The following is a 115,343-nucleotide window of genomic DNA, read 5'->3' as shown; positions in this document are numbered from 1 at the left end:
CCCACCACCTGCTGGCCGCTCACGGAGCACGCAGGGACCGACGATGGTCCGCGCCGGCAACGCCCCGCGGGTGATGGCCAGCTTCCGCAACCTGGCGGTCAGCCTCCTGCGGGGCGAGTCCTCAACATGCCAGGCCGGTTGGTGCCAATCCGATTCTCTTGCGCCTCGGCCGTGCGACGGGCAAAGTTTTCAGCGGGGCCGGGCGGGGGAACGCAAGGCCGCAACTTGTCAGGTTTTTCATCCGAATTACTCTGTGGGGGGCGGATCTGCCATGTCGAAAATCGTTCGTTTTTTCGCGTCCGCGTCCATGGCTCTCGGGGTGAGCCTCACCGGGGCGCCGGTGGAGGCGTCGAACAACGCGCCCGGCCGATGCCCGGGCGGGTTCACCTGGGACGGCACCGAGTGCGTGCCCACCGGTTCGAGCACCAGCGTGGCCGAGTGAACCACGCGACGGTGGTGCTGCGGCTTCGCGGCTCGCACACTGACGAGGCCTCGCTGGAGAGCGCCGCCGTGGACGCGATGTGGGCCACGGCGACGCCCGAGGATTCGATCGAGCACGTGCATGCCCTGGTCATGCGCGACCGCCTGTACGTGACTCTGTTCCGGATCAGTCGGAATCGCGAGGAGACCCGGGCGATCGCGACGGAAGTCTGTCGGCGAACGATCTCGGCATCCCCTTTCCTTTCGCAGATTGTCCACGGGGAAATCAGGACCATCGTGCTGCCCCTGAAGCCCTTCGGGATTGACCCGCAGTATGAGCTGTAGGAGCAGAAATGGATGCGGTGGTCCCGGGGTGATTTCAAAGTCGGTTTGTGCTGTTACGGAGGTTGAAGGGCCAGGGTCTCCACGGTGGTTCGGCATCGAAGGCGAGTCCTGTCCGGCCTCGTCCTCGAAGACCACCCATGCCCCGGTCGACGCCGCTAGCCTCGCATCTCCGCCCAGGTGGTGGTCCGCCATGCGGTGATCTTGTCCTCGTCGCGTGACGAAGAGCCACTGGCCAGCAGGGTGTTCGCCTGCGTCTGTCCGATATGGACTTGTTGGTGGATTCCCCTCTCTCGCCGCTTGTCCGACCGCGCGGACGGGACCGACACGGCGGATCGCCGTGTCGGAACGGACGCGCAATCGGCGGGTGACCTTCGTCCACGACCCGGGCCGTCGTGGCCCACAACGTAGTCACGGCGACAATCCCACGGTCGGTCTTGCCATAGCGGCCCAGCCACTGAATGCCCACATGCGCGGTGGCCGAGTCGGCCAGCGGCAACCCCAACCGGCGAACGTTGATCACCTCATGGTCCCATCGGGACTCCGATTGTTCCGGTCCCGCGGGGCCAACAGTCCGATCAGGTACTCCCGAAACCCTCGCCGTTGCGCCAGCGAGGAGAACACCTCATCGAACCGGGCCGCGTAGTCCTCCAACGGTTCACGGAGCTTCCTACCTCTTCTGCCCTACCGCAGCTCAGAACCGCTGTCAACAAACTACCGCTAGGAAGGCAGGAACGCTGGCCCGTAGCCGATGAGCCCATGGTTGAGAATTGTCAGCCGCCCATGGGAAGGTAAGTGTCCACGAACGAGGCCACACCGTCCACGGCGGACCACGGCGTGGGTGATGGTCGGCCTCCCGCGACCAGGACAAGGAGCTGCCATGGCCGTCTTCGCCGTGACGACAGCAAAGGGACCCCGTTGGGAGTACACCCGCGGCATTCGGGAGCAACCCGAATGGGACCAGCACTCAGATTTCGCCGACGACCTCTTCGACCGTGATGTCATCATTCTCGGCGGTCCGATCGGTGACGGCGGCGGTGAGGATGTCGGACTCCTCGCCGTGGTGGCGGCCGATGAGGACGAAGTGCGGTCCATCTTCGCCACGGACCCGTGGGCACTGAACGGAGTACTACGCATCAAGGAAGTACGCCCCTGGACTTTGTGGCTCGATCGACGGTGAAGCGATCTCGAGGTCGAGTGTCACTGACCTCGAAAGGGCCGGGCGGATCGAGTTGTGGGCTGGCCGCATAGCGTCTGGATCGGTTGGCCCAGGTGTTGGAGCAAGGCCCTGCCGCGCTGGGCTTCGGTGCGAACCAGCGCCGAACCCCGGCGCGGGTGGCCGATCTGATCGCACGGTTGTTCCACGTCCGCTATACGCCGCGTGGGGTGTCGTACCTGTTGCGCCGCATGGGTTCGCGGTGATCACATGAGCGAGTCCACATACTTCGCCACCGCCCCAAGCGTCGGGTGGTCGTAGATGACCATGGCGGGAATGTCCAAGCCGATCGCGGCGACTGCCCTATTGCGCAGGTCGACCGCCACAAGCGAGGTGAATCCGAGTTCGAAGCGTCCTGACACCGTGTACACCGACCGGGGCTACGACCACGACAGGTACCGCAAGCTGGTGTGGGAGAAGGGCTTCACGCCGTTCATCGCGCGACGTGGCACCGAGAACGGGTCCGGACTGGGGGTACACCGCTGGGTGGGAGAGCAGGGCTTTGCGCTGTTGCACTGGTTCCGACGGCTGCGCATCCGCTGGGAGAACCGGGATGACATCCATGAGGCGTTCCTCCGCTTGGCGTGCGGGATCATCTGCTTCCGCCGACTGGCCAACCTCTTGCTCTGTTAGGAATTCTCAGGCGTCGTTGGCTGGTACGGTGGCATGCCCAGGCCGGTGAGGTGCCGAGTACGCGCGCCATGCCCGTTTTCTCTTCGACTGCGTCCTGTTGGCGGTTGTACTGAAGCTGCCGTGGGCTGCGAGGATCGAGTGGTGAGCGCCAACTACATGCACAGGGTTTTGGACTTGCTCGGTCGGCGGCCCGAGCGGATCGCCTGCCACCAACCCGACGGGAGCGTGATCCGCCGTGGTGAGTTGCTGGCGCTGGTCCACAGGTTCGCGCACGTGTTGGCGGCCAAGGGGGCGCGGCGAGGATCGAGCGTGACCCTGTTGTCCGACAACCGGATCGAAATCGTGGCCGTCAAGTGGGCGGCGAACCTGCTCGGCGCACGGATCGCGTTCCTCTACAACGGACTGGCGGCGGCCGCGCAGGCAGCCATCGTCGCCGACGTGGACACCGATGTGCTCGTGGTGGACGCCGCGCTGGCCGAGCGGGCGGCCGAACTGCTCGAACGGGTGCCGGTGGCCACGGTGCTCAGCCTCGGCCCAGCGGGAGTCGGCGAGGACTTGCTCACGTTGGCGGACAAGGCTTCCAGCGATCCGGTCCGCCCGAGCGAAGTGGACGCCGATGACGTGTGCTACGTCCGGCACACCGGCGGCACCACCGGCAACCCCAAGGGAGTCGTGTTCAGCTATGCGACTCAGGCAAGCATCGTCGACCTCGTGAGCACGGTCGTCGACACGGACATGGTGCTGCTGCTGTGCACGACGTTGGCGCACGCCGGTGGCTTGTCGGCGGAAATGGTGCTCAGCCTGGGGGGTCGACTGGTGCTGCACCGAGGTTTCGATCCCGCGAAGGTGCTCGCCGACGTGGCCGCCTATCGGGTGACCGACCTGGCTCTGCTCCCACCGTTGCTGTATCAGATCATCGACCACCCGAGGTTCGGCGACCACGACCTGTCCAGCCTGCGCTCGATCAGCTACGGCGGCTGTCCCGCGTCGTCGACCAGGATCGCGCGGGCCGTCGAGCTGTTCGGTCCCGTGCTCGTGCAGGTGTACTCCCAGAGCGAGGCTGGCGTGATCTGCGAACTGTCCGCCCAGGAGCACCTGGATACGGAACTGCTGGCCACCGTTGGACGCCCGATCCCCGGAACGCGGGTGAGGATCTGTGACCAGGATGGCAACGAGTTGCCCACCGGGCAGCCGGGGGAGATCTGCGTGCGGTCGACGAGGGCGGCTGCGACGGGGTACTGGCGCAACCCGGAACTGACCGCGCAGGTGTGGCGCGCCGGCGAGGTGCGCACCGGGGATGTCGGCTACCTCGACGAGCGGGGCTACCTGCACCTGTGTGACCGGATCAAGGACATGGTGATCGTGGTTGGTGGGCACGTGTACCCAGCGGAGTTGGAGGAGTTGTTGGTGCGGCACCCGGCGATCGCCCAGGCCGCGGTGTACGGGGTACCTGATGCGGACGCGGTGGAACAGGTGCACGCCACCATCGTGGCGGTACGGGGACACAGCGTCACACGGGAACAGGTGCGTGCCTTCGTCACTGCCGAACGGGGCGCCATGTACGCGCCGCACCAGGTCCACGTGGTCGAGCAACTCCCGCTCACCGACGCCGGCAAGCCCGACAAGAAACTGCTCCGCCAATCGTCGGCCGCCCGATGAATGGGTCCGCAAGAACGGTCAACGTCGAAGCATTGCGCCACAACACAATTGTTCAAACCAGCGGGTCGATTGCTGGCAACGATGATGCTACGGATTAGCCTCCTCGGCCATGGCGACTTGAAGACTCCTTGGCCTCATGGTTACCCAGTGCTGCTCTATGTAATCCAAGCATGCCGGTCGGCTGTCTACGCCAAATGTGATACTCCAACCGGAGGGGACTGGTAGGAATTTCGGTCAGTTGTGGGGAGCTTCATCGAAGTTCCGTCTGCCTGGTTCGCAAATGAATTCGGTGACGACTCCTATCTTTCGGAAGCCGGCCCGCCGGTACGCGCGTTCGGCGACGCCTCCGGTGGCCGCGAAAAGGCTGGCGGGTACCCCTGTCGCACAGGCGGTGGCATGGGCGGCCAGTGCAACTTCGGTAGCGATTCCCATCCCTCGCCAACTGGGGTGGAGGAGCAGGTTCTTGACTCGAATCATTGTGGCCGAATGCATGATTCCCACCGTTCCGTACGTCTCATTCGCGCCGTCGATCATGAAGTAGCGGAGGATGCCACTTTTCCATTTTCCGTGCTCGTATTCCGCCCATGACCGTACATCGACATGGTGGCCGTCGGGAGCATGAGTGGATTCGCTGTCGATACGCACCTTTTCGGCCCAGTTCGATGCCGACGTGATCTCCCGTAGCCGTACTCGGGTACTCCCTTGTGGTGCGCATTCCGGGTCGCGAACGAGTATCGACTCGAAACGCCGCACATATCCGTGGGTGAGCAGTTCGGTCTCGAGGGCAGGCGATCGGTCGGTCAGGTAGAGTCGATAGCGGTGCCCACCCCCGATTCGAACGGCATCTTCGAATTCGAGCCGCCATCGACGCGCACTCTCCTCTGCGGCGGAGAGATCGACGCGGATGGCCAGACAGCCTGCGGCGAGGTGCTCGAGACCAGGAGTTCGGACGAGTGTGAAACCGTTGCCTTGTAATGATTCGGCACCTGCCTCGAAGTAGACGGTGTCGGTTTCGACGACATCGTCCAGGTAGCGCCGCTGGAGCAGGGAATCCATGGTTCAGTCTCCATTCACGCACTGCGTGGCCGTGAATTCAGCGGTTTCCTGGTAGCGCGACCGCTCGCGCCGAAGCCATCGAGCTGGACCAGCCATTTCGGACAGGATGGGACGGGTGCATGCATGTGAGCCTCCCGTACCCGCCCCGGATGGTCTGCGGGACCAAGGTCCCATGGTCCCCGCGCCAAACTCCGGACCACACTGGTTGAGCGGCTCGGGTTCGCGAGTCCACCGCTCAACCGGGAACTGCCACCCACGGCGAGGAGGAACCGTTGCCCCACCCAGCCGCATCGGCGAGCCCCGTGCGTTCGTACACGGAGTGGGATCCGTTGGAGGAGGTGATCGTCGGCGTCGTCGACGGGGCCTGTTTTCCGGGCTGGCACCTCGCTCTTCCCCCGGTATTGCCGGCCGACCAGCACGAGAGATTCCGCCGGATGGCCGGGCAGCCGTTCCCGGCGGAGCAGGTCGCGGCCGCGGCCGCTGAGCTCGACGAGTTCGCGCACATCCTGGAGTGCGAAGGCGTGACCGTGCGCCGGCCCGAGCCCATCCCGCAGGACCGGCCGTACCGGACGCTCGACTGGACCAGCACCGGGATGTACGCGGCGATGCCGAGGGACTCGCTGCTGGTGGTCGGCGACCAGATCATCGAGTGCCCGATGGCCTGGCGCTCCCGCTACTACGAGACGCTGGCCTACCGGCCGCTGCTCAAGGAGTACTTCCACGGCGGCGCCCGGTGGACGGCCGCGCCCAAGCCGGAGCTGACCGACGAGCAGTTCGACCAGGACTGGGTCGAATCCGATCCGGTTCGACTGGTGGTGACCGAGTTCGAGCCCACCTTCGACGCTGCCGACTTCGTCCGCTGTGGACGGGACATCTTCGCCCAGCGCAGCAACGTCACCAACGACTTCGGCATCGAGTGGCTGCGTCGGCAACTGGGGGAGGACTACCGGGTGCACGTGATCGAGTTCGCCGACGCGCACCCGATGCACATCGACGCCACCCTGGTCCCGCTGGCGCCGGGCAAGCTGCTGATCAACGCCGAGCGGGTGCCCGAGGTACCCCGCCAGTTCCGGGACTGGGACGTGCTGGCCGCACCGGAGCCGGTGATCCCCGACTCGCACCCGCTGTACCTGACCAGCAAGTGGATCAACATGAACCTGCTGGTGCTCGACGAGCAGCGGGTGGTGGTGGAGCGGCAGGACGAGCCGATGATCGCCGCCATGAAGGAGTTCGGGTTCACCCCGATCCTCTGCGACTTCCGCAACTTCAACAGCTTCGGTGGCTCCTTCCACTGCGCCACGCTGGACGTGCGACGCAGCGGCGCCCTGGAGTCCTACTTCTGAGGCGGTGCCATGCGCGTCTGGAGGGTCTCGCCGTGGGACGGCCTGTTGCTGGCCTACAGCCTCGTCCACTTCGCGGCTCTGTTCTGGTGCGCGGCAACCTGGGAGCAGGCCGGCCTGGTGGGTCGGGTGGCGCAGGTCGCCGTGCTCGCCGGGATGACCGCGTACAACATCATCGTCGTGTCGCACCTGTTCACCCACGTGCCGTGGTTCGTCTCCGCCCGGCTGAACGCGGCGGTGTCGGCGCTGAACTCGGCCAACATCGGACAGTCCGTGCAGGCCTACGAGCTGATGCACGTGCGCAACCACCACCGGTACAACAACGACGCCCCGGGGGACACCGGCACCACGAGGGACCTGTCCTCCACCTACCGGGACGGCGAGAACGGGGAACACGCGCCGCTGCTGCGCTATGCGGTCGGCGGGGCCTTGCAGTCACTGCGCGACCGCGGCCGTGAGTTGCTGCTCCTCGTGGGGCTGGGCAAGGCCGATACCGGTGAGCGGGTGCTGATCTCGTTGGCCTGGCGTCGGGAACCCCGGCGCAGCCGGGAACTTCGCCAGATCAGGATCGACCGCGTGGTGCGCTGGCTGTCGCTGGCCGCGCTCACGGCGATCTGCTGGCAGTGGACCCTGTTCTGCTACCTGCCGGCCTATTTCCTCGCGCTGGCCATGGTGAACGTGCAGAACTACTACCGGCACTACGGCGCCGACCCGGACAACCGGGCCGCCGACTCGGTCAGCTACTACGGGCGGTTGTACAACCGGCTCGCGTTCAACGACGGCTACCACCAGGAGCACCACCTGAACCCGGGCGCGCACTGGTCGCAACTGCCGGCCGTGCGGCGGCGGCATCAGGCCCGACTGGACGCACAGCCCCGGATCATCAGCCCGTTGCCGGCCATGCTGGGTTTCCTGCACGCTCGCCGGCCGCTGTTGCACCACGCCCGGACGAGGGGGGACGTTCGTGACAATTGACGGTACTGCGCCACGGATTGTCGGCAAGTCGTTGCTGGACAACGCATTCCAGGTTCACCAAACCACCCGGGTCGTCGACTTCGACGCCGTGTCACGGGTGCTGCGTGGCGAACTCGCCGCCTACCGGGTCCGCTCATATCTGTCCACATCGGACTGTGAGCGTATCGCCGCGAACTTCTGGTCGCCCGCGATGTCCCGCACGCCGCGCTACGGCGACGGAGTCGGCGGGGTCGAGGGCTACCTCGTCGGCGCGTCGCACATCGACAAGACCACCGAGGAGTACCTGGCTTCGGTGGAACAGTCGGCGGGCGCGGTGCGTGACCTCTACCGGGACGCCGTCAACCCTATTGCCGATTTTCGCTCCTCGCTGACGGCCCACGGTGTCGTGTCGGCGGCCCGAGTGGCCCGGCACCACGGCATGCCGGCCGGGGACTCGAAAGCCGTGTGCTGGAACCAGGAAGGCGAGTTCCTGCTGCAACCGCACGACGACCTGGCGCAGCTCGGCGATCCGCTCCAGGCCGGGTTCGAGATCCAGCGGCTGCGACGGGTGCTGGCGGTCAACGTCTACCCGCAGGTGATTGCCGGGACCGGGCAGCTCAAGGTGTGGAACGTCGAGCCGGACGAGGCGTCGCGGGACCAGTTGGGGCTGCGGTACAGCGGGTTCCCCTATCCGGCCGAGCTGCTGACCGACGTGCCATCCACGGTCATCCCCGTTGAAACCGGCGATCTCTGTTTCGTCAACGGGAATCTCGTGCACGCGGTGCTGGGTGGCGAACCCGCTGGCCAGCACCGGAGGCGGTTGCTGCTGACCTGCTTCACCGGGGTGAACGACCGCGGTGAGCTGCTCTGGTGGACCTGACGCGTGCGTCGAGGTGTTGTGACCACCAGGCGACCGCCCGCACCGGCCCACCCGAACGCGCCGTCAGCCTAGTGTCCTGCGCCGGAAATCCGCCTACAAAATCGGGCGAGTGACTCGAGGATCTCTTCGGCGGTCTTGGTCCAGATGAACGGCCGTGGATGGGTGTTCCAGTCAGCGATCCAGACGCGGATGTCCTTCTCCAGCGCTTGGACGCTGCGGTGGGTACCTCGGGTGATCTTCTGGTCGCTGAGAAAGCCGAACCAGCGTTCGACCTGGTTGATCCACGATGATCCGGTCGGGGTGAAGTGCATGCGGAACCTGGGGTGCTTGGCCAGCCAGGCCTTGATCGCCGGGGTCTTGTGAGTGCCGTAGTTGTCACAGACCAGGTGGACGGCCAGCTCCGCCGGGACCGTCTTGTCGATCGTGATGAGGAACTTCTTGAACTCGGCGGCCCGGTGCTGACGATGCAACTCGGCGATCACCGTGCCATCGGCGACGTCGAACGCGGCGAACAGGCTGGTGATGCCATTGCGGGCGTAGTCATGTGTGCGCCGCTCAGGCATACCCGGCATCATCGGCAGCACCGGCTGGGAGCGGTCCAGTGCCTGGATCTGACTCTTCTCGTCCACGCACAGCACCACCGCCCGCTCGGGCGGATTGTGGTACAGGCCAACGACATCGACGACCTTCTCCACGAACAATGGATCGGTCGAGAGCTTGAAGGTCTCGGCACGGTGGGGTTTGAGCCCGAAATCGCGCCAGATCCGGCCGATGGTCGACTTGCTCAGCCCGGACTTCTCCGCCATCGACGCCCGAGACCAGTGTGTGGCGTTGCGCGGGGTCTCCTCCAGAGTCGCCACGATCACCTCTTCGACCTGGTCCACCGTGATCGACGGCGGACGGCCCGGCCGTTCCTCATCGACCAGGCCCTCCAGCCGATGCTGGAGAAATCGCCTGCGCCACTTGGTCACCGTCGACGGGTGAACCCGAAGATCCTCGGCGATCTGCTTGCCTGGCAGGCCGTCCGCGCACGCCAGCACAATCCTGCACCGCTGTGCCAGCACCTGCGACGACTTCGCCCGCCGCGCCCACCGTTCCAGCGTTACCCGCTCCTGCTCGGTCAACGTCACCTCAGCAGGAGGACGTCCAATCCGCGCCATCAACCCAGACTAGACTTATGTGGCGGATTTCCGGCGCACGACACTAGGCCGACGGCGCGTTCGTACACGTACCTGGCGGCCAGGATGTCCTCGACCGCGAGGCCCAGCGACTCGAACACCGTCACCTCGTCGTCGTTGTCGCGGCCAGGATGCTTGCCCAGCAGCACTTCACCGATCTCGGCCCGGATGTCCGACGCCTCGAAGTGGCCTTCCCTCATGGCCGACAACAGATCCCCGGCCTCGACGAGGGCCGACTCGCGGCTGTCCACGAACACGCCGGCTCGCCTCACCAGGTCTCCCGCCAGCTCACGGCAGTCAGGGAACACCGCGCCGACCGCGTTGACGTGCGTGCCCGCCGCCACCATGCCGGCCTCCAGCAGCGGCGTCGGGCTCGACGTGGTGGTGCAGATCAGGTCCGCGCCGGCGACGGCCTCGGCCACCGAGTCGGCCCGCACCACCGGAAGCCCGACGGCCGACTCCACCATGGCACGGGCGTGATCCGGGTTGCGGCTCCACACCCGAACCTCCCGCAGTTCCCGCACCAGCGCGAGGGCCGTCAGATGGGCCCGAGCCTGCGTCCCGGACCCGAGCAGCGCCAGAACACCGGCGTCGGGACGGGCGAGCGCGTCGGTGGCGACCGCGGACACCGCGGCCGTGCGGATCGCGGTCAGGCTGGTGCCGTCGACCGCCGCGACCGGCGCCGCGGTGTCGGGGTCGAGCACGAGCACGAGCCCTGGATGCGGGTCGAGGCCGCGAGCCGGGTTGTCGGGCTTGACGGCGATCGCCTTCAACCCGAACATGCCGCGCTCACCGCCGAACGAGACGAAGGCCGGCATCACGGCGAGCACGTCGCCGCCGGCCCCGGGAACCATGGTGCGCATCGGCTGGTGCACCCGGCCGGCACTGAACGAGCACAGCGCCTCGCGCATCACCGGGATCGCCGCGCTCATCGGGAGCAGCTCCCGGACGGCGGCCTCGTCGAGGTTTCTCACGTCTATCCCCCTGTGGTCACAGCGGAAGGGACTGACCGATGATCTCCTTCATGATCTCGGTGGTGCCCCCGTAGATGCTCTGCACCCTGGCCTGCACGTAGGCCCGGCCGACCAGGGAGTCGGCGCTGTACCCGTAGCCGCCGTGCAGCTGCAGGCAGCGGTTCACGACGTCGGCGCACAGGTCGGTGTTCCACCACTTCGCCATCGCGGCCTGCTCCGAGGTCAACTCGCCCCGGTCGTGCTCCACCACGCACCGGTCGGTGAAGACGCGGGCCACCTGGACCGCGGTGGCCATCTCGGCCAGCTGGAACCGGTTGTGCTGGAACTGGCCGATCGGCCGGCCGAACGCGGACCGCATGCCGCAGTACCGCATGGTCTCGGCCAGCACCTGCTCGGCCAGCGCGAGCGAGGTGACCGCCACCGACAGGCGTTCGCGGGGCAGGTTCCGCATCAGGTAGCGGAAGCCCGCGCCGGCCTCGCCCAGCAGGTTCGCCCGGGGCACGAGCACGTCGTCGAAGGTCATCTCCACGGTGTCCAGCGAGTGCAGGCCGATCTTGGACAGCGGCTTGCCCACGGTCAGCCCCGGCAGCGGCGGCTCCAGCACGAGCAGGCTGGCCGACCGGGGGCCGGCCGCCGGGTCGAGCGCGACCACCAGGACCAGCCCGGCCAGCAGCCCGTGGGTGACGAAGGCCTTGCGGCCCCGCAGCCGGTAGTGGCCGTCGCCCTCCCGGTGCGCGGTGGTGGTGATCGCCGCGATGTCGCTGCCGGTGTCCGGCTCGGTGATGGCGATGGTGGCGATCAGCTCGCCGGAGCAGAAACCCGGCAGCCAGCGGCGTTTCTGTTCCGGCGTGCCCAGACCGTCCAGGTAGCCGCCGACGATCTCGCAGTGCAGGTTGAAGGCCGGGCTCAGCGTGCCGGCCCTGGCCATCTCCTCGCCCCGCACCACGTGGTAGCGGTAGTCTCGGACCCCGCCGCCGCCGTACTCGATGTCGATCTCCGGCGCCAGCAGGCCCTGGCGCCCCGCCGCCAGCCAGACGTCCCGGTCGACGACGCCGGCCTCCTCCCACTTGGGCAGGTTGGGCGTGAGCTCGCGGGCGATGAACTCCCGGACGATCTCCCGGAACGCGCGGTGGTCGTCGGTGAAGATGTCCCGTGCCATCACAGTGTGCTCAGCCCCATCGGCTGACAGGTCGGCAGCAGGGTGCGCAGCCGCTGGATCATCACGTGGCAGTAGCTGGCGTTCTGCTCGATGGTGTGGTGGCGGGGGACCGGCATCTTGCCGTCGCGCGGGTGCTCGAAGCACAGCCCGGTCGTGGGCTCGGACACCAGCCGCAGATCCACCGGCAGCTGTGCCAACGCCTCGGGCAGCGACACCACGATCCTGGTGTCCTCGACCTCCAGCAGCCGCGCCTCGGTCAACTCGACGCCGGGTGCCTGCACTGGCTCGCGGTAGATGTAGGGCCGGGCGACCAGGTCCAGGTCGGTGGCACAGCGGGCGCCGGCGTCGGACCACCACGGCTGGGAACGGGCGAAGTCCAGCAGCAGCGCGTCGAAGGCGTGCCGGTGCGAGTGCAGCACGAGGTGCGCCGCCTTGCCGATGTTGAGCAGGTCGTAGTTGTCGGCGGTGGCCACCGAGTCCGCGACGAAGCGGCACAGCTCGTTGTCCGCCCGCTGCCAGAAGCTCGTCGCCGCGGTGAAGAAGTCCTCATAGGACTGAAGGCCGCTGCGGTCCAGGTAGCCGGCGAGGTGGTAGGCGCCGCGGGCGTTGTAGAGGCTCTGCACCAGGTAGTAGAACCAGGTGCCCTGCTCGCACTCGGCCCGGTCCACCCACCGGGTCGCCACCACCACGTCGGCCTCCGCCACGGGATCCGGCGCCCGCTCCACCTCGATGCCCATCGTCTCCCGCTGCTCGTACAGCGCGGTGTTGTGCAGCAGCAGCTGCGGGTAGACGGTGAGCGTGTCCGCCTCCAGCCGGCACAGCCGGGCGATCCCGGCCTTGAAGGTCTCCAGCGTCTCGCCGGGCAGCGGCCAGATCATCTCGATGAAGGAGCTGATCCGCTTCTCGTTCAGGCTGCGCTGCAACTCGGTGTAGGTGGCCTCCCGGATGTTCTCCCGGTCGATCAGCCGCAGCGTGTCGGTGTTCACCGTCTGCAGCGAGATGGGCTGGCTGGTGACCAGGCCGCCGCGCACCAGGATCTCGGTGATCTCGGCCACCCGCTCCGGCCGGTTCTTCGCGGCGGCCAGCACCATCGAGGTGGGGAAGCCGAACTCCTCCTGGCAGCTCACGATGTGCTTGCTCAGCTCCACGTCCCTCGGCGACAGCCCCCAGTTGGCGTCGGCGATGAAGACGCTGGCCACGCCGTGCTCGGCGATCCACCGGATGTCCCCGCGCACGCGGTCCTCGTCGAACTTGTAGACCTTGGAGTTGGTCGCCGCGCCCCAGAAGCAGAATCCGCAGTGGAACGGGCAGCCGCGGTTGGTCTCCAGCACGGTGAACGTGTAGTCCTGGCCGTCGAACAGCCCGGCGGCGAACGGGGACGGCACGTCGTCGAGGGTGCGCAGCCGGGGCGGTTTGTCGGTGGTCACCAGCTCGCCGTGGCCGGTCCGGAAGGTCACGCCCGAGACCTCGGCGAGGTCCGGCTCGTCGACGAGCATCTGCCGCAGGAACTCGTAGCAGGGCTGCTCGCCCTCGCCGTTGCACACCACGACGTTGTTGGCGCCGGCCGGGATGTAGTCCGCGCCGTGGTTCATCACCTGCGCCCCGCCGAGCAGGAACCAGGCGTCGGGCCGTTCGGCCAGGAGTCCGGCCAGCAGCCGCCGGATCAGCCCGGTGTTCCAGATGTAGCAGCTGAACGCGTAGACGTCGCTGTCCAGGTCCAGCAGTTCGGCGAGGATCTGCTCGGGGTCCTGGCGCAGGCTGCGGGAGTAGAACCGGAAGTCCACCGACGCCGCGATGACGGGGTCCTGCATCGCGTAGGCCTGGAGGTAGCCGGACACCAGCGGGACTGTGTTGTCGTAGACCGAAAGCTCGACGAAGGTGACGTGCTTGGTCATCGGGGCACCGCCGTTCGACGTTGTTCCCGCAGCGCGGCCGCGAGGTCCCTGAGCACGGGGTGGGCGTAGACGTCGTCGGGGCGCAGGACGAGCCCCCGGTGCCGCGACCGGCCGACCAGCCGGCTGACCCGCAGCGAGTCCCCGCCGATCTCGAAGAAGTTGTCGTGCGGGTTCACCTCGGTGGCGCCGAGGACCTCCAGCCAGGCCTCGGTCAGCGCGCGTTCCACCTCGTCAACGGGTTCCGGCGCCGGTTCGGCCCCCGGTTGACGCAGCGGCAGCTGGGCCAGAGCCCGCCGATCCACCTTGCCGTGCTCGGTCATCGGCAGCTGTTCGGTCGGCACCACCATCGCCGGAACCATGTAGTCGGGCAACCGCGCCTGGAGGAAACGGCGCAGTGCCACCGGGTCCACCGAGCCGTCGCGAGCGGTGACGTAGGCGAGCAGTTGCCGGTCCCGACCGATGACGACCGCGCGTCGGACAGTGGGGTGCGACTGCAGCACCGGCTCGACCTCGCCGGGGTCCACCCGGATTCCCCGGACCTGCACCTGGTCGTCGACCCGGCCGAGGAAGTGCAGTTGCCCGTCCGGCGCCCGCCGCACCAGGTCGCCGGTGGCGTAGGCCCGCGCTGCCGGTTCCGTGCGGAACGGGTCGGCCCAGAACTGGTTGTGCTCGGGAGAGCCCAGGTATCCCCGGGCCACGCCGACACCACCGAGGTGCAGCTCGCCCGGCTCGCCGTCTGCGACTGGGCGACGCCGTTCGTCCAGCACGTAGGCGAGTACGCCGGGTATCGGCGCACCGATCGGCGGCGGTTCGTCCGGCGGACCACCGGGGGGCACCTCGCAACACGTGGCCACCACCGTGCACTCGGTCGGCCCGTAGTTGTTGTGCAGCCGGAAGGGCAGCGCCGCGTCGGGGTAGCCGGTGAGCCGATCGCCGCCGACCAGCATGTCCCGCAGGCAGCCGTGGTCCGGCCACGGCAGCTCCAGCAACTGCTCGGCCAGCGGCGTGGGCACGAAGGTGGTGGTGATCCCGGATCGGCACAGCCAGTCGCGCAGCTCGGCCGGGGCGGTCAGCAGGGCAGACCCCACGACGTGCAGCGTGGCCCCGGCGGCCAGGCAGGGCCAGACCTCCAACGCGAAGGCGTCGAACGAGGGGCGGGCCAGCTGGGTGAGGTGGTCCTCGGGACCCACCTGATGCCGATCGAGGTACCAGTCCACGAGATTGGCCAGTCCGGCGTGTTCGACCAGCACGCCCTTGGGCGCACCGGAGGAGCCGGAGGTGTAGTTGAGGTAGGCCACGGCATCGTCCGGCACGGGCTCGGAAGGCCGTGCCGGTGTGCCGATCAGCAGCGGGCGCTGCGCGGCCGTCACGTCCACTGGCGACAACCCCTCCACCCCCGTGGTGGCCCACAGTTCGGGACGGGTGATCACCACCCGGGCCGCGCTGTCGTCGAGCAGCAGACGGGTCCAGGCGGTGGGCTGCCGGACGTCGAGCATCAGGTACGCGGCGCCGGCCGCCAGCACGGCCGCCGCGGCGAGCACGCAGTCCACCGAGCGCTCCAGGTACACCGCGACCCGCTCGTCCTGCCGGACCCCGAGTTGGCGCAGCCGGTCGGCCAGGGCGTCCACCCGTTGCTGGAGTTCGCCGTAGGTGACGGAGGTGTGCTCGTCCACCACGGCGACCGCCGCCGAGCGGCGGGCCGCCCACTCCGCGATCCGTTCCGGGACGGTGGTGCGGCGGGCGCTGTCTGCGCGCGGGCTTTGGCTTGCCTGCAGCACTCGGAGCCTCCTCGCGTGGTGGAGCTACTCCTTTCAGTCTGGGAGGAACCTCGCGCGGGCGACCATGGGACCTTGGTCCTGCTGTCGGTGATCGTGAGTGGCACTCGTCTACCTGGGGCTGGGACCAAGGTCCCATGGTCCGCTCCGCTTCGCTGGCCTAAGACTGAAGATCGGGAGGTCCGCTTCATCGCGTGAGGAGGCCGACGGGTGCAGGCGATTCGGCAGCGGAGCTGTTCGTGCTGAGGGAGCAACCGCCGGCCCCGGACCTGGTCACGATGTTCCAGGCACAGGCGCGCGCGACACCGGAGGCCGTGGCGGTCGTCTTCGAGGACACCGCGCTCACCTTCGGCCAGCTCGACTCCCGGGCGAACCAGCTCGCGCACGCGCTCGTCGCCGAGGGGGTGGGCGCGGAACGTGTTGTCGCGCTGATGCTCCCCCGATCGGCCGAGATGGTCGTCGCGCTGCTGGCCGTGCTGAAGGCCGGCGGCGTCTGTCTGGCGGTTGACCCGCGATATCCCGCCGACCGCATCGGTTACCTGCTCGGTGACGCCCGACCGGTGCTCCTGCTCGCCGACCGCCACACGACGGATCGGATGCCGGCCGGGAACGGCACTCCGGTGCTGGTGCTCGACGATCCGGTCACCGCCGCCACGGTCGCCAGCTGCCCGGATGCCGACCTCGCGCCGGTCGACCCGGCGCAGGCGGCGTACGTGATCTACACCTCCGGGTCCACCGGGCGTCCCAAGGGCGTGGTCGTCAGCCACAGCAATGTGCTCAACAGTTTCCACGGCTACCGCGAGAACGCCTACGCGATGTCGGTGCGGTCGGTCGGCGATCGCCGGCTGCGGGTCGTGCTGACGGCCTCGCTGTCCTTCGACGCGTCCTGGAGCCACCTGTTCGCGATGTTCGCCGGGCACGAACTGCACATCGTGGACAACACCGTCTGGGCCGACCCGGACGCGGCGGTCTCCTACCTCGTCCGGCACCGGATCGACCACATCGGCAGCACGCCCTCGTACGTGCGACTGCTGCTGTCCCACGGCCTGCTCACCCACCCCTGGCGGCCGGTCACCGTCGGGGTGGGCGGCGAGCCGGTGCCCCCGCGGCTGTGGGCGGAACTCCGGGCGGCGGACGGCCTGAACTCGTACAACGCCTACGGCCCGACGGAGTGCACGATCGCCCCGCTCATCACCTCGCTGGAGGTGTCACCGGAGCCGGTGGTCGCCGGGCCCGTCCCGAACACCCGGGTCTACGTGCTGGACGACCGCTTGCGGCCGGCCGAGACCGGCGAACTGTACGTGTCGGGCGACGGCGTGGCCCGGGGGTACCTGGGACGGCCCGGACTGACGGCCGAGCGGTTCGTGCCCGATCCGTACGGACCGCCCGGCGCCAGGATGTACCGGACCGGGGACGTGGTCACGCGGCGGGGCTCGGCGTTCGAGTTCCGCGGCCGGGTCGACGACCAGGTCAAGGTACGCGGGTTCCGCATCGAGTTGCCCGAGGTCGAGGCGGTGCTCGGCGAGCACCGGGATGTCGGCCAGGTCGCGGTGATCGTCCGGGAGGACCGGCCGGAGGACAAGCGCCTGGTGGCCTACGTGGTGCCGGCGAGGGAGCGGCCGCGGCCGGAGCTGGTGCGGGAGCACGCGCGGAGTCGGTTGCCGGAGTACATGGTGCCGTCGGCCGTTGTCGTGCTGGACAGCCTGCCGATCGGGGTGAACGGCAAGGTCGACCCGTCCGCGCTGCCCGCGCCGGAAGCGCCCCCGACCCTCGGCTGTGGCCCGAGCACGCCACGAGAGAATGTCCTGTGTGGACTGTTTGCCGAGGTGTTGGGCATATCTCAGGTCGGTGTCGATGACGACTTCTTCGCGCTGGGCGGTCATTCGCTGCTGTCCACCCGGCTGATCTCCCGGGTCCGCGCAGAGTTGGGTGCTGAGCTGACGCTGCGCACGCTGTTCGACAACCCCACCGTCGCCCGGCTCGCGGCCACGATGAACACTGCCGGACCGGCCCGACCGGCGCTGACCGCCGGTGCGCGTCCGCCCGTTGTCCCGTTGTCGTTCGCCCAGCACCGCCTGTGGTTCCTCGATCAGTTGGAGGGCCCGAACGCCACCTACAACATCCTGCTGGCCTGGCGGCTGTCCGGACCGCTCGACCATTCGGCGCTGCGATCCGCGCTGACCGACGTGATGGCCCGCCACGAGAGTCTGCGGACGGTTTTCCCGCAGACCGAGGGCGTTCCCCACCAGGTGGTCGTGGACGCCGCCGCGACACCGGACCGCACCCGGGTCGACGACTTGCCCGCGGCGCTGGCGAATACCGGACAGCACAAGTTCGATCTCGCTGAGGAACCGCCGGTTCGGACGGAGTTGCTCGAGCTGGCGCCGGACGAGCACGTGCTGGTCCTGCTCGTGCACCACATAGCCGCCGATGGTTGGTCCATGCGGCCGTTGACCCGGGACCTCACCGCCGCCTACACCGCCCGCTGCCAAGGACGGCACCCGGAGTGGGCGCCGTTGCCGGTGCAGTACGCGGACTACACGCTGTGGCAGCGAAATCTGCTGGGCGATCCGTCCGATCCGTCCAGTCTCTTCGCCACCCAGCTCGCGTACTGGACCGATGCGCTGGCTGGCCTGCCGGACTGCCTGCGTCTGCCGACCGACCGGCCGCGCCCGGCCATCCCGTCCTACCAGGGCGGCACCGTGCGAATGCGGTTCGACCCGGAGCTGCATCGTGACCTGGCGGCGCTGGCTCGGCGGCTCGGGGCGAGTGTGTTCATGGTGTTGCAGGCGGGATTGGCGGTCGTGCTCGGCAAGTTGGGGGCTGGCAACGACATCCCGGTGGGTTCCGCTATCGCCGGTCGCACCGACCAGGCCCTCGACGATCTGGTCGGCTTTTTCGTCAACACCCTGGTGCTGCGGACGAACACCGCCGGCGACCCGACCTTCGCCGAGTTGGTCAAGCGGGTCCGGGAGACGGCGCTGGACGCCTACGCCCACCAGGACCTGCCGTTCGAGTGCCTGGTCGAGGCGCTCAACCCGGAGCGTTCGCTGGCCTACAACCCGTTGTTCCAGGTCATGCTGGTGCTGGACAACGATCCGCGAACCGAGTTCACGCTGCCGGGACTGGACGTCAGCCAACTTCCCCCACCGGGCAATGCCGCGAAGTTCGACCTGGCCTTCCGGCTGACGGAGCGGCCCAGCCTGACCGGGGTTCTCGAGTACGCCACCGACCTGTTCGAACACGGCACCGCCGAGGCGCTGGTGCAACGGTGGCAACGCCTGCTGTCCGAGGCCGTCGCTGATCCCGACCGTCCGCTCAGCCGGTTCGACGTGGAGCCGCTCGCGGTCCTCCGCCCAGACTCGCCCGGCGTCGCCGAGAACAAAGTCGGCCGACTCCCGCGCACGCCCCAGGAGCAGGTGCTGTGCGACCTGTTCGCCGAAGTGCTGGGACGTCCTCGGGTCGGTGTCGACGACGACTTCTTCGCACTGGGCGGCCATTCGCTGATGACCACCCGGCTGACCGCCCGCATCAGGGCGACCCTGGGCGTGGAAGTGCCGCTGCGCGAGCTGTTCCAGAAGCCCACGGTGGCCGGTATTGCCGCCAACCTGGCCGCTGCCGGGCCGGTGCGGCCGGCCCTGACCGCGAGCGAATGCCCGGATGTCCTACCGCTGTCCTTCGCCCAGCACCGGCTGTGGTTCCTCGACCAGTTGGAAGGTCGGAGCGCCAACTACAACATCCCGTTCGCGCTGCGGCTTTCCGGTCGGCTCGACCGCTCGGCGCTGCAATCCGCGCTGACCGACGTGATGGCCCGCCACGAGAGTCTGCGGACGGTTTTCCCGCAGGCCGAAGGCGTTCCGTACCAGCAGGTCGTGGACGCGGTGGCAACGCTGGAGGCCAGGCCGGTCGATGATCTGTCGGCCGCGGTGGAGAGTGTGACGCGGTGCCAGTTCGATCTGGCGGTGGAGCTGCCGATTCGGACGGTGTTGTTCGAGTTGGCCGCGGATGTGCATGTGTTGTTGCTGGTGGTGCATCACATTGTGGCTGATGGCTGGTCGATGCATCCGTTGTCACGTGATCTTGCCACGGCGTATGCAGCTCGTTGTCGGGGTATGGAGCCGGATTGGGCTCCGTTGCCGGTGCAGTATGCGGATTACACGGTGTGGCAGCGGAGTCTGCTGGGTGATCAGTCCGATGAGGACAGTCTGGCCGCCGAACAGCTGGCTTATTGGGCCGAGGCGCTGGCCGGGGTGCCCGATCAGCTGGAGCTGCCCACGGATCGCCCCCGCCCGGCCGTGTCGACGTATCAGGGCGAATGCGTGCCGGTTCGGCTGGAGGCCTCGCTGCATCGCGACCTGGTCGCCCTCGCCCGTCAGTGCGGGGCGAGTGTGTTCATGGTGTTGCAGGCGGGTTTGGCTGCTCTGCTCACCAAGCTGGGGGCTGGAAACGACATTGCGTTGGGTAGTCCGATCGCCGGTCGTACCGATCAGGCGCTTGACGACTTGGTCGGGTTTTTCGTCAACACGCTGGTGTTGCGGACCGACACCTCCGGCAATCCGACTTTCACCGAGTTGGTGAAGCGGGTTCGCGAGACGGCGCTGGACGCCTACGCCCATCAGGATGTTCCGTTCGAGTACCTGGTGGAAGTCCTCAATCCCACCCGCTCACTGTCCCACCACCCCCTCTTCCAGATCATGCTCGCCCTGGACACCGCGCCGCGCGCCCAGTTCGCACTGCCGGGCCTGGATGTCACGCTGCTGCCGACCCCGACCGTCACCGGCGCGTTCGACCTGGCGTTCAGCCTGTCCGAGCGGCACAGTCCGGATGGCCTCCCGGACGGCATCGTCGGCACCATCGAGTACTCCACGGACCTGTTCGACCAGGCCACCGTGACCACGCTGCTGGCCCGGTGGCAACGCCTGCTGGCCGGGGCGGTCACTGCCCCGGACCACCCGCTCAGTCGGATCGAAATCCTGAGCGCCAACGAGCTGCGCCACCTGGTCGACCACAACGACACCAGCGCCCCGGTCCCGACCGACACCCTGCCCGCCCTGTTCGCGGCCCAGGCGGCACGCACCCCGGACGACACCGCCGTCGTGTTCGGCGAAACCACTCTCACCTACGCACAGCTCAACGCTCGCGCGAACCAACTGGCCCGCCTGCTGATCGACCGAGGAGTCGGTCCGGAATCACTGGTGGCACTGCTCATGGAGCGGTCGGCCGACGCGATCGTGGCGCTGCTGGCGGTGCTCAAGGCCGGCGGCGCGTACGTGCCGATCGATCCCGGCTACCCGGCCGCCCGGATCGACGCCATGCTCGACGGCGTTCGGCCGGTCTGTGTGCTGACCGCGACCAACATGGCCGCGGCGGTCGAGTACCCGGACACCGACTTCGAGGCGCCGATCCACCCGGAGCACCCGGCGTACGTGATCCACACCTCCGGCTCCACCGGCGCGCCCAAGGCCGTGGTCGCCACCCACCGCGGCATCGTCAACCTGTTCCACCACCACCGGGCGAACCTGTTCGCGCAGACCATGGCGAAGGCCGGTCGCCAGCGGCTGCGCATCGCCCAGACCTCCTCGCTGTCGTTCGACGCCTCGTGGGACCAACTGTTGTGGATCTTCGCCGGGCACGAGCTGCACGTGGTGGACGACGCCACCTGGTCCGACCCCGACGAATTCGTGCGCCACGTCGCCGAGCGGCACATCGACTACCTGGACACCACGCCGTCGTACCTGCGGCAACTGGTGGTCGGCGGGCTGCTCGACGGACCCGGCTGGCATCCGGTGACGGTCATGGTGAGCGGCGAGGCCACCTCCGAGCAGTTCTGGGCGGAACTGCGGGCGAAGCCGGAGACGCTGGCGTTCAACTTCTACGGCCCGACCGAGTGTGCGGTCGACTCGCTCACGGCCTCGCTGGGCGACTCACCCACCCCCGTGCTGGGCCGCCCGGTGACCAACACCCAGACCTACGTGCTGGACGCGGCGCTGCGACCGGTGCCGCCGGGCGTGGTGGGCGAGTTGTACGTGGCCGGCGTCGGACTGGCGCGCGGGTACCTGGGGCGGCCCGGACTGACGGCTGAGCGGTTCGTGGCCGACCCGTTCGGGCCGCCAGGGACCCGGATGTACCGGACCGGTGACCTGGTTCGGTGGCGTGACGGCGGGCTGGAGTTCGTGGGTCGGGCCGACGACCAGGTCAAGCTGCGCGGGTTCCGGATCGAGCTGGGCGAGATCGAGGCGGTGCTGCGGGCCCATGACGGGGTCGACCAGGTCGTGGTGGTGGTGCGCGAGGACCGCCCGGGCGATCAGCGACTGGTGGCGTACGTCGTGACGGCGCAGCGGCCGGAGGTGCTGCGCGCGTACCTGCGGGAGCGGTTGCCGGACTACATGGTGCCGTCCACCTACGTGGTGCTGGAAAGCCTGCCGTTGGCGGCCAGCGGCAAACTGGACCGGGCCGCGCTGCCGGCGCCGGAGATGCCGTCCGCGGTTGGCCGGGCGCCGCGAACCCCGCAGGAGCAGTTGCTGTGCGGGCTGTTCGCCGAGGTGCTGGGCGTGCCCGGGGTTGGGGTGGACGACGACTTCTTCGCCCTGGGTGGGCATTCGCTGCTGGCCACCCAGCTGGCGGCCCGCGTGCGGGCGACTCTCGGCGTGGAACTGGGGCTACGGCTGGTGTTCGAGGTCCCGACAGTGGCCGGTATGGCGGCCGGCCTGGACCAGATGGGACGGGCCCGGCTGGCGTTGACCGCGGGGGAGCGGCCGGCCGCGGTGCCGTTGTCGTTCGCGCAACAGCGGCTGTGGTTCCTGCACCAGTTGGAAGGCCCCAACTCCACCTACAACGTGTCGCTCGCCCTGCGCCTGTCCGGCGAGCTCGACCGTAGCGCGCTTCAGACGGCGCTTCGTGATGTCGTGCTGCGGCACGAGAGTCTGCGCACGGTCTTCCCACAGGTGGAAGGCGTGGCGTACCAGGAAATTCTGGATCGCACCCCCACCCTGGAGGTTACGCGGGTCGACGAACTGTCGGAGTCGCTGTTGGCGGCCATGGAACACAACTTCGATCTCGCCTCGGAACTGCCGATCCGGACCGCGTTGTTCGAGCTCGCCCCGGACGAGCACGTGTTGCTGATCCTGGTGCACCACATCGCCGCCGACGGCTGGTCGTTGAGCCCGTTGGCGTTGGATCTGGCACAGGCGTACGCGGCGCGACGGCAGGGACAGGACCCGCAGTTGCCGCCACTTCCGGTGCAGTACGCGGACTACACGCTGTGGCAGCGGAGTCTGCTGGGTGATCAGTCCGATGAGGACAGTGTCTTCGCCGAGCAGCTGTCCTATTGGACCGAGACGCTGGCCGGGTTGCCGGACCAGCTGCAACTGCCCACCGACCGCCCGCGTCCGCCGGTCGCCTCCTACCGCGGCGATCACGTGTTCGTCCGCCTGGATGCCGGCCTGCACGCCGAGCTGGTGGAGTTGGCCCGTCGGTGCGGGGCGAGTGTGTTCATGGTGTTGCAGGCGGGGTTGGCCGCTTTGCTGACCAAACTGGGTGCCGGCAACGACATCGCCCTGGGTAGTCCGATCGCCGGCCGCACCGACCAGGCCCTCGACGACCTGGTCGGGTTTTTCGTCAACACGCTGGTGCTGCGGACCGACACCGGTGGCGACCCCACCTTCACCGACCTGATCAAGCGGGTCCGGGAGACGGCGCTGGACGCCTACGCCCATCAGGACGTGCCGTTCGAATACCTGGTGGAAGTCCTCAATCCCACCCGCTCCCTGTCCCGGCACCCCCTCTTCCAGATCATGTTGGCGCTGCACAACGCCCCGCAGACCGATTTCACCCTGCCTGGCCTGGACGTCGAGTTCGTGTCCACTCCCACCACCACCGCCAAGTTCGACCTGTCGTTCGACCTCACCGAGCGGCGCGGTCCCGGCGGCGCCGCCGAGGGCATCGGCGGTGTCCTGGAATACGCCACGGACCTGTTCGACCGGGCCGGCGTCGAGGCCTTCGTGGCCCGCTGGGTGCACCTGCTGGAAACCATGGTCGCGGTTCCCGAACTGACGATCAGCCAGGTCGACGTGCTCAGTGCCGAGGAACGACACCAGCTGCACACCTACAACGACACCGCCGCCCCGGTTCCCGTGATCAGCCTGCCGGCGATGTTCGAGGCCCAGGTGCGGGCCACCCCGGACGCGCCGGCCGTGGTGTTCGAGGAGACCACCGTCACCTACGCCCAGCTCAACGCCTGGGCCAACCAGTTGGCGCACGCCCTGATCGCCCGCGGCGTCGGCGCCGAGCAGATCGTGGCGCTCGCGCTGCCCCGGTCGGCCGAGATGATCGTGGCGCTGCTGGCCGTGTTCAAGACCGGCGCCGCCGGCCTGCCGGTGGATCCGGAGTACCCGGCCGAGCGGATCTCGTTCATGCTCAGCGATGCTCGGCCGTCCTTCTTGTTGACCCACGCCGGTTTCGCACCTGCGGACACGCCCCGGCTGGTGGTGGACGATCCGGTGACCGCCGCGGAGATCAGCCGCGGCCCGGAGACCGATCCCGGCCCGCGAGCCGAACCCGCGAACGCGGCGTACGTGATCTACACCTCCGGTTCCACCGGCACCCCCAAGGCCGTGGTCATGTCCGGCGGCGGCTTGCTGAACCTCCTGCTGTGGCACCGCACGGCCTTCCCTGGTGGCCCCGGGGCCCGCACCGCACAGTTCACCGCGCTCAGCTTCGACGTGTCGGTGCAGGAGGTCCTGTCCACCCTGATGTACGGAAAGACGCTGGTGGTGCCGACCGACGAGGTGCGGCACGACTCCGCCCTGCTGGCCGAGTGGCTGGACCGGCACGAGGTCACGGAACTGTTCGCGCCGAACCTGGTCGTGCGCAGCCTCGCGCAGGCCGCCAACGAACAGGGCCGGAGCCTGCCCTGCCTACTGGACATCGCGCAGGGCGGCGAGCCACTGGTGCTGGACAGCGAGGTGCGCGAGTTCTTCCAACGAGCCCCGGGCCGGCGGCTGCACAACCACTATGGGCCTTCGGAGACGCATGTCATCACCACCTACATGGTGCCCGAAGATCTCGACTGTCCGCAGCCGGCGCCGATCGGCCGGCCCATGCCCAACTCCCGGGTGCACGTGCTGGATTCCGCGTTGCGGCTGGTGCCGCCGGGTGTGGTGGGGGAGCTGTACATCAGCGGCCTGTCCATGTCCCGCGGATACCTGCGTCGGCCGGGGCTGACCGCCCAGCGGTACGTGGCCGATCCCTACGGGCCGGCCGGGAGCCGGATGTACCGGACCGGGGACCTCGTCCGCTGGCACGACGGTGAGCTGGAGTTCGTCGGCCGGGTCGATCACCAGGTGAAGGTGCGGGGGTTCCGGATCGAGCTGGGGGAGATCGAGTCGGTGCTGCGCGCCCATCCCGGCGTGGACCAGGTCGCCGTGGTGGCGCGCGAGGATCGGCTGGTGGCCTACGTCGTGTCGGCGGAACGAGGTGAGGTGCTGCGCGGCTTCGTTCGCGACCGGCTGCCGGAGTTCATGGTGCCGTCGGTGTTCGTGCCACTCGAACGCCTGCCGCTCACGGTGAACGGCAAGCTGAACCGGGCCGTCCTACCGGTGCCGGAGCTGGCCGCGGTGCGCGGTCGTGCGCCGCGCACCCCGCAGGAGGAGCTCCTCTGCGGGCTGTTCGCCGAGGTGCTGAGGGTTGCTCAGGTCAGCGTCGATGACGACTTCTTCGCGCTGGGTGGGCATTCCCTGTTGGCCACACGGTTGATCGCCCGCATCCGGACGACTCTGGGCGTGGAAGTGAGTCTGCGCGCCCTGTTCGACAACCCCACGGTCGCGGGCGTGGCGCGGCTGCTGCGTGGCGCGGACGAGGCCCGACCGTCGTTGGCGGCGGGGGAGCGTCCGGATGTCGTGCCGTTGTCCTTCGCCCAACACCGACTCTGGTTCCTGCACCAGTTGGAGGGCGTCAGTCAGAACATCGCCCTCACCCTGCGCCTGTCCGGCCAGCTGGACCGTGGCGCGTTGCAGGCCGCGTTCGCCGATGTGGTGACCCGTCACGAAAGTCTCCGCACCGTGTTTCCGCAGACGGACGGGGTGGCCCGCCAACAGGTTGTCGGCACCGTGCCCTCGCTGCTGATCACCCGGATCGACGAGTCCGAGCTGTCGGCCGCGGTGGAGAGCGCGACGCGGTGCCAGTTCGATCTGGCGACGGAATTGCCGATCCGGACGGTGTTGTTCGAGTTGGCCGCGGATGTGCACGTGTTGGTGCTGGTGGTGCATCACATCGCCGCCGACGGCTGGTCGATGTACCCGTTGTCGCACGATCTGACCACGGCCTATGCCGCTCGTTGTGAGGACAGGGCGCCGGACTGGTCGCCGCTGCCGGTGCAGTACGCGGACTACACGGTGTGGCAGCGAAGTCTGCTGGGTGACCAGTCCGATGAGGACAGTCTCGTCGCCGAGCAGTTGGCCTATTGGACCGAAGCGCTGGCCGGGTTGCCGGACCAGCTGGAACTGCCCACCGACCGGCCGCGCCCGGCCGTCAACTCCTACCGCGGTGACGGGGTGCCGGTACACCTCGACGCGGAACTGCATCGTGACCTGGCGGCGCTGGCTCGGCGGCTCGGGGCGAGTGTGTTCATGGTGCTGCAAGCGGGTTTGGTGGCTGTGCTCGGCAAGTTGGGGGCCGGCAACGACATCGCGGTGGGTTGCCCGATCGCCGGCCGTACCGACCAAGCCCTCGACGATCTGGTCGGGTTCTTCGTCAACACCCTGGTGCTGCGGACGAACACCAGTGGCAATCCCACTTTCACCGAATTGGTGAAGCGGGCTCGGGAGACGGCGCTGGACGCCTATGCCCATCAGGATGTTCCGTTCGAGTACCTGGTGGAAGTCCTCAACCCCACGCGGTCCCTGTCCCACCACCCGTTGGTCCAGGTCATGCTGGCGCTCCAGAACGCCCCGGAACTGGACTTCTCCTTGCCCGGCCTCGACATCAGCCAGGTCCCGACGCCCGTCACCACCGCGGAGTTCGATCTCGCGTTCAGCCTCTGGGAGCGGCGCGGCTCCGACGGCACGGTCGACGGCGTGCACGGCGTCCTCGAGTACAGCACCGACCTGTTCGACCGCAGCAGCGTCGAAACCCTCGTCACCCGCTGGACCGGCCTGCTGCGGGCGTTGATCGCCGACCCGGACCGCCGCATCGGACAGTTCGACGTCCTCACCGACGACGAGCGAGACCGGTTGCGTGCCTACAACGACACCGCCACCCCGATCCCGACCGCGACCATGGCGACCCTGTTCGAACGACAGGAACCCGACGCCGTGGCCCTCGTGGACGCCGGAATCGAACTGACCTACCGGGAGGTCAACGAGCGGGCCAACCGCCTGGCCTGGCTGCTGATCGAGCAGGGGATCGGCCCGGAACGGATCGTGGCGTTGCGGATGCGCCGGTCCGCCGAGCTGGTCATCGCCCTGCTGGCCGTGCTCAAGGCCGGCGGCGCGTACCTGCCGGTGGATCCGGAGTACCCGGCCGAGCGGATCTCGTTCATGCTGAGCGACGCCCAACCGGCGTTGGTGCTGACCGAGATCCCCACCGCCGCGGCGACGTACCCGGCGGACAACCCCGCGATCCCGGTGCTGCCGGCCAACTCCGCGTACGTGATCTACACCTCTGGCTCGACCGGAAGGCCGAAAGCGGTGGTCAACACCCACGTCGGGGTGGCCAGCCTCGCCGTGTCGCAGACCGAGCGGTACGCGATCGGGCCGGGCGACCGGGTGCTCCAGTTCTCCTCACCCAGCTTCGACCTGTCGGTCATCGAGCAGCTGATGGCGTTCCCGGCCGGTGCCGCCCTGGTGATCCCGCCGCCGATCCCGCTGGCCGGCTCCGCCCTCGCCGAGGTGCTCGCCGAGCAACGGATAACCCACGCGTTCATTCCGACAGCCACGCTGACCACCGTGCCCGTGCAACCCCTGCCGGCGCTGCGCACCCTCGTGTTCGGCGGTGAGATCTGCCCGCCGGCGCTGGTGGCGGCCTGGGCCACCGGCCGGCGGATGGTCAACGCGTACGGACCCACCGAGAGCACGGCCTGCGCCAGCATGACTGATCCGCTGGCCGACACCATCCCGCTGCCACCGTCGCTCGGCCGGCCGGTGGCGAACACTCAGCTGCACGTGCTGGACCCCGGCCTGCGTCCCGTGCCGCCAGGTGTGGTGGGGGAGCTGTACCTCGGTGGTCTGGGGGTGGCTCGGGGCTATCTGAATCGGCCCGCGCTGACGGCCGAACGGTTCGTGGCCGATCCGCACGGCCCGGCCGGGAGCCGGATGTACCGGACCGGCGACCTCGTGCGGTGGCGTCCGGACGGGGACCTGGAGTTCGTCGGCCGGGCCGATCACCAGGTGAAGCTGCGGGGGTTCCGGATCGAGCTGGGCGAGATCGAGACCGTGCTGCGCGACCACCCCGAGGTGGCCGAGGCCGTGGTGACGGCGCGGGACAACCGGCTGGTGGCGTACGTGGTGCCACCGGTGGACGCCCCGGCGCTGCGGCGGTTCATGCGGGACCGGTTGCCGGAGTTCATGGTGCCGTCGGTGCTCGTGCCGCTGGAAAGCCTGCCGCTGTCGGTGAACGGCAAACTCGACCGCCTCGCCCTGCCGGAGCCCGACGTGGTCTCCACCGGCGGCCGGGCGCCGCGAACCCCGCAGGAGGAACTGCTGTGCGGGCTGTTCGCGGAGATCCTCGGCGTGCCGAGGGTCAGCATCGACGACGACTTCTTCGCGCTGGGCGGGCATTCCCTGCTGGCCACCCGGCTGATCGCCCGCATCGGCGCGACCCTGGGCGCCGAGCTGGGGCTGCGCACCCTGTTCGAGCACCCGACCGTGGCCGAGCTGGCGACCCGCCTGGACATCGACGAGCCCGCCGACGCCGTGGACGTGATCCTTCCGTTGCGGGCCAAGGGCAGTCGGCCGCCACTGTTCTGCATCCACCCGGCCGGCGGCCTGGGCTGGGCCTACAGTGGCCTGCTCCGGCATCTCGACCCGGACCGTCCGATCTACGCGGTGCAGGCCCACAACCTCGCCGGGACCGGCCCGCTGCCGACCTCGGTGCGGCAGATGGCCGCCGACTACGTCGACGAGATCCGCGCGGTGCAGCCGACCGGTCCCTACCACCTGCTTGGCTGGTCCTTCGGCGGTCTGGCCGCCCACGCGGTGGCCACCGAGTTGCACCGGCGCGGGGAGCGGACCGCCACGCTGGCCATGCTCGACTCCTGCCCGGTGTGCGATCTGCCCGAGAAACCGGTGCCCAGCGAGCGCAGCATCCTGGCGCTGCTGCTCCTGCTGTTCGGGACCCCGCAGGACGGCGAGCCCGTGCGGTTCACGCTGGACGGCACGCCGGACACCGACGACCCGGTCACCTTCGAGCAGTTCGTGGCCATCCTGCGCGGCCGGGGCAGCGCGCTGGCCAGCCTGTCCGAGCGGCACGTGACGGCGATCGCGGACACCATGCTGAACAACACCCGGCTGGCGCCCGAACACGTCCCGGACTTCTTCCCCGGCGACCTGTTGCTGTTCACGTCCACATTGGACCCAAGGGTGGCGACTCCCGAGGCGTGGCGGCCCTATGTCGGCGGCGCGATCGAGAACCACGACATCGTCAGCCGCCACCACCGCATGACCCAACCCGAGTCACTGGCCCAGATCGGGCCGATCCTGGCCGCCAAACTCCGCTGAGGGGAGCCCAGATGCACACACCCGAGCTGTACGTCGCGGGCCTTGGCGCCTACCTGCCCGCGCGGGTCAGCACAGCCGACGCCGTGTCCCGGGGTTGGTACTCCGCCGAGCAGGCCGACGCCAGCGGTATCACCTCGGTGTGTGTCGCCGACGAGCACGTGGCCGCCGAGATGGCCGTGCTGGCGGCGAAGGAGGCGCTGGGCAGTTCGCCGCCACCGGTGCGGGCGGTGCTGCACGCCTACCTCAACTCGCAGGGCGCTCGGTACTGGAGCGCCGCGCCGTACATCGCGTTGCACACCCTCGGCACCGGAGTGCCCGGCTACGACATGCTCCTGTCGTGCAACGGCGGCCTGGCCGCGGTGGAGCTGGGGGCGCGACTGCTCGCCGACGGCGGCGGCCACGTGCTGGCCACCGCGGCCGACCGGTTCGACACGGTGGGCTTCGACCGGTGGAACTGCGACTCCCAAACGGTGTTCGGCGACGGTGCCGGTGCGATGCTGCTGAGCACACACGGCGGCTTCGCTCGAATCACCGCCATCGCGACCGGCATCGACAACGGCCTGGAGGCCGAGTCGCGCGGTGACGGGTTCCCGCCCGATGCCGGGCCGGTGGACTTCACCGGGATGCGCGAGCGGTACCTGAACCACGTGATGCCCGTGCCCGAACACCTGGAGCGGATCAAGGACGTGATCACGGCGACGCTCAAGCAGGTGCTGGACGAGGCCGGCGTCACTCCCGACCGGATCACCCGCGCGGTGCCGGTCGTGGCCACCCAGCCGGTGATTCTCGGCCTGTTCCAACGCATCCTGGGCCTCGACGACGCTCTGTCCACTTGGGACTTCGGTGCGACGACCGGGCACCTGGGCGCCGCCGACAACCTGGTCGGCCTGCACCACCTGGTGACGACCGGCGCCGTGCGCCCCGGCGACACGGTGTTGCTGGTCGGTGGGGGCAGCGGCTTCACCTGCACGCTGGCGGTCGTCGAGGTGACGGAGCCGGTGCCATGAACGTGCGGGAACGGCTGGCCGAACACGACCCGGACCGGCCGGCCGTGCACAGCGCCAAGGGCGTGACCAGCTACGGTGAGCTCGCGGAACTGGTGAACCGGTGCGCGGCGGTGCTGCGTGCACTGGGGTTGGCCCCCGGCGAGATCCTGGCCGTGGAGCTGGACGAGGGCCTGCCGGCGGTGATCGCGTTGGTGGCCGCGTTGCGGGCCGAGGTGCCCTTTGTCTGGCTGGACCCCGCCTACCCGCCGATGCGCCGCGAGCAGGTGGTGCGGGACTGCCGGCCGGCGGCGCTGCTCACCTGGGAAGGCGGCCGACCCGTCGTCCGCCGTGTCGGCGGCCGGCCGGTGACGGTGCCGGCGGACACCGGCTGTGTGGTGTACACCTCAGGCTCCACCGGCATTCCCAAGGGAATCGTGCAGCGCCGCGTCAATCTCGACCAGTTCACCCGCTGGTTCGCCGCGGAGTTGGCGCTGGCGCCGGGAAGCCGGATGTTGCAGTGGGCCATGATGACCTACGACGCCGCCTACGCCGAGGTGCTCGCGGCGCTGTACGCCGGGGCGACCCTGGTGGTGCCGTCCGCCGGCGAGAAGGCCGATCCGGTCCGGATCGCCGCGCTGGTCGGCGAGCAGCGGATCAGCCACCTGCTGACCGTTCCCAGCCTGTGCCGGGCGCTGTTCGCCGCCCGCCCCGACCGGCCGCTGCCCGAGGTCGGATCGCTGAGCCTGTTCGGCGAGGTGCTGCCACCGAATCTGCTCACGGCCGCGACCCGTCTCCTGCCCAACGCCGAGATCCGCAACTTCTACGGGCCCACCGAGTGCACCCTGGCCACCTGGTACCGCGTGCCGCCCGGGTTCACCGGCGAGGTGGTGCCGATCGGGCGCCCCATCCCGGGGCGCGAGATCCTCCTGGACGGCGGCGAGGTCCTGGTCCGCTCCCGCTACCTCGCGCACGGCTACCTGGGCCGCGAACACGAGACGGCACAACGGTTTCTGGCTGACCCGGACGGTGATCCGGCGATCCGGGTGTACCGCACCGGCGACCTCGGACGGTACGACGCGGACGGGGAGTTGGTGTTCGTCGGCCGGCTGGACGACGAGGTGAAGATCCGCGGCGTGCGGGTCCGGCTCGGCGACATCGAGGCGGCCTTGTTGACCGCGCCCGATGTCGCCGAGGTGGCCGTGCGGCTGCACGGCGTCGACCAGGTGGCGCCGAAGATCGTCGCGTACGTTGCCGCGCACCCCGACCGCCGGCCGGATGTGACCGCGTTGCGCCGCCACGCGGTGCGCGCGCTGCCGCCGGTCATGGTGCCCGCCCACTACGTGCTGCTCGACGAGCTGCCCCGCACGTCGACCGGCAAGGTGGACCGGGCGGCGCTGCCCGTGCCAGTGCAGGCGCCCCACGGCGGCTCGCCCAGCGGTGAACTGGAGCGGGAGCTGGCCTGCATCTGGCGGGAGGCCATCGGATGCGCCGAGGTCGGTGTGGACGACGACTTCTTCGGAGTCGGCGGCTACTCCCTACTCGCCCCGAAGGTGGTGGCCCAGGTGCGGGTCCGGCTGGGTCTGGCCGTGCCCCAGCGGGCGGTGTTCGACCACTCCCGGTTCGGCGACTTCGCCGCCTACCTCACCACACTGCGCGCGCCCACGAAGGAGCAACCATGATTGTCCTTGATGGCTACGGCCTCAGTCCGGAACAGCTGTCCACGATCGCCTTCGACGGCGAACGGGTCGAGGTGGCGGCGGACAGCCTCGCGACGCTGGGCGACACGTTCGACCGGGTGCAGCGGTGGGGCGAGCAGCGGGTGCCCATCTACGGCGTGAACACCGGCTTCGGCGAGCTCGCGCACGTGGTGGTCGGCCCGGAGTGGCAGACCGAGCTCCAGGTGAACCTGCTGCGCAACCACGCGACCGGGGTAGGAGCGGTGTTCGACGAGGTGGTGACCAGGGCGATCCTGGCCGCCCGGCTGAACTGCCTGGCCCGCGGCTACTCGGGGGCCAGCCCGGCCGTGGTGCGGATGCTGGTGGAGTTCCTCAACCGCGGGGTGCACCCGCTGATCCCGCAGCAGGGTTCGTTGGGGGCCAGCGGGGACATCTCCCCGTTGTGCCACATGGCGTTGCCGATCATCGGCGAGGGCCAGGTGGTGCACGGCGGTGTGCGGCGGGACAGTGCCGGGGTGCTGGCCGAACTCGGTCTGGAGCCGGTGACCCTGGGGTTCAAGGAGGGGCTCGCACTGATCAACGGCACCTCGGCATCCACCGGGGCCGCCGCCATGGCGCTGGTGCGGGCGGAGGCCCTGCTCCGGCTCGCGGTGTTCCTGTCCAGCCTGTACGTGCAGTGCCTGCGCGGCAGCACCAGGGCGTTCGACGCGCGCGGACACGAGCTGAAGGGCCACCCCGGCCAGATCGCCGTGGCGGCGTCGCTGCGCGAACTGCTCGAAGGCAGCGCCCTGACCCGCGAGCACGTCGACCTGATGAAGGAGATCAGCTCGCGCACCCAGGACAGCGAGGGCGTCGTCGACGCCGGGGTCTACATCCAGTCCGCCTACACGCTGCGCTGTGTGCCCCAGGTGCTCGGCCCGATCCACGACACCATGCGGTACTGCCGGGCCGTGCTGACCCGCGAGCTGAATTCCTCCAACGACAACCCGCTGATCTTCGATACCGCCGAGGAGTCCTTCCACGGCGGCAACTTCCACGGTCAGTACGTCGGCATGGCCTGCGACTACCTCGGTGTCGCGCTGACCGAGCTGGGCGTGCTGGCCGAGCGGCAGATCAACCGTCTGGTCGACCCCCACCTCAACGGGGAGCTGAGCGACTTCCTGGCCCTGGACAACAGCGGGCTGTCCTCCGGGCTGAGCGGGACCCAGTACCTGGCCACCAGCATCGCCGCGGAGAACCTGGATCTGGCCGCGCCCGCGTCGGTCAAGACGCTGCCCTCCAACGCGGGCAACCAGGACATCGTGAGCATGAGCCTGAACTCGGCCCGCAAGGCGCTCACTCTGTGCGAGAACGTCGGCACCATGCTCGCCGTGCTGGCCGGCTGCCTGTTCCAGGCCGGTCACCTGCTCGGCGCGCAGCGGCTCAGCCCGGCCGCCGCTGCCTGGCACTCGGCGCTGGCCGGGCAGGTGACCGCCTACCGGGACGAGGCTCCGGTCTACCAGATGGTCGACCGGGTTCGGGAGTTCGCGCTGCTGGGGGAAGGCCGGCAGATCGTCGGGAAGTTCGTGAACCTGGCCGCAACCAATCCCGTGGAGACGTCTTGTTCAACACCCTGCTGAACCTGGCCGCGTACTGCCCGAACACCGTGCTGGACCCCGAAACCGGTAATCCGATCACCCTGGACCGGCTGGCCGCCGTGCTGCCGCCCTCGCTGGCCGAGTTGGAGCTGTCCACCGATCCGGTGGTGCCGGTGCCCGAGCCGCTGCGGGAGAGTTTCGCCCGCTACCGCCCGACTCCGCTGTTCGAGGCGACGGCGTTCGCCGAGGCGGTCGGGAATGGTTGCCGCGTGTTCGTCAAGGACGAGGGAGCGACGCCTTCGGGCAACCACAAGGCGAACAGCGCCTGGTGGGTCGCGTACCACTGCGCGCAGGACGGCACAGCGAAGATCACCACCGAGACGACGGGCAACTGGGGGATCGCACTGGCCCTGGCGGCGGCCGAGTTCGACATCGAGGTGCTCTGCTTCATCGACGAGGCCAGTTTGCGGGCAAGGCCGGACCGCGCGGAGCTGATGCGTGCCGCCGGCGCCCGGGTCGAGGTGGTCCACCCCGAGGACTCCGGCCAGTTCGATCCGCTCGTGCTGTCCGCCAACCACGCGGTCGACTACACCCGGCGGCAGCCGGGCGCCCGCTACGTGTTCGGCAGCGTCTACAACTACTTCATCCTGCCGCAGACGATCGTCGGGCTGGAGGCCCGCGAACAACTCGGCGAACTGCGACCGGACGTGGTGGTGGGCAGCTGCGGTGGCGGGGCCAACCTGCTCGGTATCTCGGGCGCCTTCCTCGCCGACCGTCTGGCGGGGTCGGACGGACCCGAGGTGGTGTGTGCCGAGTCCGAGCTGTGCCCGATCGTCAGCAAGGGCGTACTGGGCCAGTACTCGATCGACAACCAGGGCTTCTACCCGAAACTGCACACGTACGGGTTGGAGCGGCTGCTCGGCGCTGATTACATCGGCGGCCTCGGGTCCACGATAGTGGCGGCCCCGGTCGCCCGCTGCCACGCCGAGGGCCTGATCCGGACCACCACTGTCAGCATCGGCCAGGCGCAGGCCGCCGCCGCGCTGTTCGCCAGGACCGAGGGCCGCAGGGTGGCCCTTGAGACCGGGTACCAGCTGGCCGCGGTGATCGCCGAAGCACGCCGTGGCCCGGGCCGGTCGATCCTGGTGAACATCAGTTCAATCGGGCAGGCCGCCATGTTCGCATGACCATGTTTCGGGTTTTCATGAAAGAGTTCGGGTATGATGTGCCGTTCTTTCGTCCGGCCTGCCCTCGGCAGTGTGACTGACGGAACCACTGTTTCATTCAGGTGCAGTTGCTTGAGTTTGTTGGTCTATCAGGTTTCGACCGTTCGGGTCAAACGGGTGAATCCTCTCGACCGGCCGATCGCCCATGTGGTAGCGTCGAAAATTGATTGTAAAAACAATCACTTCTCTTCATCCTGTGAATTGTGGGGACTGTTCGGAAGAGTCGGTGTCAAGGCAAGTGGGGGTTCGATGTCCGATGTCGTCGCTGAACAGCGGTTCGAGCAGTGGCTGCAAATGACCGGCCTGGACAGGGTTGATCTGGAAGCGCTGGCTCACTACGCCTTGCGATCATCGGATCAGGATGCGGAAAAGGTCGAACTGCTCAGGACGGTCATACTGTGGTTGCGCGGGCAGGAAACCGCAGAGCCCGTTCCCTCACTGCTTCTTGATTTCATCGACGAGTACGCCGCGGCCGCCAGCCGGGCGGCGGACGAGCTACGCCTGGTCACCAATGCTCTGATCGCGAGCGCCGAGCCGGAGCCACAGTCGGGGATTCCCCGGCAGCGTGCCCGGCTCACCGACCGCGAGCACGAGATACTCGCCCTCCTCGCACACGCGCTGTCCAACCGGCGGATCGCGGCCACGCTGAACATCTCGGAGAAGACAGTGAAGAACCACATCACCTCCGTGTTCGCCAAGCTCGGCGTGTCCAGTCGTAGCGAAGCCCTTGTTGTCGCGCTCCACGAGGGCATGTTGAAGAATCCGGTTCCGAATCGTGTGAAGAGCCAGATGAGTAGTTCCTGACGGTGTGGTGGAACCGTCGCTGGTACGGTTGGGCTGGTGGCCGTCGCCCAGCAGGCACGCAACCTGACGATGGACCTCGGGGCGCGCATGAACTCGTTCCGGTTCCTCAAACGGGACAGAGATACGAAGTTCACCGCCGGGCTCAAGATCGTGAAGACCTCGCCACGGACAGCCAGAGCGAACTGCTACGCCAACAAGTTCGTCCGGCACTTCAACGACCACCAGCCACCCAACCACGACCTGGCGATCGTCATCCCACTGGACGCCCCGATCACACGCCGCAAGTTCCTCGGTGCTGTGATCAACAAGTAGCGGCGAGCCGCCTGGACTAGTCAGCCAAGCCGCTGGCCACAAGCCCAACATGGAGTTCTGGCACGATACGGGGCTTCAGGCCGATGCCACCGACTGCGGCGAACACCAGGACGAGCAGGGCATAGAGGCAGTACGTGTTGCCGAGCAACTGTTGCCCCAGTGACCACGCGACTTCCTGGTCGTTCCCGTTGGGCACCAACCAGTGCGGGCCGAGGGCGAACACGAGGGAGCCGGTCAACGCCAGCACCTTCGGGACCGTCGAGTTCGACAGGACCAGGAGGGTGAACACGGCGAAGGCGATCCACACCCAGTGGTGCGACCACGAAATGGGGGACACGAGCAGCCCGGCGAACGCGTTGAGCGCCAATGCCCAGGTCGGTGCGCCTGAGGCGAGCGCGCGCCGCATCCCCACGGCGGCCAGTGTGAGCACGAGTACCGAGGCGAGCAGCCACAGGGCGGTCGCGTGCGGCATCCCGTACCGGGCGAGCACGCCCTGGATCGACTGGTTGGCGGCGTAGGCGACCCCGCCGACCCGGTCCGGGTCGAAGATCAGCGCGCCCCAGTAGTGCCAGGAGTCCCGCCAGTTCAACGCGAATCCGATGACGGACATCCCGGCGAAGGACAGCGCGCCGACCATCGCGGCCCGGTAGTCCTTGCGCAGCAGGAAGAACAGCACGAACACCGCGGGGGTCAGCTTGATCGCGGCGGCGATGCCGATCAGCAGCCCGCGTGGCCACTTCGGCCGCGGACTCAGGCAGTCCAGCACGACGAGCCCCATCAGGAGCAGGTTGACCTGGCCGTAACCCAGGGTGCCGCGAATCGGCTCGAACAGCAGCGCGATCGGCCCGAGCAGGAACAGCAGCCTGTTGTCGAATCGGATTCCCAGTGCAGGCAAGGTGATCCGCATCACCGCGGCCAGTGCCCCGAAGGTGGCCAGCGTGAGCAGGAGCCCGGCCACCGGCATCGGCACCAACGCCAGCGGCACGAACAGCGCCGCGGCGATCGGCGGATAGGTGAAACCGAGGGAGACACCCGATTCCGTCGCCGGCAGGTGCCCGTAGAGGTCACCTCCGGACAGCAGCACCCGTGCGCCGATGCGGTACACGTCGAGATCGATGTGGTAGGCGAACACGAAGAACACCAGGGCACCCGCGGTGGCCGCGGTTCCGACGAACGGCAGCGCCCGCCAAACAGTTTTCGACACGGGCAACAAGCTAGGAAACGTCGATTACGGCCGGTATAAGCGCCACGCTTATCCGCTCCTTATGGGTCCACCGCCGATACTGTCGGCCATGCGGAGTCATGCCGAATACCTTGCGCTGAAACGCTTTCCCGCACTGGATGGACTGCGGGCCGTCTCCGCACTGCTCGTGGTGCTCTTCCACAACGAGGGGCCGGACATCCTCCAGGGCTGGCTGGGGGTGCAGGTGTTCTTCGTGCTGTCCGGGTTCCTGATCACCACCCTGCTGCTGCGCGAGCGAGACCACACCGGTCGGGTGTCGTTGCGGGCCTTCTACATCCGGCGGGCCTTCCGCATCCTGCCGGTGTACTTCCTGATCCTGGGACTGACCCTGGCCGGCCTGCTCGTCGCCGGCCAGTTCCTGAGCCAGCCGCCCGGTACCGAATTGCCGCAGTACCTGTCGTTCTTCACCGAGTTCGGACACGGCGGCGCGTACGGCCAGGCCTGGTCGCTGGGCATCGAGCAGAAGTTCTACCTGCTCTGGCCGGTGCTCGCCTTCTGCGCCATCGGTGTCGGCCGCAATGCCGCCTTCGGCCTCAGGCTGGGCCTGACGCTCTTGCTCATGGCGCTGTCGCTGGCCGCCGTGCCGTTCACGGTGTCCAGCGATCCACGGGGCTGGCCCGTGCACTACTTCTCGATCCTCATGGGCTGCCTGCTGGCGATCGTCATGCACAACCCCCGTGGCTACGCGTTGCTCCGGCCGCTGGCCCGGCCCTGGGTGGCGGTGGCGTTCGTCGCCGCGCACCTGTGCGTGTCGTTCACCGTGGACTTCCTGGACCACCACAAGGTCCTCGGTGTCCCCGGGTTCGTCTCGGTGGTGCCGCTCTACGCGCTGGCCGTGGCCGTGCTGCTGCCCGCGCTGATCGCCCCCGGTGTGCCACAGTGGCTACTCTCCCGGCGCCCCATGGTATTCCTCGGCGAACGGTCGTACTCGATCTACCTCGTGCAGTCCATCGCCTCGGGGGTGGTCATCGTGTTGTTGCCGTGGGCCACCGGGATGGCCAAGGCCGTACCGGCCGTGCTGGTCGCCGTGCTGGTGGCGCACTTCTGCTACCGGTGGGTCGAACTGCCCATGATCAAGCGGGGGCAGCAGATCGTCCGCCGCGTGGGGCGCGCCTTCCCCGAGGAGGCACCGGCCGTGTCCTGAGTGGCCCGTCGGGCACCCTCATGACGCCGAACCCTTGCGGCAGTACTCGGTGATCTCGTCGCCGACCATGCGCGGCGACACCTCCAGCCAGTTGGCGAAGGCCGCACGCTGCTTGCTCTTCGGCGGGACCGCAGGTGGTTGTTCGTTGGCATCGAAGTGTGTCCCGTTGCCACATAACCGCAGGTCGAAGATCCCCGCGCTCGACCCGACCGTATGGGGCACCGCAGGCAGGCATTCCGCAGTGGTTCCGCATCGGCGTCAACGAAGGCGGCATCAAGGTCTCCACGGTGACCACCAGCCTGGGCACGCTCGGCGACACGATCTGGGAAGCCCGCACCGACCTCGCCCGCGCACACCGGGGCGCTACCCAACGGGCCCACGAACTGAAGAAGGGATCGTCGGTGCCGAACCGGTGTCCGTCGGGCGCATTCACCGACTGTCCAGTCTTGCCTGGTGGACAGGAACTTCTTCGCGCCACTGGTCAACGACTCCGGGCAGCAGACGGTGCAGTCGTTTGATCGCCTGGGGTTCGGGCATGGCCCAGCTCGTCGCGGCGATTGAGCGACATCAGTGAGGATCGGTGGACCCAACTCAATCGGCTGGCGAGGTGGTTGAGTTGTTGGTTAGCCAGGCTAGGACTTGTTCCGACAGCTCCAACTGGGGGCGATGGGCGTCCGGGCGTTGCTCGGCCAGCCGCCGAAGGATCTCGGCCGCCTCGGTGACTGCCACCAGCGCCTCCTTCCGCCGCCCCGACTCGCCGAGTTGGATCGCGAGGTTGTTCAGGCTGGCCGCGAGGTTGGGCAGGAAGGCGTCCGGGCGCTGCTGGGCCAACTGCCGAAGGATCTCGACCGCCTCGGTGATCGCCGCCAGCGCCTCCTCCCGCCGCCCCGACTCGCCGAGTTGGATCGCGAGGTTGTTCAGGCTCATGGCGAGGTCGGGTAGGAAGGCGTCCGGGCGCTGCTCGGCCAGCCGCTGACGGATCTCGACCGCTTCGATGATCGCCGCCAGCCCCTCCTCCTGCCGCCCCGACTCACCCAACCGGATCGCGAGATTGTTCAGACTGGTCGCGAGGTTGGGTAGGAAGGTGTCCGGGCGCTGCTGGGCCAACTGCCGATATACCTGCACCGCTTCGGTGATCGACATCAGCGCTTCCTCCCGCCGACCCAACACACCGAGCCGGTTGGAGAGGTTGTTCAGGCTCATGGCGAGGTCTGGCAGGAACACCTCCAGGCGCTGCTCGGCCAGCCGTCGATACACCTGCACCGCTTCGATGACTGTTACCAGCGCTTCCTCCCGCCGACCCGACTCACCCAAGTCCACCGCGAGGTTGTTCAGGCTGGCCGCGAGGTTGGGTAGGAAGGTGTCCGGGCGCTGCTCGGCCAACTGTCGATACACCTGCACCGCTTCGATGACTGTTACCAGCGCTTCCTCCCGCTGACCCGACTCACCCAGCCGAATCGCGAGGTTGTTCAGGCTCATGGCGAGGTTGGGCAGGAAGGCGTCCGGGCGCTGCTGGGCCAGCCGCCGATGGATCTCGACCGCTTCGATGATCGCCGCCAGCGCCTCCTCCCACCGACCCAAATCACCGAGCCGGTTGGAGAGGTTGTTCAGGCCGGTAGCCAATCGGGAGTCGTCGAGGCTGGGGTCCTCGTTGATTGCCTGCCGGTGGCGTTGGACCAGCACGATGCTGATCTCGGCCGCGGCCGAAGCCAACACCTGACTCCGCTCCGGAAACCCATCGATCAGGCGCTCCAACACCGACGTGGCGATCGCGCTATCGGCCGTGACGCGTTCGATCGCACGCAGGAGCGGCGCCGGGGTCTCGACCTGGGTGGCCGCTGCCGCAGCCGTCGGCAGCAGTGTGTCGGTGTTGCGCAGACACCACTCGGTCACCCGCTCACCCACCCCGACGCCCAGCGCTGCGTGTGCCGCCGCCCGCGTACACACCGTCACCACCCGCTCGGCCTCGTCCTCCCGGATCTGGCCGAGAAGGGCGTCGATCACACAGGGCCGGGTGGTGTCCAGGATGAGCCGACCGATCAGGCGTTCGGCCACCCGGTCCGGGACCAGACCCTCGAACACCCCGTCCGCACCCGGCGGGTAGAGCTGGGTCAGCCAACTCCGTACCTGGTTGCGGCGCACCAACGGCTGATCGGCCAACTCCGGCACCCGCACCAGTACCCCGTCCACCTGCTCCACGGTGCCCGGCCCAAGCACGACGGTCGCGGCGACGATGTCGGTCAGTGTGTCCAACCCCAGCGCGGGCAGCAGTGCCTGTGCGGTCGCGGTGGAGCGCCAGTAGCCGCGCTCGTGGTCCAGGACCCGGTCCTCCGGCCCCCGCCCACCACCGGTCAACGGCACCGCGGCGTGCGTGGTGGGTGCGGTGTCGAGCAGGTCGGCCAACGCGGTCATCTGCACCGCCAACACCGTCGATGCCTGCTCCACCCGCTGGCCCGGTTTCCCGGCCAGCTCGGCGGCGATGGCTGGCCAGTCGACGTCAGCAAGGTCGGGGATCTGTCCCACGGCGTCAGCCAGGGCGGTCACCGCCACCTGATAGGCCGCCGCCCGCTCCGCGGCTGACGGGTCCAGCTGCGTCAACCGGTGCACATGGCTGGCGTCGACGAAGTCCCTGGCAGCATCACCGGTCGCGGTCAGTTCCTCCCACCAGCCGCTGGCGGTGCGGGCCAACAGCAGCACCTTCACCGCCGCACCCCCCTGACGGCGCGCCAGGACATCCGCGAGCGCGGTGAGTTGTGTCGTGCGGCTCTCCGCGTAGTCGACCACGACCACGACCGGGACCACCGTGTGCGCCAGCACCGCCAACTCCTGGGCCTGGGTGTCGGGGCGAAGCCACAGCACCGCCCACCCCAGCCCGGTGAGTTGCTCGGTGAACTCCAGGGCCAGGCGGGTCTTGCCCTGCCCACCCGCGCCGTGCAGCAGCACGACCCCCAGCCCCGTCAGAGTGGCCCACGTGTGCAGTTCAGTCAGGACGTCCTCGCGGCCGTGAAAGGGCACCACCGCCCGCCGCGCGGCCAACAACCCCGCGGGCGAGGCCACCGCCCGCTCTGCCCGACCCGCAAGGGGGCCGGCGGCCAGGGGCTGGAGTTCAACGGCCTCGCACCGCACCCCCGTGGGCCCCAGGTACGCCGAGACCGCGGCGACGAACGCGGGATCGGCCAGCAGCACGTAGGCGGGGACCGCCTCCAGGACCGCGTGGCCGCGACCGGCCGGGTCGGTCGCGATGACCCCGGTGAGCAGGCCATGGCAGAACATCGCCGCCCCAGACATCCCACCCCACGGCGAACGCCCCTCGCCCGTCGGCACTGGAGGAGCACCGTCGAGGTTCATCACGTACCGGTCGCCGACCATCCGGTCACCGGGGTTCACCACCCCCGTCGGTTGGAGCACCTCGACCGGTCGCCCACCACGCTGCACCACATCCGGCATGCCCCAGGACTCACAGGCGATTCCCGGACGATGGGTGACCGACCGGCCCCACACCACCGGCCTCACCCGCGGGGGCTGCCAGCCCGGATCATCGATCCGGACCAGCGCCGCGTCATCTCGCCCGTGGGGAGTGCCGCACCAGATCACTTCACCGGTGAACCGACCTTCCCGCGCTGGCCGGAACACCTGCACCCCAGCATCGGCGGCGACCAGGTGCGCCGAGGTCACCACCAGCTCGGGGCCCAGCAGGTAGCCCGAACCCGCGCCACCGGCACCGGTGACCGCGACGACCCGTTCCCACTCCACAACAACCCCCGAACCCGCGCACTCGCGCGGTGGACACGATCAGCGGCCGATGTGCCCAGATACATCACCAGGGCCATCCAGCCGCCGGTCACCGGCGACCGCGAGGTCACCACCACTGGGCAGACGGGGGGTCAGCTCGATCGAGACCCGGTGCTTGCTGGTCCGGGCCACCCCGGCCTCGGCATCGGCGGTCACCACCCACGCCTTGAACCCGGTCTTGGCCTTCGCGTCAACCTTCAACTCGACGTCGAACTCCAGCTTGATCGTCCCCACCACGAACTCGATGTCCGCCCCCGCGCCCCGTTCGGCGGCTTCCAGCAATTCGTCACGCACCGCCGCGACCACATCGGCCAACTCGATCTCCATACGACCCCCATCGCCCGACAGGCCAACTCCGCTACGCCTGGCAGGCTAGCGGTCCATGCCCCCCAGGGGCGCGCCGTGCTCGCCGAGGCTGCGGCCGCGGATCTTTTTCGGTCGGCCGTGCAACCTTCTGCCCGGTGGGGCCTGTATAGGAGTGCGGACCAGATGTGAGGGGCGTGTTGCGATGGTGGATCGGCAGGCTTTCACCCAGCTTGCCCGGGAGCGCGCGCCTGCCTGGCGTCGGCTGGCGTTCCTGATGTGCGGGGACTGGAGCAGGGCCGAGGACATCGTGCAGGTGGCGTTGGTGCGGTTGTTCCAGCAGTGGCACCGGATCGACCCCGAGGGTGTCGAGGCGTACACGCACAAGATCATCTCCCGGCTCGCCGTCGACGAGGCGCGACGCGCATACCGCACGGCCGAGGTGCAGATCCCCCCTCCAGACTTGGCCGGGGCACCAATGACGACCGAGGACACCCTCGACGTCCGGGCCGCGCTACGGCGGGTCCCACCGCGGCAGCGCGCGGTGCTGGTGTTGCGGTTCTACAGCGACCTGACCGTCGCGCAGACCGCGAAGGCGCTCGGGGTGAGCGAGGGGACGGTGAAGTCCCAGGCGCTGCGCGGACTACAGGCCCTTCGGTCGTTGCTCACGGTCGATGAGGTCGGGCACGTGTCGAAGCTGGAAGCGAGGTAGCCGGGCATGGAACTGGACAAGCGGGTGTTCGACCGGGCGCTGGGTGGCGATGAGCCGCCGCCGATGCAGCTGGACTTCGACCGGATCGAGGATGCCGCACGTCGCGACACGCGGCGCCGTGTGCTTCCACTGGTCGGTGCCGGGGCCGCGGTGACGGTGGTGCTGGCTGGAGCCGTGTTCTTCTCCGTACACGATTCCGGCCCCATGGAGGTGACCCCGGCCGTGCCAGTGGCCGGCTCGGGCACGACGAAGGCGGCGATCCGCACCGAGAGCCCGACGATCCGGGACACGGCCTACTGCTACAAGTCGGCTTCCATCACCAGCACGGAAACCAACCAGCACGTCCCGGCGGGTCTGGCCGCGGCCAGTGGGCGGGGGGATGCGGCTGGGCACATCCTGGAGATGTGCGGCATCGGCTGGAAGGAGAACGCCTACGCGTGGCAGCCGCTCAAACCACCCGGCCAGGTGTACGACGTTCCGCCGCTGGTGGCGTGTGTTCTCAACTCCAGCGCGGTGCAGGCGCAAAGCGGTGCCGTCGGGGTGTTCCCGGGCAATCAGCAGACCTGCGCGGACATGGGGCTGGCGGTGGCTCAACCGTGAGCCCCCGGCGGTGGTGTGCCAGGGCGTGAGGGTGGTTACTTCCTGTAGACCCGCATCGCGACGGCGTTGTCGTTCCAGTGGCCCAGGTAGTTACACGGCAGGTCGAAGGTGCCTACGACGGAGTCCTCGTCATTGACGACCAGTCCGTTGCAGCTGTTGTAGCCCGTGACTGAGGACACGTTGTGCTCGACCGACCAGGTATTGACGAGGTGATAACCCTGGCTGTCGCACGGGCCGCCGTCCCCGTACCAGGTGTAGATGACGTCCCCGAGGTAGTTGGCATCCTTGTACTCGTTTGCGAGGAGCGTCAGGCCCTGTACCGATCTGGTGGTCGGCAGTGACGCCTTGGCTTTGGCGAGAGCGTCCTCAATGGACACAGGTGAGCATGCCTCGGCGAGCTTCTTGGAGGCGCCGTGCTCGTCGAGCTGCTTGCTCACGATCCCCGCGCAGTGTTGGTCGGCTTGGTCGGCCGGTGCCGCGTGGGCTGACATCGTGAAGCCGGTCATTGCCAGGCCCGTGACAGCGGCCGCGGACACCACCGTGCGCAGACGATGGAACATAGTTTCCCCCTAGGTGACAACGGATACCTCGATGATCAGCTTCCTAGGGCCCTTGTCGACGGTCAATCAGCCGTTTGCTTCCGCTGCCCACGGCGAATGCGGCTGTTCGCGGAGGCTGGATGGTGGTGAGGGAATCCTCTTAACTCGTTTGATGTAAGGGCCTCTCACGGCAGCGGGTCGCCCGCGTGCTGCGGTGGAAGGGGCCGCACGGGCACTGCGTTGCAAACTCCCGCTCACTTCTCAGGACGGCAGGGCGAGACTGTCGAGGCTGCCGGACGAGGACGGTTGCTGGCGGCGGGACAGCGCTGGTGTGTCGGCTGAGTGTGCCGTTCACCGCCGCCAGCAAGCGTGTCAGCAGCGCGTCCCACGTGCCGGCGACCGACAGCCGACGGTGCCAGGTCCAGATCGTCTGCCACGGCCCGAACACCGCCGGCACGTCCCGCCAGGCGATCCCGCATCGGTAGCGGTAGATGATGCCCTCCACCATCGACCGTGCATCGGCGAACGGCCTGCCCTGCCGATGCGTCCGCGCCGATTTGTCAGACACGACCCAGCTGTTGGGTCTGTCGGGATTGTGCTGAGACAGGTCGGGCGGTTCGCTCGGCGAGATGCACGCGGGGCCAGCCTGGCCTCGATCTGGACCTCGATGTTCGCCTTGTGGGCAATCAGGTGCCAGATCTCTTCGAACGGCGTCATCAGTGATTGCCCGCTGCCGCTACGGCGGGCCCGCACTGCACCAGTGTGCTCGAAGAACGCATCGGCCAAAGCGGCCAGGCGCCCACGGGCCGCCTGTTGATAGGCGGCCCATGGAAGGCTCGCTGCCCTGTGGCGTTTCTTCGATGGACACCGGCCCGGTCACGCGGAGACGCGCCGGTGGGTCAGGTGGTGATGGTGGCTACGGGGTCGAGGCCGTAGGCGCGGGCGTAGCCGTTCTCGGCGCCGACGAGCAAATCGACGACCTTGAAGTAGCGGTCCCAGAAGGGAGTCTCCCGCAGCGCGTCGATGAGGAGCTGGTAGGCGTGGTGGTCGTCTGCTTCCCAGACCCAGACGTCGGTGACGCGCGCGGAGTAGAACTCGGTGTCGTAGAAGCGTGACCGGACGCCGGTGGTTCTGGCCTTGATCACGGGGAGGACCTGGGTGGTGAAGGCGTCCGCCCGTTCCTGGACGGTCATGGCAAGCCATTCAGGTGTGGTCTTGACGAGCATGAAAGCGGTCACCGTTGCTTCGGCTTCCTCAGCGGGCATGACGGGTCCTTCCTCAGTGGCAGGTGGTCTCGAAGTGTTTGCGGCACAAGCGGATTCCGGTGATGCGTCGGCGGGTGTGGGTCAGGACAGGACGGCGGGCCTGAGGGTTTGGGCGCACCACTGCTCGAAGGTGGTGGGTGAGGCGGTGTCCGCGGTACGGGTGACGCCGATGTCGAGGCCGTTGTCCTTGGCCTGCTTCATGTCGGCGATGCCTTGGACGAACGCTTCGTCGAGGCCGTAGCCGACGAGAGTGGTGCGCAGGTCCTCGATCGACTGGCGCTCGTAGCGGACGGGGCGGCCCAGTTGCTCGGTCATGATGCGGGCCAGGTCGTTGGGAGACAGGTCCTGGGGCCCGAGAACCGGGACGTCCTCAACGCCGGTCCAGGAGCGGTCCAGCAGCAGGCGGGCGGCGACGGCGGCGATATCGGCGACGGCGACGAGGGGGGCCTTGCGATCGGCGTCGACGACATCGGTGAAGACGCCCTTCTCGCGGATCGAGTCGGCTTCCTCCAGAAGGTTTTCGAAGAAGGAGGGGTTGGCCAGGGCTCGGTAGGCGACGCCGGTTCTCGCGATGAGGTCGTCCATGGCGAGGGAGGCGGTGACGAGTCCGGCGCGGTCGGCGACCGGCGTGCCGCGGCCGAGCGCGGAGACGCCGACGACGTGTCCGACGCCGTGGGCGGCGAGTGCCTTCGCGGCGGGGCGGGTGAAGCTGCTCCAGACGTCCGCCGGGGCCAGCGAGGAGTCCGGGGGGACGAGCCAGAAGACGGCGTCCGCGCCCTCGAAGGCTCGGTCGACGACCTCGGTGTCGCCGTGCGAGCCGATGACTACCTCGACGCGTTCGCGCACCGCGTCAGGCAGCCGGGCGGGGTCGCGTGCGATCACCCGCAGTTCCTCGTCGTGGGTGGGGGCGGCCTCCAGCAGCAGGGGCAGCAGGTGGCGGCCGATGTTCCCCGTGGGAGCGGTGATGACGATCATGAAAACCTCGTGGGTCGTGCCGGTTGGTACGCCTCACATGCTGCTGAGAACCACCGCAATGCCACAATAGGAACTTCAGCATGTAATCATTGCCTGAAATGGAATTACACTGGTGAACAGCCCTGATCCGGTCATTGACGCCAACCTCGCCGTCGCGCTCGACGCCCTGCTGGCTGAGCAGAGCGTTACGCGCGCCGCCGCCCGCCTGCACACCTCCCCGGCAGCCATGAGCCGCACCCTCGCCCGCCTGCGCCGCATCCTCCAGGACCCTCTGCTGGTCCGGGCAGGGCAGACCATGGTCCCCACTCCACGCGCCCACGCCCTGCGCGACGAGGCCGCTGCCGTGGTGCGCAGCCTGGGAGCACTGCTCGCCCCCGCCACCGTTGTCGACCCCGCCACCCTGCACAGCACCTTCACTCTCCAGGCCGCCGACCTGGTCGGGGCAGCACTGGCCGCTGGCCTGCTGCAACTGACTCGGCGAGAGGCGCCAGGGATCTCATTGCGGTTCCGGGCCGAGGAGTTGGAGGCTGGGTCGGCCCTCCGCGACGGTCGGATCGACCTGGAGATCGGCTCCATCGACCACGTCGATCCCGAGACCCAGGTCGAAAAGCTGCTCACCCTGCGGATGGTGGCGGCCGTCCGACCCGGTCACCACCTGACCGAGGAACCCCTGACCCCAGCCCGGCTCGCTGCCGCCGACCATGTCGCGGTCAGCCGCCGCGGCCGGTTCACCGGTCCTCTCGACACCGCCCTGGCCGAGCACGACCTCCGCCGGCGGGTGGCCGTTGTCCTCCCCAGCCATCTGGCCGCGATGGCCCTTGCCGCCCGTAGCGACCTCGTCTGTCTGGTCCCCGCAGCACTCTCCGACGCGACCTCCTCGCCCCTCACCGCCGACGCCACCGCCCTCGGCCTGCACCTGCTCGATATCCCCCTGCCTCTGCCGCCGCTGGCCATCGGCATGGCCTGGCATCCCCGCCAGTCCGCCGACGGCGCCCACCGCTGGCTCCGCGACGCCGTCCGCCGGACACTTCGCGCACCTGGAAGCTCGACTGCATGACGTGTCTGACACTCCCGGCTGCAGGACGGTCGCGGTTGGCCAGGGCGGCACGCCAGACGCAGCGGGCCGAGTGACGCCGATGCGCGCCCGAGTAGTCGCACCGCACCCAGCTCGGTGGTGGTGACGTTCGCCAACGACGGCCCCAGTGGTCAGCCGGTCGGCGACCAGAAGTGCATCATCGACCAAAGGGTGCGTTCATGATCAGCTGGGTTGCGGTGCGTTGACGCCGCTCCTCTTTTGCTCCTGCCCCTGCTGCGGTGTGCGCTCGTGCCCCTGTCGCGCCTCGCGCTTGGAACCTGATCAACGAGTACGAGGAGGCAGCCTGAAGCCGCTGGTCAGCGCTGGTGGCCGACTTGTGGCACCCCATCGGAACTGAAGGGGTGCCGTCTCCGCTGGTCTGCCCCTGGCTCCTCGGGCCTCTTCGCCCCCTACAAGCCGCCTCTTCCGTTGCGGCGTTGCGGAACCCATCATCAGGGGCGCCCAGGGCACCGGGTTCGGTTACGAGAAGGGCGACTCAGCGGTCGAGCGCGACGACGATGCCGCCGACACCTGCCGGGTTGTCGACGACGGCCGGAACTTCGTGCCAGGTGTAGCACGCGGGTTCCTAAACGACCACTGCTGGTTTCGTCCGGACACATGGCTTGGCCGCCCTGATTGAAACGGGCGACCAAGCCACTTGGATCAATCACCCGTCCAGGCAGGTGTGCTGCCGCTGGGTCGCACATGCTGCTGAGGCCCGCCGGAAGATCCGCAGGGGCGTGTTGACGCCAGCGTCAGTGAGTCGCCACCGGTGCGGCGAAACTCGGAGTACACCAGAGGAAGAGAGCCTTGCTCGATTAGATCCTCACCGAGCGAACCCAGTACCGCGAGCAACCGAGCGAGATCATGTGTCACGCGAACCCTCCGCCCCGTAGCAATCAGTGGGTGCCGCACCACGGTCGTGGTGCCGGCGCCACGGCCCGACCGATCCCCTCCGCCAGTCGGGCCGCCGCAGGGACCACGATGCGCCGACACCCCTGACCGCACCTTGGCGAGAACCTTGATTCGGCACGTCAGAACCGCTGCGCCCACGACCAGGGGCCTGGGACACACAGGAGTTCATGACACCTAGGGAGCCGCGTATGGCGGTGGAGTTCCGATTGCTCGGCCCGGTGACGGCCTCCAACGGCGGTCGCCCCGTCGAACTCGGTCCCGCTCAGCAGCGGTGCGTGCTGGTCACGCTGCTGGTGCAGGCCAATCACCTCATGCCGGTCGAGCAGCTGGTGGACCGGGTATGGGCACACGACCCGCCCCAACGCCACCGCGAAGTGCTCTACACCTACCTGTCCCGCCTCCGGAAAAGTCTTGCCACCACCGGCGTGACGATCACCCGCCGATCCGGTGGCTACCTGCTGAGCGTCGACGAGACGGCGGTGGACCTGCACCGCTTCCGCGACTTGGTCGCCCAAGCCCGAGCAAGCCACGACGACCAGCACGCCCTGACCTTGTTCGAGCAGGCCCTCGGCCTGTGGCAGGCAGAGGCCTTCGCCGACCTGGACACCCCTTGGCTGGCCGACCTCCGGACGAGCCTGGATGCCGAGCGGCGGGCCGCCGAACTCGACCACGCCGACGCGGCACTGCGCTGCGGCCGGCACGCCGAAATGCTGCCCACTCTGTCCACCCGCGCCGCGCAACACCCACTGGATGAACGCATTGCCGGTCAACTGATGCTCGCCCTGTACCGCAGTGGCCGCCAGGCCGACGCCCTGCGGCACTACCACCACAGCCGCCAGCGGTTGGCCGAGGAACTGGGCACGGATCCCAGCGCGCCGCTGCAGAGCCTGTACCAGCAGATCCTGACCGCCGACCCGCACCTGGCCAGTCCAACACACAGTACGGCCAGCCACCGCCGGCCGCCGGTGCCACACCAGCTGCCGGCACCACCCCGATGGTTCACCGGCCGGACCGACGAACTCGCCGCACTCACCCAGGCCCTGGACGCCGGCTCAGAGTCGGGTGCGACGGTGGTGATCTCAGCGATCGGTGGGGTGGGCGGGATCGGCAAGACCTGGCTGGCCCTGCACTGGGCACATCAGCATCTCGGCCTGTTCCCCGACGGGCAGTTGTATGTGAACCTGCGCGGCTTCGACCCCACCGGGCAGCCGATGTCGGCGGCGGCAGCGGTGCGCGGTTTCCTGGACGCGCTTGGCGTCGCCCCGGACGCGATCCCGGTCGACCTGGATGCGCAGGCCGCGTTGTATCGCAGCCTGGTCGCCGGCAAACAGATGCTGATCCTGCTGGACAACGCCGCCGACGCCACCCAGGTCGCCCCGCTGCTGCCCGGCAGCCCCACCTGCACGGTGGTGGTCACCAGCCGCGACCGGCTGACCGGGCTGCTCTCCGCCTACGGCGCTCACCCACTGGCCCTGGACGTCCTCGACAAGCCGACGGCCCGCGACCTGCTCGCGCACCGTCTCGGCGCCGATCGGCTGGCCGCTGAGCCGAAGGCCGTCGCACAGCTGCTGGCCTGCTGCGCCGGGCTGCCGTTGGCGTTGAGCATCCTCGCCGGCCGCGCCCAGGCCCACCCCGACTTTCCGCTCGCCGGGCTGGCCGCCGAGTTATGTGATGCCAGTACCCGGCTCAGTGCCCTGGACGAGGACACGCCGGCGGCCAGTCTGCCCGCCGTGCTGTCCTGGTCCTACCACGCCCTCACCACGGAGCAGGCGCGGGTCTTCGGGCTGCTGGGCATTGCCCCTGGCCCGGACATCAGCCTGTCCGCCGCCGCCAGCCTGACCGCCCTGCCCACCAGCCAGGCCAGGGCGCTGCTGCGGGCCTTGGAGCGGGTCTCTCTCATCCAGCAGCAGGTTCCGGGCCGCTACCGGATGCACGACCTGGTCGGCCTGTATGCCGCCGACCAAGCCCGCCACGACCAGCCCGAGGCCGACCGGGAGGCGGCGCAGCGACGGGTCCTTGACTTCTACACCCACACCGCCCACACCGCCGACGGCCGCCTGAACCCCCACCGACTGGACATCCGGCTCGACCCGCCCGCACCCGGCACCCACCCCCAACCGCTGCCCGACGCCCCAGCGGCGCTGGCCTGGTTCGATGTCGAACACGCCAGCCTGCTGGCGGCCCAGCACGCCGCCACCACCCGCCGCTGGCATCGCACCGCGTGGCAACTGGCCTCAAGCCTGAGCACCTTCCACCGCCGGCGGGGACACCGCCACCACGAGCTTGCCGTGTGGCGGGCCGCGCTCGACGCCGCCGAACATCTGCCCAACCCCATCACCCGCGCCCTCGCCCACCGTTACCTGGGCCGCGCCTACGCCGCCTTGGGCCGCCACGAGGAGGCGATCGGGCACCTGCACCAGGCCCTCGCTCTGGCCGAACACCATCACGACCCCGCCGAACAAGCCCATACCCACCGAGGACTCGCGCTGGCCTGGGAGCGGCGGGGGGACGACCGGCGGGCCCTGGAGCACTCCACCCGGGCCTTGGACCTCTTCCGCACGCTCGACCAGCCGGTTTGGGAAGCCCTAGAGCTCAACGCGGTGGGCTGGTACGCCGCCCGGCTGGGTGACTACGACACCGCTGGCGCCCACTGCCTGGCCGCCCTCACCGTGCATCGACACCACCACAATCTCAACGGCGAGGCGAGCACTCTGGACAGCCTGGGCTACATCGACCACCACACCGGTCACCACCATCAGGCCATCACCCACTACCGGCAGGCCCTTGCGCTGTTCCGCAGCCTCAGCCATACCGCCGACACTGCCGACACTCTCGACAACCTGGGGTACCCCCATGCTGCTCTCGGCCAGCAGGGGCAGGCACGCACAGTGTGGCGGGAAGCGCTGGAGCTGTACCGGCAGCAGGGACGCGACGCCGACACCGAACGGGTGCAGCGGCAACTCGACGCCCTCGACCACGAGTAGCTGCCCTCTAGGCATCCATCCCGCGGTGGCGTTGGGGCGGGTCGTGTGCCCATACCCGGTCCACCAGCTGCTCGACCGGCATGAGGTGATTGGCCTGCACCAGCAGCGTGACCAGCACGCACCGCTGCTGAGCGGGACCAAGCTCGACGGGGCGACCTCGGACCCTCGCATTCCCGGCAAGGATCCCCGGAGCTCACCGCACGGCCACGCTGGGGCGGTGGACAACGAGTCCAACGAGCTCAGGCTGGGGATCATCGACCTGGAGAACGTCGTCGGCCCCGGCCGCCCCCGCGAGAAACTGCTGCGCGCCCGGGTGACCACGCTGCTGGCCGCCCTCGGCGAGGTCCATCACGTCGTCGCCGGCTACTCCGCCCTGGATGGCCAGCCGGACCCGCAGGCCTCGGTGCTGGCCGACCTCGGGGTCGCCCCACTTGCGGGTGCGCCCGGGCCCCGATGCCGCCGATGGCGTTGTGCGTGCCGGTTATCCCATCCGCGCAGGTCGAGAAGCATCGGCGGGGGATCGCTGGACGTTGGGCATGATCGCGTCTCGGGCTGGAGAACGCGCTGTCGGCGGCATGAGCGGACGACGAGTCGGGGTCTCCGCTGCCCATCTGGTCCAAGAGCTTGTCCGCACTGGGCGCCCATGGGCAGGGGGAGCGCGGTCGCCCGAACCCGTCGCGTTGCTGGATCGCTGACGACCGGCGTCCCGGAAAGATCTTCAAAAAAATCCGGGAGGCGGTGTCGGATCGGGGCAGAGGCGTTCGTAGCAGGGGTGAGGCCGCCCGCAAGGGGGCGGCGCCAAGGTGAAGGAACCGCGATCATGAAGCTGACGACCGTGACTCAGGTCACCATCGATGGAGTGATGCAGGGAAACGGCCACGCGTCGGATGAGGACCGCAGGAACGGATTCGAGCGCGGCGGATGGGCCCGGGGGAAGGGCGACAACGAGACCCACGCGTTCATCAACCAGACCTACCAGCGCGCCGAGGCGTTCCTGTTCGGCCGGAGGACCTACGAGCTGTTCGCCAGCTCATGGGGGACCTTTACGGTCCAGGACGCCCCTGGCTGGGAGTCCGTCCTGGAAGCGTTGAACACACGGCCCAAGTACGTGGCGTCGACCACGCTCACCGATCCGGCGTGGTCGGACACGACCGTCCTGTCCGGAGACGTCGCGGCCGCCGTCCGAGAACTGAAGGCCCGGCCGGGGGGTGAGCTGCAGGTGCACGGCAGTGGCATCCTGACCCGGTGGCTGCTGGACAACGATCTGGTCGACGAGATGACTCTGATCACCGTCCCGGTGGTCGTCGGCCAGGGCGCGCGGTTGTTCCCCGACGCGGGCCCGGATCTTGCGCTCGACCTGGTCGAGTCGCGCGTCGACTCCAAGGGCGTGACGATCCAGGTCTACCGGCCGGCCGGGCGCCCGCAGTATGCGCCAACGGCTTGAAGTCCCTGACCACCGAACCACGCTGTCTTGACACCACAGGAGATGATCTTCAGATGCGGTACCTGGTTTCCGTGATCGATGACAAGAGCAATCCCGGCAGCACGGACAGGCAGCCTGCCATCAGCGCGTTCAACGAACGACTGATCGCCGAGGGCTACTGGGTTTTCGCGGGCGGACTCGCGGACACCGACACGGCCACGGTCATCGACAACCGGGGCGAGCAGGCGGTGTTCAGCGACGGGCCTTTCGTGGAGTCGAAGGAGTACCTCGCCGGCGTCTGGGTGTGGGAGGCCCCCGATCTGGATGTGGCGCTCAAGCTCGCCGCCGAGGCGTCGAAGGTCTGCGACCGGAAGATCGAGGTGCGGCCGTTCCAGTGAACGACGTCGACGTCCGCGAGGCGGTCACCTGGGCCCACCACGAGGAGTGGGCCCGGGTGGTCGCCGCCCTGACCAGGCGCTTCGGTGACCTCGACATCGCCGAGGAAGCGGCGGCCGAGGCGTTTGCGACCGCCGTCGAACGGTGGCCGGCCGACGGTGTACCCCCCAACCCCGGCGCCTGGCTGACCACCACCGCCACCCGCAAGGCCATCGACCGGATCCGACGCGAGAACAAGCGCGACGACAAGCACAAGGAGGCTCAGATGGTGTACGACGACGACCCGCCCGAGCCTGTCGGCGCCATCGACGACGACCGGCTCCGGCTGATCTTCACCTGCTGTCACCCGGCGCTGGCGATGCAGACCCGCCTGGCGCTGACGCTGCGCATGGTCGGCGGTCTGACCGTGCCCGAGATCGCCCGCGCCTACCTGGTGCAGGAGACCGCCATGGAGCGGCGGATCACCCGCGCGAAGGCCAAGATCAAGGCGGCCCGCATCCCGTATCGGGTGCCGTCCGTGGAGGATCTCCCGGCACGCGTGTCCAGCGTGCTCGCCGTCCTGTTCCTGGTGTTCAACGAGGGCTACCTGGCGACCGGCCCCGACACCGATCCCGTACGTCACGACCTGACCGCCGAGGGGATCCGGCTCACCCGCCTGATCCGCGCCCTCCTACCGGAGGACGGTGAGGTGGCCGGGCTGCTGGCACTGATGCTGCTCATCGAAGCCCGCAGCACCGCCCGGGTTTCGGCCAGCGGCGAATTGGTCCCCCTTGACGAGCAGGACCGTGGGTCCTGGGACGCCGCGCTGATCGCCGAGGGCCACCGGCTGGTGCGCGAGCGCCTCGCCGCTGCCGCCGCCGGGGTCGCTCCGGGCCGCTACCAGATCCTCGCCGCGATCAACGCCGTACACACCTCCGCCCGCGACATACGCGACACCGACTGGTCGCAGGTCCTCGCCCTCTACAACCAGCTCGTCCGCCTCGACCACTCGCCGGTCATCGCCCTCAACCGGGCCATCGCGGTCGCCGAACTCGATGGCCCGGAGGTGGCACTGGCGGCCGTCGACCGCCTTGAGGACAAGCTGTCCGGCTACCACCCCTACCACGCCACCCGCGCCGACCTGCTACGCCGGCTGGGCCAAAGTCAGCAGTCGCGCGCGGCCTACGACAAAGCCATCCAACTGGCGGGCAACACCGCCGAGACCGCCTACCTGACCCGCCGCCGCGACCAACTGCGGTAGCGCTCACGGATCCCGATCGCCCCCGTGCACAGCGGCGGCCAACCCCGGCGCAATCAGATCGGCCCGACACCAGCATGAGGTCGTCAGCTTCTGACGGTCGGCACTGCACTGTCATCCGGCCGCGGGCGCCTACCGGCGACTGTGCTGGTCTCAGCGGGCGAACTTCTCGATGGCGGCCGGGGTGACAGGGGTGAAGAGGTTGACGAGGTTGCCGTCTGGGTCGCGAAACAGCAGTGAGCGGTTGCCCCAGGGCATCGTGGTGGGTTCGTTGACGAAGTCCTCGACGAAGCCGGTCAGGTTCTGGTGCACGATATCCACGTCGTCGACGAGGAACTCGAGGATGACGCTGCGGTTGTCGGCCGGGTGGGCGGAGCCAGCCGCGACCTCGGCGACGGGCTCGCCGCCGCGCAGTCGCAGACAGACCTGGCGACGCACCGACGAGGGGTACCTCATGGGCACAGTGACCTCCTAATGATCACTCTGCCTCAACTCTCACAACAGTGGATCAGTTCCCAGGGGCCACATCAGCTGGATCAACCCAACGGGTCACGCCAGGCGAAGACCGGGCGTTCCGGCTGGATCGCATCGCCGGTGAGAGGACCCTGCCCGGCTCGTTCGAGCCGCCCAGGGGACCCTTGAATTTTCACCGTGCCCCCTGACGACGCGGCATCGCCGACCAGGGGGTGCGCCAACACCGTTGGAGCGGCGGGGGGCACTACAGCCTTGAGCTGCGAGGCGTGCGGAGATGCGATCACAGGGGGTTTCCTCGGTGACGAGGACCTGGTTTGCTGCTGAATCGCGCCACTGATCGTCGCGCAGGCTTGAAACTGAGTAGTCGTGGGGGTGTGATGGCGGACCGGGACGTGCTCCAAGGTGACCGTCGCGGGGACGAGGTCGGTCCTATTCCACCGTGGGTGGAGGCGTTCGACCACCTCGCGCCCGGGGTCGGCGACGTGATCCACGAGCGGACCGCCGAGCTGCGCGCAGCGTGTCCGGTGGCGCGCAGCTCGGCCTACGGCGGCTTCTTCGTGGTGGCGGGGGCACGGGAAGTCGACTTGGCGGCCAAGGACGACGACACCTTCTCGTCGGCGGTCGAGGGATTGGGCGCCACGATGGTGCTGCCGGCGTTGAACAGGGTGACGGCGCCGTTGTTCGAGTCCGATCGGCCCGCGCACACCGTCTGGCGGCGCGCGATGCAACCGTTCTTCACCCCGGCCGCGGCGGTGGGCTACGAGCCCGAGATCCGGCGCATGACCCGCGAGGTGCTGGGCGGGCTGGCGCTGAGTGGCCGGGCGGACCTGGTGGCCGACTTCGCGGCGGTGGTGACGTCACTGGTCACCGTGACCGTGCTGGGGGTTCCGGAGGTCTGCCGTGCGGAGACCGCGGCCCTGATCAGGCAGCTGTTCACGGCCGCCGACCCCGAGCAGGCGGGTGCGGCGGGGAAGCGGCTGGCCGAGGTGCTGGCCGAGTTGGTGCGTGAGCGGCGCGGTGCGCCGGTGCGCGACGTGTTCGGCGCGGTGGTCAACGCCGCTGTGGACGGGGTGCCAGCGACCGACGAGGAACTGCTCAAGCACGGCTTCCTCATGCTCGCGGCGGGCACGCTGACCGCGGGGGACACGATCGCCAACACCGCGTACGTGCTGGGCTCGGACGCGCGCTTGCGAGCGCGTGTGTCGGCCGACCGGACGTTGCTGGGGGCGGTGGTGGAGGAAAGTGTGCGGCACGAGTCCGCGGTGGCGGCCACCGGGCGCACCGTGCGCCACGACACCCGGTTGGCCGGTGAGGACCTGAGGAGGGGAGACCGGCTGTTGCTGCTGTGGGGCAGCGCGAACCGCGATCGGGCGCTGTTCGAGGACGGGGACCGGTTCCGTCTCGGCCGCCCCTGTCCGACTCGTCACCTGGGGTGGGGCGCGGGGGCGCACCACTGCCTGGGCAAGCACCTGGCCCGGTTGCAGGTGCGGGTAGTCCTCGATGAGTTGCTGGAGGTCCTCGGCGACTTCGAGGTCGAGCCGGGGTTCGTGCCCCGGCGTACGTTCGGCGTGTTGCGCGGTCTGGCCGGCTTGCCCGTGCGGTGGAGGGTGGACGACGGCCTCGCGGTGAGGGCTTCATCGGCTCGGTGACCGCTCGCCGGGTCCTGTCGCCCCGGTGTTCGCGAGTTCGGACGTGTCGGCGTGCACCCGCTTGATCCAGGCGGTCAGGGCGGTGCGGTCGGTGACGCCCTGGGTGCGGCAGATGATGGTCAGCTGCTGCTCCACGCCACCGCGCGAGGTGTGCACCCTTCCGGCGACCTGTTGGTTGGTCAGCCCTTGGGAAACCAGGTCCGCGATCTCCTGCTGCCGCTGGGTCAGGGTGCTCCACGTGGCGTTGGCGTAGCACTCCTCGCGTTGTCTCAGGGTGTCGCCCTCGACGATGTGCGTGGTGAGCGCGAAGTGGAGCACCTCCGCGGCGGGTATCGCCGCGCCCTTGTCGAAGCACTCCCGGAAGCACTGCGGGCCCAGCAGTCGTTCCAGGGTGGCGTGGGCGCGGTCGCGTTCCCGGCGGAACGGGACCAGGCCGACCACGTTGACGTGGGTGTTGCGCTGGATGGCCAGCGCGCCTCTCATCAGGATCGCGGCGGCTTCGGCCACTTGGCGGGCGCCGCTCTCGGAGTTGCCGGCCTCCAGCCGCCCGGCGATGGCGGCCAGCGCCCAGGAACACGCCTCGCTACTCCAGGTCGAGCCCCACCGCTCGCGCAGCTCGATCTGGGTCTCCTGTCCAGACCGGCGCGGAACCACTGGACGGCCTCCACGGGGCGCTCGTGCATCAATGGCGCCAGGACCCTGGCCCACTGCGCCCAGCTGATCGCCCACTGCGCCCCGGCGGCCTGGGCGTCGTCCAGGTAGAGCTGCGCGATGCGGGTGCCGGTGGCGTCGTCGTCCCAGATGCCGCCGCCCAGCGCCCACATCAGCAGGAAGTTGCGCCGGTCACTGCGGAACTCCGGGCCCAGCCGTGCGAACAGTTCCACCGCGCGCCCCACGACGGGGATGCAGTCGGGGGCGCCCGTGCCCTCCATCAGCCAGGCACCTTCCAGGAACACCAACGGAGCGATGTCGTCGGCCGGCATGTCGGCCGTCGCGGCCAGTTCGCGGCAGTGCCGCAGGCGGATCTCGGCCTGCTCGGGCAGGCCCTGGCACAGGCGGGTCCAGCCCAGCAACGCCGATGCGCTCGGGCGCCGGTTCGACCGGCACGAGGTTGAGGAACCTGGTCAACTGGTCGCACCATTCGCCCAGCCGCGCGAAGAAGAACGGTAGGCGCAACCTGGCTAGGTGGTAGACGATCTCCAGGCCCATCCGGGCCTGGTCGCTTGCGGCGTCGGCGCACCAGTCCATCGCGGCGAGGAAGTTGGCGATCTGCTCGTTCGCCCGCCGCAGCAGCTCGACCTCCTGGGGTCCGTACCAGGTATCGGCGTAGTGCTTGGCCAGTTCGCGGAAGTGGCGGGCGTGGCGCGTGCGTATCGGCTCCAGTTCGCTCCGTTCGATCAGGCGGTGCCCGTGCTGAAAATCTCACCCATGCAGTTCAAGTGGCATGTAGGTACTCGTGTAAGACTCCGCCGAGGCGGTCCTGTCGGCGTATCGCGAGGCGTTCGATCCGGTCGGTTTCAAGAGGCTGGGGTCGGGATCGCAGAGGTGCTGCGGCGGCGAGCGACCGATGGGTTCGGTGCAGGTTGTAGTGCCGCTTGTACTCGCGCAGCGCGTGCCGGAGGTGGGTTTCGTTCCAGATCAGTGTGCGATCCAGCAGTTCCGCGCGGAGCGTCTTCACCCAGCGTTCGGCGATCGCGTTCATACGAGGTTTCCGGACGCTGGTCAGCACCGTGGTGATCCCCGCGCCGCCGAGGATGTCATCGATCAATGCGGGGTACTTGGCGTCGCGGTCGCGGATGAGGAACCTGACCTGAGCCAGGCTTTCGACCTCCTCCAAGTCCATGAGCAGGTTGCGGGCGGCCTGTGTTACCCAGTCATGGGTCGGGTGCGCGGTAGTACCGAGAACGCGCACGCGTCTGCCGGCGTAGTGGATCGCGGCAAGGATGTACTGGCGCTGTCCTGTCAGGGTGACGGTCTCGATGAAGTCCATCGCCAGGATTGCCTTGCCCTGGGAGCGTAGGAAGTCGGCCCACGTGACGGTCGTCCGGTGCGGGGGCCGGGGCGACGCCATTGGCTTTAAGGATCTCCCATACCGTGGAGGGAGCGATCCTGATACCGAGCAGGGCGAGTTCGCTGTGGATGCGCTGGTAGCCCCGTGAGGGGTTCTCAGTTGCCAGACGGGGGACGAGGTGGCGGATCGAGGCGCGCGTGCGTGGACGCCCTGGCCTGTGGTTCACGCTCGCGTGGGCGTGGCGGGTTTTGGCCAGGTCGCGATGTCATCGCGGCGCTGTGTCCGGGCTGACCAGCAGTTGGGGTCGGCGCAGGGTTGCGCGGGCCAGTGGCACGAGGAGCGCTGCGAGAAATGTCCTGTCCGCGGGGCGAAGTTGAGGGCGTTGATCGCCGAGTTGTCGTTGCAGGATGGTGAGTTGGTGGCGTAGGGCGAGGATCTCAATGTCCTTCTCGCGGTTGGTCATCGGTAGTAGCCGCAGCGCGGCGAAGGCGTTGGTGACGGCGAGGTAGGCGAAGCGAATGAGCATGAGCGGTGAGCATGCCAGGGGGTGTCTGGTCGCACGCCGATGACTGTTGACCTGCATGGATGTACTTCTCGGCACGTACAGGGTTGGACTACCTTGACAGCCAGGAGGAAGCCCAGCTGACCAAGGTCATCCCGCAGGCCGCGTTCGTCGTCGTGTAGAGCGCCGGGCACGTGGCGAGCTCGTGGAACTCGTGCGCTGAGCGGCGTACAGCGAAGATCGCAGCACCTTGGCCGACTGGAAGCTGGCGATGGTGGCGTGGAACGCTGTCGAGGACGCCGCGTACCGCAGCATCCGGATGACCGGCACGCACGGCCGCGGCCTGCGCGGTGGATCCTCTGTGAAATCTGGCGACCATATCGATTACCAGGAAACCCAGTTCACTGTGGACAGTACCGTCACCGGGCACGCGGTGTTCGACAGGAAGACCAACGCCCTGAACGCGACCGTGACGGTCAACGGCAGCGACACGCTGACCATGACCGCCCCACTGTTCGACGGCGACGCACCGTACGTGAAGGTGACCGGCACCATCGACGGCCGGCCGGTGTCGTTGCTGGCGCCGGCTCGTTAGCGGTAGCTTGGCGTCCAAGAACCACACCCGACGTGAGGCAGGCTCGGATAGCCCTCCCGGTGTTTCCACCATTGGCTTTCTCCGATCCGCCTCCCGCACCCGCCGTGTGCCTCCTCGACGCAACGGGCGCCCGGTGACTCGCCGTGCGGCACCTTCCGGCCGGCCCCGTAACCTGGCCGCCGACAGCGTGGCTCCGTCGGACCAGGCTGACAGGCCCCGGCCCCTGAGAGGAGATCAGAATGGACGACGACGCGAGTTCACCGGCTCTGCCCGAACTGGCCTCCCAACGAGACGGGTTCGGTCTCGACCCGGATGTTCGGCGGCGACGCGACTCCGGCGAGGTCTACCGGGTGCGGTCGCCGCTGGGGCATGAGGCCACCCTCTTCAGCCGCTATGACGACGTCCGGGCGGTGCACGGCGATGCCGAACGGCTGCGGCTCGACGCGATCGGCCCCTCGCCCGGTCTAAGCAGGTTGCCAGAAGTTGTGTCTGTAACTCGCGTGAGTTGACCTTGCCGTGAACGTGAAGAGCCTCGTCGGGTTGGATTCGGTTACCACACCAGACTCCACCACGACGAGGCCTCCACCAGTATGCGCCCCGCGCATGTCTACGCCGACTTGACCCCTGCCCAGCACCTCGAACTGGTCACCGCGCTGCACGGACCCTGGCGAGTCGCCACCCGCATCGTCATCGTCTTGCTGTCCGCGTCCGGGATGAGCGCGCCCGAGATCGCGGAACTTCTGCACTACGAGCCGGTCACGGTGCGCCGCTGGATCACCCGACACACCCGCGACGGCATCAACGGGCTACCCGACCGACCCCGCAGCGGACGCCCCCGCCTGGGCAGCCCCACGCTCGGACACCGCATCCACACCCTGCTGCACACCCCGAAAGCCTGGACCACCGCACGACTGTGGCGCGCCGCCCGACGCCCCGAAATGAGCCTGCGCACCTTCTACCGGCGACTGCGTGAACACGCCAGGTGGCGGCGTCCCCGGCTGATCGCCAAAGGCGACCCCGACCACGACACGACCTGCGCCACGATCCAGGCCCGCCTCGCCGCACTCCCCACCGGCTCCGTGGTTCTGGCCGAGGACGAAACCCACCTCGACCTGCTGCCGCGGGTCCGATCGTGCTGGATGCCCACCGGCCTGCGTCACCGGATCCTGACTCCCGGCAGCAACATCCGCCGCACCATCCACGGCGCGATCGACCTCACCACCGGCGCCTGGCACCACCACGTCTCCGTCAAGAACGTCTCCGTGGTGTTCTGCTACTTCCTGCAACAGGTACTCGACGCCTACCCCGACGCCCCTGTTGTCGCGGTGATCTGTGACAACGGCGGCACCCATCACAGCGGGATCACTCGCCGCTGGCTGGCCGAACACCCGCGCCTGTTACTGATCGAGGGCGCGAAATACAGCCCGCAGGACAACCCCGTCGAACGCGTCTGGGCCGGCCTCAAGCACCACATCGCCAACACCGCGCCAGCCACGATGGCCGGCCGCGTCCGACAGGCACACGCCTACTTCCGCGACCGGAGCACCGAACAGAACCTGATCACCGCCGCGCCCTGGACCAGCCCCTGGCTACCCGAAGGTTTCGGACAAGACTTTTGGCCACGTGCTTAGCCGCCGAGGGCGTGGACGACGAGCAGATGAAGCGGCGCCGAGCAGGTCGGCTGCTGATGCTGGATCCACCCGAGCACACCCGTCTGCGGCGTCTGCTGACCGCGACGTTCACGGTCCGGCGGGCCAGGGCGCTGGCCCCGCGGATACAGACGATCATCGACGAGCACCTCGACGCGATGGCGGCCGCAGGCCCGCCCGCCGATCTGGTTTCCGCGTTCGCGCTCCCGGTGCCTTCGCTGGTGATCTGCGAGCTGCTCGGGGTGCCGTTCGCCGACCGGGCCGAGTTCGGTGCGCGCAGCAACCGGTTCTTCGACACGACCATGACCCCTCGGGAACGGCTGCGGCTGGACGCCGAAGCCGACGCCTACATGCACACCCTGGTCGCGCGGCATAGGGAACGGCCGGGAGACGACCTGCTGAGCCTGTTGATCCGCGAGCACGGCTCGGGTGCGCTTTCCGACGAGGAGCTGGTCGGCCTGGCGGATCTGCTGCTGATCGCCGGCCACGAGACCACTGCGAACGTGATCTCACTCGGAACGCTCGCGTTGCTGCGCCACCCTGACCAGCTCGCGCTGGTGCGCGACGATCCGAGCGCGGTCGAGGACGCGGTCGAGGAGCTGCTGCGTTTCACCTCGGTCCTGCACGCCGGCTTCGTCCGGGTGGCTGTCGAGGACACCACGATCGGCGGGCATCCGGTGCGGCGTGGCGACCACGTGGTGACCTCGCTGCCCGCGGCGAACCGCGATCCGGCGCTGCTGGAGGACGGAGACGAACTCGACGTCACCCGCGGCCGCTGCCCACATGTCGCCTTCGGCCACGGTATCCACCACTGTCTCGGCGCGACCCTGGCTCGCCTCGAACTACAGCTGGCGCTTCCGGCGTTGCTGAAGCGGTTCCCCGGGTTGTGCCTCGCCGACCCCGCAGCCACACCCGCCTTCAAGCAGCGCGCGCTGATCTACGGTCTGCGGTCCCTGCCCGTAGCCTGGTGACCATCCCGAAAGGAACAACGTTGACCATCGACGAGCAGTCCGCCGCCGCGCCCCTGGCCGAGGCCGACTTTCCCCACCACCAGCAGGTGGTGCAACGGTTCGGCGACCTCGCACCGGACGGCACGACGAGCACAGTGGCGTTGTCGCGCCTGTTCGAGCATCCCCGGGTCGGCCTGCGCTTCTCGCGCTTCGACAAGCTCGCGGCCGACGGCGGGTTCGGGCCGTTCCACATCCTGTTTGTCGGCCAGTGTGTCGAACGGCACACGGCGTTCGGCAAGTTCGGCGGGACCATCCGGATCGGCACCGGTATCCAGGCGGTTGGGCGGTCCTCGTACACCTACGGTCAGGGCATGTTCGTCGACGGGAACCTCGTCGCCACGGCCGACGCCACCATCGTGTTCGCCGACAAGTCCGGGCCGATCACCTTGCCGGACGAGCTGCTCGCCGACCTCGAGGAGCTGCGACTGGCGGAAACAGGTGTAGCGGTCGCGTCGAAACCCGATCCGCGCCGCCGCGAGCGGCAGTACTACCCGGCCGCTGCCACCATCCACGCTCGCGTCGGGGACGTCGATCTCAACCGGCACGTCAACTACATCGCCCAGCTGGGCTGGTACGACGAGGCGATCGCGTCTCATGCACACGGCCTGCTGGGAGATGGCTCCACCAGGAAGCTTCCCCGGTTCGTCCCCTGGCGCTACCGGGTGAACTACCTCGGCGAGGTCCTTTACCCCGGCACCTACGACATCGGGATCGCCGTCAGCGGGCACGACGAGCACACCGTGCACTATGAACTGGGACTGTTCGACAGCGGCCAGTGCCTGGGGACAGCGGACGCGGCCGCACCGCGCGGTACGCTCCCCGGCGCCGCGCTTGCGGACGCAGCGCCGCGCACGAGGGGCGAAGTCACGGAGTGAGGACGTCGTATCGGGCGGCCCCTGTCAGGCCGATCGGATCAGCTCAGCCGCCCGCCCGGCGATCATGATCGGCGGTGCAGGCGCCGACGCCACGGCCCGGTAGCGGTGGCGGCCGCCGTTGTTGTCGACCTCGCGTTTGATCGTGTGGGGTTCCAAACATCGGTCACCGGCGCTGACCAGTAGTTTTACGCAGCCCGTTCGTACTCGTTGATCAAGCTTCCGAGAAGCCGCTGGCGCTTGATCCGCTGGGAGTTGAGGTTCGCCACCAAGTAGGTCGGCCGGGGCGGGCGGAGGTCGCGGGACCGGTGCGGCCGTCGACCGTTGTAGTGCCGGATGTACTCGGCGAGCACGGCGTTGAGGTGCCGCTGGCTCAGGACCAGCATGCGGTCGGTGAGCTCGGTTCTGGCGGTGAGTACGAACCGTTCGGCGTAGCAGTTCGCCCGTGGGCAGCGTGGAGGAATCCTTACCGTCTTGATGGCCACGTCAGCCAGGACGGCGTCGAATGAGGCCGCGAACTGGCCAGCCCGGTCGCGGATGAGAAACCTGAACTCGTCGACTCGGTCACCGAGGTCCATCACGAGGTTGCGGATCTGCTGGGTGGTCCACCCGCCGCCCGGATTGGTGGTCGTGCCGAGGATGTGGGCGTAGCGGCTGCCGACCTCCAGCACGAAGAACGCGGAGATCCGCTGGAGGGTGAGCGCGCAGTCGACATGGAAGAAGTCGCATGCCAGCCTCGTCGAGGCCTGCGTGCGCAGGAACTGCCGCCAGGTCGTGTCGGTGTGCCGGCTCGGCGCTGGAGGTATGCGCGCCCGCTTCAGGATCCGCCGGATCGTCGAGGCACCGACCTGGTGTCCAAGCTTGAGCAGCTCCCCTTGAATCCTCTTGTAGCCCCAGCTGTGGTTTTCTGTGGCCATCCGTTCGATCAGCCCGGCGATCGCCTCGTTGACGGGCGGACGCCCGTGCCGGTGTGGATAGGTCCACTTCGCGGCTATCAGTCGATGGTGCCGGCGCAGGATCGTGCTCGGGGTAACCAGCCGGTGCAGCCGGAGCCCCTTGAGTAGCAGGCGGACCAGCGCTGCGAACACAGCCCGGTCGGCCCAGTCCAGGCGAGGTTTCGGGTTGCCTCTGCGCAGCACGGTGACCTCGTGGCGGAGCACGAGCAACTCGGCGTCCTTGGACGCCGACGTGCGGCCCAGCAATACCAGCAGGCCCACCAGCCGGAGGAAGATCAGGTAGAGCAGACGCAGCGACATGGCTGGCGATCATGCCGTGTCCGTTGACCGTGCCTGTCGTCGCAGGTTAGATGCGTGGGCCCACTTCTGGAACCCCACAGGCTTCAGGTGCAACGGGACTACCGCGTCGTCACGGTCCCGGAGATGCGGTGCGGCATCTACCTCCAGGGCGGCACCGAGCACACCCACGGGCTGACGTCGTCGCTGCTGTCGAACATCGTGATCCGCACCGGCGAGATCACCGACTCGATCATCACGCGGCGCGCGGAGCTGAACGTCGGCGAACGCAGGACCGTGAACGGATGACGGGCGCCGAGGTGACGCCCGGCCGCCTCGCTGAAGTCCTTACGGCAGTTGGGTCATGAGAGCGGCGGTCTGCGCGTGCCTCCCGCAGCCGCGCTCGGAGAACGACGTCACCACGCGCTTACGGACCTCGGGCTTCTGCTCCTGGCTGAGCTTGAACATCCCATCGGCTCGTGTCACCCGGATCCGGAACGCGCCCACAGCCGGCACGATCTTGCGGAAGTAGCCGAGGGACTCGGTCATGTCCCAGCTGTCGCCGAAGAACTTCTCGAAAACCTTGACGGTCGCCTGCACGACCTCCAGTGTCTCTTCGATCGACTCGATCTTCTCCACGACGCCGTGCGCGTGCACTGACGTGAAGTTCCACGTCGGTGCGGCCGGACTGATCTCGTAGACGGTCGGGGACACGTAGGCGTGCGGGCCGGTGAAGGTCAGCAGGACGGTGGCGCCGTTCTCCAACGCCGTCCACTGTGGATTGGCCCGGTTCATGTGGCCCAGCAACGGCCAGCCGGCCAGCTTCTCGGCGGGCGGACCGTCCCAGGCGGGATCGGTGATCACGGGCAGGTGGGTGGCGAAAGGCCCGTCGGCCGGATTCCCGTTGCTGGCCAGCAGCGCCAGGGGGTTCTGCCGCATCAGGTCGACCATCCAGGAGACGTCCGGTTCCCGGTAGTGGCTGGGGACGAACATGGAGCGTGCACCCCTTTCACGGTGTGACGGTCTTGGCGGGGCCGAACCAGGTGGACAGCGCGGTCCGCAGAGCCGGGACGTCCGGTGGGACGTCGGCGTCGGCCACCCAGGCGACATGACCGTCGGGCCGGATGAGCAGCGCTGCGGGCGCGTCGACCTCGCCGACGACGGGGACGGGCCAGTAGTCGTGCTCACTGCGTGCCTCGACGACGTCGACGCGATCCGTCCACCCCGCCGCCGTCACCTCGGTGTTGCCGCTCAGGTTGAGCAGGACCGGGCGAGCGGCGTGCAGGAGCTCGTGGACGCGGGTGGCGCCGTGCGCGGTCTTCAGCGTGGCGTCGGGTACCCGGCGACCGGCCAGTGGGTGGTCGCCCGCGGGGTACCGCACGTCCAGGCCGGTGATCATCTCCCGCAGGTGCCGGTTGACGTCGTCGAACACCATGAGCGAGCCGAACACTTCGCGCAGTGCGTCCATCTCGGCGCCGGGCCTGGCCAGTGCCGACTGCGCGCGGGTGTTGTGCAGCACGCGTTCCGCGACGGGATGGCGTTCGGTGTGGTAGCTGTCGAGCAGCGCGTCCGGCGCATCGCCGCGGCGAGCTTCCAGTCGAGGTTGACGGCGTCCTGCACGCCGATGTTCAACCCCTGCCCGCCCGCTGGGTAGTGGATGTGCGCCGCGTCGCCCGCGAGCAGCACCCGTCCGTCGCGGTACCTGTCCGCCTGCCGCGCCGCATCCCCGAACCTGGAGATCCACTTTGGACTGTGCATGCCGTAGTCGGTTCCCGCGAGCCGGATCAGCGCCTCCCGCAGCATGGCGAACGTCGTGGGTTCGTCACGGCCGGGAATGTGGTCGTACTCGGAGGTGATCATCCGGAACCAGCCGGGTTCCAGCGAGATGGCGGAGAAGTGGCCGGTCGGGCACCGCCGCATGAAGATGAAGTCCTCGGGCAGGTCGGGCAGCCGGACGTCTCCGAGCAGAGCGGTCATCGTCGCCGGGGTGCCGGGAAAGCCGATTCCCGCGAGCTTGCGCACCGCGCTGCGCCCACCGTCGCGCCCGACGAGGTACCGGGCGTTCAGCGTCGTTCCCGTGGCCAGGCCGACCTCCACGCCGTTCTCGTCCTGGCGCAGGCCGGTCACCTCGGACGACCAGCGCACCTCCACGCCGAGCTCGGCCGCCCACCGTTCCAGCAGCCGTTCGATGACGGACTGCAGGAGCATCAGCGGGTGCGGGTGGCGGGACTCGAGTCCGTCGAAGTCCAGCCACAGCCCGGAGAAGTGGCCCACCGGCGTCGGATCGCCCGCATCGAGGAAGCGGTCGAGCACACCGTGCTGGTCCAGCACCTCCAAGGTACGGGAATGTATTCCACCCGCCCGCGACTCACCCGTTCGCTCGGGCAGCGCGTCGACCACGGTCACGCCGACGTTCGCCAGACGGAGTTCGCAGGCGAGCATCAGGCCGGTCGGCCCGCCGCCCGCGAGCACCACGTCCGTGTTCAAATCTTTGTCCCCCAAGGTGTTTCGCCCCCAGTCCACTGCGTAGACGACGTACTTGAATCACCCCTCACGGTCTTCGAAGCCGATCGGCCGGTCAATACAGCGCCCTGTCCCTGCGGGCAAGCCGTCGCCGAGCCTTGCTTGTCCCGCTGGCGGGTCCGGGCGGGTCCGGCCGCGCGACCTCGGCCACATGTCCGTCCAAACGACCTTGCGCCGGGAGTGGTACTCAGTGCTACTGTGTACCGGTACTCAGCAACGCCAGGTAGCTCGGAGGCGTCCTTGGGCAGGCAAGCGACGGAAATGCTCAAGGGCACGCTCGAGGGCATCGTCCTCGCGATTCTCGCCGGCCGGTCCGCGTACGGGTACGAGATCACGGCGTGGCTTCGGGACAGGGGGTTCACCGAGATCGCGGAGGGAACGATCTACGCGCTGTTGGTCCGGATCGAGCAGCGCGGCCTCGTGGACGTGGAGAAGGTTCCTTCGGAGAAGGGGCCTCCGCGCAAGGTGTACTCCTTGAACGACGAGGGGCGGGAGTATCTCGAAGAGTTCTGGAAGACCTGGAGTTTCCTCAGCGAACAGCTCGAACAGCTCCGGGAAGGGGGGAACGGCAGTGGGCACTGAGCCGGGCGAGCAGAAGAACCGCTACCTGCGGTATCTGGAGGTCGTGACCGGATCGTTCGAGGAGAAACGGCGCTACCGGCAGTGCAAGGAGCGGATCGAACGGCTCCCTCACGACTACCGCACGGCGGTCGAGGCGCTGCAGCGGTACATGCAGCACTTTGGCCCTGACCAGTCGGAGAGCCTGGTGACGATGCTGGAGGACCTGACAGACCTGTTCGAGCAGAGCACGGCCGACGGAATCCCGTTGCGCGAGGTCGTCGGCGAGGACCCGGTGGAGTTCGCGGAGACGTTCCTGCGCAACTACCCCGGCGGCTCGTGGATCCGCAGGGAGCGGGACCGGCTGACCAAGGCGATCGACCGCGTGACGGGAGGCATGCAGTGACCGACCAGAGGACGGAAACCTGGATGGCAGTTGACTAGAACCAGGAGTTCGCGATCCGCGTCGCGGGCCTGGAGAAGTCCTTCAAGGATCTGCACGTGCTGCGCGGGGTGGACTTCGAGGTGGCGCGAGGCAGCATCTTCGCGCTGCTCGGCTCCAACGGAGCTGGCAAGACCACGGTCGTGCGGATCCTGTCCACGTTGCTCAAGGCCGACGCGGGATCGGTCGACGTCAACGGCTTCGACGTCGCCACGCAGTCTGCGGGCGTGCGGGAGTCCATCAGTCTCACCGGGCAGTTCGCCGCGGTGGACGAGATCCTCACGGGGCGGGAGAACCTCGTGCTCGTCGCCCGCCTGCGGAACCTGAAGGATCCGGGCCGGATCGCGGACGGACTGCTCGAGCGGTTCTCCCTGACCGACGCGGCGAACCGGCGGGTGTCGGAGTACTCCGGTGGCATGCGCCGCCGCCTCGACATCGCGATGAGCCTGTCCGGCAACCCGCCGGTGATCTTCCTCGATGAACCGACGACGGGCCTCGACCCGCAGTCGCGCCTCGAGGTGTGGCAGGCGGTCAAGGAACTCGCGGGACGCGGCACCATGGTGCTGCTCACGACGTAGTACCTGGACGAGGCGGAACAGCTCGCCGACCGGATCGCGATCCTCCACAAAGGAACGATCATCGTCAACGGCACGCTCGCCGAGCCGCAGCAGCTGCTGCCGCCCGCCAAGGTCGAGTACGTGGAGAAGAAGCCGACACTGGAGAACGTCTTCCTCGCGCTCGTCAGCGAAGACGGTGGCGGGCGTTCCGCGGAACCCACGAGTCAGGAAAGCAGATGATCACTAGATTCCTGGGTGACACCACCATCCTTCTGGGACGGTCGCTGCGGCACATCGTGCGCAGCGTCGACACGATCATCACGACCGCGGTGATGCCAGTCGCGATGATGCTCCTGTTCGTCTACGTGTTCGGTGGCGCCATCGACACCGGCTCCGACTCGTACGTGAACTACCTGTTGCCCGGCATCCTGCTCATCACCGTCGCGTCCGGGATCGCCTACACCGCGGTCCGACTCTTCACGGACATGAAGAGCGGTATCTTCGAACGCTTCCAGTCCATGCCGATCGTGCGCTCGTCGGTGCTGTGGGCGCACGTGCTCACCTCCCTGGTCGCCAACCTGATCTCGCTCGTCGTCATGCTAGCGGTCGCCCTGCTGATCGGGTTCCGTTCGGGGGCAGGGGTTCTGGCGTGGCTCGCGATCGCCGGAGTGCTGTTCCTCTTCACGCTGGCGCTCACGTGGATTGCCGTCATCCCCGGTCTGTCCGCCAAGTCCGCGGAGGGCGCGAGCGCGTTCTCCTACCCGCTCATCTTCCTGCCGTTCCTCAGCACCGCCTTCGTCCCCACCGCCACGATGCCCGGCCCGGTCCGCGTGTTCGCCGAGAACCAGCCGGTCACGCCGATCGTGAGCGCCATCCGCGCGCTGATGACCGAACAGCCGGTGGGCAACGACATCTGGATCGCTCTAGGCTGGTGCGTCGGCGTTCTCGTCGTCGCGTACTTCCTCGCCATCTCCGCATACCGCCGCAAGATCTCCTAGTTCCACGGCGCTAGCGCACATCAGATCGCCGCAGGCTTCCGCTTTCACACCGGGGCAGTCACCCGGTCTCCGCAGGCACCGCCGCGCAGACCGGGCACCCCGGGACACACACGCACAAGAGGGGAATTTGTCATGCCTACTTTCGCCACGCCCGAGCCCATCACGGTGAAGCTCGCCACCGCCGGAGTGCAGGTGCGGATCGCCACGACAGAGCGCCCGGACACCGTGGTGACGGTCCAGCCCATCAACAGCGCGATCGAGTCGGATGTGAAGGTCGCCGAGCGCACCAAGGTCGACTTCTCCAACGGCACGCTGTCGATCGAGACCTCGAAGTCGGGGGAGAGGACGGGATCGGCCGCCATCGCGGTCGAACTGCCGGTCGGGTCCAGGTTGCTGATCAACACGGTGTGGACGGACGTGCACGCCAACGGCCGGTTCGGCGACTGCGAGCTGCACGTGGCGTCGGGCGGGAAGTTCCAGCTCGACCACGTCGGCTCCCTGAAGGCGAGCCTCACGGCCGGTGACGTCATCGTCGGGCGCGTCGCGGGCACCGCGGTCATCGAGAACAGCTCGGCAGCGCTGTGGCTCGGCGAGATCGAGGGCGCCGTCCGCTACCGGGCGTCGAGCGGCACGATCCGGATCGGCCACGCGTTGGCGGCCGTCGACCTGAGCACCTCCAGCGGCGGCATCGAGGTGGACCGCGCCGACGGAGACGTCGTCGCCAAGGCCGCCAACTGTCCTATTCGGATCGGCAGGCTGACGCGGGGCACGGCGGAGCTCGAGAACAGCTCCGGCGGCATCGAGGTCGGTGTCAGCGAGTACACCTCCGCCGTCGTGGACGCGGAGAGCACGAAGGGCACTGTTCGCAACTCTTTGCCCGTGCAGGATGCGGGCCAGTCCGGTGACAGCGTCAAGATCCACGCCCGCAACCGCCACGGCGACATCGTCCTGCGGCGCGCGCTCGACTGACCGTCAACGCCGAAACTCCGCCGCAAGACGGTGCCCTCGGCGATGTCGGTGAATCCCTGGCCCAGAGCCACGCGGCGATTCCGGGACGCCCTTGAGCATCGCTGTCATCCGCTTGCCCACCGGCCACTTCTGCTACTCGGTGTCGATGAGCACAGAACCTTCGGCACCGCATAAGAAAAGGACATGGAATGTTCGTATCAGCATCAGGGCTCGCGAAGAGCTACGACACGGGAGTGGTCACGCCCGTCCTCAGGGGGGCCGCGCTCGAACTGGACCGCAGCCGTATCGGCGTGATCCTGGGCCCATCCGGCTCGGGGAAATCGACACTGATGAACATCATCGGCGGGGTCGATCGCGCGGACGAGGGCGTCGTCGAGGTGGACGGCGAGCGCATCACCGATCTCGACGACGACGGGCTCGTGGAGTACCGGCGGGAGAGCGTCGGCTTCGTCTTCCAGTTCTACAACCTCGTGCCCAACCTCACGGCGGGCGAGAACATCGAGGTGGTGTCGAACATCAGCAAGCAGCCGTTGGCGATCGACGAGGTGCTCGCCGCCGTCGGGCTGACCGAGAAGAAGAACCGGTTCCCCCGGGAGCTCTCTGGTGGCGAGCAGCAGCGTGTCGCGATCGCGCGAGCCATCGTGAAGAACCCGAAACTGCTGCTGTGCGATGAGCCGACCGGTGCGCTCGACATCGCGACGTCGCGCGATGTCCTCGCGCAGCTCCAGCGGGTGAACACCCAGTTCGGAACGACGATTCTGATGATTACGCACAACGTCGCCGTCGCCGAGATGGCGCACGCCGTTTTCCGTATGCGCGACGGTGAGGTGGAGCACGCGACGCAGAATGCGGAGCCCGTGCCGGCCGAGAGGATCAGCTGGTGACCGCCCTGCGCCACCGCGTCCGGCGCATCCTCGCCGAGCAGAAGTTCCGGTTCGCCGGCATCGTCGTCCTCGTTCTCCTGGGCAGTTTCTACTTCACGGCGGCCACCGGCGTGGCAGGCAGCCTGGAGCGGACGGTGGACGGGTTCGCGACGGCGAACCAGCAGGAGGATCTGACCTTCACGACCGACCGGCCCCTCGCGGACATCGCGGCGTTGGGGGCGGGGTCCGGCTCGACGATCGAGGCGCAACAGCGGCACGACGTCACGCTGCCGCACGGGGTGCTGCGCGCTCTCACCGCGGGCAACAAGGTCGACGTTCCGACGGTGCTGACCGGTCGGGGCCTGCGGGGCCAAGGGGAGATCCTCCTCGATCCGCGCTTCCTGCAAGCGCAGGGCCTGCGGGTCGGTGGCGGCATCGTCCTGGAAGGCAAGCCCTTCACGATTGTCGGCACGGCGGCCGTGCCGAACTACGTCTACATCCTCAAGAACTTCTACGACGTGCTGCCGACCACCGGTTTCGGTATCGGTGTCGTGTCGGCGGCCGATATGGCGGCATTCTCGGGGGCCGCCGCGAACCCGACCGGGACCTACGGCGTGCGTTTCCGGGACCGGGAGAACATCGAAGCGCAGACCAGGAACCTGCGCGACCGGATCCGTGCCGGCGGGTACTCGATCTCGGAGTGGATGAGCGCCTCGGACAATCCGCGGATCAGCATGGCCCAGGGCAACATCAAGAGCATGCAGGCGATGAGCTTCCCGGTGGCGGTCGCCTTCTTTCTGCTGAGCTGCGTGATCGTGAGCGTGATGGTCATGCGTACCGTGAAGTCCGACAGCGTCGTGATCGGCACGCTGTACGCGCTCGGCTACCGTCGCCGCGAGATGACTCGCCACTACCTGGCGATACCGTTGCTGGTCGCGGCAGTGGGAGCCATCGCCGGTATGCTGCTGGCGCTGCTCGCCGTTGGGCCCGTCGTCGACTCGATGCTGTCCGCGTACAACCTGCCCGGCATCGGGACCAGCTTCTCCCCGCTCAACCTCGCGATCGCCGTGCTGATGCCGACGGTCCTGATCGGAGCGGCGAGCTTGCTGGTGATCCGTCGGATTCTCGGCAAGCGCGTCGCCGAGCTCATGAAGGGCGACGAGCAGGCGGCCAAGGTGAACGCGCTCGAACGCGCACTCCCGCTCGACCGGTTCCGGTTCGCCACGAAGTTCAGGATCCGCGAACAGGCGCGGAGCATCCCGCGCCTGCTCTTCCTGATCCTCGGTGTGGCTGCGGCGTCGATGGTCATGCTCTTCGGACTCACGTTCAACAACTCGATGAGCGTGGCCACAGAGCAGGGCTCCCTCGTGCGATACCAGTACCCCATCGAGTACAACTTCACGCAGATACAGAACCTTCAGCAGCGGCCCCTGCCGCAGGGCGCGGAGCCTTACCACACGATTCGTGTGCATCCCGAGGGAAAGGACTCGCTCGAGTTCTACCTGACGGGGGTAGAACCGAACTCGGTCGGCCTGCGGCTCAAGGACACCAGTGGTGCTGCTCTTCCGCGGGGCCAGGTGAACATCACCGCTCCGCTGGCGAGCCGGCTGGGAATCGGGGTGGGCGACACCGTCCGGTTGGTCAGCAAGCTCGACGGTGCGGCGTATACCCTGCGCATCGACGGGATCGTCCAAGCCTACAGCGAGCAGTTCATCACCATGCCCATCGACGATCTCAACCGGATGACCGGGTATCCGGCCGGGAGCTACGGCACCGTGCTCGCCGACCACGAGATGAACTTCGACAAGAACCAACTGGCCGGGGTGCTCGACACGCGCGATCCCACGGCCTTCGACAACCTGAGCGCACCGACCGGGCTCATCGTCGGCTCGGTGACGGCGCTCGCGGTCCTGATCGCGGTCGTCATCCTCTTCCTCGTCACATCACTGATCATCGACGAGAACCGCCACTCCATCGCGCTGCTCAAGATCCTCGGCTACCGCAGGAAGGAGATCGCGAAGCTGATCCTGAACAGCTCGACACCGGCGGTAATCCTCGGTTTCGTCCTCGGGGTGCCATTGATGATTGGCTTCGGGGACGCCCTGTTCGGTGTGGTCGCCGATACCATCAACATGGTCATACCGATGGTGATAAGCCCGCTGCACGTCGTCGTCACCTTCGTGGCGATCATCGCGATATACCAGGTCACCAAACAGCTGTCGAGCAGGAAGATCCTCCGGATTCCCATGAGCGAGGCCCTGAAAGCGGGTGCCGAGTGACCCACAGGAGCATCGACAGGTGACCACGGGCGGCGACCGAGAAGCGTCGGCTTCACGGTCCGCCGCCGACACCGTCGCGATGTCACCGCAGCCAGCCGGACCGCCCACGACGCGGCGTTCCTGTCGCTCGACGGCGGCCGGCAGCGTCGTGACCAGCGCAAACAAAGCAAAAAGGAACAGGAGTCACCCGTAACGAGTGGCGATCCTGTTCCCATCCTTGTGGTGCCCCCGGCCCGGGGCTGGTGTCCTGGACTGGTGCGTCCTGCTGTGCTGGCGGCCCTCGCGCTGTGCCTGGTCCTGGCCGGGTGCGGCGGGGGCCTCTCGCGTGCCGAGTACGAGCACGCGGCCGAGAGTGGGATCGCCGCCCGCGACCGGCAGTCGCACCTGGCCTCCGCCCAATTGGAACTGGCGGCACTGCGAACCCACCTACCGGGACTGGACTGGGGCCCGCACGCCAGCGACGAGTTGTGCGACCTGGACCTGAGCGGGCACACCACCTTCGGGTCCCCGCCACCGGACTCACTGGCATGCCGGACCAGCGTCGTGCAGTACACCGGATTCGACGGGGACCTACCGGCAGCCATCCGGCGCCTCGACGACAGCCTCACCGCGGCGGGCTGGACCCGCGGCACCACCGACGTGAACATGCCCATCAACTACTACCAGTGGTACAAGGGCCGGCCGGAGGGCCCGCGGACCTACGACGCGGGCAGCCTGCCCGGCCTGTACTACACCGCTGCGCACACGACCGCGTGCGCGACCCAGCCGCAGCCGTGGAGCCTGGCGGTGACCTGGCTGGAAGCCGGACAGCCCCTGGGACCGGGGCAATACACCGTGTCCCGGTACAGCACGACCGACACCCCGTTCTACCAGCACAGAGACCCTCTGGACCGCTCGGCGGCGGCGCTGGTGCTGCTGGCCACACATCACTACGTGACCGTGCTGGTCCTGTCGCTGCGCTGCGTCTACACGCCCACCGACCTGCGGAACTAAACCCATGCACCCGCGCCTCACCGGGCGCGACGGCATCATCCCTCACGCCTGGCCAATCCTGGCCGGATGCGCGGCACTCCCGATGCCACCGGCACCTCCGTGGCGCTCACTATCCTGGCGCCATGGCTGACCAGTGTGCGCAACCAGTCCCGGATCCCAGCCGGCGACCTTCCCCGACACCCCAGACCGCGGCCCACCGCTGTCCCGACCAGCAGCGCCCCGGCACCTTGACCATCCAGGCAGCGGCGCTGGACCTGTCGGCACACCGGATCGCGCAGTACGTCAACCTCGCCCCCAGTGACACGCCCGCGCCATGCGGCACAAGGAGTTGAGGACGATGCCGAGCCGCATCACCCGGGACGTGCTCGTGGAGTTCTCGCAGTTCGTGCTGTTCGACGTCTTCGGTGATGCCTCACTCGCCGAGATCGACATCCCGAGGGACTCAGCGTGGGTGGCTGCCAGCGGTTACGGCGGAGCCCGGTTTCACGCCATGGACCAGTCGATTTTCGCGGCGATCGCCGTCGAGGTACACCAGCACGCTCCCGCCGACCCGATGCCGGAGGTGGTCCACGGCTGCGAGGGCGAGTTCGCGACCCCGACGGGCAGGCTTCTGCTCGCGAGCCTGACCGGTAGCCCGAGCGATACCGCGATCGCCCTGCCCAGTCCCGGCCGGTACCGGTTCCGGGCCCGCCGCTGGGCGGTCGATCAGCGCGACCCGGACCGGTCCTATGACACCTTCGAGTCGTGGATCATCCAGATCTGGCACGCAACCGGATGAGTCCAAGGCCACCGGTGTGCTGGGCGAGGTGGCCTGTGACGGTCGCTGGACCACGAGGGTGCGGCGACCACCACGGCCTGGGCAACACAGTGAGATGCGTGTGATCGCGGTGTAGGGGCTGTCGTCGCGTTCAACGTGGGTGGGTGGTGCGGCGATCGCCGTCTGCCGGTCCTGCTGGCCGAGGGCCATCGGTTGACCATGCACGGCCTGATCGGATTCGTGAAGATCTACCAAGCAGGTGAACGGCCGTCATGGCACCGCAGCAACAGGTGTACTGGGACCACAGTCACGCCGACGATCCCGTCGTTATCACCAACCCTGACGACATCGGCTCCGTGCTGGCCCGTATGCGGAGAAGTACCGGGACAAGGGCCTGTCCCGCTGGAGGTGTCGGTGGTGGAGGACTGGGACCACCTGTTGATCGTCGGCGTCCCCGGCGAGGCCGGTGTCCTGATGTGGAGCAGGCCCGAGCAGGACTCCACTCCGGACGGGCCGTGCCATTGCTAGAGCCACGGCTGGCTCTGCTCGTGAATGCTGGCGTCGTCTGCTCGCGAATCTCGCCGTCACCACCAAACCCTCTCTGATCTACTGGTCCGGTCTGGCGATAGGTCAGAGACGACACGGATCATGGGCGGCACTCATCTGCGTCTATGTGATTGGAGAACATGCGCCGTCGCAATTCGCGAGCGAAGCCACACGGCGGCGAACCGCCCGCCTTCTTTGAACCACTGACGTACTACTACAGGGGCAGCCACCGCGAGTTTCCGCCCGAGGACAAGATTCCGCAGTCCACTGTCGCGGAGGGGATGCGCGAGCTCCTGATGCAGAACGGAGACAAGCCCGCGTTGGTGACATGGCGGCACGCCGAGTAGAGCTCACCCGCCCATGAGTAAATGCCTGCCCCCGCACAGGAACCCGCGTCCTAACCAGCCGAGCATCCCACAACCCACCTCCACGCACGTGGAGACCACCGGCATGAGGGGGCGTTTGGCAACGCATACGCCCGGCCCCAGCTGCAACGTCTGACTGGGCTTGATTGCGGCGGCGAGTTTTGGCCCCACCTGGCTCGCGTGATCACGATTCGTGGGAGTGAGTTTTGGCCCCACTTGTCGATCCTCGTTCGAGTCAGGTGCTGTGTCCGCGGCTGCGGCGGTGGAGGTGGTTGGCGCTGAACTGGAGACCGTCCAGGAAGGCTTCGAGACCGGCGACGGGGTGGTGGTCATGGCTAGCGAGGAAGCGTCGGAGCTCTTCCCAAGCCGTTGGGCTGGTGTGAAAGAACTGCCAGGAGAGGGTGAGCAACTCGGCGGTGATCTCGTCGTGGCTGGGCCCGAAGTCCGCGTCCTCGGGCGGCAGGTCGCTGGGCTGGTAGGCAGGCATCGGGAACAGTCAGGTTGGTGGGGTGGCGTGCTGGGTGCGGGTATGGGCCAGCCGGTAGGAGTCGGTGCCGGTTTCGATGATGTTCCCTGTCAAGTGAACGTGTCGGATTGCTGTCATGGTTCGCGCGTGCTGCTGTCCGGCTAGACCACGTAGCGCCACTTCATAGCCGGAATCCGTCCCTCGTCGGTGTGCATGAACATGTCGACCCAGGCTTGTCCGACGAACACGGGCCGAGTGAGGTTGATGTCGCCGCCGTGCTGGGTGCGCATGATCAGCCCTAAGGCGTGTTTGGTGAGTGGTCGGGTTGTGGCCGTTCGTCGGCGTGGCGGTGATCGTGAGCATGCATCGTGGGAAAGTCCGGTGCATCGATGAACTGCCAGCCCCTAGCATGCGTGGGTGAACCTTTCGCATCTCGGCTCGCCGATCGGGCCGATGATCCGCGTCCACGGCGGGTTCGCCAACCGGATGTACCGGCTCGACACCGACCAAGGGTCGTTCGCGGTGAAGGAGTTGAATCTCGTCGACCGCCGCTGGACCTATCGCGTCGAGGACGTGTTCAGGTTTGAGCGGGCGGCCTTCGCCGCCGGCATCCCGATGCCAGAGCCGATCTCGGCCAGCCACGACACGCTCGTTCACCGATGGGTCGAGGGAGAAAAGGTGCCAGAAGCACCGGTGTCGGCGGCGTACGCGTGTGAGATCGGTGAGATCCTCGCGCGCATCCACGCGCTCGACGTCGCGTGGACCCACGTGTCGATCGAGGAACCGACGTCACGGGACTGGCCCGAGCTCGCCGCGCGGGCGGCGGCGACCGGACAGCCGTGGGCTGACGAACTCGCCTCTCACGTCGAGACGTTCCTCGCGATTGCCCACTTCGTCGACACCTGCGAACGGCCAGGCCCCATCGTGCTGACCCATAGGGACATCCAACCGTGGAACCTGCTGGCTCGAGAGGGTCGGCCGGTGGTGCTCGACTGGGAGCTCTCGGGGATGCTCGACCTGTCCAGTGAGCTCGGCTCGACCGCGCTGAGCCTCGCGAAGGGACCTGGCTTCGACGACATCAAGCCCGCCATCTTCCGCTCGGTCCTCGACGGCTATGTCGAGGGGGGCGGAGCGTTGCCGGCGTCAGGTCCAAGCTGGTTTGTGTTCATGATCGGCGGCTGGCTGGGGCACACGAGGTGGAACATTCTCCGGTGCCTGGCCGGTGTTGAGACGAGCACCGGCCCTGACCTCGCGCTGTCGCACGAGGCCGTGCGCAACGGCGTGCGCGGCCTCCCCGACCTGTTCGGCCGACTTCCGGAGCTCGAGGTGCTGCTCGTGTGACAGTGACCCGCGTCGTGGCCCCGTCGTGCGAGAGGGTGAGTGACGTGGTCGTAGCGCGGTCACGGTCCCGCCGGGATCGGCCAGCGTTTCCCGGAGCTGTTCGTTTTCCAAGGTGAGCTGGTTGACGGCCCGGACGAGCGCCGGGACGTCAGTTTCGCAGTGTGCCGCTGCTTGCGCGGCGCGTCCAGATCCGCACGCAGCGTCGCATCGATCACCGGTTTGAACGGATCCAGCCGCGACTTCCGCGGCGGCAGCTTCTTCCGCGGCCGCGGAAACGCCGACGACAGCGCCTCCCGCACCGTGCGGCGATGCACGCCGTACTTGCGCGCCAACGCCCGAACCGACAGGCCCTCGATCCTCGAGTCCCGCCGGATCGCGGCGAACAACTCGACCTTGCTCTGAGGCATGCCACTCCCTCACGACAAGCAGCACGCATCCTCCTCCGACGAGCGGCTCTGTCCCCACAATCGCGCGTCGTTTCTTCGTCAATGACGACAGCGCGTCGCTGGCACCATGTCCCAGCCAGACAGCCCCTGTCGGGGGCCAGAACTCCCCGGAACCAACCTCGTGATCAAGCCCGTGGGGCCAGAACTCAAGAGGTCGTAGGGCGGGGCCAGAACTCACTCCCATAACCAACACACCACCTCGGCCAGCAGTCCCTGGCCAGCGCCCACTACCAGCGGGCCATCTCCCGGTGGCGGGAACTCGGCGACCGCCCATCTGAAGGCCGGACGCTCACTGATCTCGGCGACATCCATCTCGCCGCCGGCAACCGGCCTGCCGCCCGTGATGCCTGGCAGCGAGCCCTGACGATCTTCGAGGAACTCGGCGGCCGCCCCGACGCCGACAAAGTCCGTGCCAAACTCGACCAGTCGCCAGCATGAGCAGGCGCGCACGGTGTGGCGAAATGCCCTGGAGCCGTACCAGCAGCAGGGGCGTGACGAGGACACCGACCGGGTGCAGCGGCAACTCGACGAACTCGACAACCCGAGCGGCGCCAGCGATGGGCTGCACGACCGCTGACCTGGCCGGTGTCGGGCGAGGAAATGCCACGGATTTGAGACTGATCATGGGTGGTACGACCGCGAGTCCGCCGAGAAAGCCCTGGTCAGTGAAGATCTACATGTCAGCGGCGGTGGGATCCTACAGATGTTGTAGGATCTCGAAACTGACTTCATCTTCTCACTGCCGACTTCATCTCGACCTCATTTATGAAGTGCGGTTGAGACGACTACAGTCGGGGTGGAGTTGGTCCTGGGCCGTTTGGGTGGTGCGGTCGACATGCCGTCGCGGCGTTGCACCAGCGTGTCTGTCCGGTGGGACCGTGTTCTTTGCCAACAGCTACTCGGTAGTGAGGAGTGCTCGTGGCGAGTGCGGCCGACCCAGTGTTGCCGGTGGTCAACTTCCGATGCTCAGGTACCCGCTCGGAACAGGCCCGTCCATGGGACGTGGTCGAACTCGATGCCTTGAGCATGGCCTTGCTGTAGCGGCCTTTCCGCTGGTCCATGGGACAGAGTCGTGCCGGACTTCACTCACTAGTCACGGAGGCAGTGGGCTCCGCGAGGTCGTTCAGGGTCGTTGACACCCTGGTGGCGAGGTCGTTGATCTGGGAGTCGATGAACCAGGCCCTGCTGTAGGCGAGATTGATGTCGAGACGCTGCCGGTATCGGCTGACGACCGCGAAGATCATCGGTAGATGGCCGAGAGGGGCCAGGCGCACACCGGTGACGTCCAGTCCGTCGGGCAAGACAGGCTCAGCGATGGCACCCACGTCGGTGATGACGAGGGTGGGCGGGTGCTGGTCGATCATGTACTCGAAGGTGGCCAGTTCCATGGCGGCGGCGCCGGAGTCCACCGCAGCGTGCAGCTGGCTGGCGAGCTCGCGTGCAACATCCACCGGCGTAGCGGCCGAGTCGACCTCCAACCGGATCGAGGTCGTAGTCGCCGCCGACTGGAGTACCTCAGGCGGGATCGGGGGTTGCAGCCGGCGGCGCATGTCTACGGCCGTGGTGCACAGCATCCGCACCGTTCCGGTCGCCGGTTCCAGAAACGTTCGCAGACTCGTCAGCAGGGCTGCGGAGACCAGTGCGTTGCGGGAGAGAGAGGCGTCGTGGGCGTACTGGGCCAGGTTTGCGCTCCGGTCGGCGTCGACCTCGACGGCAATGGTCCGGAACGTCTGGTCGGCGCCGGGCATGCCGTTCACCGACGCTAGTGGTGGCAGGACCGCTGGGACCGCGTCGGCGTCCGACTGTGCTCGTTGCGCTACGAAGTCGTGGAGCTGCTGCTGTGAGAAGCGAGCGGCCAGCAGGTCGTCCAACGCCGGTCCCAGTACGGGTTCGACGACCTCGACGGGCACTGGTTCGTTCGCGAGCAGCGCGGCGTAGATGGCCCAGAACCGGCGGTGCAGCGCCAGATAGCTCATGCCATCGACGAAGGCGCGCGGCAGGGTCATCACCACGCGAGTACGGGTGGGTTCACGGAGCAGGGTGATTCGCAGCAAGGGGCCAGGCGTCCAGGTGAGAGCGGCGTTGATCTCCTCCTCGTAGCTGGTGCCGTGATCGAGTGCCACGTGCGCTGGCCGGTCATTCACCACGATCTGGGGACGGCCATCCTTGGTGGAGAACGTCCCCGCTAGCAGCGGGTAGCAGGTCTGCAGATGCGTCAGCGCGGCTACGACGGTCTGCTCGTTGAGATCGCCGTCAACCTCGCTACACAGCACGACTCGCACATCGCCGGCTAACACAGCCGCCTCATGCGGGGCGAGGAAACGCTCCATCGCAGCCTCCAACATGTACGGACATGGAGATCACCTCCGTGACCGTATCCGGGATCGTTGAGGAGGTGTGCGGGTCACTTGTGCAGTCCTACCTTTGCCGGATCAAGACCACTCGGTCAGACGTTCAGGCCAGGGTTGGTTCAAACGCACTGTCACGCCGCGATGAGCACGTTCGTAGTGCTGGCGAAGCTACCGCTTCGCTGCCGAGTCATCATCACCACTCCCCAGGTCACTGCCGAGAAATGCCGTGAAAATGAGACTGATCTTGGGTGACGTCGGCATGAGACAACCGAAAGGACCTGTCGGGTTCCAGAAGTCAGCCTGCGTCTGTGAGTTGCGATGATCGGTGCTCTCCGGCAGCGGGGCATGATCGTGGATGTGTCGTTGCGCCTGCCGTATCTGATCTTTATCCGGTTTCTCGGCTGGCTGTTGTTGTTCGGTCGCAGCTCGGCGTCCAAAGACGTCGAACTGCTTGTCTTGCGCCACGAGGTCGCTGTACTGCGCAGGGCCACCCCGAAGCCCCACCTGGATTGGGCCGACCGGGCGGTCCTCGCCGCGCTGACCCGACTGTTACCCACGGTGCTACGCAGGCACCGGTTGGTCACACCGGGCACGATCTTGCGTTGGCACCGCCGGCTGGTGGCCAAGAAGTGGACCTATCCGAACCGGTCTGGTCGACCACCCGTCGATGACACCATCGCAGCGTTGATCGTCCGGATGGCCAACGAAAATCAAACCTGGGGCTATCGGAGAATCCAGGGTGAGCTACTCAAGCTCGGCCATCGCGTGGGCGCGTCGACGATCCGCAGGATACTCACGCGGTGTCGGATACCGCCAGCACCATCCCGGTACACCGATACGACATGGCGACAGTTCCTCCGTACGCAGGCCTCGACCATGCTGGCCGTGGACTTCTTCCACGTCGACTGCGCGGTAACGCTCAAACGGATCTATGTCTTCTTCGTCCTGGAAGTGGGCAGCCGCTACGTGCACATCCTCGGTATGGTGACGAACCCCGATGGGGCATGGACCACGCAGCAGGCCCGCAATCTTCTGATGGACCTCGGCGATCGCGCGGCCCATTTCCGATTTCTCATCCGTGACCGAGCCGACCAGTTCACCGCATCGTTCGACGCTGTCCTGGCTGACGCGGGCATCCAAGTAGTGAAAATTCCCCCTCGTTGCCCGAGGGCGAACTACTTCGCCGAGAGATTCGTGCTCACGGCCAGAACCGAACTCACCGACCGCATGTTGGTCTTCGGTGAACGACACTTGCGAACCGTCCTCGCTGAGTACGCAGCGCACTACAACGGCCGGCGACCTCATCGGGGTCGCCAGCTCAGCCCTCCCCGGTCGCAGCAACCCACACCGAACCTCAACCACGAGCGGATCAAGCGCCGACAGGTCCTGGGAGGTCTCATCAACGAATACGAGCGCGCAGCGTGAAACACCAGGTCAGTCCACGCGGCCAAGTTCTGGAACCCCACACGCTCCGTCGACAGTACGCGGAAGCCGCGTTTCCCTTTATCTGGTGCGGGGCGGTGTCAGGCGTGGCCGTCGAACAAGCTGGTGACCGAGCCGTCGTCGAAGACCTCGTGGATGGCCCTGGCCAGCAGCGGCGCGATGGACAGCACGGTCAGTTGCGGGCAGTGGGGGTCCTCGGGGATGGGCAGGGTGTCGGTGAGGACGACCTCACCCACCCCGCAGGCGGCCAGGCGCGCGGTGGCGCCGTGGGAGAGCACGCCGTGGGTAGCAGTGGCGATGACCTCGGTGGCGCCCGTGGCGAGCAGGGCCCGGGTCGCGTCGGCGACGGTGTGGCCGGTGTCGATCATGTCGTCGACGACCACGCACAACCGGCCCGTGACCTCGCCGACGACGCGGTTCGTGGTGGTGGCGTCGGGGTGTCGCGGGTCTCGGGTCTTGTGGAGGAAGGCGATCGGGGTGCCGCCGAGGTGGTCGGCCCATTTCTCGGCGAGCCGGACGCGGCCAGCATCGGGTGCGACGACGGTGATGTCCCGGCCCCGGTAATGGGGCTGGATGTGGTCGGCGAGCAGGGTGTGCGCGAGCAGGTGGTCCACGGGGCCGTCGAAGAAGCCTTGGATCTGGGCGGCGTGCAGGTCGACGGTCATGACCCGGTCGGCGCCCGCGGTACGTACGAGGTCGGCGACCAGCCGTGCGGTGACCGGCTCGCGGCCTCGGTGCTTGTGGTCCTGGCGGGCGTAGGGGTAGCAGGGCATGACCACGGTGATGCGTTTGGCGCTGGCCCGTTTCAGGGCGTCCACCATGATCAGCTGTTCCAGCAGCCACTGGTCGATCGGGGCGGCGGTGGCGTGCAGGACGAAGGCGTCGCAGCCGCGGACGGATTCGGCGAAGCGGACGAAGACCTCTCCGTTGGCGAACTCGTAGGCAGACTGCGGGGTGAGGCGGACACCCAGGTGGGCCGCGACGCTGTCGGCCAACGCGGGATGGGCTCGGCCGGCGAACAGCCGCAGCCGCTTGGTGACCGTCCCCGTGCGAGTCCGGGTTGGGGCCAGGTCGGTCAACGCCATCGGGTCGATCCTCACGTGCCTGCCGCGCCCAGGGCGCGGGCGTTTCGGGCTGCTGGCGGGGCCAGGGGAGTGGACCCCGCCAGCAGCATGGGACCGGCCTTAGGCCAGCCGCTCGGTGAGGGCGTACAGTTCTTCGCGCAGCGTGGCGGGCAGCTTGTCGCCGATCGTGTCGAACCACTCCTCGATGAGCGGGAGTTCAGCACGCCACTGCGCCTCGTCGACCTTCAGCGTGGCCCGGACGTCCTCGATCGGGGTGTCCAGTCCAGTCAGGTCGAGAGCAGCGGTGGTGGGCACGTAGCCGATAGGGGTCGCCACCGCGGAGGCGGTGCCCTCGATGCGTTCGATGGCCCACTTGAGGATCCGGGAGTTCTCGCCGAAGCCGGGCCACAGGAAGCGGCCCTCCTCGCCGCGGCGGAACCAGTTGACGTGGAAGATCTTCGGCAGCTTGTCGGCGTCGGAGTGCTTGCCCATGGTGATCCAGTGCTGCAGGTAGTCCCCGGCGTGGTAGCCGATGAACGGCAGCATCGCCATCGGGTCACGGCGCACCACGCCGACCTTGCCCACGGCGGCGGTGGTGGTCTCGCTGGACAGCGTGGCACCCAGGAACACACCGTGTTCCCAACCACGGGACTCGGTGATCAGCGGCACCGTGTCGGCGCGCCGGCCACCGAAGAGGATCGCCGAGAGCGGCACGCCGTTCGGGTCGTCGAATTCCGGGGCGGTGATGGGGCACTGGGTGATCGGGGTGCGGTAACGGGAGTTGGGGTGCGCGGCCGGTTCTCCGGAGGCCGGGGTCCAGTCCTGCTTCTTCCACGACGTCAGGTGCGCGGGGGGTTCGCCCATACCCTCCCACCAGATGTCGCCGTCGTCAGTGAGCGCGACGTTGGTGAACAGGGTGTTGCCCCGCTCGACGGTGCGCATCGCGTTGGGGTTGGTGTGCCAGTCGGTGCCCGGTGCGACGCCGAAGAATCCGAACTCCGGGTTGACCGCGTAGAGCCGGCTGTCCTCACCGAAGCGCATCCAGGCGATGTCGTCGCCCAGGGTCTCGACCTTCCAGCCCTCGATGGTCGGCTCCAGCATCGCCAGGTTGGTCTTGCCGCAGGCCGACGGGAACGCGGCGGCGATGTAGTGGACCTTCTGCTGCGGGGAGGTGAGTTTAAGGATGAGCATGTGCTCGGCCAGCCAGCCCTCCTCGCGGGCCATCACCGAGGCGATGCGCAGCGAGTAGCACTTCTTGCCCAGCAGGGAGTTGCCGCCGTAGCCGGAGCCGTAGCTCCAGATCATCCGCTCCTCGGGGAAGTGACTGATGTACTTGGTGTTGTCACACGGCCACGGCACGTCCTGCTGACCGGGGGCCAGCGGGGCGCCCACCGAGTGCAGGCACGGGACGAAGTCACGCTCGGTGCCCTCGTCGTCGAGGAAGGCGGCCAACGCCTGCGAGCCCATGCGGGTCATCACCCGCATCGACACCGCCACATAGGCCGAGTCGGTGATTTCCACGCCCAGCTTGGGATCCTCGGCCCCCAGCGGGCCCATGCAGAACGGGACCACGTACATGGTGCGGCCCCGCATGGCGCCCCGGAACTGCTCGGTCATGATGATCTTCATGTCGACCGGGTCCATCCAATTGTTGGTGGGTCCGGCATCGGCGCGCTCGCGGGAGCAGATGAACGTGCGTTCCTCGACCCGCGCGACGTCTGCGGGGTCGGAGGCGCACCAGAAGGAGTTCGGCTTCGCCGTAAGCCGGACCAGCGTGCCGGCCTCAACCAACCGCGTGGTGAGCCGGTCCCATTCCCCCTGCGAGCCGTCGCACCACACCACCTGCTCTGGTGTGGTCAGCTCGGCCACCTCCCGCACCCAGGCCAGCAGCCGCCGGTGGGTGGTGGGTGCCCGGTCCAGGCCGGGGATGGGTGCCGTGGTCATCCTGCCGCTCCTCACGGGTGCGTCAGCACCGCTGACGCGAAGTCATTGACAATCTGAATGCGTGGAGGGTACTGCTTCCGAATCGATGCCGTGCGGCGACACAATGTGTCTTTCGGCTCACCGCATCGACCGAAGAGGTGTGTGCGAAAATCAATTTAAGGACAAAATCCAGCGGCCCGCGGCGTGGCGCTGTCCGCGGGGTGATCGCCGCTCACGCATGGGGGTTCCGCACTGCCGCTGACGCGCCCGTGATGTCCCCTGTCTGGGGAAACGCGGCTCTGGAGGTGTGGACGGTGACTGCCGGATCACCGCGCTGCGGCTATCCGCACCCACGGATGCATGTCAGGCATGAATAGCGGCCTCGTGGGCCCCGTGGTTACGACTGTGCGTGTCGACTCGGGTGACTCCCTTCTGTTGGCGTTCATTGTTGAGGGTGTCGAAAAATGAGTGGCTAACGATGGTTTCGGGGGTGCTGGAGTGTGTGAGTCGCCGCGTGGGCGATGTTGTCGGTGACTGCGGGATCGGTGAGGTCGGGCAGGAGTCGGCCTGGCGGCGTGGAGGCGGCCAGCGCGAGGGCGCACACGCGGTAGAGGGCGACATCCAGGACGGGTTCGGGGGTCTGCACGAGGGCGGTGAGCAGACCCGGCAGGGCGAGCAGGTGGCTGGCGGGGTTGTCGGGCGCGATCACGGTCCGGCGGGAGTGCTCGGCGACCTCAGCCAGTTCCCGCGTCCCGCCGAGCAGGTCAACGACGGCATCGGCGCCGCGTGCCACGTGGTACAGGGGAAAGGCGTGGGCGTCGGCCTTGTTCCAGGACACGATGTCGCCGACGCCGACGGCGATCAGCAGCGCGCACAGCCCCGGCATGCGCTCGGTGCCGGCGATCACCACTGTGCTGGCCGAGGGCGTGCGGTCGGCGCGGGTCACCGCGGTCAGCACGGCGGCGGTCAGGGCGATGGCGGTGGTGTCCTGGTCGGTGACCACGGGCAGGCCGCCCACCGCGTGCAGGGCCTGCTGGGCGGCGCGTGCCAGTGCGGGGGCGGTGTGGGTCAGCACGATCGCCCCGATGTCGACGGCAGACCGCGCAGGCTCACGGCGAGGTGGTCGGCGTCGGTAGCGGTCACCGTCAGCGGGTGCGCGGGCAGTCCGGTGAGATCGTGGATCAGCCTCGCGTAGTCGGCCAGAACCGGGTGCACCGACTCCGGCTCCACGGCGCGGCCCCGGTGTCGCAGCCCGCTGCCGTCGCTGACCACCGCCACCGCACCGGCCACCCGCTCCGGGCGTGCGCGCCGGGCAGGGGCCACGGTAGAGCGCTGGGCGGGCACCGGGGTTTGCGCGCCGCCGGCGGTCACGCCGATTCTCCCGCGGGCCGCGGGCGCGCCAGTCCTGGCCGGGCCTGGTGGGTGCGGGCCGCGGCGCACAGGTTCTTCCTTCGCGAGGGCACCGGCGCCTTCGGGCCGGTCGTGGGCGGTGTATCGGACGGTGCCGAGGTCGGCGAGGGTCACGAGGCGCGCTCCACCCGCAGTTCGGCCAGCAGTTCTTCCTGACCGGTGGCCAGGTGGGCCAGAATCCGCCGTGCGGTCGCCATCAGTTCGGCGACCTCGCCGGTGCTCAGTGCGTACTCCACGGTGTTGCCGTCGCGGCGGGCGGTGACCAGTCCGGCGCCGCGCAGGATGCCCAGTTGCTGGGACAGTCGGGATCCCTCGATGGGGATCTCGGCCAGCAGTCGGTGCACCGGTTTGGGGCTGTCGTAGAGCAGTTCCAGCACCCGGATCCGCACCGGGTTGCCCAAGGCGCGGAACAGCTCGGTCTTGGCCTGGTAGAGGGGCACCATCACGCGCAGTTCGCGGTGGCGGCGGCCAACGCGGCCTCGGGTACCCAGCCGGTGGTGTCCACCCCGTTGCTGGCGGCCCGGTCGAGCAGGTCCATCAGGCGGGCGCTGTGCAGATGGACCTCGAAGGGGTGGCCGGCCTCCTGGGCGGCCGTCAGGTGGCGCTGGGTGGTCTCGATGTTCTCGCGCAGAACGGTCGCGAACTGGCTCATCATCTCCACATCCCCGCAAGGCATCCACCGAACAACGACCTAATGATCTACGCACTTAAAGAATTTCGCAAGTGTGGAGTTGCGCGAAATGTGTCACGTTCGGGGGTGGAGGAGGCGGTGCGGACGGCGGCTACCGGTCGCCGTGCGGTCGTGCCGGCAGGCTCACCTCATGTCCCGTGCGCACCACCAGCAGCGGGCAACGCGCCTGATGCAGCAGTACGCGAGGAACCGACCCCAACACCAGACCGCTGATCCTGCTCCGGCCACGGCAGCCGACCACGATCAACTGGGCGATACGGTCGTAGTCGAGCAACTGGCGGGTCGCGCGCCTCGTGGCGATCATGCGCGTCACCCGCACACCCGGATACCCGCGCTGCCAGTCGGCCAGCCACCCCGTGAGCAGCTGGTCCTGCTCGTCCTGCAGCTGCGCCCAGTCCCGGCCCATCGCCGCGGCGAACTCGACGTCCCCGCCCAGGGGATGCCAGGCGTGCACCGCGATCAGGGGCTCAGCGCGGGCCGATGCCTGGTCGAAGGCGTGCCCGACGGCGATGTCGCTCAGTGGCGAACCGGTGACTCCGACCGCCACGGGGCCGCTGTCCACCGGTTGTTCGCGCACCACCACCGCCGGGCAGTGGCCGCCGGTGGCCACCGCGAGCGCGGTGGATCCCAGTAACAGGCCAGGGAACCCGCCGCGTCCGCGGGCGCCCACGACCACGAGACAGGCCGTGTCGGATTCTCCCAGCAGCACGGTGGCGGGGTCGGCCCGGCACGTATGGAGATCCAACTCCACGGCGGGCGCCCTACGGGAGGCGACCTCGGCGGCCTCACACAGCTACCCCCATGCCCGATCGCCTGGGGGCTCGTGTGCCGAGGTGGTGTGGCCGCACGGGTCGTCCGGCGGCGTCTGGGCGTACACCAGACGCAGCGGCACCTGACGGCGGGCCGCTTCGCCGGCGGCCCACCGCACCGCGTACAGCGCGGTCGTGGAGCCATCCACGCCCACGACGACCGGCAGCATGGTCCGTTGCGGAATGTCATCTCGGGGGCGGCTACAGGTCGTTGCCGGCGTAGGACAGGTTGAAACTCTTGTTGACCAGCGGGAAGTCCGGGACGATCGTGTCCGCGAGGGCGACGGGCAGTGCCGGCCAGTTGAAGAAGCTCGGGTCGACGATCTTCACGCGGGTCAGCCTGCCGTCGGCGGCCAGCTCGACGCGGTGCGTGATCGTGCCACGCCACCCCTCGACGATCCCCACCCCGGACCGGGGGTGCCCAACGCCCGGTGCCGGCGCGGCGCCCCCGAGGTAGCCGCCGAGGCTCCCGGACAGCGCGGCGATCAGTCCCACCGAGGCCGTGATCTCCTCGGCCCGGACAAGGAAGCGCGACAACACATCACCGTCGGTGTGGGTGTGCCGGGTGCGGGGGAACTCCGAGCTGAGGAACGGGTGATCGTAGCGGGCGTCCACGCTCAGGCCGCTGGCACGGGCGACGTAGCCGAGGGTGCCGAGGTCCACGGCTTGCTCCCGGGTGAGCACGGCGGTGCCGGCGAACCGGTCACGCACCATGCTGTGGTCCAGCGCCAGCGCGACGATCTCGGCGATGTCGGTGGCGATGGCCGCCAGCTCGCGCAGGTCGGGGAGTTGCCGGATGGTGGCGCCGCCGGGGTGGATCGCGCCGCGCAGCAGCCGGTGCCCGGTGACGGTGTCGTTGATCCGCAGGAGTTGTTCCCGGATCCGCTGGGCGTGGGCGTGCAGGATACCGTGGCCGACGTCGTTGCACAGCGCGCCGATGTCGGTGACGTGGTTGTACAGCCGTTCCAGCTCGCGCAGGATCGCCCGGATCCGCTGGACGTCCTGTGGCACCAACAAAGTGTGGGCGTCCTCGACCGCCTGGCAGAACGCCAGGGTGTGCCCGACCGCGGTGTCGCCGCTGATCCGTTCGGCCAACTCGACCGCGCCCTCCGGGCTGCGGCCGTGGAACAGCTTCTCGATGCCCTTGTGCACGAACCACAGGCGGGCCTTGAGGTTGAGGATGGTCTCGCCGACCACGGAGAACCGGAAGTGCCCTGGCTCGATCATCCCGGCGTGCACCGGGCCGACCGGGATCTCGTAGACGCCGGGGCCCTCGACGGTGCGGAACGGGTAGGGGCCGTCCACGTCGCCGAACTCGGGCGGCTCGCCCGCGTCGGCGAGCATCGGATACCAGCCCCGGGGCCAGTGAAAGTGCCGGACCAGCCGCCGGGGCAGTGGGTGCTCGTCGGGGACGATGCCGTACAAGTCACGCATCTCCCGTTCAAAGCGCCCGGCGGGAAAGGAGATCCCGGCCAGACTCGGCACGTGCGGGTCCGCGCGGTCCACGGGCACGTGCAGTTCGACCCGATGGTCGGTGGCCGCGTCGGTGAACAGGTACACCGCGCGCAGTCCATCGCCGTCGTCGTGGCCGGCGACCAGCGCCAGCCGGGAACCGGCCGCCAGCAAGGACCCTGCGCGGCCGGGCAGCTCGGCCGGCGTGAGCGTCTGAGCGGTGCGGCGGTGGCCGACCGGCTCGCCGAAGTTGGTGGTCATCGCGTCCCCGTGAGAATCTCGGCGGCCAAGTGCAGCAGAGCGGACAGCGGCCCGGCGCTCACCCCGATCGCGGCGCACACCACCAGCCCGGCAACCAGCGCGGTCCCCGCCGTCACCGGCAGGCGCGGCACCGCGGTGGCGGCACCGGGCCCTTCCGGCGGGCTCCCCAGCAGCATCCGGCTGGTGTGGGCGATCAGGGCGGCGGCGATCACCAGGACCACGAGCAGCGCGGCGGCGGTGACCGGGCCCAGTCCGGACGCGAAGCCGGCGCGGGCGATGCCCAGTTCGCTGGCGAACACGCTGAACGGGGGCAACCCGATCAACGCCAGCACCCCGAACCCGACACACCCGGCCAGCAGCGGCTGGCGCGCGGCCAGGCCCCGAACCCGCTCAATGTGGCTGGTGCCGGTGGTCTGCAGGATCCGGCCCGCCGACAGGAACAGCACGCCCTTGGCCAGCCCGTGGCCCAACACGTGCAGCAGCGCCGCGGCCATCGCCAGCGGGCCGCCGACCGCGGCGGCCAACGCGAGCAACCCCATGTGCTCGATGCTGGAATACGCCAGCATCCGCTTGTAATCACGCTGCGCCAACAACAGCGAGGCGGCCAGCAGGAGCGAGGCCAGCGCCATGATCACCAACAGGATGCGGGTGAAGCCGGTGCCCAGCGCGGCATCGGCGATCACCTTCACCCGTAGCACCGCGTAGAAGGCGACGGACAGCAGTACCCCGGACATCAGCGCGGACACCGGTGCGGGGGCCTGGCTGTGCGCGTCGGGCAGCCAGGCGTGCAGCGGCGCCAACCCGGCCTTGGTGCCGAACCCGATCACCAGCAGCGCCACCGCGATCCGGGTCACGCCGGGATCCAGGGTGTGCGCGCTGGCCACCAGCCCGGCCCAGTCCAGCCCGGCGGTGGCCGGGGTGTGCTGGGCGGCGTAGTTGAGCAGGATCGTGCCCAGCAGCGCCAACGCGATGCCGGTGGAGCAGATCACCACGTACTTCCAGGCCGCCTCGACCGCGGACCGGGTACGGCGTTGCCCGACCAGGAACGCGGTCACGATGGTGGTCGCCTCGACGGCGATCCACAGCACCCCGAGGTCGGCCGCGGACACGGCCAGGGCCATCGCGGCCAGGAACAGCTGCACGAGCACGCTGTGCCGGGCGGCGGTACGCGCGGTCGCGCGGCCAGCGTCGATCTCGGCGCGCAGGTGCGCGGGGGTGGCGGCGGTGGCCAGCAGCGCCACCGCGCCGATCACGATCAGCATGAACGCCGAGAGCGCGTCGACCCGCAGCAGCCCCGCGATGGCGGTGCGTGGGCCGGCGGCGACCTCCACGGCGATCAGGATCGCGGCGGCCAGCACACCGGCCGCGCTGGCGGCACTGACCCAGGCCGTGGCCGGCCGCCACCCGAACACCAGGTAGACCAGCGCCCCGAGCACCGGCAACGCGACCGGGACGAGCAGGAACAGGGTGGTCATCAGTCGTGCAACTCCCGCAACTCGTCCAGATCCGCCTCGCCGAAGGTCTCCCGCATCCGAGTGGTCAGGATCTGCAACACCAGCACCGCCAACAGCACATCCAGTGACACACCGAGCTCGACGAGCAGCCCGATCCCGGAGGTGGTCAGGAACCCGATCGCGGTGATGCCGTTGTCCAACAACAGGAATCCGACCAGCTGCGAGAGCGCGCGGCGACGGGTGACCAGCACGAAGAACCCGATCAGCACCACCGTCAGCCCCACCGGGACGGCGTGCGTCGCCGGTGCTGGCGCGAGCGCGACCAGCGGCTGGGCGACGGCGTAGGCCAGCAGGGCCAGCACGGCGGCGGCTAGCAGCGAGGCGGCGACGTTGACCAGCGGCCGGGTCTCCCGCAGCGCCGGCCCCGCGCCGACCAGTGCCCGGTACAGCAACCAGGGCAGCACCCCGGCGCGCAACACCAGCAGCCCGACCGCCACCGCACCCAGCTCGACTGAGCTCTCGCGCGCGGCCAGCACCCCGACCAGCGCGGCCAGTGCGACCCCCTGCAGCGCGAACACCCGGATGATCACCGCAAGCTCCCGGCGCCACAGCACCAGTACCGCGGTCAGCAGCAGACCGCCGCAGGCCAGGTCCAGCAGTTGCGTGTAGGTCGTGTCACTCACGGCGGGACCAGTCGCATCCAGACACTCGGGGATCCTTCCTTGTCAGGCCAAAAAGAACGAGGCGGCGACGGCGAGCAGCGCGAGCAGGAACGAGCCGGCGAGCAGTTCGGGCACCCGGAACAGGCGCAGCTTGGCCAGGAACACCTCGCCGACCGCGAGCACCGCGCCCAGCAGGGTCACCTTCAGCGCGAACGCGAGCACCCCGCCGAGCACGGCCAGCGCAGTGGCCGTGGTGGCGATGCCCCAGGGCAGGAACAGGTTGGCCAGCAGACCGAGGAACACGGTCAGTCGCATCGCCGAAGCCAGTTCGACCAGGGCCAGGTCGGGTCCGGCGTACTCCAGCACCATGGCCTCGTGCACCATGGTCAGCTCCAGGTGGGTGGCCGGGTTGTCCACCGGCAGCCGCCCGGTTTCCGCGACGATCACCACGATCAGCGCCACCGCGGCCAGCAGACTGACCGGGGAGATCACCCGCGCCGGATCGTGCAGCGTCGACGCGACGATCGAGGCCAGGTTGGTCGATCCCACCCGCACCGACAGCGCGAAGATCGCCACCAGCAGGGTGGGCTCGACCAGCGCGATGATGGTCATTTCCCGGCTGGCGCCCATGCCGCCGAACGCGGTGCCGGTGTCCAGTCCGGCCAGTGCCACCGCGACGGTGCCCAGCGCGAGCAGGGCGACCACCGCGAACAGGTCGGCCACCGGGTCCAGTGCGGAGTCGGTGGTCACGAACGGCACGACCACCGCGACCACCAGCGTGGTGGCCACCAAAACCAGGGGGGCGAGCCGGAACACCTCACTGGTGCCACGCGGGGTGATCGCTTCCTTGCGCAGCAGCTTGCGCAGGTCCCGCCAGGGCTGGCCGACACCGGGACCGGCTCGGCCTTCCAGTCGCGCCCGAACCTGCCGCATCACACCGACCAACAGCGGAGCCCCGGCAGCGACCAGCAGTGGTTGCAGCACGCCGCCGACCACACCCAGCGCGCTCATCGGGTCTCCTGCTGCTCGATGTGATCGGCGGCGGCCAGCAGCGCGGCGGCCACGGCGCGGGTGGTCCTCGGAGTGAACCGCAGCACGGCCTGGGTGCCCTCGGTGGCCAGTGCCCGCGCGTCGAGCACGACCTGCCGGTCGGCGGGCCGACTGACCACGGTCACGCCGTCGCTGTGGCCGTCCAGGAATGTCCAGATCGGGCCGGACGGCAGCCTCTCGTCGGGTACGGGCAGCAGCACGATCACGGCGGGTTCACGGGTGTCGGGTGCGTTCATCGGATCACCGTCAACACGACGAGCACCGCGATCAGGGTATAGAAGCCGTAGCCGAGATAGCGGTGCACGCTGCCGGTGGCCAATCGTCGTCCCACCTGGCCCCAGCCACTGACCAGCGTCAGGACCGGTTGGTAGAGGCGGCGCTCGATCCGGTCGGGCACCCGACGCCGGTACTCCACGGCCGCCACCAGGTAGCTGGACTCGCGGGTGTGCGTGACGTCCACGTCGGTCTCCGGTTCCAGCACGTCGTCGAACACTCGTTGCAGGGGTTCGGCGAACGAGGTCGCCGTGTATTCCATGCGCGCCGACAACGGTCCGGCCCCGCAGTCCCACAACCGCGCCGTCCGACGGGCCCGGCGGCTCGCGACCAGCCGCAGCGCCCCGAACAGCAGCATGATCGTGACCAGTAGGGCGATGGCCAGCATCACCGGTGACAGCGAGCCGGCGACGCCGGACAGCCGCACCGTCACCGCGTCGGCCACGGCGGGATCCGGCGCGGACACCGTGCGGGCGGCCACCGACCCGACCCCCGGCAGCACCGAGGTCGGTGCCAACGCCAACACGATCGAGGCAGCACCCGCCATACCCATCCCGATCAGCATGCTGACCGGGCTCTCCTTTGCCTGCTCGGCCCCGGCGCCACGGGGGCGAGCCAGGAATCCGACACCGAAGGCCTTGACGAAGCTGGCCACCGCCAACCCGGCGGTCAGGGCCACCGCGGCCACCGCCACGGGCATCACGATCGCCGTGGTCACCCCGGCGGTGGGCAACCCGTGGATCAGTGCTTGCAGCAGCAGCCACTCGCTGACGAACGCCGTGCCCGGCGGCAACGCCGAGGCGGCCAGCGCGCCGAGCCCGAACGCGGCCGTGGTGAGCGGCATCGACCGGCGTAGCCCGCCCAACTCGTCCAGATCCCGGCTTCCTGTGCCGTGCAGCACCGATCCGGCCGACAGGAACAACAGGGTCTTGAACGCGGCGTGGTTGATCACGTGCAGCAGCGCGGCGGCCAGAGAGAGCCCGGCCAGCACGGTGTTCCCGGCTGCGGCGAACATGCCGGCCGCGCCGACCCCGACCAGCACCAGCCCCATGTTCTCGGTGGTGGAGTAGCCCAGCAGCCGTTTGAGGTCGGTGCTCATCGCCGCCTGAAGGATCGCGTAGACCGCCGACGCCGCCCCGAGCACCAGTACCAGCAGCCACCACCAGCGGGAGCCGCCGCCGAGCAGGTCGAAGCCGACTCGAGCGATCCCGTACACGCCCATGTTGACCATCGCCGCCGACATCAGGGCCGACACGTGGCTGGGCGCCTCCGGGTGCGCGCGCGGCAACCAGGCGTGCAGCGGCAGGATTCCGGCCTTGGACGCGAACCCCACCAGGGTCACCACGAACACCAGGTCGGCGACGCCGGGCGGCAGGTGCCGGGCGGCCTCCCGCAATTGTGCGAAGGAGTCACCGTCGGCGTTGCCGACCAGCACCAGCAGCCCAATCAGGATCGCCACCAACCCCAGGTGCGTCATCACCGCGTACCAACGCCCGGCGACCGCGACCTCGGGACGCCGCTTGTGCTCGGCGAGCACCAGCAGCAGCGACCACAGCGCCATCAGCTCCCAGCACACCAGGAACGTGCCCACGCTGGCCACAACGGGAACCAGCAGCATCGCCACCACGAACAGCGGAAGCACCGCCTGCACCAAGCGCCCGTCCAGGCCGTGACGGGCGTAGCCGATCCCGTAGACACCCGCCGCAACCACGACCGCACCGGTGACGGCCAGAAACACCCCGCCTAAGGGGTCCAACGCGACCGTGATACCGGACAGCGGCAGCAGTGCCGGCATGGTGAGGGAGAAGGTCTGGCCGCCGATCGCGCCGATCCCGGACGCCACCCCGGCCGCGCCGCAGACCGCTGTCCCGGTGCCGACCACGGCCGTCCGCACCCGATGCGGCACCAGGAGTGCCGCGAGCGCGGACAGCAGGCCGACGGCCACGGCCGTGCCGAGGCCCGATTGTGCGAGGTTCATCGTCCGGTCAGCACCCTGACCGCCTCGACGATCGCCTCCGGGCGGGGCGGGCAACCGGTGATCTCCAGGTCGACCGGGACCACGTCACGCACCGCACCGGCCACCCCGTAGGCCCCGGCGAACACGCCGCAGTCGCGGGCGCAGTCGCCGACCGCGACCACCAGCTTCGGCGCGGGAACCGCCTCGTAGGTACGCCGTAACGGTTCGGCCATGTTCCGGGTGACCGGGCCGGTCACCAACAGAGCGTCGGCGTGTCGCGGAGAGGCCACCAGGCGGGCGCCGTAACGCTCGGCGTCGTACACCGGCCCGAACGCGGAGGCGATCTCCACCTCGCAGCCGTTGCAGGAGCCGGCATCCAGATGCCGGAACTGAACCGAGCCACCCAGACCCGCCGCGACAGCCGGCTGCTCATCGGCCGGTGGCGGCGGCGCCGGTTCGGCCACCCGCCCAGCGCGGCGGATCTTGCGCCACAACCTCAGCATGCTTGCACTCCGATCCTGTGAACCTGGGAGCGGTCACCCCGCCGGGCGAGAAGGAGCGGCGGCGGGGTGACCGCGTCTCAATGACCCCCTGAGGCCGAATCTGGCATATCGGTCGCCTGCCCCGTCGCCACCACCGAGGACGCGGCGGTACGCAGGTCTTCCAACAACTCGACCTGCCCGGACAACACGCCCGTCAGGATCGCGCGGGCCACCGCGAGCAATTCGGCCACCTGCGGGCTGGTCAGCGAGTAGTACACGTTCGAGCCTTCCTTGCGGGTGGCCACCAAGCCGGCTCGCCGCAGGAGAGCGAGATGCTGGGACAGGTTGGTGGCCTCGATCCCGACCTCCGGCAGCATCTCCGCCACCGCGTGCTCGCGCTGGCTGAGCAGCTCCAGCACCCGGATCCGCGCCGGGTGCCCCAGCGTCTTGAAGAACTCGGCCTTGAGCTGATAGAGGGGCCTACTCACTGCGACCACCGGCGTGAGGAGCGGCGGGGCGGAACGTGGCCGGGGCACCAGTCATGCCCATGATCGTCATGTCGTCGATCCTTCCTCGTCCAACCCCTGCCCGAGGGCCAACCACACGCTCCGCAGGACTCAGCAATTGCAGACCTTAGCAAGTCTTCACGACGCCGAATGGGTGGGTGGGGCGAGCACCGCACCAGCGGCCTCCGCGCCGGTCAGGCCACGGAGGATTCCTCATAGTCGTGGACCTACGCCGTGCCCAGGTGCGAGGGCTACCGACGTGCGTGAGCGGTTCGACGGTTGCGGTGGTAGTACGTTTGGGCGTACTCGCTGATCTCGATGGTGTCCATGAGGCCGCGAGTGATCGTTTCCTGGCTGCTCAGGACGGCCTCGATGGCGGACTCGCGGATGAGGTCGGACAGGCCGCAGATGCTGCCACCGGTGCGGTCGTGCAGGTACCGCCACAGCCGGGCTAAGGTGCCGAGGCTGTGTCGGTACAGGACGAGGGCGCCTTCCATCGCTTTGATCACGGCGGCCCATTCTCGGCGTCCGCGGTCGGTAGTGATGCTGAACGGGCGCATGGTGTGCAGTGTGTTGTGTCCGGAGGTTTGCGTGGCGCGGGTGCTGCCGTGGCCTTCCAGGAACAGGCCAGAGGCGAACAGATCGACGCCGGTGTAGATGAAGGTGGCGGCGGTGTGGTTGGCCAGGTATTTTAGGTGGTCGTTGACGACTTTCCCTTACCTGGCCGAGAGATCGAGGAAGCGCACGTCGTCGATCACGACCAGCTCGACGCCACACAGGCGTATCCCGTCAAGGACGGTCGTGGTGATCTCGTTCTTGGTCGCCTGATGTGGTTGGGGGTGACAGAGGTAGTCGGCCAGCAACATCGAGAGGTCTTTCGGTGTGGCCTGGGACGGGATGTTCAGATAGACCACCGGGGTGTAGTCCACGAGGTAACCGTCCACAGTGTAGGGCCGGGTCGAACCGCGCCGAGGGAAGCGTTCGGGGCGACGATGGCGAAGGTGGCGTTCAAAGTCGGCCGCGAACACCTCGACCAAGGTGGACTTACCGATGGTGGCCGGACCATCGAGCACGATGCCACGACGAGCGCCAGGGGCTTGGCGAGCGTTGGTGCGCATCCGCCGATGGATCTGGTGGTGGATCCGCTTCATCTGCTCGGTGCGCACGATGACCAGCGCGCTGTGGTAGTCCTCCCTGTCTTCATCGAGTCGAGCACGCTCGTCCTCCGGCAGCCGCAGATAGTCGCGATAGGACGGCATAACGGGCCTCGGAGGTGGTACGGCGTCGAGGTAGGCGCGCTATTCCTCTTTCGTGCGAGGCTCGGCCAGCCCTGGGTGCGCGAAGTGCTTCACGGCCGGCCTACCGTGTGGTGAGGGTCCCAGATGTCCGCAGCCCGCACCGTGTCCAGGTCCAATCCGTCGTTCTCGTCCTCGGATTGCTGCTCGACCGGTGGCGGGTCCGTGTGAGCGGGCGCGGCGCGGTCGGCGTCACGGCGTTGGGCTCGACCACGGTGAGCGTCGCGGGCCCACCGTGTCGTGCGGTGCGGGTCCATGTTTCCGGCGCGTCGGTGCGGTTCTGCAACTCCAGCAACGCGGCGGCCATCTCATCCTGGTCAGCGGGGTTCCGGCCGTGGGAGGCGATCAGGCGGCGGGCTTCGCGGTGAGTCACGTCGGTGAACGGCTGATGTTCGCCCAGGGCGTGAGTCCAGCGCAGCACATGCCAGCGCCCGTCGGCCGGATCACGGAAGTAGGCGTGCAGCAGGTTGCGCGGGTCGCGACGGATCGGCCACAGCCCATCCGGATAGGGCGATCGGGCCTTGCGGTAGCGGTAGAGGATCTCGGCGTTGTAGGTGAGGTAATCGATCTGGACACCCTCGGGTTGAATGGTGCGGCCCCACCCGCGATGGGCAGCAGTTCGTAGTACAGGGCCGCGTCGGTGGGGCAGCCCACATAGCCGGCGACCGCGATCGCCATCGCGTATGCCTCGTTGGGCGAGACACGCAGGTTAGACCGAATCTCATTTGGCTATGTTCTCAGGCAGGCGATATCGTTGATCAACGATGAGCGATGTAGAGAAGTGGTGTCCGGAGCCATTGTGGCTGCTGGCGCAGCCGCTGTTGCCCGATGCGCCGCAACGCCATCAGGGCGGGGGCCGGCGTCGACTGGGCGACCGCGCGGTGTTGGCCGCGATTCTATACGTGTTGCAGACCGGATGTGCCTGGTCAGCACTGCCCGCATCGTTCGGAGTCAGTAGTCCCACCGCGCACCGCCGGTTCGCCGAGTGGGTCGAGGTGGACGTGTTCGCCCGGCTGCACCAGACACTGCTGGACCTACTCGGCTCCGCTGGGGCGATTGACTGGTCACGGGCCTCGGTGGACAGCATGCACGTCCGGGCGGTCACAGGGGGGACCTGACCGGCCCCAGCCCGGTCGACCGGGGCAAGCCCGGCTCGAAGATCCACGCGATGAGCGAGCGGGGCGGCCTGCCGCTGGCGGTGGTCATCTCCGCCGCCAACCGCAATGACCACCAGGAATTGGAAACGGTGGTCGATGCCGTCACGCCGGTAGTCGGCCCGGTCGGGCGGCCCCGGCGTCGACCGCGCACGCTGCACGCGGACAAGGGCTACGACTACCCGACCTGTCGAAAGGCGCTGCGTGGGCGGGGCATCATCGCCCGGATCGCCCGCCGAGGCATCGAGTCGGCCAGGAGGCTGGGGCGCCACCGGTATGTCATCGAACGGACCCTGGAGTGGGTTTCCCGGTTCCGACGGCTGGCGCGCCGCTACGAGCGTAAGGCCGCCTACTTCGCGGCATTCGCTCAGTTGGCCTGCACGGTGATCTGCTACCGACGGGCCATCAAGCTGGGCTTGTTGACCCACAACAACCCCAAATGAGATTTGGTCTAAGGCGGGAGGTAGAGATTCAAGGTCTGTCCATTCGCGACGGCGTCGAGCATGGCCTGTAACTCTATGGGCGGGGGCCTGGTTGACCACGCTCGCCACCAGTGCTGCAGCAACCTCCACGAGGCCAGCTATCCACGGACCCGCCGAAGAGCGCGTGGCCAGGACGGTCGCGGTGTGTCTCCGTGTGCCGTCCGGTCCCCACCAGCCCAGCTGGGCGTCAGCGGCCCACCAGGTCTGGGTGCGACCGTCGCGGAACACGCGGGTGACCTTGGACCAGTCACCGGGCTCATCGGGGCTGGTCCCGGCCAGCGATGGCTGGTCGCGCCAGGCCCGCTGGGCAGGGACGAACTGGTCGCCCAGTTGTCGATGTGGATCTGGGGCCTACTGGACCTCATGTGCCGCGCGGCCGGCGTGGTCATCGACCCCGACGAGCCGCTGCCGCCCCTAGCGGACGCGGCGACCTGAATCTCGTCTTTCTCACTCTATGTGCTTAACCCGACGCGCGACACGCGATTGCTGGTACATCGACGTATCGGTTACCTTGTGGCTCCGCTGATCGCGGAGTGTGACGGTGGCCGTGGCAGCGGGGTGATCCGCCAGATGTCGGCACAGGGGAGGGAACAGGGAGTGACCAGCCAGAAGGGGGCCTGGGACTGGCTGGACCAAGCCGCCCAGGAAGCGCAAAAAACGATCGAGCGCCTGTACGTGGAGGCCCGGTCCAGCCTCAGCGACGAACACCTGGGCGAAGCCCCAGGCGACACGGCTGACGGTGTCGGGTCGCGGCCTGGCGACTCGGCTGAACCGCCCGACGCCAGGCAGGGGTACGGGACAGAGCAGACAGGGCTTGGCGCGATGGACACCTCGTCGTGAAGACCCACGTCCGGTTCACGGGGATACTGCGGGTCCTGGCCATCGACGCGACCCCGCTGGTCCGCGTGGGGCTGCGCATCGTGATCGAGCAGGCGGCAGGCCTGGAGTGGCTCGGCGCTACGGACAACCCAAACGAGCTACGTAGGGGTCTGTCGACGCTGCTGCCGCACATCGTGATCGTCGATGGCGCGGTCGACCCCTACGGTCACCTCGTCCGGGATCTTGTTGGCGAGAATCCCAGGCTGACCGTGGTGGCTTTGCTGCATGACCACCAACGCACCGACGTGTGGCTGCGCACCGTCCGAGACGCCGGTGCCCACGGCGTGGTTCGCCGGGACGCTGCCCCGTCCAGCTTGGTCACCGCAGTCGTATCCGCGTACACCACCCGGCGGTTCATCGACCCCGGCCTTCGCGTGGCCGGACACCGCGGGCCCGACAACGCCGACACGCTGTTAACGCCACGGCAGCACGAGATCCTGCGGATGATCGCCAGCGGAATACGTGAGGCGACCATTGCCGAGAAACTGTTCGTGTCTCCAGCCACGGTGCGCACCCACATCAAACAACTGCGCGGACGCCTGGGAGCCAGGGACCGGGCGCACGCGATCGCCCGCGCGTTCTCCCTTGGCCTCCTGCCCCTACCCACGAACGTCACCGGGAGTGTCGATCTTCCTGCTCTCGCTGATTGACGTGATCTCAGCGACTTTCAGACGAGTCGTCCATGCTTGAAACTGAGTGAGTACGAGTGCGGCTTTGACGATGGTGCCGATCTTGCGAGGGCTAGCTGTGAGGTGCCGCAGGGCACGCCAGCGTCCGGCAAGTACGGCGTGTGTGCACGCCAATGCCCGTGCCGTCGTATCCGCCGTCGGCCAGCGTGGGCAGGTCGAGTTGGGAGGCAGCCCAGTAGATGGCGCCGAGCACGTGTTTGCGGGCGCAGGTCAGGTCGTGGAACGAACCGGGTTCGACATCGGAGACCCACAGCGGGAACCCACTCGGCGCCGACAGCGCCTGGATATTGCCGCTGTGCTCGTGGGCCTTTCCTGAATGCCAGAGGTCGATCTGTTCGCCTTTCACGCAGGTGGTCTGCTCGTCGCAGCGGTCGACCGAGAAGCTCTTGCCGTCCAGGATCGCGTAGTCGTTGGCTCGCTGTACGGCGTCGTGCAGGTCTGGTGCCCGCTCGGCGAGGACCGTGATGACCTCGTCCAGGTAACGGTAGCCAGTGGCGCGGGAGACGCCGTAATCGCGTGCCAGCGCGGTGACATCGGTGTTCTGGCGGAACCACCGCAGACCCAGCACGGCCTGCCGGAAGCAGGTCAACGCCCGGGTTGCCGTGCGGGTGCCACTCGAACAGCCCAACGAACTGACTCGGCCGCAGGGGACCTACGATCAGATGATCAAGACGGTAGGGGTTTGCCGGTAATGATCAGTGTTGTTGCGTGGCAGTCTTGGGATTCCCCGTCGCCATGACACCGGAGCAAGATCGACCCCACGATCCAGGCGGGAGTGGAGCGTGGGGCAACCTCACAGCCTTGAGGCAGAACCGGAATAAACGTTCACGAGGGCACGCTTCGCGCAGTGCAGTGTTTTTTACAGGCTGTTTGCCGGCGGAGCTGCGAATTGTCGCCGCCGGCCGAGTATACCTGTATTTGCTGCATGTTTGGTGGCGGCGCGCAGGAACCCCGTGAACCGGGGATCGCTCGAATGGAGCAACAGAGGCCACCCGCAGGGGGTGTGAGGACAATGACGGATTCACCGGTACTGCCGTCGACGGCCCGACCGGCGCCTGAATGGCTGCGGAATCTTGCCGCGGCCAGGGCCCACTATGAGGAACGGTTCGGCTGGCCGATGGCTGTGCAGGTCGCCGAACGGCAGCTGGCCGTCACGCTCGGCCAGGTGGTGGACGCGATCACCATGCCGGCCGAGCTGGCCGCGCGGGTGCACGCGCAACTGGGCATCGCCATGCTGGCCGGCCCGGTGATCGCGCACCCGGACGGCAGGTTCTGGACCTTCCTGACCCAGACGTTGTCGACGCCGCGGAACGACCTCATGAACGATCTTGCCGAGCAGGATGTGCGGCACGCCGCGGCCGGCAGGTACGCCGTGATCCCGACAGAGCTCACCGACGCGGGCTGGCGGTGGATCGCCGAGCCACGACCGAACCAGATGCTGCCGTCGGCGTACGCCGTGGTGGCCACCGCGCGCCGGGTGCGCGCCGCCGACCCGGCTGCGTGATCTTGAGACCCGCGTGTGGATCCCCGGAGAGCGTCCGAGTCAGCAGAGCACCGGCTGACGACGTGCCGGAACTTGGAATTCTTAGCCAATTCGCCAGCGCTCGAACGTAGCCGACACACCTGAATATTCCCATGCGGTTCTCGGTGTGCCCAAAGAGGACGACACCATGCCGTCGGCATGAGCACGAGTTGTTGGTCGGCACCGTGTGGTGTCGGTCGGCCTACGGGCGCGTCTGGTGGACCGTGGGACATTCCCATTCTGCCAGGCCACTTTGCCCCTGGGCTGCGCGTCGCGGCCTGTGTCCAACCTGGACCTTCATCGAAGAACCGAGCTTGAGACGACGGACCTGGCCGAAGCCGGTCCTGGAACCTAGGGGTGGGACCGAGGCCAGGATGACGGAACTGGCGCCCGGCCGGCAGACCAAACCAGCCGGCACACCCGGCCTCATCCGCACTCAGGCGCGAGTCGTCTGACTAGCCAGGCAGGCCGCGCACGCGGACCTCGATGGCCCGCCGCGCCGCCTCGATCCACACCTACGGCGTGGTCACCTCGATCCCCCAGTACATCGGCTCGGCGGTCGCGATCGTGGTGGTCGCAGCGATCGGCGTCCGTCTCGGCCGACGTCCCGCCGCTGGCGGCGGAAATGCGAAGTTCCCCCACACGCTGGGGAGCTCACATGGCGAGGACGCCGTTGTCTCTGGAGGAGGTTGACGAGGTCTGGCGTCGCTGGCGCTCCGGGCAAGCGGTGAAGGTGTCAGCCCGGCAGATGAGGCGACACCCCTCGACCGTGCGGGATCTACTCAGGCGTTGTGGTGGTGTGCGCCCGACGTCCCACCGACGCGCAGCACTTCGACTGTCCCTGACCGAGCGGTGAGGGACAGGCCCGCAACGACGGCGGCGCCGGATCGCGTTCGCATGCGTTGTCTCCTCGGGTGAGTCCGGCGCTACGGCGCAGTGGAACCGACGTCGGCCGTGGTCAGCGGCCGGGCTGGGGTGGCCACGTTGTACTGGTCGGCGCCGACGTCCTTGGCGGCGGGCCGGGTCTGCCCGTCGATGTCGAGGGTTGCCTGCGGGAACGAGCCGGTCGCCGCGCCGATCGCCGGACTGGTGGCGGTGGGCCGCAGGAGCCCGTGCGCATCCCGCACCAGCCGCGGGTCGATCGTGCGGTACGCACCGGCGGGCAGGGTGCCGGCGGGTGCGCCAAACAGGATGTTGCCGGTGAAGTGCAACGCCGTGCCGATACCGGTGGCCGCCGGCTGGCCGTGGCCGAGCAGGATGTTGTCGGCCAGCGTGTCGTCGGAGGGCGGGAACGGCTTGCTGCTCTCGTACCAGACGATGTTGCCGGTACCGGAGAGCGTGTTGAAGGCGACCAGGCAGTGGTCGGCAGCCTCGTGGTCGGTGCCGCTGGTGGTGTCGTCGCGCACTTCGCCGCCGCCGACCTCCATCGGTGTCCCGGCGGTGTCCTCCACGATGTTGTTGATGATGACGTGGTTGTTGCCGAAGAAGCGGATGCCGGTGGTACCGCCGATGAGAATGTTGCCTTCGACGAGGGTGTTCCACCCGTGCCGCAACGAGATCGTGCCACGACTGTTGACGATGGTGTTGTACCGCACCACGTTGTTGGTCGACTTCACCGAGATCGCCTCGGAGTCACCGTCGGCCTTGTCGAACAAGTTGTCCTCGATCAGCCCGTTCGCCACAGCGTGCTGCCGGCCGGACAGTCCGAAGCGGATCGACTCGCCGCCGTTAGCGCCCTTGTACTGGTGGTTGAAGAAGTAGTTGTGATGCACGTGTACCCGCTGCGCCATGTCGTGCGCACCCGGCCCGACGACCTGCAGGTACACCCCGACCGCCGTACGGTTCTCGAAAGTGTTGTGGTCGACCTCGGTGTCGCTGGCCGCGACGGTCAGGTCGGCGTTCCCCGGGTTGCCCTGGAACACGTTTCGCGTTATCCGGTTGCCGGCGGCGCCGCCGGGTACGGTCAGCCCCGCGTCGTTGGCGAACACGAACCCCTGCACAACGACATGGGACGCCCCGGTCAGGTCCAGCCCGCCAGACCCGGTGAACCGCACCTGCCCGAGCGCGGCGATCGTGATTGGCGCCTGCGCGGTACCCGAGCGCCCCACCCGGATCGGACCGGCGCCGTAGACGCCGGCGGCCACCTCAAGCCGGTCGCCCGGCCGAGCCTGCGCCAGGACCACGGGCAGCTGGCCGGGTGAAGATACCGTCAGTGTGCGCGGCGTTGTCCCGGTGGCCGTGCTGGCCGACGAGGCGAGCTGGCCACCGCAGACGGCGAGCAGTCCGGCCAGGCCGGCGGCGACCAGCACGCCAAGCCTCCGGAGTAGGGGTACGGTGCGGACCATGTGTGCTCCTAGAGTTGGGGGCCTCTCAGGCGGGTCAGGGCAGGGTGATGAGGGCGGCGCTGCTGGACCCCGAGGGTGATGCGGGCAGGCCTCGCCGGATGTCGGGACCTGGGTGGCAGGTTCGGGGGTGAAGTGGCCGTTTGCGTCGACGGCCGGGTTGCCGGCCTTCACGGTGACGGCGCGGTGGGTAGTGGGGTACTCGGCAAACAGCCCGCTGGCCTGGTTACCTAGGGCGACGACGCTAACCGTGCCGAGGCCGCCGCGACCGTCCAACGGATCCTGGACCGGCCCCGCATCCGCACCACACTCATCCCCACTCCCGGCGTCGGGTGGCAGCCATCTACGACGGCTACTGCGGCGGCCCCACCAGAGAAGCACCAAAGATCGGATGAGTCAAGACTCAGGGTCGCGTCGTGCGTGATCACCAGATCCAGTCCCACCAGCCAGAACAGACTATCCTTCGAATCCTCTCGAATCGGCATCCAATGCTGATCATCGCATCTGATCGAGCAGAGATCCTATGTATTTGCGACCGCGGTCAGGCTGTCCAGCACGATCGAGATCACGCGTTCGGATGGGGGACGGCCCGCAGAGCCAAGCCGCGCACTGCCACTGCCGCATGCCGGGTCAGCCAGGGGCACCGAGCGGCCGTGATGGGCGCCTATCAGCCGAATCACACGGTGGCCACGGCCCATCCCTCTGCTGTGTGGGCGATCCGGAGCACGGCCAACCGTGCGAGGTTGACCGCGGCGGCAGCAGCGAGAAGTCAGCGGTCACTTTCCGTAACGCCTCCATCGGCTGCGCCACGGACTTCAGCAGACACGGCATCGACACCAACGCCTTTCACAACAAGGAACACGAACTGCGATGGTGACTCACCACCAGGGCATGATCACGTGACACGCCGTGCTGCGGATGCGCTCGGGAGCCGTGCCCGTGGACGTCGAAGGACACCAGCGGCGTACCGCTGATCGTGGGGAACGCGCCCGCATGTCGAGTTGAGGATGTCTCGACGATGCCGGGCAGACAGCGACGGAACGGGACGTGTGGGCGGCAGCCGAATTAGGGACTTAAGGCCCTAGTGTCGATTATCAGGCTACGGACATCGTGTCCCCGGCATCGTGCGTGGGGTCCCACCGTGCACATGCCCCACACCTCAAACGGTTGGCGCGTCGCTGTCCCGCGCCGTCGGCGTCGCAGCGGAGGGAGGGCGGTCGTGCCCGCACACAGTGCCCTACTCCCGATCGAACACGTCGACGTCACCACGTCGGATCCAGAGGTCGCGCAGGCGACGCTCGACGAGCTGTATGTGCCGAACTGGCTCCACCGCCCGGATACGGACAGCTTCACGTTGCGGTTACGCCGACACGCGGTCGGTGACCTGTGCGTGGACCAGGTGCGGATCAGCGGCTCGCTGTCGCTGGACACCGCTGCCTTCCCGCGCAGGGTGTTCGGCTTCCTGCACGCCGGCCAGTGGAGCGGCGCCACTCGGCGGGAGGAGTTGCGCGGCCGGGCTGGGCTGACCTACGCGCTGCCGCCGCAGGACGCGGGCGCCTACACCCTGTCGGCCATCGCGGCAGCCGCCCGGGGGAGCCCACGGGCGTTGCAGGACGCCTTCCGCCACCACGACACCACCCCCATGGCCTACCTGCACCAGGTCCGCCTATACCACGCGTACCAGGATCTGCTCGCCGCCACCGGCGACACTATCGCGGAGATCGCCCGTCGCTGGGGATTCGCCACCCCGGGCCAGTTCTCCGCCCGCTACCGCGACACCTACGGCCACCCGCCCCACCGGGACCTGGTCCACGAACCCCTCTGAGCACGGCACGGGGACCATCATGGGACTAGTTTTCACAAGCAACGACCTGGATGAGATCCAGGAATTCATCTGCGCGGACTACACGCCGGTACGGCTCAAGGCCCACTCCCAAGATCAGTACCAGATGCAGATCATCCGGAATCCGTTGGGGCCGATCAGACTGGATCTGGTCGGCTGGTGTTTTGAGGTGGACTACGCCTTCAACCCGCCGGGCAGCATCGTTCTGGCCGGGGTGGAGTCCGGCACCATTTCGCATAGTGAAACCGAGGGCGTGCAGGACAGCTATGGCCCGGGTGAGGTGTTCCTGGTTGCCCAGCCCGACCGGCCGTATGCCGGCCGGATGTGCCATGCGCACTTCAGCTTCACCGTGCTGGAGCCGGCGTTGCTGTCCCAGGTGGCCGGGACCGCGCCCGGCCGCACCGAGGCCCCGGTGCGGTTGACCAGCTACCGGCCGATCTCCCCGGCCGCCGGCCAGCACCTGCTGCGCACCATCACCTACCTGCGCGACCACGTCCTGACCAACCCGACGCTGCGGGACGCCCCGTTGATCGCCTCCACCGCACCGCAGTTGTTGGCGGCCACGGTATTGGCCACCTTCCCCAACACCGCGCTGCTCGACCCCACCATCGAGGACCGCCACGACACCCATCCGGCCACGCTGCGGCGTGCCATGGCGTTCATCGATGACTACGCGCACTGCGAGATCAGCGTCGCCGACATCGCCGCCGCCGTGCACGTCACCATCCGCACGCTGCAGTACGCCTTCCGCCGCCACCGCGGCACCACCCCGATGGGCTACCTCCGCCAGGTCCGCCTGCACCACGCCCATCGGGAGCTGCTGGCCGCCGACCCCACCACCGGGGTCACGGTGACCGAGATCGCCGCCCGCTGGGGCTTCTTCCACCCAGGCCGCTTCGCCCACTACCACCGGCACGCCTACGGCCACCCGCCGTCTCGGACCCTGCTCCGCCACGCCCCCTGACCCGCGCCCTGGTGCGGACTCCGAGCGTCGGGGGCCGCTCGGAGTCCACTTCCCAAGGGTGCGTCTTCAAAGGGTGTGTGACCGATCTGGTTTGAGCGCTTTCACAAACCACCGGTACTGGAGATTGCCAAGTCGACGATTGGGTTGGTGACCCTGACCGAGCCGCGGGAGGGGTACTTGGGGCTGCACGGAAAGCGCACGGTCACCGGGATCGACTTCAGGGCGGACGCCTCCAGGGCGAACGGCGTGTCAGCGCAGTTCGCTCCACTCACCTCACCGGTCCCGGCGCGTGCACACCGCGGTTTGGCGAAGAGGAACCCTGGGTGACGACCCACGTGGCGATTTGAGTGCGTTTGGTGAACCCCAGCTTCTGCATGATGCGCTCGACATGTCCTTCGGCCGTGCGCTGGGCAACCACTAGTTTGGCCGCGATCTGCTTGTTGGACATGCCCTCGGCGACCAACTGGGCTACCTGTCGCTCGCGGTAGGTCAGTGGGGACTCCGGCTCGGCGAGGACCGCATCATTGGCGGCCTCGGCGGTACTGGGTGGAGGCTCGCCGAAGGCATAGGCGACAGCCTGGTCGTAGTCGAGTTCCTGGCCGCGTGAAAAGGCGGCTTCGAATGCTCGTCCACCAAGGGCCTCGCGGGTCCGGGCCACACAGGCCGACCGAGGCTCGGCGATCGCGCCGATCCGGAGCACACGCAGGCTGAACACTCGATCCAGATGGTCAACGGCGCCCATGAGCACCGCCGCACGTTCGAACTCCCCGGTGGAGGCCGCCGTCCGGGACAGCATTTCGATGGTGAGCACGGCGCGCATGTCGTGCTGCCCGTGCTGGACCCGCAGGGACTCACGTGCGTGCGCGGCCGCCTCGTCAACGGCCCCCGACGCCCACTTGGTGGTGGCGAGCGCGTAGAGCACGTGTGAGCAGAAGCAATACCGTTCACCGCCCTCCTCGGCGGTGGTGCGGGCCAGATCGATCCATTCTTCCGCACGCTCATGCGCTCCTTGCACGGTAGCGGTGAGGGCACAGACCCCGCAGGCGAGGATCAGCACGCCGCGCGCCGTGGCGCGCGCTTGGTAACTGTCGGCCGCCTGCGCGAAGCTCCGTTCGGCCTGCGCATAGTCGGACTCACGGAGCGCGAGGTAGCCCTTCGCGTGAGCGGCGCGTCCCCTGAGGTAGTCATCGTCATGCTGCGCTGCCAGGAGCGCGCACTCCTCGGCGTTGAGTCGAACGGCGGCGAGGTCACCCTTGTGGTAGGCGAAGAACGTCGCCCACGACAGTGCTTCGACCCGCTCGGCGGTCGACTCAGGAGCCGCCTGCAGCAACAAGCCCAACCAGTGCCGCGCCTCGGTGTGCAGACTGCGGCCGAGCCAGTAGAACCAGAGCGCTGACATCATGCGCAGCCCGGCTTGGCCCTCCTGCGGTTGGGTGGCGCAGAACTCCAACGCGGCACGCAGGTTGGCGTGGTGGCTCGGCAACACACGCAACCAATCCAGCTGGCGGGGCCCGGTCGCTTCGGCCTCGAAGCGTTCGGCCAACCGCAGAAACCAATCACGGTGCCGGCGCTGTGCCAGCGCACCCTCATCGGTCTCGTGCAACCGCTCCTGCCCGTAGGAACGCAGGGTCTCCAGCAGCCGATACTGGCGGTGCCCCGCGACCTGCCCGACCAGCAGGATGGACTTCTCAACCAAACTGGCCACCCGTTCCCACACCATCCCCGCGGGTACGTCCTCCCCAGCGCAGACGAACTCGGCCGCCTCCAGGTCGAACCCGCCGGCGAACACCGAGGCACGCGCCCAGACAAGCCGCTCCGCGGGTGTGCACAGGTCGTAGCTCCACTCGACCGCGGCCTGCAGTGACTGGTGGCGGTCGCCCCTGCGCCGTACCGCTGTCAGGAGCCGGAAACGGTCGTCCAACCGTTGCTCAACCTCGCCTAGCTCCAGCACCCGTAAGCGAGTCACGGCCAGTTCGATCGCCAACGGCAGGCCCTCCAGTTGGTGACACAGACGGGCTACCATGGGGTAGTTGTCGTCGGTGAGCGTGAAGTTTGCGACCACGGTCCTGGCCCGCTCCTCGAACAAGGCGATCCCGTCATAAGCGCGCAGCGAATGCGGTACCCCGCAGTCCGGTGTGGACAGTGGTGGCACAGGAAGCGGCGCGACCGACATCACCTGCTCGCCGTACACGCCGAGCGCCTCCCGGCTGGTGGCCAGGATCTGTACCTTGGCCGCAGTGAGCAGTACCGCCGCAGCCAGCTTCGCGCAGGCGTCCAACAGGTGCTCACAGTTGTCGAGAACCAGCAGCATATGCCAGTCACGTAACCGGTCGACCAGAACTGACAGGGGATCCACACCCGGGCTGCGGTCCACACCGAGGGCGGTCACCACCGTCTCCGGCACCAGCGTCGAGTCGCTCACCACGGCCAGGTCGACAAACCAGACGCCGTTGGGAAACGTGCGGCGGAGCGCCCTGGCCGTGTGCAGCGCCAGCCGGGTCTTACCTACACCTGCGACGCCGGTCAGGGTCACCGACCGTGCGGTCGACAGGAGCCGCTTGATCTCGCTCACCTCTTGGTGACGGCCCACGAAACTGGTGAGATCAGCCGGGAGTTCGGCACGTCGGTTCGCCGATGTTCCGCCTCGTGATGCGGACACCGGATCACCATACCCGCGAGACTCGGTTGCGTGTCCCACCGTCGTCGAACGGTGCGGTCTGCAGCAGGATGCCTCCGCTAGATGCGTGAGGTAGGCCGAGGATCTTCTGACACATGATGGTTCCTGACGGTTGAACGGGTACGCGGTGGTGGCGCATTCAGGGGGAGAAGGTCCGGCGACTAGCCTCACGCAGGCTTCACGTCTCGTAATCCCGACGCCGACATCTTCGGGCCATGGTTGCCCTTGATGAACATTCCAACCTCGGCAGCGGTGCGGCCGCGGGATCTGTCTCCAACGCCCTGTGGGGGTTGTACTCTCCGTCGGCATCGATCACCGGGACCACCACCGTCATCTCGTACCGAGGCTGTCGCCCGCCCCGTTGATCACTGATGTGACGGTGGCACGCCCCGTTTTGGTCTTGAGCTTGCGAGCCTGCTGCCGGTACCAAGGCGGAAGCAACAGTCATTCAGGTGATTGCCTTGGCGTGTTGTGGCCAGACTGGCAAGGTCTCCGGCATGCGGGGGAAGCTCACGCGTTCCTTGATGGCCATGTCGGCGTGAAGGTAGATCTGCCGCATCGGGGCCAAGCTGCAACGCATTGCCGCGCAGCGGGCACGCGACCGCACCGCCAGCGGACAATCCGCCGGGCGTCAGCTATCACCCGCCACCGCGAGTCCGCGATCGCGTGTGGCTGCCAACTCCTGAAGCAGGCAGTGGTACAGGTATTTTCCCCCTCCCGAATGTGCTGCTCGGGCCTAGCGTCAGTGAGTACTTGCGAGCTTACTGAGGAGACGACAGCGATGATCGATGACGAAGTGGAGAGGGCCTACGAGACGATCTGCGCTTGCGCACGGCAGGAGGGAGTTCCGGTCTCTGTCCGGCACATCGCGCTCGCCTGCAAGAGGATGCTTGCCGCCGACGGTGTCGGGATCTACTTCTTGGGCGGCCTCGGCCTGGGTGAGTCCGTCTACTCCACCGATGAGGGTGCCGAACGCGTGGTCGAACTTCAGGTCACCCTGGGGGAGGGTCCTGCCTTGGCGGCCCTCAACGAGGATCATCAAGTGCTGGTTGCCAACTTGACCTGCGGCCTGTGCGACCAGTCCTGGCCCGTGTTCACGCCTGCCGCGGTCCGCGAAGGACTGCGCGCGATCTTCGCGTTTCCGCTGAAGCTGGGAGTGGTGAGCGTCGGCGCGCTGGAGATCTACCGGGCACGGCAGGGTGCGCTTTCCGATGCTGATCTCAACGTCGCGCTGCTGTTCGCCGATGCCGTGATGATAAAGATGGTTAACCAGACGGGCGATACACAGGTCATGAACGGGGACATTTCGTTCCTCGACCAGGTCGACGAGCGCTGGAAGAAGGTCCACCAGGCCACGGGAGCTGTCGCGGTGCAACTGCACGCAGGTCTCGCGGATGCGTTCGTCTGCATGCGCGCGTACGCCTACCGCAGCGATCGACGCCTGTCCGAGGTTGCCGACGACATCCTCAACGGCGTGCTGGATATCACTACCGACGACCGACTCGACCCCGGTAGCAGCGGCAGCCTGCGAGTCAGCGACTGACGACCACGAGGACAGCCATACCGCCACAGGAGTCGAGCGATTCTCAGCGTCCTGTAGGGGCGACACCACTCGCAAGAACACCGAGCACGGCTCCGGACCTGAACCGCGCCGGGTGTGATGGAGGCTTTGTCCCTTGAGAGGATGGAGTCATGGCTGGAGCTTCACGACACCCCGCTGAGGTGCGGGCACGCGCGGTGCGTCTGGTTGAGGAGCACCGGGACGAATACCGCTCGGAGTGGGCAGCGATCTGCTCGATCGCGGAGAAGTTCGGAGTCAGCGGGGAGACGCTGCGTAACTGGGCGCGGCAGGACCAGGTCGACCACGGACAACGTCCGGGTACCACGACCGAGGAGTCCGCAGAACTCAAGCGACTGCGTCGGGAGAACGCGGAACTCAAGCGTGCCAACGAAATCTTGAAGTTCGCGGCAGTTTTCTTCGCGGCGGAGCTCGACCGCCCACACACCGGGTGATCGGCTACATCGGCCGGCACAAGGAGCTATTCGGGGTCGAGCCGATCTGCGCTGTCCTGCGTCAAGCGAGCGTGTCGATCGCCCCGAGCACCTACTACGCGGCCAAGTCCCGCCCAGTCTCGGATCGAGCCCAGCGCGACCAGCGGCTCTCAGCCGAGATCATGAGGGTATGGTAGGACAACTACGAGGTGTACGGCGTCCGGAAAGTGTGGCAGGCATTGCGCCGTCAGGCAGTCCAGGTCGCACGGTGCACAGTCGAGCGGCTGATGCGCCAGTTGGGGATCGCCGGTGCGACACGCGGCAAGACCCGCCGGACCACCATCCCTGCTACCGGCATCGACGCCTCGATCGGGTCGGTGGGGGATGCCTACGACAACGCGCTGGCCGAGTCGACGATCGGGCTGTACAAGACCGAACTGATCACCAGGCGTGGTCCGTGGTGCACGCGTGACCAGGTCGAATACGCCACCCTGGAGTACATCGACTGGTACAACAACCGACGGCTGCATGGCCAGATCGGGCACCTCCCGCCCACCGAGCTTGAGGCCGCCTACTACCGTGAGCTGAGGTGTGTCAAGGAACTTGGACAGGTCCTCTGAGTGTTGATCACGCAGCGGCTGCTGCGGTCAGATGGTCCAGCAGGGCCTGCGCGGGAGTGCGGTAGCCCAGACTGCTGTGGAGCCGTTTCCGGTTGTAGAACACCTCGATGTACTCCGCGACGGCGAACCTGGCCCGCGCACGGGTCGGGAACTGCTCGCGGTGGTACATCTCGTTCTTCAACGAGGCGAAGAACGACTCGGCAGCGGCGTTGTCCCAGCACACCCCGTCCGCCCCACACTGGCGTGAACCTCGTTCTTCTTGCAGTAGAAGGAAAAATCGCTCGAGGTCTATTGCTCAGGCTCAACCGGTCGTCGTAACACCGGCTCACTGAAGCGAGACGTATCAGCTCGTTCAGTGCTTCGGCTGGTGTCTTCCAGTCGAGTGTCTTGCGTGGACGGTTGTTGAGCGCGGCGGCAACGGCATCGAGCTCGTCGCGGTCCCAGCGGGCCAGGTCGGTTCCTTTCGGAAAGTACTGACGCAGCAAGCCATTCGTGTTCTCGTTCGTGCCCCGCTGCCACGGACTGTGAGGATCAGCAAAGAAGATCCGCATGCCGGTGTCGATCGTCAACTGAGCATGCTGGGCCAGTTCCTTGCCACGGTCCCACGTCAGCGTTCGACGCAGCTGCTCAGGAAGCGTGACGATCGTTGCGGCGATCGCATCCCGGACAGCCTCGGCTCCATCGCCGACCTGCCCATCAACGCTTTCATCCAGCCTGCTGGCCTGCCCATCAACACCTCCACGACCGAGGTGTTGCGACGACCGGTTGAATTCACCGTCTATCGGAGATGCCTATGACAATGCGTTGGCGGAGTCCATCATCGGGTTGTTCAAGACCGAGGTCGTCAACCAGCACGGCCCGTTCACGACGCTGGCCGAGGTCGAGTACGCGGTGATGGAGTGGGTCGACTGGTACAACAACGCCCGTCTGCACTCCCGACTGGGCTACCTCACACCGGCCGAGTATGAGACCGTCTACTACGCTCAACATCCGCCACGCCGACCGGCGCTGGTCTGATACCGAAGCCGGTCCCTTACCCGTGACGGTTCACTCTCCATCCCACCGGGACTTCAGGGCATGACCCCGCTGAGCCACATCAGGTGGATCACTTCGCGGGATTCCACCCGCCCGGGGACCACCCCCGCTCGCGCGGGAAGCCGAACTGGAAGTCGCAGTACATCTCCACCAATCAGCACCCGGGTTTCCCGGCCGATCTCCCCGGTGACACGGGCCTGGGCCTGGGCCCGCAGCGCATCGCATCGCGCAGGCACTGTCCGGCGGGCGCGTGGGCGTCGGGGCCTACTCGCAGTCATCGGCGTGGGTCTGGAACCAGTGCAGGACCTGCCCGGCCAGGTCGGCGGGCAGGAGCACCCCCTCGCCACGGTCGGTCAGGACCAGGACCTTCCCGGCGACGGCATCCAGGGCCAGACGCAGAGTGTCGGCGTGCCCGGTCGCCCAGACGGTCTCCGTGCTCGGGTCGTAGGTGACGGGCAGGCCCGCGAGAACCAGCTCCTCGTACAGGTTCACCTCACCCTGCTCCCGGTGCCAGGCGCGGGCCACCGCACCGTCGGCATCGAGCAGCAGCACGCGGTCGACCGCGACCGTCAGGTTCTCCCACACCCCGCCCACGTCCGTGATCCTCACCGTGGACCGCGATCGGCGCAGATCAGGACACCCACACGGGTGCCCGCCACGACCCGGGAGGCGCCAGCACCGGGAGCGGGCGAGCAGGCCCGTGTTGCCAGCGGGCCTGTCCGCAGTGGACTGGCCGCACCCGCGCGGTGAGTGCGCCCAGCACGGGGCGCGGCACCGTGTCGGTGCCGGTGGCGGTCGCCTCGTGCAGTGCAGTACGGCAATCACGAGTGAGAGTGCCTTCCACAGCACGAGGACGCCAGCGATAGCGCCGAACCCGGTCGCGGCGCAGATTTCTCTCTACACGATCGGGGGAGCCCGTGCCGGTCGGGCCGCAGGTGCACTCCTGTCAGTCACAGCACTGCTGTCGAACCCGGCCTGAGTGCTATCGGACGATGAGGAACGTTGAGCGACGACACCGGCCCCGACCAGTCGGCCCCATACCTTGGCACCTGCACGATCGGCCAGTTCGAACACCACGTGGCCTCCCTTGCAAGCCGCCCCGGGCTCGAGCGAGTCTGGGTGGTTGCCCAGGCGCACGCCTACCACTCCGAGCAGTCACGGCAGGCCCGCAGACGCTGGCCCAGGCTCTCCTTGACCGCCAATGCGCGACTACCCAGCGACGACCCCGGGGAGCGGGCCTGGCAGTGGTGCCACAACTTCGCACTCCGCACCTGGATCATCGAGCACCTCGGCTCAGGCGACGTCCCGGACTGGGCTCCCCGAGACCCTCGCCACCGGCACCCTGGCAGTGCTCTCCCTCGCCCCCGATCACGCCGCTGCGCTGTGCACGGACTGGCGTGATCGTCCGATCGAGCAGATCGGCGAGCCTTCGCCGACACCAGAACCTCACAGCCCACCTCGACAGGCTTGTCGGCCACCTACCAGCCGGTCCAGCCAAGGATCGCGTGACTGGCTGGCGTGGAATCCGTGACCAACTGCCGTGAGACCGGTGTCGGGCAGCCACCTGACCAGCTCTGACCGCGCAGG

General features: G+C 68.2%; 101 protein-coding genes, 8 pseudogenes and 1 other annotated feature. Of the genes and pseudogenes, 56 read left to right on the top strand and 53 right to left on the bottom strand.

What is annotated here, in order from left to right:
- Window positions 1-307: 307 nt before the first annotated feature.
- The 4 genes from KALB_RS49950 (at window position 308) to KALB_RS50290 (ending at window position 2,184) form a co-directional block, all read left to right on the top strand.
- On the top strand, window positions 308-442 hold the full coding sequence (locus tag KALB_RS49950; RefSeq protein WP_268872221.1) for a hypothetical protein: 135 nt from the start codon (window positions 308-310) through the stop codon (window positions 440-442).
- Entirely contained in the window at window positions 439-765 is a 327-nt protein-coding gene (locus tag KALB_RS27155; protein WP_025358834.1) for a hypothetical protein, read from the top strand. The genes KALB_RS49950 and KALB_RS27155 overlap by 4 nt, the downstream gene beginning before the upstream one ends.
- Window positions 766-1,642: 877 nt before the next feature.
- On the top strand, window positions 1,643-1,942 hold the full coding sequence (locus KALB_RS27150) for a YciI family protein (RefSeq protein ID WP_025358833.1): 300 nt from the start codon (window positions 1,643-1,645) through the stop codon (window positions 1,940-1,942).
- 92 nt (window positions 1,943-2,034) lie between these two features.
- Window positions 2,035-2,184 carry a helix-turn-helix domain-containing protein gene (locus tag KALB_RS50290; RefSeq protein ID WP_411931156.1) on the top strand — a complete coding sequence of 50 codons (150 nt, stop codon included), beginning with the start codon at window positions 2,035-2,037 and terminating at the stop codon, window positions 2,182-2,184.
- Here KALB_RS50290 and KALB_RS50285 read toward each other — a convergent pair whose 3' ends face one another.
- On the bottom strand, window positions 2,185-2,304 hold the full coding sequence (locus KALB_RS50285) for an acyl carrier protein (RefSeq protein ID WP_411931157.1): 120 nt from the start codon (window positions 2,302-2,304) through the stop codon (window positions 2,185-2,187).
- Between KALB_RS50285 and KALB_RS27145 the strand changes: the two genes are divergently transcribed.
- Window positions 2,255-2,611: a hypothetical protein gene (locus KALB_RS27145; RefSeq protein WP_236650035.1), complete on the top strand. Its 357-nt coding sequence runs from the start codon at window positions 2,255-2,257 to the stop codon at window positions 2,609-2,611. The genes KALB_RS50285 and KALB_RS27145 overlap by 50 nt on opposite strands.
- Before the next feature lie 141 nt (window positions 2,612-2,752).
- Window positions 2,753-4,270, top strand: a complete 1,518-nt coding sequence (locus tag KALB_RS27140) for an AMP-binding protein (protein WP_025358831.1) — start codon at window positions 2,753-2,755, stop codon at window positions 4,268-4,270.
- Window positions 4,271-4,357: 87 nt separating this feature from the next.
- Here the strand turns inward: KALB_RS27140 and KALB_RS45725 are convergent.
- Window positions 4,358-4,492: pseudogene (locus KALB_RS45725) on the bottom strand (MbtH family NRPS accessory protein); the annotation flags it as partial.
- Between the two features lie 12 nt (window positions 4,493-4,504).
- Window positions 4,505-5,326 (bottom strand): GNAT family N-acetyltransferase, encoded by an 822-nt coding sequence (locus KALB_RS46930; RefSeq protein WP_148309679.1) that lies wholly within the window; start codon window positions 5,324-5,326, stop codon window positions 4,505-4,507.
- Window positions 5,327-5,760: 434 nt separating this feature from the next.
- Here KALB_RS46930 and KALB_RS27130 point away from each other — a divergent pair, with 434 nt between their 5' ends.
- The 3 genes from KALB_RS27130 to KALB_RS27120 are packed head-to-tail and all read left to right on the top strand — an operon-like array spanning window position 5,761 to window position 8,500.
- Window positions 5,761-6,669, top strand: coding sequence for an amidinotransferase (locus KALB_RS27130; RefSeq protein ID WP_236650034.1), 909 nt, complete (start codon window positions 5,761-5,763; stop codon window positions 6,667-6,669).
- A gap of 9 nt (window positions 6,670-6,678) precedes the next feature.
- On the top strand, window positions 6,679-7,641 hold the full coding sequence (locus KALB_RS27125) for a fatty acid desaturase family protein (protein ID WP_025358828.1): 963 nt from the start codon (window positions 6,679-6,681) through the stop codon (window positions 7,639-7,641).
- 31 nt (window positions 7,642-7,672) lie between these two features.
- Window positions 7,673-8,500 carry a hypothetical protein gene (locus KALB_RS27120; protein WP_236650033.1) on the top strand — a complete coding sequence of 276 codons (828 nt, stop codon included), beginning with the start codon at window positions 7,673-7,675 and terminating at the stop codon, window positions 8,498-8,500.
- A 68-nt stretch (window positions 8,501-8,568) separates the two neighbouring features.
- Here the strand turns inward: KALB_RS27120 and KALB_RS27115 are convergent, their stop codons facing one another.
- The 5 genes from KALB_RS27115 to KALB_RS27095 are packed head-to-tail and all read right to left on the bottom strand — an operon-like array spanning window position 8,569 to window position 15,484.
- Window positions 8,569-9,660 (bottom strand): IS630 family transposase, encoded by a 1,092-nt coding sequence (locus tag KALB_RS27115; RefSeq protein ID WP_025353938.1) that lies wholly within the window; start codon window positions 9,658-9,660, stop codon window positions 8,569-8,571.
- A complete protein-coding gene (locus KALB_RS27110) occupies window positions 9,660-10,652 on the bottom strand; it encodes an ornithine cyclodeaminase family protein (protein ID WP_052360488.1) in 993 nt (330 codons plus the stop codon). The genes KALB_RS27115 and KALB_RS27110 overlap by 1 nt, the downstream gene beginning before the upstream one ends.
- Before the next feature lie 16 nt (window positions 10,653-10,668).
- On the bottom strand, window positions 10,669-11,811 hold the full coding sequence (locus tag KALB_RS27105) for an acyl-CoA dehydrogenase family protein (protein ID WP_025358825.1): 1,143 nt from the start codon (window positions 11,809-11,811) through the stop codon (window positions 10,669-10,671).
- Complete coding sequence (locus tag KALB_RS27100; protein ID WP_025358824.1) at window positions 11,811-13,706, bottom strand: B12-binding domain-containing radical SAM protein; 1,896 nt, start codon at window positions 13,704-13,706, stop codon at window positions 11,811-11,813. Before KALB_RS27100 ends, KALB_RS27105 begins: the two co-directional genes overlap by 1 nt.
- Window positions 13,703-15,484 (bottom strand): non-ribosomal peptide synthetase, encoded by a 1,782-nt coding sequence (locus KALB_RS27095; RefSeq protein ID WP_025358823.1) that lies wholly within the window; start codon window positions 15,482-15,484, stop codon window positions 13,703-13,705. Before KALB_RS27095 ends, KALB_RS27100 begins: the two co-directional genes overlap by 4 nt.
- A 236-nt stretch (window positions 15,485-15,720) precedes the next feature.
- Here KALB_RS27095 and KALB_RS27090 point away from each other — a divergent pair, with 236 nt between their 5' ends.
- From KALB_RS27090 to KALB_RS27060, 7 genes are all read left to right on the top strand, one after another.
- A complete protein-coding gene (locus KALB_RS27090; protein WP_025358822.1) occupies window positions 15,721-29,193 on the top strand; it encodes a non-ribosomal peptide synthetase in 13,473 nt (4,490 codons plus the stop codon).
- An 11-nt stretch (window positions 29,194-29,204) separates the two neighbouring features.
- Window positions 29,205-30,200, top strand: coding sequence for a ketoacyl-ACP synthase III family protein (locus KALB_RS27085; protein WP_025358821.1), 996 nt, complete (start codon window positions 29,205-29,207; stop codon window positions 30,198-30,200).
- Window positions 30,197-31,858: a non-ribosomal peptide synthetase gene (locus KALB_RS27080; RefSeq protein ID WP_025358820.1), complete on the top strand. Its 1,662-nt coding sequence runs from the start codon at window positions 30,197-30,199 to the stop codon at window positions 31,856-31,858. Before KALB_RS27085 ends, KALB_RS27080 begins: the two co-directional genes overlap by 4 nt.
- The gene (cmdF, locus tag KALB_RS27075) at window positions 31,855-33,474 is read left to right on the top strand and encodes a tyrosine 2,3-aminomutase (RefSeq protein WP_025358819.1); all 1,620 of its coding nucleotides are present in this window, start codon (window positions 31,855-31,857) and stop codon (window positions 33,472-33,474) included. Before KALB_RS27080 ends, cmdF begins: the two co-directional genes overlap by 4 nt.
- Window positions 33,456-34,619 carry a pyridoxal-phosphate dependent enzyme gene (locus KALB_RS27070; protein WP_030107731.1) on the top strand — a complete coding sequence of 388 codons (1,164 nt, stop codon included), beginning with the start codon at window positions 33,456-33,458 and terminating at the stop codon, window positions 34,617-34,619. The genes cmdF and KALB_RS27070 overlap by 19 nt, the downstream gene beginning before the upstream one ends.
- Before the next feature lie 111 nt (window positions 34,620-34,730).
- Window positions 34,731-35,462, top strand: coding sequence for a helix-turn-helix transcriptional regulator (locus KALB_RS50050; protein ID WP_275451573.1), 732 nt, complete (start codon window positions 34,731-34,733; stop codon window positions 35,460-35,462).
- Window positions 35,463-35,498: 36 nt separating this feature from the next.
- Entirely contained in the window at window positions 35,499-35,774 is a 276-nt protein-coding gene (locus KALB_RS27060) for a hypothetical protein (RefSeq protein WP_025358816.1), read from the top strand.
- Window positions 35,775-35,790: 16 nt separating this feature from the next.
- Here the strand turns inward: KALB_RS27060 and KALB_RS27055 are convergent, their stop codons facing one another.
- Window positions 35,791-36,978: a glycosyltransferase 87 family protein gene (locus tag KALB_RS27055; protein WP_051912856.1), complete on the bottom strand. Its 1,188-nt coding sequence runs from the start codon at window positions 36,976-36,978 to the stop codon at window positions 35,791-35,793.
- 88 nt (window positions 36,979-37,066) lie between these two features.
- Here KALB_RS27055 and KALB_RS27050 point away from each other — a divergent pair, with 88 nt between their 5' ends.
- Window positions 37,067-38,161 (top strand): acyltransferase family protein, encoded by a 1,095-nt coding sequence (locus KALB_RS27050; protein WP_030107735.1) that lies wholly within the window; start codon window positions 37,067-37,069, stop codon window positions 38,159-38,161.
- A gap of 18 nt (window positions 38,162-38,179) precedes the next feature.
- Here KALB_RS27050 and KALB_RS27045 read toward each other — a convergent pair whose 3' ends face one another.
- The 3 genes from KALB_RS27045 to KALB_RS27035 all read right to left on the bottom strand — a co-directional run bounded on the left by KALB_RS27045 (window position 38,180) and on the right by KALB_RS27035 (window position 42,280).
- A complete protein-coding gene (locus tag KALB_RS27045; protein WP_025358815.1) occupies window positions 38,180-38,383 on the bottom strand; it encodes a hypothetical protein in 204 nt (67 codons plus the stop codon).
- Between the two features lie 369 nt (window positions 38,384-38,752).
- Window positions 38,753-41,914 (bottom strand): tetratricopeptide repeat protein, encoded by a 3,162-nt coding sequence (locus tag KALB_RS27040; protein ID WP_025358814.1) that lies wholly within the window; start codon window positions 41,912-41,914, stop codon window positions 38,753-38,755.
- 39 nt (window positions 41,915-41,953) lie between these two features.
- Window positions 41,954-42,280, bottom strand: coding sequence for a trypco2 family protein (locus KALB_RS27035; RefSeq protein ID WP_025358813.1), 327 nt, complete (start codon window positions 42,278-42,280; stop codon window positions 41,954-41,956).
- 181 nt (window positions 42,281-42,461) lie between these two features.
- Here KALB_RS27035 and KALB_RS27030 point away from each other — a divergent pair, with 181 nt between their 5' ends.
- Together KALB_RS27030 and KALB_RS46925 are read left to right on the top strand one after the other, a co-directional pair.
- The gene (locus KALB_RS27030; RefSeq protein WP_025358812.1) at window positions 42,462-42,968 is read left to right on the top strand and encodes an RNA polymerase sigma factor; all 507 of its coding nucleotides are present in this window, start codon (window positions 42,462-42,464) and stop codon (window positions 42,966-42,968) included.
- A gap of 6 nt (window positions 42,969-42,974) precedes the next feature.
- A complete protein-coding gene (locus tag KALB_RS46925) occupies window positions 42,975-43,568 on the top strand; it encodes a hypothetical protein (protein ID WP_025358811.1) in 594 nt (197 codons plus the stop codon).
- Between the two features lie 35 nt (window positions 43,569-43,603).
- Here KALB_RS46925 and KALB_RS27020 read toward each other — a convergent pair whose 3' ends face one another.
- From KALB_RS27020 to KALB_RS27010, 4 genes are all read right to left on the bottom strand, one after another.
- Window positions 43,604-44,128 carry a hypothetical protein gene (locus tag KALB_RS27020; protein ID WP_025358810.1) on the bottom strand — a complete coding sequence of 175 codons (525 nt, stop codon included), beginning with the start codon at window positions 44,126-44,128 and terminating at the stop codon, window positions 43,604-43,606.
- A gap of 139 nt (window positions 44,129-44,267) precedes the next feature.
- Window positions 44,268-44,675, bottom strand: a complete 408-nt coding sequence (locus tag KALB_RS50280; protein ID WP_420811801.1) for a transposase — start codon at window positions 44,673-44,675, stop codon at window positions 44,268-44,270.
- A gap of 331 nt (window positions 44,676-45,006) precedes the next feature.
- Complete coding sequence (locus tag KALB_RS27015) at window positions 45,007-45,372, bottom strand: darcynin family protein (RefSeq protein WP_025358809.1); 366 nt, start codon at window positions 45,370-45,372, stop codon at window positions 45,007-45,009.
- An 81-nt stretch (window positions 45,373-45,453) separates the two neighbouring features.
- Window positions 45,454-46,347, bottom strand: coding sequence for an NAD(P)H-binding protein (locus KALB_RS27010; RefSeq protein ID WP_025358808.1), 894 nt, complete (start codon window positions 46,345-46,347; stop codon window positions 45,454-45,456).
- A 112-nt stretch (window positions 46,348-46,459) separates the two neighbouring features.
- Between KALB_RS27010 and KALB_RS27005 the strand changes: the two genes are divergently transcribed.
- From KALB_RS27005 to KALB_RS26985, 5 genes are all read left to right on the top strand, one after another.
- Entirely contained in the window at window positions 46,460-47,404 is a 945-nt protein-coding gene (locus KALB_RS27005) for a LysR family transcriptional regulator (RefSeq protein ID WP_025358807.1), read from the top strand.
- A 1,121-nt stretch (window positions 47,405-48,525) separates the two neighbouring features.
- Window positions 48,526-51,321 (top strand): AfsR/SARP family transcriptional regulator, encoded by a 2,796-nt coding sequence (locus KALB_RS27000; protein ID WP_025358806.1) that lies wholly within the window; start codon window positions 48,526-48,528, stop codon window positions 51,319-51,321.
- A gap of 820 nt (window positions 51,322-52,141) precedes the next feature.
- Window positions 52,142-52,765, top strand: coding sequence for a dihydrofolate reductase family protein (locus tag KALB_RS26995; RefSeq protein WP_025358805.1), 624 nt, complete (start codon window positions 52,142-52,144; stop codon window positions 52,763-52,765).
- A 53-nt stretch (window positions 52,766-52,818) separates the two neighbouring features.
- Entirely contained in the window at window positions 52,819-53,142 is a 324-nt protein-coding gene (locus KALB_RS26990) for a YciI family protein (RefSeq protein WP_025358804.1), read from the top strand.
- Window positions 53,139-54,380, top strand: a complete 1,242-nt coding sequence (locus tag KALB_RS26985; protein WP_025358803.1) for an RNA polymerase sigma factor — start codon at window positions 53,139-53,141, stop codon at window positions 54,378-54,380. Before KALB_RS26990 ends, KALB_RS26985 begins: the two co-directional genes overlap by 4 nt.
- Before the next feature lie 150 nt (window positions 54,381-54,530).
- On the opposite strand, the gene KALB_RS26980 is transcribed toward KALB_RS26985, so the two are convergent.
- Entirely contained in the window at window positions 54,531-54,815 is a 285-nt protein-coding gene (locus tag KALB_RS26980) for a VOC family protein (RefSeq protein ID WP_420811799.1), read from the bottom strand.
- Between the two features lie 413 nt (window positions 54,816-55,228).
- Here KALB_RS26980 and KALB_RS26975 point away from each other — a divergent pair, with 413 nt between their 5' ends.
- Window positions 55,229-56,500, top strand: coding sequence for a cytochrome P450 (locus KALB_RS26975; RefSeq protein WP_081789527.1), 1,272 nt, complete (start codon window positions 55,229-55,231; stop codon window positions 56,498-56,500).
- Here KALB_RS26975 and KALB_RS26970 read toward each other — a convergent pair.
- From KALB_RS26970 to KALB_RS49450, 4 genes are all read right to left on the bottom strand, one after another.
- The gene (locus tag KALB_RS26970; RefSeq protein ID WP_025358800.1) at window positions 56,486-57,007 is read right to left on the bottom strand and encodes a helix-turn-helix transcriptional regulator; all 522 of its coding nucleotides are present in this window, start codon (window positions 57,005-57,007) and stop codon (window positions 56,486-56,488) included. The two genes, KALB_RS26975 and KALB_RS26970, sit on opposite strands and share 15 nt — an antisense overlap.
- On the bottom strand, window positions 56,983-57,573 hold the full coding sequence (locus KALB_RS26965; protein ID WP_025358799.1) for a hypothetical protein: 591 nt from the start codon (window positions 57,571-57,573) through the stop codon (window positions 56,983-56,985). The genes KALB_RS26970 and KALB_RS26965 overlap by 25 nt, the downstream gene beginning before the upstream one ends.
- 362 nt (window positions 57,574-57,935) lie before the next feature.
- Window positions 57,936-58,490 (bottom strand): transposase, encoded by a 555-nt coding sequence (locus tag KALB_RS48715; RefSeq protein WP_236650032.1) that lies wholly within the window; start codon window positions 58,488-58,490, stop codon window positions 57,936-57,938.
- Between the two features lie 286 nt (window positions 58,491-58,776).
- Window positions 58,777-59,037 (bottom strand): hypothetical protein, encoded by a 261-nt coding sequence (locus KALB_RS49450; RefSeq protein ID WP_236650031.1) that lies wholly within the window; start codon window positions 59,035-59,037, stop codon window positions 58,777-58,779.
- Between the two features lie 226 nt (window positions 59,038-59,263).
- Between KALB_RS49450 and KALB_RS26955 the strand changes: the two genes are divergently transcribed.
- The 5 genes from KALB_RS26955 to KALB_RS26935 all read left to right on the top strand — a co-directional run bounded on the left by KALB_RS26955 (window position 59,264) and on the right by KALB_RS26935 (window position 63,142).
- Complete coding sequence (locus KALB_RS26955) at window positions 59,264-59,608, top strand: hypothetical protein (RefSeq protein WP_025358798.1); 345 nt, start codon at window positions 59,264-59,266, stop codon at window positions 59,606-59,608.
- Between the two features lie 239 nt (window positions 59,609-59,847).
- Window positions 59,848-60,117: a hypothetical protein gene (locus tag KALB_RS26950; RefSeq protein ID WP_025358797.1), complete on the top strand. Its 270-nt coding sequence runs from the start codon at window positions 59,848-59,850 to the stop codon at window positions 60,115-60,117.
- Window positions 60,118-60,198: 81 nt separating this feature from the next.
- On the top strand, window positions 60,199-61,239 hold the full coding sequence (locus KALB_RS26945; protein ID WP_025353822.1) for an IS630 family transposase: 1,041 nt from the start codon (window positions 60,199-60,201) through the stop codon (window positions 61,237-61,239).
- Window positions 61,224-62,228 (top strand): cytochrome P450, encoded by a 1,005-nt coding sequence (locus KALB_RS26940; protein WP_236650030.1) that lies wholly within the window; start codon window positions 61,224-61,226, stop codon window positions 62,226-62,228. Before KALB_RS26945 ends, KALB_RS26940 begins: the two co-directional genes overlap by 16 nt.
- A 20-nt stretch (window positions 62,229-62,248) precedes the next feature.
- The gene (locus KALB_RS26935) at window positions 62,249-63,142 is read left to right on the top strand and encodes an acyl-ACP thioesterase domain-containing protein (protein ID WP_025358795.1); all 894 of its coding nucleotides are present in this window, start codon (window positions 62,249-62,251) and stop codon (window positions 63,140-63,142) included.
- 185 nt (window positions 63,143-63,327) lie between these two features.
- On the opposite strand, the gene KALB_RS49445 is transcribed toward KALB_RS26935, so the two are convergent.
- Window positions 63,328-64,395, bottom strand: coding sequence for an integrase core domain-containing protein (locus KALB_RS49445; RefSeq protein WP_025358794.1), 1,068 nt, complete (start codon window positions 64,393-64,395; stop codon window positions 63,328-63,330).
- 78 nt (window positions 64,396-64,473) lie between these two features.
- Between KALB_RS49445 and KALB_RS26925 the strand changes: the two are divergent.
- A pseudogene (locus KALB_RS26925) lies at window positions 64,474-64,680 on the top strand (hypothetical protein); the annotation flags it as partial.
- 39 nt (window positions 64,681-64,719) lie between these two features.
- Here KALB_RS26925 and KALB_RS26920 read toward each other — a convergent pair.
- Genes KALB_RS26920 through KALB_RS26910 form a run of 3 tightly spaced genes read right to left on the bottom strand, consistent with a single transcriptional unit; the run spans window position 64,720 to window position 66,858 of the window.
- The gene (locus tag KALB_RS26920; RefSeq protein WP_025358792.1) at window positions 64,720-65,364 is read right to left on the bottom strand and encodes an FMN-binding negative transcriptional regulator; all 645 of its coding nucleotides are present in this window, start codon (window positions 65,362-65,364) and stop codon (window positions 64,720-64,722) included.
- A 16-nt stretch (window positions 65,365-65,380) separates the two neighbouring features.
- A complete protein-coding gene (locus tag KALB_RS49440; protein ID WP_236650029.1) occupies window positions 65,381-65,806 on the bottom strand; it encodes an aromatic-ring hydroxylase C-terminal domain-containing protein in 426 nt (141 codons plus the stop codon).
- On the bottom strand, window positions 65,767-66,858 hold the full coding sequence (locus KALB_RS26910) for an FAD-dependent monooxygenase (protein WP_025358790.1): 1,092 nt from the start codon (window positions 66,856-66,858) through the stop codon (window positions 65,767-65,769). Before KALB_RS26910 ends, KALB_RS49440 begins: the two co-directional genes overlap by 40 nt.
- Before the next feature lie 276 nt (window positions 66,859-67,134).
- On the opposite strand from KALB_RS26910, the gene KALB_RS26905 reads away from it, so the two are divergent.
- The 10 genes and pseudogenes from KALB_RS26905 to KALB_RS50275 all read left to right on the top strand — a co-directional run bounded on the left by KALB_RS26905 (window position 67,135) and on the right by KALB_RS50275 (window position 76,203).
- Window positions 67,135-67,476, top strand: coding sequence for a PadR family transcriptional regulator (locus KALB_RS26905; RefSeq protein ID WP_025358789.1), 342 nt, complete (start codon window positions 67,135-67,137; stop codon window positions 67,474-67,476).
- The gene (locus KALB_RS26900) at window positions 67,466-67,858 is read left to right on the top strand and encodes a DUF1048 domain-containing protein (protein ID WP_025358788.1); all 393 of its coding nucleotides are present in this window, start codon (window positions 67,466-67,468) and stop codon (window positions 67,856-67,858) included. The genes KALB_RS26905 and KALB_RS26900 overlap by 11 nt, the downstream gene beginning before the upstream one ends.
- A gap of 53 nt (window positions 67,859-67,911) precedes the next feature.
- Window positions 67,912-68,691: pseudogene (locus KALB_RS26895) on the top strand (ABC transporter ATP-binding protein).
- Window positions 68,688-69,449 carry an ABC transporter permease gene (locus KALB_RS26890; RefSeq protein WP_025358787.1) on the top strand — a complete coding sequence of 254 codons (762 nt, stop codon included), beginning with the start codon at window positions 68,688-68,690 and terminating at the stop codon, window positions 69,447-69,449. The pseudogene KALB_RS26895 and the gene KALB_RS26890 overlap by 4 nt, the downstream one beginning before the upstream one ends.
- A gap of 132 nt (window positions 69,450-69,581) precedes the next feature.
- Window positions 69,582-70,418 (top strand): DUF4097 family beta strand repeat-containing protein, encoded by an 837-nt coding sequence (locus KALB_RS26885; RefSeq protein ID WP_025358786.1) that lies wholly within the window; start codon window positions 69,582-69,584, stop codon window positions 70,416-70,418.
- A 188-nt stretch (window positions 70,419-70,606) separates the two neighbouring features.
- Window positions 70,607-71,302: an ABC transporter ATP-binding protein gene (locus tag KALB_RS26880; RefSeq protein WP_025358785.1), complete on the top strand. Its 696-nt coding sequence runs from the start codon at window positions 70,607-70,609 to the stop codon at window positions 71,300-71,302.
- The gene (locus tag KALB_RS26875) at window positions 71,299-73,560 is read left to right on the top strand and encodes an ABC transporter permease (protein ID WP_025358784.1); all 2,262 of its coding nucleotides are present in this window, start codon (window positions 71,299-71,301) and stop codon (window positions 73,558-73,560) included. Before KALB_RS26880 ends, KALB_RS26875 begins: the two co-directional genes overlap by 4 nt.
- 255 nt (window positions 73,561-73,815) lie before the next feature.
- Window positions 73,816-74,553, top strand: coding sequence for a hypothetical protein (locus KALB_RS26870; RefSeq protein WP_148309677.1), 738 nt, complete (start codon window positions 73,816-73,818; stop codon window positions 74,551-74,553).
- 337 nt (window positions 74,554-74,890) lie between these two features.
- The gene (locus tag KALB_RS26865; protein ID WP_148309676.1) at window positions 74,891-75,331 is read left to right on the top strand and encodes a hypothetical protein; all 441 of its coding nucleotides are present in this window, start codon (window positions 74,891-74,893) and stop codon (window positions 75,329-75,331) included.
- A 665-nt stretch (window positions 75,332-75,996) separates the two neighbouring features.
- On the top strand, window positions 75,997-76,203 hold the full coding sequence (locus tag KALB_RS50275) for an Imm1 family immunity protein (RefSeq protein ID WP_411931074.1): 207 nt from the start codon (window positions 75,997-75,999) through the stop codon (window positions 76,201-76,203).
- 253 nt (window positions 76,204-76,456) lie between these two features.
- Here the strand turns inward: KALB_RS50275 and KALB_RS26860 are convergent, their stop codons facing one another.
- Together KALB_RS26860 and KALB_RS49945 are read right to left on the bottom strand one after the other, a co-directional pair.
- A complete protein-coding gene (locus tag KALB_RS26860) occupies window positions 76,457-76,708 on the bottom strand; it encodes a hypothetical protein (RefSeq protein WP_025358780.1) in 252 nt (83 codons plus the stop codon).
- A 140-nt stretch (window positions 76,709-76,848) separates the two neighbouring features.
- Entirely contained in the window at window positions 76,849-76,977 is a 129-nt protein-coding gene (locus KALB_RS49945; RefSeq protein ID WP_268872220.1) for a hypothetical protein, read from the bottom strand.
- Between the two features lie 127 nt (window positions 76,978-77,104).
- Between KALB_RS49945 and KALB_RS26855 the strand changes: the two genes are divergently transcribed.
- Window positions 77,105-78,028, top strand: a complete 924-nt coding sequence (locus KALB_RS26855) for a phosphotransferase family protein (protein WP_025358779.1) — start codon at window positions 77,105-77,107, stop codon at window positions 78,026-78,028.
- Window positions 78,029-78,087: 59 nt separating this feature from the next.
- Here KALB_RS26855 and KALB_RS50105 read toward each other — a convergent pair whose 3' ends face one another.
- On the bottom strand, window positions 78,088-78,435 hold the full coding sequence (locus KALB_RS50105) for a GntR family transcriptional regulator (protein ID WP_025358778.1): 348 nt from the start codon (window positions 78,433-78,435) through the stop codon (window positions 78,088-78,090).
- 252 nt (window positions 78,436-78,687) lie between these two features.
- Here KALB_RS50105 and KALB_RS50270 point away from each other — a divergent pair, with 252 nt between their 5' ends.
- Window positions 78,688-78,912: a tetratricopeptide repeat protein gene (locus tag KALB_RS50270; protein WP_081789970.1), complete on the top strand. Its 225-nt coding sequence runs from the start codon at window positions 78,688-78,690 to the stop codon at window positions 78,910-78,912.
- Window positions 78,913-78,925: 13 nt separating this feature from the next.
- Window positions 78,926-79,051: a hypothetical protein gene (locus KALB_RS49940; protein ID WP_268872219.1), complete on the top strand. Its 126-nt coding sequence runs from the start codon at window positions 78,926-78,928 to the stop codon at window positions 79,049-79,051.
- A 505-nt stretch (window positions 79,052-79,556) separates the two neighbouring features.
- Here KALB_RS49940 and KALB_RS26840 read toward each other — a convergent pair.
- Window positions 79,557-80,804, bottom strand: coding sequence for a phthiocerol/phthiodiolone dimycocerosyl transferase family protein (locus KALB_RS26840; protein ID WP_025358776.1), 1,248 nt, complete (start codon window positions 80,802-80,804; stop codon window positions 79,557-79,559).
- 366 nt (window positions 80,805-81,170) lie between these two features.
- On the opposite strand from KALB_RS26840, the gene KALB_RS49430 reads away from it, so the two are divergent.
- Window positions 81,171-82,250 carry an integrase core domain-containing protein gene (locus tag KALB_RS49430; RefSeq protein WP_236650028.1) on the top strand — a complete coding sequence of 360 codons (1,080 nt, stop codon included), beginning with the start codon at window positions 81,171-81,173 and terminating at the stop codon, window positions 82,248-82,250.
- Between the two features lie 98 nt (window positions 82,251-82,348).
- On the opposite strand, the gene KALB_RS26830 is transcribed toward KALB_RS49430, so the two are convergent.
- From KALB_RS26830 to KALB_RS48680, 18 genes and pseudogenes are all read right to left on the bottom strand, one after another.
- Window positions 82,349-83,353, bottom strand: coding sequence for a ribose-phosphate diphosphokinase (locus tag KALB_RS26830; protein ID WP_025358774.1), 1,005 nt, complete (start codon window positions 83,351-83,353; stop codon window positions 82,349-82,351).
- 99 nt (window positions 83,354-83,452) lie between these two features.
- Complete coding sequence (locus KALB_RS26825; RefSeq protein WP_025358773.1) at window positions 83,453-85,276, bottom strand: phosphoenolpyruvate carboxykinase (GTP); 1,824 nt, start codon at window positions 85,274-85,276, stop codon at window positions 83,453-83,455.
- A gap of 451 nt (window positions 85,277-85,727) precedes the next feature.
- Window positions 85,728-86,330 (bottom strand): hypothetical protein, encoded by a 603-nt coding sequence (locus KALB_RS44295; protein WP_025358772.1) that lies wholly within the window; start codon window positions 86,328-86,330, stop codon window positions 85,728-85,730.
- On the bottom strand, window positions 86,324-86,626 hold the full coding sequence (locus tag KALB_RS26815; protein WP_148309675.1) for a hypothetical protein: 303 nt from the start codon (window positions 86,624-86,626) through the stop codon (window positions 86,324-86,326). The genes KALB_RS44295 and KALB_RS26815 overlap by 7 nt, the downstream gene beginning before the upstream one ends.
- Window positions 86,627-86,775: 149 nt before the next feature.
- Window positions 86,776-87,108, bottom strand: coding sequence for an ArsR/SmtB family transcription factor (locus KALB_RS26810; protein WP_030109113.1), 333 nt, complete (start codon window positions 87,106-87,108; stop codon window positions 86,776-86,778).
- On the bottom strand, window positions 87,108-87,320 hold the full coding sequence (locus tag KALB_RS26805; RefSeq protein WP_030109112.1) for a hypothetical protein: 213 nt from the start codon (window positions 87,318-87,320) through the stop codon (window positions 87,108-87,110). The genes KALB_RS26810 and KALB_RS26805 overlap by 1 nt, the downstream gene beginning before the upstream one ends.
- Window positions 87,321-87,447: 127 nt before the next feature.
- On the bottom strand, window positions 87,448-87,903 hold the full coding sequence (locus KALB_RS26800) for a universal stress protein (protein ID WP_236650392.1): 456 nt from the start codon (window positions 87,901-87,903) through the stop codon (window positions 87,448-87,450).
- Window positions 87,904-87,939: 36 nt separating this feature from the next.
- A pseudogene (locus KALB_RS49425) lies at window positions 87,940-88,335 on the bottom strand (universal stress protein); the annotation flags it as partial.
- Between the two features lie 31 nt (window positions 88,336-88,366).
- Window positions 88,367-89,878, bottom strand: coding sequence for a hydrogenase large subunit (locus tag KALB_RS26795; RefSeq protein WP_025358768.1), 1,512 nt, complete (start codon window positions 89,876-89,878; stop codon window positions 88,367-88,369).
- Window positions 89,875-91,353, bottom strand: coding sequence for a proton-conducting transporter transmembrane domain-containing protein (locus KALB_RS26790; protein ID WP_025358767.1), 1,479 nt, complete (start codon window positions 91,351-91,353; stop codon window positions 89,875-89,877). The genes KALB_RS26795 and KALB_RS26790 overlap by 4 nt, the downstream gene beginning before the upstream one ends.
- Window positions 91,353-92,015: a hypothetical protein gene (locus KALB_RS26785; RefSeq protein ID WP_025358766.1), complete on the bottom strand. Its 663-nt coding sequence runs from the start codon at window positions 92,013-92,015 to the stop codon at window positions 91,353-91,355. The genes KALB_RS26790 and KALB_RS26785 overlap by 1 nt, the downstream gene beginning before the upstream one ends.
- A gap of 42 nt (window positions 92,016-92,057) precedes the next feature.
- Window positions 92,058-93,005, bottom strand: a complete 948-nt coding sequence (locus tag KALB_RS26780) for a respiratory chain complex I subunit 1 family protein (RefSeq protein WP_025358765.1) — start codon at window positions 93,003-93,005, stop codon at window positions 92,058-92,060.
- Window positions 93,002-93,280, bottom strand: coding sequence for a hypothetical protein (locus KALB_RS26775; RefSeq protein ID WP_025358764.1), 279 nt, complete (start codon window positions 93,278-93,280; stop codon window positions 93,002-93,004). The genes KALB_RS26780 and KALB_RS26775 overlap by 4 nt, the downstream gene beginning before the upstream one ends.
- Window positions 93,277-95,295: a proton-conducting transporter transmembrane domain-containing protein gene (locus tag KALB_RS26770; RefSeq protein ID WP_025358763.1), complete on the bottom strand. Its 2,019-nt coding sequence runs from the start codon at window positions 95,293-95,295 to the stop codon at window positions 93,277-93,279. The genes KALB_RS26775 and KALB_RS26770 overlap by 4 nt, the downstream gene beginning before the upstream one ends.
- A complete protein-coding gene (locus KALB_RS26765; protein WP_030110860.1) occupies window positions 95,292-95,777 on the bottom strand; it encodes an NADH-quinone oxidoreductase subunit B family protein in 486 nt (161 codons plus the stop codon). The genes KALB_RS26770 and KALB_RS26765 overlap by 4 nt, the downstream gene beginning before the upstream one ends.
- Before the next feature lie 77 nt (window positions 95,778-95,854).
- On the bottom strand, window positions 95,855-96,244 hold the full coding sequence (locus tag KALB_RS26760; protein ID WP_025358761.1) for an ArsR/SmtB family transcription factor: 390 nt from the start codon (window positions 96,242-96,244) through the stop codon (window positions 95,855-95,857).
- Between the two features lie 269 nt (window positions 96,245-96,513).
- Window positions 96,514-96,822 carry a hypothetical protein gene (locus KALB_RS48685; RefSeq protein WP_201771819.1) on the bottom strand — a complete coding sequence of 103 codons (309 nt, stop codon included), beginning with the start codon at window positions 96,820-96,822 and terminating at the stop codon, window positions 96,514-96,516.
- A gap of 156 nt (window positions 96,823-96,978) precedes the next feature.
- Entirely contained in the window at window positions 96,979-97,521 is a 543-nt protein-coding gene (locus KALB_RS48680) for a TniB family NTP-binding protein (RefSeq protein WP_201771818.1), read from the bottom strand.
- Window positions 97,522-98,321: 800 nt separating this feature from the next.
- Here KALB_RS48680 and KALB_RS46920 point away from each other — a divergent pair.
- From KALB_RS46920 to KALB_RS26735, 4 genes are all read left to right on the top strand, one after another.
- A protein-coding gene (locus KALB_RS46920) for an IS5 family transposase (RefSeq protein ID WP_411931075.1) occupies window positions 98,322-99,154 on the top strand; the annotation gives its coding sequence in 2 pieces (ribosomal slippage) (window positions 98,322-98,660 and window positions 98,663-99,154; 831 coding nt in all).
- A 183-nt stretch (window positions 99,155-99,337) separates the two neighbouring features.
- Window positions 99,338-99,628 carry a hypothetical protein gene (locus KALB_RS46915; protein WP_148309673.1) on the top strand — a complete coding sequence of 97 codons (291 nt, stop codon included), beginning with the start codon at window positions 99,338-99,340 and terminating at the stop codon, window positions 99,626-99,628.
- A gap of 162 nt (window positions 99,629-99,790) precedes the next feature.
- Entirely contained in the window at window positions 99,791-100,033 is a 243-nt protein-coding gene (locus KALB_RS26740) for a hypothetical protein (RefSeq protein ID WP_148309672.1), read from the top strand.
- Window positions 100,030-100,722 carry a response regulator transcription factor gene (locus tag KALB_RS26735; protein ID WP_025358757.1) on the top strand — a complete coding sequence of 231 codons (693 nt, stop codon included), beginning with the start codon at window positions 100,030-100,032 and terminating at the stop codon, window positions 100,720-100,722. Before KALB_RS26740 ends, KALB_RS26735 begins: the two co-directional genes overlap by 4 nt.
- Window positions 100,723-100,813: 91 nt before the next feature.
- Here KALB_RS26735 and KALB_RS26730 read toward each other — a convergent pair whose 3' ends face one another.
- A complete protein-coding gene (locus tag KALB_RS26730; protein WP_201771816.1) occupies window positions 100,814-101,329 on the bottom strand; it encodes a transposase family protein in 516 nt (171 codons plus the stop codon).
- Window positions 101,330-101,878: 549 nt separating this feature from the next.
- Between KALB_RS26730 and KALB_RS26725 the strand changes: the two genes are divergently transcribed.
- Window positions 101,879-102,265 carry a hypothetical protein gene (locus tag KALB_RS26725; RefSeq protein WP_025358756.1) on the top strand — a complete coding sequence of 129 codons (387 nt, stop codon included), beginning with the start codon at window positions 101,879-101,881 and terminating at the stop codon, window positions 102,263-102,265.
- A 944-nt stretch (window positions 102,266-103,209) separates the two neighbouring features.
- Here KALB_RS26725 and KALB_RS26720 read toward each other — a convergent pair.
- A complete protein-coding gene (locus tag KALB_RS26720) occupies window positions 103,210-104,901 on the bottom strand; it encodes a polysaccharide lyase 6 family protein (RefSeq protein WP_148309671.1) in 1,692 nt (563 codons plus the stop codon).
- Window positions 104,902-105,844: 943 nt separating this feature from the next.
- On the opposite strand from KALB_RS26720, the gene KALB_RS44285 reads away from it, so the two are divergent.
- Both KALB_RS44285 and KALB_RS26710 read left to right on the top strand, forming a co-directional pair.
- Window positions 105,845-106,450: a helix-turn-helix transcriptional regulator gene (locus tag KALB_RS44285; protein ID WP_025358754.1), complete on the top strand. Its 606-nt coding sequence runs from the start codon at window positions 105,845-105,847 to the stop codon at window positions 106,448-106,450.
- Window positions 106,451-106,469: 19 nt separating this feature from the next.
- Window positions 106,470-107,432 (top strand): AraC family transcriptional regulator, encoded by a 963-nt coding sequence (locus KALB_RS26710; RefSeq protein WP_025358753.1) that lies wholly within the window; start codon window positions 106,470-106,472, stop codon window positions 107,430-107,432.
- 268 nt (window positions 107,433-107,700) lie between these two features.
- Here the strand turns inward: KALB_RS26710 and KALB_RS26705 are convergent, their stop codons facing one another.
- Window positions 107,701-110,004, bottom strand: coding sequence for an ATP-binding protein (locus KALB_RS26705; protein WP_025358752.1), 2,304 nt, complete (start codon window positions 110,002-110,004; stop codon window positions 107,701-107,703).
- 886 nt (window positions 110,005-110,890) lie between these two features.
- Between KALB_RS26705 and KALB_RS26700 the strand changes: the two genes are divergently transcribed.
- Complete coding sequence (locus KALB_RS26700; RefSeq protein WP_025358751.1) at window positions 110,891-111,652, top strand: GAF and ANTAR domain-containing protein; 762 nt, start codon at window positions 110,891-110,893, stop codon at window positions 111,650-111,652.
- 149 nt (window positions 111,653-111,801) lie between these two features.
- A pseudogene (locus KALB_RS45695) lies at window positions 111,802-112,721 on the top strand (IS3 family transposase).
- Window positions 112,077-112,208, top strand: a sequence feature (AL1L pseudoknot). It overlaps the preceding pseudogene by 132 nt.
- Window positions 112,722-112,728: 7 nt before the next feature.
- Here KALB_RS45695 and KALB_RS26680 read toward each other — a convergent pair.
- A pseudogene (locus KALB_RS26680) lies at window positions 112,729-112,956 on the bottom strand (integrase core domain-containing protein); the annotation flags it as partial.
- A 66-nt stretch (window positions 112,957-113,022) separates the two neighbouring features.
- A pseudogene (locus KALB_RS45690) lies at window positions 113,023-113,407 on the bottom strand (IS30 family transposase); the annotation flags it as partial.
- Between KALB_RS45690 and KALB_RS48675 the strand changes: the two are divergent.
- Window positions 113,297-113,518: a hypothetical protein gene (locus KALB_RS48675; protein ID WP_182836337.1), complete on the top strand. Its 222-nt coding sequence runs from the start codon at window positions 113,297-113,299 to the stop codon at window positions 113,516-113,518. The pseudogene KALB_RS45690 and the gene KALB_RS48675 overlap by 111 nt on opposite strands.
- Window positions 113,499-113,738 (top strand): annotated as a pseudogene (locus tag KALB_RS47780) (integrase core domain-containing protein); the annotation flags it as partial. The gene KALB_RS48675 and the pseudogene KALB_RS47780, both read left to right, overlap by 20 nt.
- A 282-nt stretch (window positions 113,739-114,020) precedes the next feature.
- On the opposite strand, the gene KALB_RS26670 reads toward KALB_RS47780, so the two are convergent.
- Window positions 114,021-114,365 (bottom strand): hypothetical protein, encoded by a 345-nt coding sequence (locus tag KALB_RS26670; protein ID WP_148309667.1) that lies wholly within the window; start codon window positions 114,363-114,365, stop codon window positions 114,021-114,023.
- Between the last annotated feature and the right edge of the window lie 978 nt (window positions 114,366-115,343).

Source organism: Kutzneria viridogrisea DSM 43870 (assembly GCF_000525635.1).
In the GTDB taxonomy this organism is placed as follows: domain Bacteria; phylum Actinomycetota; class Actinomycetes; order Mycobacteriales; family Pseudonocardiaceae; genus Kutzneria; species Kutzneria viridogrisea.
The sequence above is the reverse complement of the archived record's forward strand: the minus strand, read 5'-3'. Positions and strand labels throughout refer to the sequence as shown.

Bases quoted from the DNA above. Each gene is read 5' to 3' on its own strand.
- KALB_RS27010 (WP_025358808.1), bottom strand. From the start codon at position 46,347: ATGATCGTCATCACCGCTCCCACGGGGAACATCGGCCGCCACCTGCTG.
- KALB_RS26710 (WP_025358753.1), top strand. From the start codon at position 106,470: ATGGGACTAGTTTTCACAAGCAACGACCTGGATGAGATCCAGGAATTC.
- KALB_RS26860 (WP_025358780.1), bottom strand. From the start codon at position 76,708: ATGCCTGCCTACCAGCCCAGCGACCTGCCGCCCGAGGACGCGGACTTC.
- KALB_RS27050 (WP_030107735.1), top strand. From the start codon at position 37,067: ATGCGGAGTCATGCCGAATACCTTGCGCTGAAACGCTTTCCCGCACTG.
- KALB_RS46925 (WP_025358811.1), top strand. From the start codon at position 42,975: ATGGAACTGGACAAGCGGGTGTTCGACCGGGCGCTGGGTGGCGATGAG.
- KALB_RS49445 (WP_025358794.1), bottom strand. From the start codon at position 64,395: ATGTCGCTGCGTCTGCTCTACCTGATCTTCCTCCGGCTGGTGGGCCTG.
- KALB_RS26795 (WP_025358768.1), bottom strand. From the start codon at position 89,878: ATGACCACCAACTTCGGCGAGCCGGTCGGCCACCGCCGCACCGCTCAG.
- KALB_RS27125 (WP_025358828.1), top strand. From the start codon at position 6,679: ATGCGCGTCTGGAGGGTCTCGCCGTGGGACGGCCTGTTGCTGGCCTAC.
- KALB_RS26945 (WP_025353822.1), top strand. From the start codon at position 60,199: ATGCGCCCCGCGCATGTCTACGCCGACTTGACCCCTGCCCAGCACCTC.
- KALB_RS26995 (WP_025358805.1), top strand. From the start codon at position 52,142: ATGAAGCTGACGACCGTGACTCAGGTCACCATCGATGGAGTGATGCAG.
- KALB_RS49440 (WP_236650029.1), bottom strand. From the start codon at position 65,806: ATGGTGTTCGACGACGTCAACCGGCACCTGCGGGAGATGATCACCGGC.
- KALB_RS26775 (WP_025358764.1), bottom strand. From the start codon at position 93,280: ATGAACGCACCCGACACCCGTGAACCCGCCGTGATCGTGCTGCTGCCC.
- KALB_RS26880 (WP_025358785.1), top strand. From the start codon at position 70,607: ATGTTCGTATCAGCATCAGGGCTCGCGAAGAGCTACGACACGGGAGTG.
- KALB_RS26765 (WP_030110860.1), bottom strand. From the start codon at position 95,777: ATGCTGAGGTTGTGGCGCAAGATCCGCCGCGCTGGGCGGGTGGCCGAA.
- KALB_RS27000 (WP_025358806.1), top strand. From the start codon at position 48,526: ATGGCGGTGGAGTTCCGATTGCTCGGCCCGGTGACGGCCTCCAACGGC.
- KALB_RS46930 (WP_148309679.1), bottom strand. From the start codon at position 5,326: ATGGATTCCCTGCTCCAGCGGCGCTACCTGGACGATGTCGTCGAAACC.
- KALB_RS49945 (WP_268872220.1), bottom strand. From the start codon at position 76,977: ATGCGCACCCAGCACGGCGGCGACATCAACCTCACTCGGCCCGTGTTC.
- KALB_RS27080 (WP_025358820.1), top strand. From the start codon at position 30,197: ATGAACGTGCGGGAACGGCTGGCCGAACACGACCCGGACCGGCCGGCC.
- KALB_RS48715 (WP_236650032.1), bottom strand. From the start codon at position 58,490: ATGGACTTCATCGAGACCGTCACCCTGACAGGACAGCGCCAGTACATC.
- KALB_RS27035 (WP_025358813.1), bottom strand. From the start codon at position 42,280: ATGGAGATCGAGTTGGCCGATGTGGTCGCGGCGGTGCGTGACGAATTG.
- KALB_RS27105 (WP_025358825.1), bottom strand. From the start codon at position 11,811: ATGGCACGGGACATCTTCACCGACGACCACCGCGCGTTCCGGGAGATC.
- KALB_RS49430 (WP_236650028.1), top strand. From the start codon at position 81,171: ATGATCGTGGATGTGTCGTTGCGCCTGCCGTATCTGATCTTTATCCGG.
- KALB_RS26810 (WP_030109113.1), bottom strand. From the start codon at position 87,108: ATGGTGCCCCTCTACCAGGCCAAGACCGAGCTGTTCCGCGCCTTGGGC.
- KALB_RS27145 (WP_236650035.1), top strand. From the start codon at position 2,255: ATGTCCAAGCCGATCGCGGCGACTGCCCTATTGCGCAGGTCGACCGCC.
- KALB_RS26725 (WP_025358756.1), top strand. From the start codon at position 101,879: ATGGCTGTGCAGGTCGCCGAACGGCAGCTGGCCGTCACGCTCGGCCAG.
- KALB_RS50105 (WP_025358778.1), bottom strand. From the start codon at position 78,435: ATGCCTCAGAGCAAGGTCGAGTTGTTCGCCGCGATCCGGCGGGACTCG.
- KALB_RS26865 (WP_148309676.1), top strand. From the start codon at position 74,891: ATGCCGAGCCGCATCACCCGGGACGTGCTCGTGGAGTTCTCGCAGTTC.
- KALB_RS27020 (WP_025358810.1), bottom strand. From the start codon at position 44,128: ATGTTCCATCGTCTGCGCACGGTGGTGTCCGCGGCCGCTGTCACGGGC.
- KALB_RS26780 (WP_025358765.1), bottom strand. From the start codon at position 93,005: ATGAGCGCGCTGGGTGTGGTCGGCGGCGTGCTGCAACCACTGCTGGTC.
- KALB_RS27115 (WP_025353938.1), bottom strand. From the start codon at position 9,660: ATGGCGCGGATTGGACGTCCTCCTGCTGAGGTGACGTTGACCGAGCAG.
- cmdF (WP_025358819.1), top strand. From the start codon at position 31,855: ATGATTGTCCTTGATGGCTACGGCCTCAGTCCGGAACAGCTGTCCACG.
- KALB_RS48685 (WP_201771819.1), bottom strand. From the start codon at position 96,822: ATGCGCCCGTTCAGCATCACTACCGACCGCGGACGCCGAGAATGGGCC.
- KALB_RS49450 (WP_236650031.1), bottom strand. From the start codon at position 59,037: ATGCTCATTCGCTTCGCCTACCTCGCCGTCACCAACGCCTTCGCCGCG.
- KALB_RS49950 (WP_268872221.1), top strand. From the start codon at position 308: ATGGCTCTCGGGGTGAGCCTCACCGGGGCGCCGGTGGAGGCGTCGAAC.
- KALB_RS27130 (WP_236650034.1), top strand. From the start codon at position 5,761: ATGGCCGGGCAGCCGTTCCCGGCGGAGCAGGTCGCGGCCGCGGCCGCT.
- KALB_RS26975 (WP_081789527.1), top strand. From the start codon at position 55,229: ATGGCGGACCGGGACGTGCTCCAAGGTGACCGTCGCGGGGACGAGGTC.
- KALB_RS26920 (WP_025358792.1), bottom strand. From the start codon at position 65,364: ATGTTCGTCCCCAGCCACTACCGGGAACCGGACGTCTCCTGGATGGTC.
- KALB_RS26830 (WP_025358774.1), bottom strand. From the start codon at position 83,353: ATGGCGTTGACCGACCTGGCCCCAACCCGGACTCGCACGGGGACGGTC.
- KALB_RS26770 (WP_025358763.1), bottom strand. From the start codon at position 95,295: ATGAACCTCGCACAATCGGGCCTCGGCACGGCCGTGGCCGTCGGCCTG.
- KALB_RS50275 (WP_411931074.1), top strand. From the start codon at position 75,997: ATGCGCCGTCGCAATTCGCGAGCGAAGCCACACGGCGGCGAACCGCCC.
- KALB_RS26990 (WP_025358804.1), top strand. From the start codon at position 52,819: ATGCGGTACCTGGTTTCCGTGATCGATGACAAGAGCAATCCCGGCAGC.
- KALB_RS27100 (WP_025358824.1), bottom strand. From the start codon at position 13,706: ATGACCAAGCACGTCACCTTCGTCGAGCTTTCGGTCTACGACAACACA.
- KALB_RS26790 (WP_025358767.1), bottom strand. From the start codon at position 91,353: ATGACCACCCTGTTCCTGCTCGTCCCGGTCGCGTTGCCGGTGCTCGGG.
- KALB_RS27015 (WP_025358809.1), bottom strand. From the start codon at position 45,372: ATGCCCGCTGAGGAAGCCGAAGCAACGGTGACCGCTTTCATGCTCGTC.
- KALB_RS27150 (WP_025358833.1), top strand. From the start codon at position 1,643: ATGGCCGTCTTCGCCGTGACGACAGCAAAGGGACCCCGTTGGGAGTAC.
- KALB_RS27085 (WP_025358821.1), top strand. From the start codon at position 29,205: ATGCACACACCCGAGCTGTACGTCGCGGGCCTTGGCGCCTACCTGCCC.
- KALB_RS48680 (WP_201771818.1), bottom strand. From the start codon at position 97,521: ATGCCGTCCTATCGCGACTATCTGCGGCTGCCGGAGGACGAGCGTGCT.
- KALB_RS26700 (WP_025358751.1), top strand. From the start codon at position 110,891: ATGATCGATGACGAAGTGGAGAGGGCCTACGAGACGATCTGCGCTTGC.
- KALB_RS26840 (WP_025358776.1), bottom strand. From the start codon at position 80,804: ATGGAGCGTTTCCTCGCCCCGCATGAGGCGGCTGTGTTAGCCGGCGAT.
- KALB_RS26825 (WP_025358773.1), bottom strand. From the start codon at position 85,276: ATGACCACGGCACCCATCCCCGGCCTGGACCGGGCACCCACCACCCAC.
- KALB_RS48675 (WP_182836337.1), top strand. From the start codon at position 113,297: ATGCTGGGCCAGTTCCTTGCCACGGTCCCACGTCAGCGTTCGACGCAG.
- KALB_RS26890 (WP_025358787.1), top strand. From the start codon at position 68,688: ATGATCACTAGATTCCTGGGTGACACCACCATCCTTCTGGGACGGTCG.
- KALB_RS27030 (WP_025358812.1), top strand. From the start codon at position 42,462: ATGGTGGATCGGCAGGCTTTCACCCAGCTTGCCCGGGAGCGCGCGCCT.
- KALB_RS26805 (WP_030109112.1), bottom strand. From the start codon at position 87,320: ATGATGAGCCAGTTCGCGACCGTTCTGCGCGAGAACATCGAGACCACC.
- KALB_RS26950 (WP_025358797.1), top strand. From the start codon at position 59,848: ATGGACGACGACGCGAGTTCACCGGCTCTGCCCGAACTGGCCTCCCAA.
- KALB_RS26885 (WP_025358786.1), top strand. From the start codon at position 69,582: ATGCCTACTTTCGCCACGCCCGAGCCCATCACGGTGAAGCTCGCCACC.